Here is a 115,343-nt window from a genome sequence, read left to right on the forward strand (position 1 = left end):
GTGGGGTCTCGACTAGCCAGTTATTCGGCAGGAGTGTCGCAAATTTCTTCCATCCAATAAGGATTACAGTAAAAAAACATGAAGGATATACTAGTCTTAAACATAATTCGGGATGAGACCAGCCTACAGTTTTTTCAAGAAAACATTCCCGCTGATTTTCAGAAATCCGCTCCCTTTCCGCCGACTGTCTGCCAAGCCTCCTCGGCGCGAGCACCTGTGGGGTCTCGGCTAGCCAGTTATTCGGCAGGAGTGTCGCAAATTTCTTCCATCCAATAAGGATTACAGTAAAAAAACATGAAGGATATACTAGTCTTAAACATAATTCGGGATGAGACCAGCCTACAGTTTTTTCAAGAAAACATTCCAGCTGATTTTCAGAAATCCGCTCCCTTTCCGCCGACTGTCTGCCAAGCCTCCTCGGCGCGAGCATCTGTGGGGTCTCGGCTAGCCAGTTATTCGGCAGGAGTGTCGCAAATTTCTTCCATCCAATAAGGATTACAGTAAAAAAACATGAAGGATATACTAGTCTTAAACATAATTCGGGATGAGACCAGCCTTCAGTTTTTTCAAGAAAACATTCCAGCTGATTTTCAGAAATCCGCTCCCTTTCCGCCGATTGTCTGCCAAGCCTCCTCGACGCAAGCGCCTGTGGGGTCTCGGCTAGCCAGTTATTCGGCAGGAGTGTCGCAAATTTCTTCCATCCAATAAGGATTACAGTAAAAAAACATGAGGGATATACTAGTCTTAAACATAATTCGGGATGAGACCAGCCTTCAGTTTTTCAAGAAAACATTCCAGCTGATTTTCAGAAATCCGCTCCCTTTCCGCCGACTGTCTGCCAATCCTCCTCTGCGCAAGCGCCTGCGGGGTCTCGACTAGCCAGTTATTCGGCAGGAGTGTCGCAAATTTCTTCCATCCAATAAGGATTACAGTAAAAAAACATGAGGGATATACTAGTCTTAAACATAATTCGGGATGAGACCAGCCTTCAGTTTTTATTAAAAACACGTCTCAGTTGATTGGAACGTAAGGTACGAGACTCCTGCTTAGAAAAGCGTGGCCAAGGGAGACCCCACAGGCGCAAAAGCGCCGAGGAGGCTCCCGGACCGCCCGCGGAAAGCGAGTGCCTGGAGTGGAAATCAACATTCTATGTTAACAACCCTCAAAAGAAGAGACATCCTATCAATTAACGATAGGATGTCTCCAAATCTATTGAATTTCAATTGTTCCCTAGACATGCAGTTGTTTATAGATCCTTCATTCTCTTTAATGTGTAAACAAAGTATTCCCAGTTGTTTATGGTCGAAGGGATGCTTAAGTGTTCTTCAGGTGTATGTACGGAAAACATATCCGGTCCGATTGAAACAGTATCCAACCCTGGTATCTTATCTATGAATACCCCACACTCGATCCCTGCATGCACAGCGATGATTTCAATGTCCTCTTGATATTTTTCTTTATATGTCTCTTCAAATAATTTCTTGAGTTTCGAATCAGGATTATAGGGCCATTCCGGATAATCCGCGTCAACCAATAGCTCGCACCCAAGCATGTCGGCAATCGCCTTTGCTTGCGTGACCATATTATATTTGATGCTTTTGACCGAACTCCTGATTTCACTTTCGAATAGCATTTCCGCTTCATTTGTTGTAACGACACCTAGATTCGTCGAACTTTCCACTAATCCTTCTATTCCCATGCTCATTCCTTGAACACCATGCGGGATTACCAGTAAGGAGGTAATGGCTCTAGTCACAGTCTCTTTGGAAAAAACGTTTGAAGAAACCGTTTCGATCTTTTCAAACTTGATCGATACCTCAGGGTCGGAAGATTGCAGTTCATTTTTAAAAGTATCTTCCCATTGCTGGAGTTTCTCCGTTATCTTCTGAACATCTTCTGCATGAAACAGTACAGTTGCCTCTGCTTCACGGGGAATGGCATTCCCTTTCAGTCCCCCGTTCATTTGCTGTATGTAACAAGGGAAGGCTGTCGTTAATCCATGTAATACTCTGCCCAAAAGTTTATTGGAGTTCCCTCTTTCCTTATGGATGGACATACCGGAATGTCCGCCCTTCAACCCTTTAATCCTGATGTTATAAGATACAGCATCAACAATAGAAGCCGATTCCCATCCGATTGGCAGGACCTGCCGCACGCGTATTCCTCCTGCAGAGCTGACCAGCAGCTTTCCATCTTCCTCCGAATCGATATTGATCATCATTTTTCCCTTGAAGTGAGCCGGATCCACGGCAAGTGCACCGTTCATTGTCGTTTCTTCTTCAGTCGTTATGACTATTTCAAGAGAGGGATGCGGAATATCATTTGCATCCAATAATGCCAAAGCATACGCAACAGCGATCCCATTATCCGCCCCCAATGTTGTATCCGTCGCATACAACATGTCTCCCACAATCCTTAATTGAAGCGGATCTTTCTCAAAATCATGAAGCGTACCCTTGTTCTTTTCGCAAACCATGTCCATATGCCCCTGGATAATGACGGTAGGTGCACTTTCATATCCCATTGTCGCAGCCTTTTTGATAATCACATTCAGCGCTTCATCCTGGATCACCTCCAGGTTCCTATCCTTAGCGAATCGAACCAGATAATCACTGATTGCTTTTTCATTAGCCGATCCTCTCGGGATTTTGGAAATCGCTGCAAAATAATGAAACACCGGATGGCTCGATAATTCTTCTAACGTGCTATACATGAAAAAACATCCTTTCATTTTAAATATTTATACTGCCTCTCATCCTTTTACTTTTCCAGAACGGAACACTGCCACTCTCGTGAACAAAGGATACAGAACGTACCCCAGATAAACACCAATCATGTTCAGGATTAGGTCATCGACATCCAAACTTCCGCGCCGAAAAACGAACTGACAGATTTCGATGCCCGAAATCGAAAGTAATGGATAAAGAAATTTCCTTTTAGCGGAGGGCTCTTTCCCTTCCCTCGACAACAAATACAGCCCGAATGGAATGAACAGCCCCACATTGGCGCTAAGGTTATAAAATGACACAAGCCCGTTCATATCGTTCGATAAATATGAAAGGATCGTAGAAAAAGGAACCAAATTATACGAATATACCTGCCCTTCTGGTCGAAAGAACAACAAAACCAATAATGATAAACTGTAGCCAAACAATACTGCACGCCACAAAAGGTGCGGAATCATGACCGTTTCACCTCGAAAAAAAAGGACCGCAAACGAAACGAAAAGAAGTATACAAAACCAGACAACGATGACCACCAAAGGATTCAAATATAATCGGAGCTGAAGAAAAAAAGGCAAACCGCACAAAAACAATGCTTGCGACAGCAAAAGGGAAAGCATGACCGATTTTAGAGACATATGACTCCCCCTTCTATTTCTTACCAATCATTGCATGTCCTTATATCCTAGGACAACTTTAAGAACCCGTCAACAAACTGCATTAACCTGTCAGTAGAAAACCTTCGGGGGGACGCTTTTCGAATAACCGATGGGAAGGATAATCTTCCGCTATAACAAAAAAGCAGGTTCCCCATGTTCCGGGAATCCTGCTTTTTGTTTAATGATAAAGTTCATTTTATAGTGAACGGTACTTTTTTAAACTAATAATATTGATGGTGATAAAAACGGCTGCAAATGCTAGGAGAATGAGGAGATCCAGTAAAACCTCATTGAACGCGAAGCCTTTGTACATAATGCCGTTCATGGCATCCGATGCGTAATAAAGAGGCATGATCTTGCCGATTTTTTGCAGCCAGTCCGCCATGCCATCCAATGGGAAAATCCCTGTAAAGAAGACTTGCGGCACGATGACCAGCGGTATGAATTGTACCATTTGGAATTCGGATGTCGCGAAACTCGATAGTAATGTACCAAGCGATAGTGCAACGAGCGCGACCAGTATATTCGTCAGTAAAACGAGCCAAATGGAGCCAACAAGGACGATATCCAATACATTGACTGCATATAGTACGACAATTATGGTTTGAACGAGAGCAAATAAGCCATATCCGATCACATAGCCCGCTACGATTTCGTACCTTTTAATCGGGGTGGCAAGCAGCCGTTCCAGCGTACCACTTGTACGCTCTTTCAAAAGCGCGATCCCCGCTATCAAAAATACAAAGAAAAAAACGAAAAAGCTGACGAGCATCGGACTGAAAGTATCAAAACCCTTTGTGTCGGCATCTCCGTATACATATTGCTCCTCAATTGAAGGCGTGTTTTTTTCATCCCCTTGCAAAGCATGCATCATTTGCATTTGAACGGCCTTTGCATGGGACGGTTCGTCGTTCAATAGTGTCAGTTTCAATTTGCCATTTTCAACATGCAGCCAGCCATCCGTATCATTCTCAATCATTTTTTCCTGAGAAAATTCCTCAGCAGCCGTTACTTGAAAATCCGCCTGTTTCAATGCTTTGACCATGGTTCCATCACTGCCTGTAACTACGAGTTTCAAATCACTTGCTTCTGTATCGAAAATAAAATACATGAGCGTTAAAATGAGCAATGGAGCCAGGAAAAATAAAGCGAGTGTCCTTCGATCCCGGCGCAGCTGCTGTGTAATTCGAGTAACTAGAGAGGCAATTCTCATTTTAGGCCGCCTCCAATCCTTAAAAAAACATCATCAAGCGTTTCCACGGCAAATTGTGTCTTTAAAGCTGCCGGGGTTCCTGCCGCGATGATTTCACCTTCACGCAGCATCGCCAGTTTATCGCACCGTTCCGCTTCATCCATCACGTGCGTCGTGATGATGATCGTCTTATGATCTTCATTTCTTAAACGCTCAAGTTCCTGCCAAATCGATTGTTTCAGCAAAGGGTCTATTCCTACTGTCGGTTCATCCAAAATGAGAATTGCCGGATTTTGGATGAGTGCCATCGCCAGTGACAGACGGCGTTTCATTCCCCCGGAATAATGCGCAACCCGAACATTCAAATCACTCGTCAACTGTACGATCTCAGCTGCATATTGAATGCGTTCCCTTCGTTCCTTTTTCGAAAAACGGTATAGCTTCGCAAAAAACTCGAGATTTTCAGCTCCCGTCAGTTCTGTATATAAAGCATCGGACTGTGCCATATAGCCGACATCCATTAACAGTGCTTGATTTGGCACTTCATGATCCAGAACCGTGACTTTACCCGCATCGGGCTTAATCAATCCGACAATCATTTTAATCAAGGTCGTCTTTCCGCATCCGGATGGACCCAGCAAGCCAAAAATCCCGTTTTTTTCAATACTCAGGCTCAATGGCTGAATGACCTTTTTCTGATGAAAACCTTTGGCAATTCCTTCAATGGAAATCGCATTTTTCAATGTACACACATCCTCCCTCTTTAATTAACACGGTGTTGAGTGTATCATCATTCTAAGGCAGCATTTGGTCTAATACAATCAACACATTTGGAAAAATGTTCAGTGAAGGAGACATTACATGGCATCGATTCATGAGGATATGGTACAAAAGACGAAGATGCAGATACAACATCATTTTATTGCACTCGTTGAGGCAGAGGGGTTCACACATGTAACAGTGAAGAAAATTGCAGAGCGCACCAACATCAATCGGGGTACATTCTATTTGCATTACACAGATAAATATGAATTGATGGATCACTTACAGCAGGAATTGTTAAATGAACTTCAAACCCGCATTACTGCCATATTGCCGAAGGAGGCTTTCATGGCCCTTCATCAACAACAGCTTTACCCGCCCTTCGTGGAGATTTTTCAATTCATCAGTGAACATGCCCACGCTTTGAGGGCCATTCTTGGCGATCAGGGCGATCCTTCTTTTGCCAAAAAAATAAAGCGCGTATTCGGTGAAGAACTATTGGAGCGTTTGATCAGCCAGCATCCAGCAGCTAAAAATGAAGCGTTCCGCATGTATATGCACGCCTTCCTGACATCGGCGATTTTAGGGGTGATTACTGAGTGGCTGGAGAATTGCGAAGAGCAAACGGCGGAAGAAATGGCGAAAATCCATTTTCAAATCTTGAACTTCATCAGCCAATTGCGCACATTCATACAATGAACGAATCATCAAAGGCATGTTCCATCAACATACCTTTAAATCTGATTACATCTTTCCCTCCGCTTTCACCTCTGCATTTCCAACGCAAAAAAACTCATTTTCAAATAAATGAGTTTAAAAGCAAAACAAGATATGGATTTTTCGCTCAGCGTTCCCGGATAGAACAAAGGGATTTCATAATTGAATACCGCTAATGATGTTGGGATTTTAGTTGATTTACCTAAGGGAAAACAATTTTAAAAACGGATTCTTTTTCTTATCCGTTATCCTTAACTCATCCATGATGATTTGATCCTCATGATCAGCTATCCATTTCCTTAGTGCATCTTTATCCTGGCATTGTGTTAAATATGTCTGGCCACCCTTGCCTGTAGCATTAATAACATATCTATTGAACGTTTTCTCCATAATTGCCCGCCTTTTTAATAAAATGTCTTGAATCTTTAAATACGAATGCACTGCATTTTCTTTATCATTTACAAAAGAAACATAATAAATATATTTAGAATTTTGATTGGCAATAGCGTGTTCTGCTTGAAAGTATTGAATAAAGTAAATCGATGCTGGTTATCATAATTGGATTAATCGAACCTATCATAATGTGCTAACTAATATTTGTCAATACGTTTTTAAAATGTAAATGAAACGTAAATTTTCAGTCTTGTTAAAGAAATATTTTTTTACGATACAGGGGTTTACAACTGCTAAATGATGGGAGTAGAATACGTTTATCAATTTAATGCATTTCGGCCAAAACTCAAGGGAATTGAGTACGGAGGACCCAATCAATTGGGGTTAATTCTGCCTTGCAGAAGGGATGAGATCAGCTCTTTCGCCATCCTACCCGTCAGCTAACTTCGTCGGCTAAAGCGAAGGAGGTCATAAGACCGCCTATTTCGGGAGTTTTTTTGCACGCTTTTTGTGGCAAAATAACTGTTCGTTGTTTTCGCTGGTCTTTTTATTATGCCTTTAAAAAGAGGAAAGCAGATTGATGATTAAAATATCATTCAGTTTTACACAATATTTTAATAAGTAAGGATGATCATTTGAGAATGACAAAAAATTTATTGGATCCGCCAAAAATACTTGTACTCGGCTTTGCCCTCCTGATACTTATTGGGGCCTATTTATTAACCCTGCCGATTTCCACTGAAAATGGCAATGGTCTTTCTTTTCTGGATGCTTTATTCACCGCAACCTCCGCTACTTGTGTAACAGGACTTGTCGTAGTGGACACTGGATCGACTTTCACCACTTTTGGTGAGTTGGTCATCTTAACACTGATTCAGATAGGCGGTTTAGGGTTCATGTCGTTTGCGACATTTTTCTTTTTCCTTTTAGGCAAAAAGATTTCTTTAAAAGGCAGGTTACTCTTGCAGGAATCCTTAAATAATCTATCCATGGCAGGTGTAGTCAGGTTAGTGAAACGGCTTTTAATTTTCACGGCCATCATTGAGGGCATGGGTGCCATTATTCTAGCGATTCGCTTTTCTTTTGACATGCCAATCGGTAAAGCAATTTATTACGGGATTTTTCATTCCATATCGAATTTCAATAATGCCGGCTTTGATTTAATGGGGGAATTCAGGAGTTTGACCCCTTATGTATCGGATCCACTCGTAACCCTTACGGTCGTCTTCCTCATCACGTTTGGCGGAATAGGTTTTATCGTGATGAATGAAATATACGAATACCGTGATACCCATCGTTTATCCATACATACGAAGGTTGTTCTGACGACTAGCTTGGCACTTACGATTTCCGGCGCAATTTTAATCTTTTTATTCGAGTTCGGCAATGCCAAGACATTGCAGCCTTTATCTTTCATGGGTAAAACGCTGGCATCATTATTTCAATCGGTATCACCAAGGACTGCAGGCTCCAATACGCTGAATATCCCTGATTTAACTCAGCCTACATTACTGCTCATCATTTTCTTGATGTTCGTCGGGGCTTCACCCGGATCGACAGGCGGCGGGATTAAAACGACTACATTGGCGACGCTTGTCGGAACGGTCTGGTCACAGATTAAAGGAAAGGGTGATGTGGTATTATTCCGTCACCGCATTGTGAGTGAAACGATCTTTAAAGCATTATCCGTTACATTCATTGGCGTATTCATGGTTTCAATCATCTCCATTCTGCTGACCATCACTGAAAGTGGAACTGACTTCTTGATGATTTTATTTGAAGCCACTTCAGCATTCGCCACCGTGGGACTTTCAATGGGTTTGACCCCCGAATTATCACCGGTTGGCCGGATGCTCATCATTTTCACGATGTTCGCAGGCCGTGTGGGTCCTTTGACTTTGGCCTTTGCCATTACTATGAGGCGCAAACCAGATCCGTTCCGACGTCCAAAAGGGAAAATCATGATTGGTTAAACATAAATGAAGGAGTGTAAAAGATGGGAAAACGACAATATGCCGTGATCGGTTTAGGCAGATTCGGAACCAGTGTGGCCCATAGATTATATACGGCTGGCCAAGAGGTATTGGGTATTGATGTCAACGAGGAAAGAGTCGAGAATGCGGAACTGAGCGTTACCCATGCGATCATGGCGGATACGACGGAAGAAGAGACTTTGAGGTCAATCGGAATCCGTAATTTCGATTGTGTCATCGTAGCCATCGGAAATGACATGCAATCGAGCATTTTAACTACCTTGCTTTTAAAAGAGATTGGGGTCAATAAGGTCATTGCCAAAGCACTTAATAAAAATCACGGTCAGGTGCTCACCAAAGTCGGTGCCGACTGGGTCATCTATCCTGAGAGGGATATGGGGGAACGGGTCGCGAATCAGCTCCTGTCCCCTAACATGCTGAACTATATAGAGATCTCTAAAGAATACAATATCGAGGAAATCATCCTGCCCATGAGCATGAAGGGAAAAAGCCTCAGGGAGCTTGATCTACGGGCAAAATATAATATCAGCGTCATTGCCATAGTGAGTAATGGAGAAATCATCATAGGACCCTCACCGGATCAGGATATCCATGAAAATGATATGCTTTTAGTGGTTGGCAATAAAGAAGATTTAGCCGTCTTTGCCAATATTGAATAAACCAACAGATTCCGGCTCTTGCTTATATGGGCCCTGTACCCATTTTGAATGCAGCATACTTATAAATGCAAGGAGACCGCCATATGGAGGTCTTCTTGCTGAAGGTTTATAACGAGCATCCCATGCCCTGGATATGTATGTATTATTTTATCGTACTGATTGCTTGGGCAAGAGTGGACTTTATCGTCACTTTATCAAAAGGAAGTTGAAGCTTTACGGCAGTCATGGCTATTTCCGGCCGAAGTCCTGAAAGGGTCGTCTGAATACCGATCAATTGTAAGGATTCAATCAACTGCGACAGCTGGTGGGCGGATGCACCATCAATTGCATGAACGCCCGATAGGTCAATGAAAAGCCTGGTGACATTTTTTTCAGCGCATTTTTGTAATGTGTTTTCAAGCAAGGACATGCCCCTCGCCGTGTCAATATCGCCTATCAAGGGAAGCAACGCCGTGTTATCTTTAAGGGAAATGATGGGTGTGCTCAATTCATCGATCGTTGCCTGTTGGGCTTTCATGATTTTATTGGCATACCTATGATTCGCTTCCGTAAACCTCTCCATCACTTCACTGAACACCTTCACCACTATCCGGTACCAGGAATTTATTTCCGCCTGTGTATATTGATCTCCATGCAATCCCACATACCGGTCAATATAATCAAGGTATTGCCCTTGCGTTCGAAAAAACTCCCTCAATATAAAATAGATGGGTGTATTCAAATGCTGCTCATCCTGACCGATATCTTCAATCCAATCACTAAGCCGCTTAAAGAATTCCCTCTCCTCTGTAACAAAGACCTGAAAGAAACGTAAATGGAATTCATTATTTTGCTGCTTAAGCTTTTGAATCACTTTGGGATCGGATGAGCTATAAACACCCGCCTTACCGCTTTTATTCAATGTTGCGTACCAATCCTCAGTCAATTGTGCCGCCACACCCAATAAAAAGGAATATAGTTCTTTATTTCTATGCATAAACTCCTCCTATTTAGTTTTTTATAAAAAGCAATCGATAAATCTAACGCTGAAAACGGCATTGTCAGGTTATTGAAATATCAACAAAGTAAGCATCGAAGATAACCTCTTCCATACTCAAAATCTTATGCTCTGATGCCCAATGGTCCCTTCTTTCCATATACCTTCCCTGCTGCTTTTGAAACCATGCAACCACTGTTTTTCAACAAAAATTCAGTAAAACCTTCATCTACTATTCTGGTTCATCTATTATTATAGTTTACCATTTTTATTTTTTGTTAACAATTTCCACACAAAATGGACCTGATCCCAGATCCTCCGTTTAAAACCATTTCGCCTTCTCATTTCATAAATAAAGCCGTCCATAAACCTTGCACCCCGAACGTTTCATCCGATTGTTCCATTTTCCTCATTTTACGTATTTCCACCACTTCAAATTCCTTGAAGATCATTCTGAGTTTTTCTTCAGTAAAACCTAAACCGCCTTTCAGGCTTCTTTGCCTATATACCTCCCAATCTGAAAGATCTGCACCACCCAATATGCCGCCTTCGACAAAACAAGTGATCGAATACAATCCCTTAGGCCTTAGCGCCCTTTTCACCATTTCCAGATAATTGATCCTTCGATGTGGTGCAATATGGTGAAAACAACCTGAATCATACACGAAGTCATATTGCCCTTCCTCAATATCCAAATCGAATATATTCCTTTGAATGAAGTTCACGTGCACTTTCTTTTCTGCCGCCCGTTCTTTTCCCCATTCCAGGGCTGCCTTCGAAAGATCCACCGCATCAACGGAACAGCCCTTTTGAGCAAGGTAAAGGGCATTTCTCCCAGGTCCGCATCCAAGCTCAAGAACCTTACCTGGCCCAATTAACCCACCATCAAAATATGAAACCAAATTCTCATCAGGGAAATTTTCGAAAAAGGGAACCCCCTTTTCACGATCCTCATAAAAATCATTCCAGAATGCAGTTGGCTCACGCAATAACGAGTCCAGCATATTCAATAGATCTTCATAGGTTGTAATCATCTCCGACAATACCCTCACCTCTTCCCATCGTATTACGCCATTTAATTATACTGGTTTTTAGCCTGTGCCTATGTAACAGCTGCATCAAAAATACGTAACATATGGCGTTCAGACACTATTGGACCTTGTTGTTTATATAGTGGTCACTGGAATTTAAAGGCATCAAAGATGTCCTCAAACGACCTTCCAATGGTAAGATCCATTCTTACTTAATAACCCGATGAACAGCTCCTTATTCCTATTAGGGAAGACCTGGCTTTTATACATGTATGTCAAATATTACATGCTCCTTACAGCGGGTCATGGTTTAACAGACCATCCCAAGGGAACAGTGGAGTCAGGATCCTATTTTTTTAGCTCCCAGACCGCTTCTGAAACATCCCTCATCCACCTTCTATCAAATCCGTTTACTGATGATTATCTTCCTGTACATTCCATTCAGCATGATCGGTCGATCTTCTTCAATTTTCATATTCTTATCATGTCTGCTGAACAAGTCTTCAAACCGCAGGCCAATATCCGTTCCTAAAAATCGAATGATGGGCCGCAGTACCTTTTTGGGTAGTGAAAGCCGTTCATCTTTAGAAATGAACTTATCGAATAGTATGATTTTCCCCTCGCCTTTTAAAACCCTGATCATTTCCTGAAGGCATTCATCGGCATCAGGTACGACGGAAAGAATCAAACTTCCCACTATATAGTCAAACGATTCATTATCGAATTCCATATGCTGTGCATCCATCTCGAGAAAATTGATCGATGTATGATCAAATTTCTCCATCGCTTTATTTAGCATATCGGCTGACAGGTCTATCGCCGTTATCTCCAGGTCAAGGTTCTTGATCAACTCCAAATCGGCCCCCGTACCTACGCCCACAAACAGGACCTTTGCATGATCCTGGAAATGCATCTCTTCAAATATTCTTTTTCTGGCATCTAAAAAGAGATGCGAATTGAAGATTTTGTCATAGATCGGCGACCAAACCTTATAAATCACTTTATTCCACGAATTATTCAACATCCCCCCCCCCTTGCTTACTTTTTCTATAAAGCATTAAATATCCCTTCCAAGCGGATATTATTTCTGACTAATTAGTACAATTAAAAAAGTATGCGCCGCATTGATCCGCGAAATCGGACATGTTTCTTTTCATAAGGCTCTTTTCGTAAAGATTGTTGTTTTTAAAACAAAACGATTTAAGGATGATTGGAGCGCAAGTGCGAGACTCATGCGGGAGCAGCGGGACAGATGAGACCCCACAGGCGTTTACGCCGAGGAGGCTCACCGCCCGCCCCGCGAAAGCTAGCATCTGGAGGGGAAATCAGCCACACCGCTTTACTTGGTAAATAGCAACAAAGTATGCGAAAACAACCTTTCATAAAGAACAAATCATCCACGATCCATAGTAACCAAATTACCTTGACTGTCATAGTAATATGTTATAGGATATACCAAAGGAGGTGAGGAATTGGTTCAAAGACAACTATCCTCTGACTTGCTTCGCGGACATGTAGATACGATGATTCTAAAACTCCTGCAAAGTGGCGATAAATATGGTTATGAAATCAGCAAACTGATATATACGAATTCCAATGAGCAATATGAAATTAAGGAAGCGACGATGTATTCCAGCTTAAAACGACTGGAAAAGGACGGATGCATCATCTCTTATTGGGGAGATGCCACACAAGGCGGAAGAAGGAAATATTACAAAATCACCGCGATTGGGGAGGACACATATACCCAAAATAAAACTGACTGGGAGCAGGCCAAGCGAATACTTGAGCGCCTCCTATAAGAAAGGAAGATGAAAAGTGATTGAAAAACTGAATGCACATGTTCATAGCATTTTTGCCCCGTACAAAAGTGCAAAAACAGCAAAGGAATTGGAAGAAGAACTGCTTCAAAACTTACTGGAAAAATACAATGACCATAGAAGGAATGGTGCCAGTGAGCATGAAGCGTATAAGCTGACTGTGGATTCGATTGGGGAAGTATCAGAGCTCATGGAATCACTCAATCTTCAATACAATGTGCTTGAGCAGGCGATAAACATGGACTATTCCAGGCATCGATTATTGGATTCCGACTTCCGCTCGGTTTCGGTGCATGATGGGAAGTTTAATTCCTGCGATTTAAGCCGTTCTGATTTCAGCCATTCCGACCTGACGAACAGCACATTTAAAAGCAGTAATTTAAATAATTGCATCTTTGAAAACGCCAATTTAACTGGTACCTTATTTAAAAGCGCAAATTTAAAAGGCGTGACTTTCAAGAACAGCATTTATAATAAAACCCATTTTAAAGGCTGTAATTTATCTGGTCTTATATTTGATGGGGAAACATTCAACCAAACCATTTTCGAGGGATCTTCATTGAAAAAGGCATCCTTTCGCGATGCCACACTCATCAACGTTCAATTCCGGATGTCCGATTTAAAGAAAATCGACTTTACGGGAGCTTCGATGGATAAGCTCACTTACAACTTTTTATATGGAGCTAAGGTTGACCTTAGCGGCGTGACCCTCATCTAAACAAAGGAGGGTCTGACCTGACCGACAGCGATTGTAAGTTTCCACCTTAATCATATGCGTGACCGTGTTTCTGACTGCGGTCGTTTTAAACGGAATGAGCACGGGAAAATGATTAAATAAGAACCCTTTGCTAAGACATGGAACGTCTTAGCAAAGGGTTTTTTATATACTTATCATTCAACCGCCCATCCTACTATGCATGTACCTTTAGACTTCCACTTCAAATTCTTTAACGTAGACAGCATTCCCGGTGATTTCAATATCGTATGTGTCATGGTTTTTGGCAGCCGTAACGCGGACTCTGCCATCTTTCCCGATTTCATGTCCCTGTTCGATTAATAGGTGCACCTCATCTTCAAGACCATCCTTTATGTATTTTGCATAATAAGCGCCCATTACACCTGAAGCCGTTCCTGTTACAGGGTCTTCAAGCGTACCTGAAAATGGTGAGGAAAAATGCCGGGCATGCATATGGGCATCACTATCATACGTTTCCAGGCAAAAGGGATGAACTGAAGCTCTTGGCATTTCCTTTAATAATTGCGGAAACAGTTTATTGTTCGCCTTCATCCTTTTGAATGAATCGCGTTCTTTTACCGGAACCAGTAAAGTCCATAAACCTGTACTTCCATAAACTATAGGTAATTCATTTTCAAGATCATCTATATCTAGTCCGAGGGAACTGGCCAAGCTACCCTTATCTCCGCCAAACGCTTCAAACTGTGGCGCGGCCTGCTTCATCGTGATGTATACCTCTTGATCCGCGGTCGTATGGATCTTGATTGGCAATATTCCCGCTCCTGTTTCAATCATCAGCTCATCCTTATCCAGTAATCCCCTTGTCTTCAGTGCATGGATGGTAGCCATTGTTGCGTGACCGCAGAGATTCATTTCGTGTCCTGGTGTAAAATAACGGATTCTAAGATCCGCAATATCAGACTCCATGGGAAAAGAGGTCTCATTGAACCCCACCTTCAGCGCTATATCCTGCATTTCCTTTTCCGTCAGTCCATCCGCATCCAAAACCACACCTGCCGGATTTCCTTTATTCGGTTTACTACTGAACGCATCGTAATGAAAAACCCTTACCATCTTCAAATCTAACATCTCCTATTAAAGAATGGTGCTTCTCTTGAATAGTAATTCTATATCTCCATCAAAATCCCTTTTCTTCGTCCTATACTCAGTGAAACGACCATTGATTTTATCATTTCCCACCAGAAGACTCCCTCTTCAAGCGTGTGAAGTGCGAGAGCCAAACGGTAAGGGGGAGATGAATGGCAGTTGGCTTAAGCCAAAGTATTCTTTTGAGTTGGCTTGTCTCATCCCTAATTATGTTTAAAACCGGTTTATCCTTTAAGTTTTTTCCTGTACCCCTTAATGGATTGAAGAAATTTGCGACACTTCCGCCAAATGACTGGCAAGCCGAGACCCCACAGAAAGGGAGCGGATTTCTGAAATAAACTGCAACTCTTTTAAAATAAAAAAACTGCAGGCAAACTCGTATTTCTTAGAGTTTGCCTGCAGTCTGAAAAACGACTATCGAGGCCCAAGGGACCATTAATTCATTTGAGATTTATGCCATTTCCACGCACTTTCAATGATTTCTTCCAAATCTATCGATGCTTTCCATCCAAGTTCTTCATATATCTTATTGGCCGAAGCAACCAGGCGGGCTGGATCTCCAGGACGACGGTCTGCATACTCGATGGTCGGTTTCACTCCCGTGACTTTTTCACAAGTGTCGATTACATCCTTAACCGAAAATCCTTTTCCATTCCCAAGATTGTAGGTGGCCGTATCCTTCTTCCCGGATAATAGGGCTTGAAGCGCGATTATATGAGCTTCGGCTAAATCCGTTACATGGATATAATCACGGATGCAAGTGCCATCTTCTGTGTCATAGTCCGTACCAAACACGGAGATCTTCTCACGTTGACCTAATAAATGCTGTAAAATGATCGGAATCAAGTGTGTTTCCGGATCATGGCTTTCACCGATTTCTGCCGATGCATGTGCTCCGGCCGCATTAAAATAGCGCAAGACGACATAATGGAGTCCATATGCTTTTGCGAAGTCTCCTAAGATCTGCTCTACCATCAATTTCGAGCGGCCATATGGATTAATCGGATTTGTTGGCTGATCCTCATCAATCATATCAACATTCGGTATCCCATAAGTAGCTGCCGTTGATGAAAAAATGAAATTCTTAACATCATGCTTGAGCATGGTATTCAACAATGTAAGAGTTGCACCTACATTATTTTCATAGTATTTATAAGGATCTTGGACAGACTCCCCAACCAAGCTATTTGCAGCAAAGTGCATAACGGCTTTAATGGGATACTTAAGGAATATGTCATTCAAGACCGCTTCGTCACCTAAATTCCCGTCCACCAAGATGGCCTTCGAATCGACCAGCGAACGAAAACCGGTTGAGAGATTATCCAGAATGACAACCTCTTCAGTATTCACTAACTCTTTTACAAGATGACTTCCAATATATCCTGCACCGCCAACAACCAAAATCATATAGAATTTCCCCTTTTACTTTAAGCTTAAATGAATTCTTCTTATATATGCCACAAGTGTGAGGTCTAATTATAAAAACCTCCCTCAGTTTATAAGCATTTATTGAAGGTTTCCATGGCCAATCCATTATATTGGGTGTAATCAAACTTCGCTAGTTTAGGATTATCATTACTAACCATGGTAGATAAGCCCTTTTCCAGTCCATCTATGCTATTTTCGACAAGTAAACCATATTTGCCGTTTTCCAAAACGGTTCGGTTAGCCACTATATCAGTAGCCATGATTTTCATTCCTAAAGTCATTGCCTCCAATAAAACCATAGGCTGCCCTTCATAATGTGAGGAAAGAACGAAGCAGTCACATTTTTCCATGAACGAAAATGGATTTTCAAGCTGGCCCAAAAGATGAATGGAATGATTTAAATCCAGCTCATCAATGATTGCCTGCAAATCTTCCTTTAAAGGTCCTTGTCCTAAAATATATAGTTTACTATTTTTGTGTTTCTCATGAAAGCCTGCGAATGCACGAATCAAATTATCTTGACCTTTTTCAGGTGATAATCTTCCCATATTGACAAAGTTAAAATCATTTTTATCAGGATATGGAACGAATTGATTATTCACTTCCAATCCATGGACCTCCTGTACGCTTAACGCCTGTTTATCGATCCAGCCTATAGATATCCCGTCCAATAATATATGGGCATAAGTACCAAGTTGTGTAACTGCTTCTTTATCGAATTCCACGATCCGGCCATTGAAGCTTGGCCCATTTTCCAAGACCATGGCATCTTGCAGCCCATAAGGCTTATCCCAAATATTATAATCGCCCAAGTTAATTTCGGCAGTGCCGCGCACTTCCCGTTCTTTTAACAGGATTGGCTCTTCTATGACTTCGAATGCCCCCGTATTTAACCAGCCAATTTTCTTATTATCGATTTCGAAAAGGTAATAGCCGCCTTTGTTGGTTCTGTTATACTTTATGATCCTGACGATTTGCCCTTCAAAATCGATTGCCCTGCTCACTCTTTTGGCCTTGTAGTTCGGATAAGCCTTCGTCCAGATTGTATGGTCCTCCGGATTGGTTATTTTTCCGTACTTCTGATTACCCGTGTTTATTTCCTTCAGCGTCCTATTCTCGATCTTATCAATGAATTTTTTATTGTTTTTATAGTTTCTGGATATTATATACTTTCTTTTCATCATGATTTGCAGCTTGTCATTAAAGCTCATGTCTTCATTGATTGTACAATGTTCAAGCATGGATAAAGCCGAATTATCTATCCAGCCTATTATTTTATCTTTTACAGATATTCTGCTATAAATCGAATGCTGGGTTTTTGCTTCCTTATCGATTTTTACAATGATCCCTTTAAAATCATGACTGCCGGAGATTTTGTACATTCCTTCAACCTTATACGGCAACGACCAAATATAGTTCGATCGAGGTCTTACTAACCTTGCAATTTTATCCACTTCTTTTTCATAAATGATGCTGTCTGGCAACAGATCAACAGCTTCTTCACTGATCCAGCCAATGATTTGATTGTTATGGCTGAATTTGTAAAAAGTGTTCTGATCAGCATGGGCTTTTCTCGAAATCACGATTTCAGCACCTTCAAATCGTTCTTCCAGTGGAAATTGAGTGGCATTCGACATTCCCGGAAGAGTATTCCAAACATGATTATCCTTAACGTCCCTTAATATCGCCCTTGCTTTGAAGTTTTCTGTGATCAATGCCTTTTCATCATTTTCGATAACTTCAGATTCATTTGGCTCGATTTGAAGGATTTTATCCGGGTTGATCGAATTCATTACAAAATCAAACTTATCGTAGTCTGCATACTCCAATAGATTCTTTCGGTTTAATTCCATCGTTCCCTCAGAAACACTTACAAGCTTATCAAATCGATTGTATACCGAAAAAATCCCCCGTAGATTAATACGGTGAGGTCTCTTTCCATTAATGACTCGCTCACTATCAGAAAGCAAATCATTATGCATATAACAAACTTTCTTTTTTGCATCTGCCGCCAGCAGATATTTAGCCCAATAATGGCTATAACCGCTAAAATCGATAACAAAATCAAACTTCGTTTTACCGAATAAACGGGCATGCTCCCTAATATAGGCATTTTCCGGGTAAAGCTTCTTCCCTAAGAACCCTCTTTCCCCTCTGTTATGGATGAATTTATCTTTGTAGACTTCCAAAATTTTATACACAGGCAAACCAGGTTTGAATAGAAAACGCACATTCTTATTAACCTTGCCCATATTTTTCAAAACCTCGTGCGAGTGAGGAGTGGCAGTAAAACAGCTGACATCATATTTATCATAATCAATATTATTCATTAAGTTAAGGAAAGAGGAAGTAATTCCGTTATCCCTCAATCCACCTGGATAAATCAATATTTTTTTCTTAACGGAATCAAAGCCGGTAATTGTGTTCAGTTGTTTCGTGGACTTATTGAAAATATTTTTGACTATTCTCTCTGTTACTTTTCCATCCTCATGGTTCGTGAATTTTTCCTGCATTTTTTTATATTTATCGGAATATCTCAATCTCACATTTTTAATATCTTTAATGGCCAGTGCCAATTCTTTTGAGTTAAAAAGCATCGGTCCCGGGAGTTCGTCATTTTGGAGATATTGTCCCCTTTGCTCAGCATAAACGTCCGTATCCCATGTGTAGAACAGAATTGGCTTATCGGTAACAAGGTAATCGAAGAAGATGCTGGAATAGTCCGTGATAAGCAAATCGACGGCAGCAAGCAATTCATTTGTATCCACATGGTCAGGTATTAGTCGATCCTTGATTTCCGGATGCTTGGCAGCTTCTTTATATAGAAATGGATGCACCTTAATGAATAGGTTATATCGTTCACCGATTTGGCCTTGTAAATAATTAATATCTGCAATGATTTGAAGAAGATCGTTATCCACTTTCGCCAGATTCGTCCCCTTCCAAGTCGGGGCATATAAAATACTTTCCTTGGCATCGCTGATTTTCAAACCTAGAGTCCTTAGATAATCCTTATACTCCCCCGGATCCGTGTTCAGCGTCAAATCGATCCTTGGGTATCCTTCTTCTATAATTTCACCTTTATACAATCCATTTAACTTATAGCTATGTGTAAATATGTTGGTAGTATGGGCATTGGGGCTCAAAATGAAATCCGCACTTAAAAAGTTCCTAACGACGTTTTGAGAGACCGAAGGGTTACCGGGTATATCAAAGCCCATATTCTTAAGGGGCGTTCCATGCCAGGTATTGATGTAAATTTGATCGCCTTTAGGGATGAAAAAAGACTGGAATGTGGAGTTATTGATTAAATACTCACTTGTAGCCAACCATTTTAAATATTCCTTTGAATTACGTTGAACGAATTGAACATTCGGCATATCCCTATACTTCGCCATTACACCTGAGAGGACACTGAAATCCTGGATGGACCAAATGTGCATGAAATCTTGATAGTCTTGATTTTCCAGCATATATTTAAACATCGCGTATGGACTGTCAGTCATACTGTTTCCATCACGACTCTCATATAGAATTGTGTTTTTTTGCACGCTTAATTTCTCATAATACTTTGCATATCTATTTACACGCTGATGATTTTCCTTTAAAAAGAAATTGGCGATAGGCTGTTTAAGGAAATCGACTTTTCTTTTTATTACCTTCTTATTCACTAAATAGGCATCCCCTTTTATGGATTTATATTCACCATTCAAAATTATGTTAGCCTTTCATTAACCAAAAATAACAACTATGAATGATCAATAGTTGGAGATTTTTTAAAAATTACTCTATTAAATTCAAAGTTTTTTTGTCCACTGCCTTGTGCAGTTCGAGGATATTTTCCATTACTTTTATGATATCGTCCCTTAAATCAGGACGTTGCAGGGCAAATTCAATGGTCGTTTTCACAAAACCATCAACAACACCGACATCAAAGCGTTTTCCTTCAAAGTCATAAGCAAAGACTTTTTGGATTTCATTCAGTTTTTGGATGGCATCCGTTAACTGGATTTCACCGCCAGCTCCTGTTTCCTGCCTGGCCAGGAAATCGAATATTTCCGGAGTCAGGATGTATCTTCCCATGATGGCTAAATTGGAAGGTGCCGTTCCTTGTTTTGGTTTTTCGACAAAACGGTTCACTTCGTATCTTCTGCCTTCTTGCGTAAGAGGGTCAATGATGCCGTATCTATGTGTTTCGCTCTCATTTACCGGCTGAACACCAATGATTGACGAACCTGTCGCATCATATTCGTTGATTAATTGGCGTAGGGAGGGCACATCGCTTTCCACGATATCATCGCCTAATAGGACGGCAAAAGGCTCATCACCAATAAAATTACGTGCACACCAAACAGCATGTCCGAGTCCTCTCGGTTCTTTTTGCCTAATGTAGTGGATATTAGCTAAATTGGATGGGTATCGCACCTTCTCCAATAAATCGAATTTCCCTTTTTCACTCAAGTTATTCTCTAGTTCATAGGCATTATCAAAATGATCTTCTATCGCTCGTTTATTCTTTCCTGTGACGATGATTATATCTTCAATTCCCGCTTTCACGGCTTCTTCTATAATATATTGAATAGTTGGTTTATCGACTATTGGCAGCATTTCTTTAGGCATTGCCTTCGTTGCGGGCAAAAATCTAGTTCCCAATCCCGCTGCAGGAATAATCGCCTTTTTAACTTTTTTCATACTTTGTAACTCCTTCACATTAAGATAAATCTACAAAAAACACCATTTTTTTCTGAATCATCCTTTTTATAGTAACATAGACTTGTTTATTGTAAATATATTAACAGAAAAAATACCCTTCTTTTGTAAATGCAACCATAATTTTGACTACCATTCAATACAATATCCCGTTTTCTTCTTGAAAAAAATAAGGCCATTCCCCGATATTTCAGGAAAAGGCCTTATTTTTTTTTCACTATATGACCAATAGGTCCAAGGACCTGATTATTTAGGTCCACTTATCATTTCAGTCGATCTTAACAAGTCGTCTGCATCCGGATTTGTTGCAATCAACAGCCTACCTATAATTCATCCATTTCAACGTAAAAAAAGTGGACGTCACCACAAGGAGCGACGTCCACTAAATTATTCAGCTTCGGCAACAACGGTAAAGCGTTGGTTGATGTGCTTTGGAATTTCAATTTCATCAAGTACTGCAAGGGCAAAATCGGCATAACTTACATAGCTTTCACCCTTTGAATTTACAAGAAGATTGTCTTTTCCCAGTGTATACACACCTGTTCTTTTTCCTTGCGGATCAAAGAAGGCGGAAGGACTGATGAAAGCCCATTGGATGCCAGTGGCATTTTGTAAATCCCCAAGGTTCTTGGATTGATTATAGGCTGTTGCATAGTACTCTTTAGGGAACTCAGGCGTATCCAATACGCGGATTGTTTTTGCCTCGTCAACGAAAAGGCTTCCAGCTCCGCCAACAACGATCAGTTTAGTTTGAGGAGCACCCTTCATAGCCTCAATCAAGATTTTTCCTGCCTCGACATGCAGCTGTTCTTTCCCTGGAGCAGCGCCAAATGCATTCACCACCACATCGAAACCTTTAATATCTTCAGCTTTCAGATCGAATACGTCTTTTTCCAGTACGGAAACTCCTTGAACTTGGACTTTAGCTCCATCCCTGACAATGGCCGTAACATCATGTCCCCTAGTCAATGCTTCCTTTAAAATCAGACTTCCAGCTTTTCCGCTCGCACCAATAATGCCGATTTTCATTTTAAATTCCTCCTATATATTGTTATTGAAACTTTAATTGTAACTTAATCACTTACATGTAATAATATAAGTTACAGGTTGCTATTTTGTCAACTTTATTATTTAGAAGAGTTCGGAGATATATTCGAGTTTCGGAGGTATATCCGATTTATCGTCGATATATTTCTATTTCCGGAGATATATCCTGGTTTTTCGTCGATATATTGCAGATTTCGGAGATATATCCCAATTTTTCGTCGATATATTGCAAATTTTGGAGATATATCCTGTTATTTCGTCGATATATTGCAGATTTCGGAGATATATCCCGATTTTTCGTCGATATATTGCAATTTCCGAAGATATATCCTGTTATTTCGTTGATATATTCAATTTCCGGAGGTATATCCTGATTTTTCGTCGATATATTGCAATTTCCAGGGAAATATCCTGATTTTTCGTCGATATATATAAAAAAAGCACCATTCTTTTTAGAATGGTGCGCTTAAATTACATGCTGTTTTTCTTTTTCATTAGCAGTCCCATGCAGATAGTGATGAGAGTAAAAGCAATAAAGGCCAAAAACGGGATCGTGATGAATCCTAGCCAATTTATATACTCACCTGAGCAGGGAACACCGCTTTGGCACATTTCGAAATGCTTTAGTGCTGGGATTTTTTGCAGACTATAGTGATACCCTGACACCACCATGCCCAAAATCGATAATGGAAGGATGTATCGGTAAATTTTCAGGTCTTGCTCATAAAAGGCACGGCCCAATAAAATAACGAGCGGGTACATCAAGATCCTTTGATACCAACAAAAGGTACAGGGTACATAATGAAGAATCTCACTAAAGTAGAGACTTCCAGCAGTGGCGATGATCGATAGGATCCAAGAAAATAATAGTGGCTTGTTCATCACTATTTCTCCTTCGCTGCATCATCAACCATTTTCTCTAAATCATCAATTGTATTTCCTTCAAACTTCTTGCCATTGACAAATAAGGAAGGCGTCCCAGAAACGCCCAATTCGTCGGCCAAATCCATATCTTTGTTCCATTGATCCTCGGAATTACCGGCTTTAAAGGAGGAAACTACCTTTTTCACATCTTTGTCATTAGCGATTTCTTTCAATGTTTCTTCTAAGAATTTATCCGTAAACACATCTTCCTTTTCATATTTCAGGTCCTCTGGCTGCTTATCGTACAGAAGCTCATGGAATTTCCAAAAGGCATCATTTCCCAATTCCTGATAAACACTTTCCGCAAATTTAGCGGATCTGGTTGAATCGACGTTAATGAACGAATAATTCATGAAATAAAATTGCGCTTTTCCTGTATCAATCAATTCACTTTGTATAGAAGGAAAGAATTGCTCCTCGAATGTCTTACATACTGGACATTTATAATCACCAAATTCCACTATTTGGACAGGTGCTGATTTTTCACCTAAATAAGGCTGTGATTTATAATCGATTTCATTAACGGCTGTATCTTCGTCCTTCCCATTTGCCAAAAATATAAAGCCAATAATGATTACAGCGATTAACCCAATCATCCAAAACGTGAATGCAGAAGATTGTTTTTGATTACCCTTTTTTTTATTAGCCATCATATACCTCCATCACTTGTAGTTGTGTCGATATTTCTTCTCCAGCCATAGCGGCCGATTTCGGTTCCCCCTTCCTCTTGCTTTCACCTGTAACTGATTCATTTACACGTTATAATATAAGTTTCACCATGCTGGTTTGTCAATTACACATACTTTTTATTTTTGCCTTTGCAGAAACGGCGTTACTTGACAAGGATACGGTTAATGGATAAATATTATTCTTGCAGGCCATTATAACTTGTAACCACTTGAATTACACGTTAAATAATTTATACTATATAAGAATAGAGATTTTAAAGGAGAGAAAAAAGAGATGTCCATCAGTACCCGCTTTTCCGTAGGAATCCATATATTATCTCTTTTAGAAATAAACAAAGAAGGCGTTAACACTTCTGATTTTATTGCAAAAAGTGTAAACACCAACCCAGCCTTAATCCGAAAAATCACCGGCATGCTGAAGAATGCTGGTTTAGTGAACGTTCGTCCGGGTATCGCCGGAGCAACATTGGCCAAGGAATTATCGGATATCACTTTGCTTGATGTTTATCAGGCTGTCAACGTTGCCTCCGATAAAGAATTATTTGGAATCCATGAAAATCCTAATCCAGCATGCACTGTTGGAAGAAATATACAAGATACAATAGAACCCATCTTTTCAGTTGCGGAACTTGCCTTGGAAAAAGCATTGGGAGTGGTTACGATCGAGGATGTCGTTAGGGATATTATGGAAAAGGATAAAGCCAAATAGCAAAAAAACACATGAGTCTGACTCATGTGTTTTTTGCCGTTTTTCTTATTTATACTTAGGAACTTCAATCGTCAATTTATAGGAATCTAGTAAACTATACAAATTATAAATCTGTTTCACTTGTTTTGTTGCCCAGCCAATATCAGTCGCATACTGGTGTGAAGCATATCCATATTTCTCTGCAGCTGTTGGATTCCATCTCATTTTGTAAAGCGTGTCCTGTCCAGCAGAGATATATCCTTTGGAGATGAATTCGGCACCGCCTATGATGGCCGCCACCGGAGTGAACCAGCCAGCATTATAGGCGTATTGAGCGCCGCTGCTTAGCGCCGTTCCGTCAAATGCTCCCACTCCATACATATTATAGACCGTTTTCCCGTTAACCTTTACGCCAGTCGCTAACGGTGAAGTGCCATTCCCGGTCTCCAGCAAAGCATGTGAAATCAGGTAGATTTCATTGACCCCATATTTCTCCCCTGCCGCAGTGAAGGTTGCAGCTTGGCCTTGCAGAATCCCTTTACCTGAAAGGATTCTATTATTCACTTCAGAAACGTCCATGTTGGTGACTTGAGAGAGCTTGACGAATTGGAATGATTTTACTGGATCATTCACAAAATTATTCGGGTTTAGATTATATTCTATATCTTCCGGACTGGCATTTACCCATGTCTTGTTATAGTCCACCTCATACCAATAGTATCCGTCAGAGCCCTTTACCTTTGATTGAATATTCAATGATTGATTATTGCTGACAGGACCGACTACCCAATAATTAGATCCAGCTCCGCCTCTGACACGCCATCCGGTTCCTTTAACCGTACCTTTTGTAGAATTGATTAAAGTTAATCCATCTTCACGTATGTAGGTTTTATAATTTTTATCCGTTTGACCATTTACGGCCATTTGAATTTCAACCATCTTTTCCATCGTAAGATCATACTCTTTATCGATCCTGATTATCGATCCATTCGAACTTCCTGGACCTTCCGGTGCTTTGACCGTTAAATATTGCGTACTGACATATCCCGTTTTTCCATTTGCCGTGACTCTTGACCAGCCATTAGTTTCTGAATACACCGTTACGGCCGTATTGTTTACAAGCTTGGCTATAATTGAAGCGGAAGCTGATGCTTGTGACCGCATATTCAGACTGGAGCCATCATTCACATTTACATATTTAACTAACGTGCTTTCTTCTCCGTCCGGATTCAGCCCCGGTAAAGAACCAGGCTTCGTTGCTGATAGATATTGCGTACTGACATAACCTTCCCCGCCATACGCTTTAACTTTTGACCAGCCATTTGATTCCGAGATGACTTCTACCTCTACACCCCTTGCCAATTTCACAATGACGGAGGCACTTTCTGACGGCTTATTCCGCATATTCAGTGAACCCGAGCTGACATTTACATATTTCGTTGTCGTTTTTTCAGGTATGGATGGTTTGGAGTCCATTTCAGGTTTTGTCGTTGAGAGAAAGTTAGTACTAACATACCCTTCCATCCCATTGGCCTTGATCTTCGCCCAACCTTTGGATTCCGAATAGACCGTCACTTCCGTTCCTTTTGAAAGCTTTGCGACTATGCTCGCGCTTTCCGACCCGCTTTTTCTCATATTGAGCATTCCAGAGCTTACGTTTACATATTTCGTCGTCGTTTTTTCAGGCGTTACTGCCGTTGATCCCGTTCCTGGTTTTGTTGTCGATAGATATTTGGCACTGACATGTCCGTCTTTTCCATTTGCTTTGACTTTGGCCCAACCTTTGGATTCCGAATAGACCGTCACTTTCGTTCCTTTTGAAAGCTTTGCGACTATGTTCGCACTTTCCGACCCGCTTTTTCTCATATTGAGCGTTCCAGAGCTTACGTTTACATATTTCGTCGTCGTTTTTTCAGGCGTTACTGCCGTTGATTCCAATCCTGGCTTTGCCGTCGATAGATATTTGGTGCTGACATATCCGTCCTTTCCATTGGCTTTGACTTTCGCCCAGCCATTGGATTCCGAATAGACCGTCACTTTCGTTCCTTTTGAAAGGATGGCGACTATGCTTGCGGTAGTTTTTCCGCTTTTTCGCATATTGAGGGAACCCGTGACATATTTCGTTATCGTTTTTGCAGGTGTGGCTGACGTTGATCCCGATCCTGGCTTTGAAGCAGACAGATATTTGGCGCTGACATATCCATCCTTTCCATTGGCTTTGATTTTCGCCCAGCCATTAGCTTCCGAATAGACCGTCACTTTCGTCCCTTTTGAAAGGATGGCGACAATGCTTGCGGTAGCTTTTCCGCTTTTTCGCATATTGAGTGAACCTGTACTGACATTCACATATTTCGTTGTCGTTTTAACCGTTACCGCAGCTTTTGTTACCGTTCCTGGCTTCGTTGCCGATAGATACTTGGTACTGACATATCCTTCTTTTCCATTGGCTTTGATCTTCGCCCAGCCATTGGACTCCGAATACACCGTTACCTGTGTGCCTCTTGTCAGCTTTGCGACTATGCTGGCACTGTCTGTCCCGCTTTTCCGCATATTCAGTGAACCTGTGCTCAAATTCACATATTTCGTTGTCGTTTTAACCGTTACCGCAGCTTTTGTTACCGTTCCTGGCTTCGTTGCCGATAGATACTTGGTACTGACATATCCTTCTTTTCCATTGGCTTTGATCTTCGCCCAGCCTTTGGACTCCGAATACAACGTTACCTGTGTGCCCCTTGTCAGCTTCGCGACTATGCTGGCACTGTCTGTCCCGCTTTTCCGCATATTCAGTGAAGCTGTGCTCACATTCACATATTTCGTTGTCGTTTTAATGGTTAATGCAGTTTTCGTTAAAGTCTTTGGCTTCGTTGCCGATAAATACTTGGTACTGACATATCCATCTTTTCCATTGGCTTTGATCTTCGCCCAGCCTTTGGACTCCGAATACACCGTTACCTGTGTGCCGTTTGCCAGCTTTGCAACTATGCTTGCATTCTCCGTCCCGTTTTTTCTCATATTGAGCGAACCGGAACTTACATGTACAAACATGACGTCCTCAATACTGGCCTGGTCCGCATGTAGTGGAGCTGCAGATATTTTTTCTTCGAAAGCAACTGTAGACAACACTGCAAAACAGAAAGTTGGTAAAATTAATTTCTTCATCTCATTCTCCCTACTAAAGAATTATATTTTTAACATTTATTTAGATATCGGTTAAAATCGGTATAATAATATAGGCACATGTGCTCATTCGCTTAAAATATATCATATTCCTTTAGATCTACAGGGAGATAAAGCAGAATGTATCATAATAGTAAACTTATAGACATTTTAGTAATAATATAGAAATATTTGCAACGAAGGGTACCTGGCAAGCAAATGATGAATATAAAGTATATTGATATAATTACTTACCACTCAAATTAATGCTTATGAGACGAGCATCTTTCTTCATTTACTGAATATACATAAAGGGTGAGCACACGATCCTTATATTTGACGGATCTAGGCAATAACCTATATAATTACTGTATATAACTTATAAGAATCCTTCTGTTAAGGGGAGTAGCTATACAATAAAGTCGTCAGTACAGGATTGAATCCTCGGCTTTATTGGCAACTGATTTTAGTTGTTTGCAAGACCTTGCCGATTATTTGGTGAGGTCTTTTAATTTTTAAAAGACGGTATAACCAATAATCGGTTATACCGTCTTTTTTGATTCGAAAAATTGCACAATAGAGGTGAAAAGTATGCAGAACTATAATGAATTAGCTCAAAGCGTTAAGATTTCCGATGATAAAAAGCATATATTGCTTGATGCCGCCCCATCTTTATCACTTATCGGAAAAGGCCGCAGCGCATATGTATTCAAAATACATTCCACCAATAAGGCACTAAAAGTGTTTTTCCCGGATCATACTCATACAGCAAAAGTTGAAGCTGAAATATACAAAACCGTCCAATCCATCGAATACTATCCAACCCTATATGATGCGGGGATAAATTACCTGGTTATAGATCATATTGAAGGCAACACTCTTTTTGAATGTTTAACATTGGGAATCCCGATAACGGAAGAAAACATTGCGGAGATAGACCATGCCCTGCAATTGGCACGGAAAGAAGGGTTGAACCCTTCGGATATCCATTTACGAAACATTTTCATCACTTCCGAAAAAAAGGTGAAGATCATTGATGTTGCAAGGTTTAAGCAAGTGAAATCCTGCAATCAGTGGCACGACTTGAAAAGTGCTTTTCACCTTTTCTATTCGAAGTCATTTTTTCCGAAGAAGATCCCGAGTTTCATACTGAATTCCATTGCAGCGATTTATAAAAAGAGATTTCTGCCCATCTGATCAATGCTTAAAAAATCACATTGGAGGCACATATGAAAAAAATAATGACCATTGCTCTACTGTCCATCCTTACATTAAGCGGATGCTCAGCTTTAGAAGAAGTCAATTCATCATTGGAATATGCAGATAATGCGACGGAGTATGTAAATACCGTTAAGGATTTCGCCAATGAGGTGCCTGCATTGTCACAGGATGCCGTCACGAATGAAGAAGCAAGAGCAAATCTTGAAAAAGAACTGGAATTGATGAAAACGGAGATTGAAGAATTCAATGCAACGGAACCACCCCAAATCGCTGAAGGCATCCATGAAAAGATCGTCAGCTCGAATCAACAGCTTTCAGATGGAATTGAATTATATCTGAATAATATTGAAAATGGTCAATTTGACCCTAAGGCATTGGAAGATTCAGAGATAATGAAATCAATCGATAATATAACAGGATTGGCAAAACAAATTGAAGACTTGGGTAATTAAGCATCCTGCAATGAATAAAATGGAATCGCTTGAAACAAATTATTGACATGAAACCAAAAGGTTTTATATAATCAACAAAGCAAAACCAATTGGTTTCACATTTTCACTTAAAAAGGAGAATCAGTATGGAAAATCAACATACACTACAGGATATCAAGAAGACGGTCATTCTTGAAGCCCCCATCCAACAAGTTTGGGATACAGTTTCGACTGCAGAGGGCATAGCTTCATGGTTCATGCCAAATGATTTTCAACCGAAAGTGGGACATGAATTCCATGTGCAATCACCTTTTGGTCCATCTCCTTGTAAGGTAACGGAGTTAGATGCTCCTCATCGTCTTTCATTCAGTTGGGATACGGACGGTTGGTTCATTTCCTTCATTTTAAAAGAACTGGATGGCAAAACGGAGTTCACCCTTATTCATGGTGGTTGGAAAGAGCCTGAAACGATTCTTCCGAAACCGAATGAAAAAAGCTCAGTGATCCGCGATAGAATGGATCATGGCTGGGAACAGATCGTTCATGCGAAACTTAAAAAGGTTGTTGAGGGCTAAGTGTCCGCAGCAGAAAAGCATGATGTATTTCAGGCTATCGCCGACCCAACCCGCCGAAAGGTCCTGCAATTGCTTGCTGAAGGGGATTTACCCATTTCAGAAATCACTTCTCACTTTTCCATGAGCCGTACAGCGATTGCCAAGCATCTTCATATCCTTTCTGAAGCTGAATTGGTCAGTGGCCGGAAGGTAGGCAGAGAGAAACGCTTTCGGCTTCAGCCTGAACCTTTAGCGGAATTGAAACAGTGGCTTTCTTTTTACGATCAATTCTGGGATAACAAATTATCCATCCTTAAACATGTGATTGAAAATTCAGGGGAAAATGGATTGAAAGTCATCGATAAAGAAAAGGACACGGATGAACCATCTTAATGAAGAAAACCCCCGGCGCATTGCACCGGGGGTTTTTTTCATTAGTTTATGCATCCATCTCCACATTGTGTTCTTTCCGCTTCCTGATGACCATCGTTAGCAATAGCAGTAGATTGAAAACAATGATGCATCCAGTAAGGAAAACTATACTCGTTGTCAATGCATCCGCTCCAAGGCTCGTGCTCATCGCCTGACGGAAGCCCATGACAGAGTATGTCATTGGTATGAACGGGTGAACATGACTGAAGAAGTTATTGGTCAGTTCCACAGGGAACATTCCTCCGCTTGCACCTAACTGTAATACAAGGAATATCATCGCTAATAAACGACCCGGATTTCCAAATCCTACGGTCAAGAAGGTGACGATGAACATGAAGGTAAGGGAAGTCAGTATGGAAACCCCAATGAATTGCCCCATGTTCTCGACCTGTAAATCCATTCCCCAAATCATGATTGCATCCAACACTAATGCCGAAAGCGTCGCTTGGATAAACAGGACCGTAAATTTACTGAACCACCATGCCACTCCTGAAGTAGGCCTTGTAGAAGGCAAGCCTGTCGGGAATCCCATATTGAAGGCAATAGCTCCTACAAATAAGCCAAGAGACAATACATAAGGAGCCAGTGCATGACCATAATTCGGCACGTCACTGCTTTTTTGTTCTTTAACCTGTGTCGGTTCGGCAATCATGCTGTAATTATCATCGGTTGTTTTATTTTCACTTATTTCTTCTGCTCCATCACCGAGTTTTTCCGAAAGTTCGACCGTTCCATCTTTAAGTGAGGATATTCCATCACCCAATTTTCCGGAACCTTCAGCAAGTGCCGAGGAACCTTCATTGATCTTACCTGCCCCATCGGCAAGCTGGATGACTCCATTGCTTAAAGTAGGCAGATTGCTTGCCAATTGTTCAGTGCCTTTAACAAGTGCTGATGAGCCATCGTTCAAGGCAGCTGAGTTGGCATCCAGTTCATTGGCCCCACTCGCAAGTTTGCTTGCCCCTTCGCCAACTTGGCTAACACCGAACGCATACTTCTCAAGACCATTCCCAAAGGAGGTTGAACCTGCTTGAAGTTGTGAAACTCCATCAACCAACTGACCAGATCCTTCAGTTAGTTTTGATAGGCCATTATTCAACGAGGAACCGCCTTGTGCTAACTGGTTGATCCCCTTCACTAATTCTGGAGTCCGTTCATTTAAACTTTGTGTTGCCGCCGTTAATTGATTGCTGCCTTCAACAGCCTCATTCAAGCCGCCATCTAATTGGGTTGCACCAGGAATCAATTGTTCTTCAAGTGCGTTCCTAATTGCCGTATAGCCGTTTAACGCTGAAACGGCGTTTGGATTGACTTTATTCACCGCATTATTTAAATTGGCCACTTGTTCTGGAAGCTGGCCTAATCCATTCAATACAGGCATTACTTTATCCTTTAATTGCGTTGATAAGTCGGATACACTTGCAGCAAGAGTCGATGCGATTTGTTTTTGTGCTTCCGCTTGGTTTTGAAGTTCATTTTGAATGGCTCCGATCAATTCGGATTGTTGTTCGCCGGTCATGCTTTTGAATGCTTCCGTGCTTTGAACGGCATTGATCGTGCTCTGACCATTATTCGCAATGGTTGATTGTAGTTCCGTTAAGGCCGCTTGACTGTTATTGAGGTCTTCAGTAATGCCAGATACGGTACCGGACGCGCTGCTCCCTGCAGGAACAGCTTCTTGCAATTGATTCACACCGCTTTGAATGCTTGTCAGTCCTTGCTTAAGCTGACTCAGCTGTTCTTCTGCAGGCAATTGGCCATCCATTTTTTTCAGGCCGTCATTTAACGCCTGGCTTCCTACTGCAAGTTTATTGATTCCCTCATTTAAACTTTGCTGACCTGCTGCCAATTTTGGAATTCCTGTCGATTCGTCTGTCAGCTGGCTTGCATTTTGTGATAATTGATTCAATCCATCATTTAAATTCGCACTGCCTGTTTGCGCTTGTGCCAATCCCGTATTTAAAGTTTGGGCCCCTGGAACCACTTTGGCGATCCCAGTGGAAAGTTGGGATGAACCTTGTAAAAGTGCTTCACTATTATTAGTTAATTCCCCTGTGCCTGATGCAAGTTCGTCCGCACCCTTTTGCAACTGACCGACACCGGAAGTATATTGTGAAATTCCCTTATTTAATTCCGACGCGCCACTTTCAAGCTTGTTGGCTCCTTCCAAAAACTCGCCGACGCCAATTTGAAGTTTATTCGCCCCATCTTTAAAAGTTAATGTGCTTGAAGCCAATTTTTTCAGATTTTCCGTCACTTCTTTGTTTCCATCATGCAGTTTTTTAGCGCCGTCATCCAGTTTTGATGCCCCATCTGCTGCATCATTGAATCCATCTCCGATTTTATCAAGCTGGGAGAAAATCGCTTCCGCATATTCTTTTGTGACACTTTCGGCAATTTCCGTTTTCAAATTATTCGTTGCCTGTTTTCCGACCGTTTCTGAAACGAAACTGCGTCCAGGATTCACGTCATACGTCAAATTCATTTTTTTTGGCTTATCATCCATGACGGTTGCAGCATTTTTCGAAAAGTCCTCCGGAATGGTAACGACCATATAATATGTACCATCATCGAACCCTTTTTTCGCCGCTTTTTCCGTTACGAAATGCCATTCCAAATCATCATTGTCCTTTAATTGCTCGATTAGCTCATTTCCGACTGTTAAGGTTTTTCCCTCATATTCCGCCTTCACATCCTTATTCACGACTGCAACAGGCAATTTGCCTGTATTTCCGTATGGATTCCAAGCGGAACTAAGAAATAGCCCCCCATAAATAATCGGTACGAACAGTAAAACGATTGCGACACCGACCAGTTTTCGATTTGTAAGGAAAAGCTTCCATTCTTGTTTAAGCATGTTCACTTCTTTTCACCTTTCTTTTCACGCAGTACATCACTCAATGACGTTGAATTCCAATTAAGAGTCGGTATGTCCGTGGTCCCAAAGCTTTCTTTCAGCAAATCTGCCACTGTTTGGCTGGAAAAGAACTCTATCAAAAGTTGATCCGCCTGGGAAAACATCCGACGAAGGACGTCCATCCCCTTCTCTGCATAATCTCCATCTTTAAATGCTTTTTCTATAAGCCCCGTATCCGGAAACATCGAAATCGGGCCTTCCATCGCCTCGATAATTTCAAGGTTTTTAATCTTATCTACACTTTTGGCAAGAGTAAGGCCGCCGTTATTACCAGGAACGGAAGTGATTATCTGCTTAACGACCAGTTTCCTTATGATTTTTTTCAAATAAGAAGGAGACACCTCCAATCGTCTGCTGATCTCATTGGACGAAAGCGGTACATTTTTATCCTGGGTGGAGAGGATAACAATGATGCATATAGCTTGCTCGACCCCTTTTGTTAATTGCAAATCAGTTCACCTCTTTCAGTATGTATGTGGATGTTTGATATCCATAATGGATATTCAGTATCTATAATTAAAACCCGTTTCATCTTAGAAATCAAGTTAATTCTAGAAAAAATTCTAAAAAAAGGTGAACCCCTTATGACAGCTTAATAAGGGGTTCACCTTTCAAGGTTTTTTATAGGTCATTTAGAAATTCATTTACCGCTTCTGGAGTTTTAGCATTTGCACTGTGCAGATGTGCAACCTTTTCCCCATTCTTAAATACTAATAGTGATGGAATTCCCATTACCGTTTGCTCGTCAGAAATCTCAGGGAACTCGTCACGATCGATTGTAAACCACTGTTTGTCTTGATGTTCCTGAGTGATTTCATCGATGAACATGTCTAAACGTTTGCAGTCTGGACACCATGTAGTCGTAAAAATCCCGACCGTCAGTCCCTCTTGATTGATTTGTTCACGGTATTCTTGTTCAGTATTGATATTTTTCATGATCTTCTCCTCCGGGCTTTCTTATCATCATACTTTAATCCATGAATTAATGTACTCAAGGATTAATATATAATTAATTCCTTTACAGCACAAACGGTTCATCCTGGATCCATCAAACTCTTGTTCATCTTTAATTAAGTTACTTCATTTATTAATCAGTAATAAGATTAAATGGTGGTTTGGAGATACACCAACGGCAGGCAGTCCTGCTTCTGCGTTAGCTTTCATGATTGAATCGGTCGAATGAATTGTATTACCAAGATATCATTCCACTTTTTTCAATTCCATAAATCCTTTGCCATCCATTGAAATATCCAATTGCTGATTTATGACTATCGAAAGCGGAAAGATTTCCGACTCTTTATTCGAAAAAATCCACCGCCGTTTCCTTGGACCTAAAAGTAAAAACGAACCTGCTTCATGTTCCCCCATGAAATTCAATCCATCTTCACTTATTTCTTCACCATTCCTTACAGGTACACCATTACTGATCAACTGGTTTCCGAAAGCTCTGACTTCATCTGTCGTAATGTTGATTTCACTGATGCACAGGACGTTTTGAGCTGAAAAATACTTAGCCTCGGATTTGGGTGATACGGAATATCTCGATATGAACTCGACAATGTTGCCTGAAGGGTCTGTAAAATAAAAAGCATGTGCATCAGAATAGCTGAAATAAACTTCGTCATAATCATCTTCTCTAGTCAATTCCACTTTTGACTTGGCCCATGCTTTTGCCGAAGTAAATAAATTGGTCGGTATGTTCATGGCAAAATGATAAAAAGGCTTTTCTATGTGGTGATATTTTTTGATCTCAAGCACACTTTCCCCTGCCTTCACTTCAAATACATTATCAGTTTGTGATAGTAACTCAAATCCTAACACATCAACATAAAAATTCCTCATTTCATCCCATGCATGACTATACAAAGTGACCTTATTGATAATCAACGTTCAATCCCCCTTCCACCTAACAAATATTGTAAAGTAATCCTGCATTTGTGCAAACATTCCGTACTTTTCAAAACATATATTCTTTGACGCTGCCCATTTTTACTACAAATCGCCAACAGTTAGCGACAAGCCAACTCAAAAAAGGACCACCAAATTCGGTGGTCCCTCGTTTCAGCTCCATTGAGTCATTATTCCATCTTTAAAGGTTCATTCTTTAATTTTCAGCCCCAGCATGGTTGCAAAAACTATTGCTTGGTCCGGGGAAACTTCGCATCCATTTAAATCTTCCAGGGAAACGGTAAGCCTTTGGAATGTGGAACTGCTAATATCAATTCCTTTGAGCGGTGTCCGGGAAAAGTTCACTTCATTTAATCTGCATGTTTCGAACTTCACTTTGATGAATTTACACTCATAATAATCAGCACTTTCCAATGAGCAATGATCGAACTTCACTTGCTTTAAACTGGAATAACCAAAGGCACTTAAATTCAAGTTGCAATTCTCAAAGTAGACATTGCCTAAACTTGCATCAGACAGGTTAATGCCTAATAGTTTGGACTCTTTGAATTCCACCCGATGAATCGAGCCGCCCATGAAATCAGCATTCGTCAAATCGCAATGATCGAAAATGACATCCGTCAGCTCGATATTCCTGAAAGATACATCGCTGAATGTCACATTTTTAAAAACTACCTGTGATAATACGATTTTGTCCATCTTTTCTCTATCGATCGTACAATTGGTTATAAAACATGAATCCAGATAAGGCTCATCTTGATAATATATTTCCTGAAAGTTCGCTTGAGTTAAGTCCTGAGGGATCTTTGGCTGTTCAATTCTGATTTTGCCTGACATCTTATCACCTTTTCACTTTATTTCTTCAATCACTGGATAACTTTTTTCCAACTGCATCACACTTCTTTACCGGAAACGGTAGTTTATTTTTTATAGGTCTAAAACCGATAAGGGTCCACCTCCGGTAATATACTAACCGTAAGCTATATTTCAGTGAAGTTCAATCTAAGAATTTCGCGAAAATGACTATTATTTTTCGTTATTTTGTGGCATTTTCCATCAACATTTTGCAAAAATCGAGTAGGAGGAGGCGCCTAGCCTCCGACCTCTCACACCACCGTACGTACCGTTCGGTATACGGCGGTTCAGTTTAAGTCTGACGTAGTTTTGTATATCGTTCATATAGATTTACTAACCCTTGGTGGAGCCAATAAACATTATTAAGGATTTTGTCTAGAATAGGACTATGCGCTATGCGCCAATAACCCTTTCTGCTATTTCCCCATTCATATGCTTTTCCAAGTGGGACGCCTAATCCTTTGAGTTTCCTCACCCTCGTTCTTGGTAATTTCCATTGTTTCCATAGGCACATCCTGAGTCTTCTTCGAATCCATGAATCTAAATTCTTCAATACGTTCGGAGTATCAATGAGGGCGAAATACCCCATCCAACCTCTAAGGTATTGCTTTAACTTATTTATTCGGAGTTTCATGGGTATCGGTGATTTCCTCGAGGTCATTTCCCTGATTCGTTTCTTTACTCTCTTCACCGTTTGTTTAGCCAGTAGAACCTTCGGGTTCTTTGACTTCGTGAAACTAAAACCGAGAAACGTTCTGTTCCAAGGGCGATCATACTTCGACTTCTCGTAGTTGACCTTTAGCTTCAGATTATTTTCAATGAAGTTTGAGATATTTCCCATTGCACGTTTAGCGGCTTTTCGTGTCTTCACAAAGATAGTACTGTCATCCGCATACCTTACGAATCGAAGATTACGTTTCTCTAGTTCTTTATCTAAATCGTCTAACATGATATTAGATAATATAGGACTTAACGGACCTCCTTGCGGAGTTCCCTCCTCACTTTTATGAAAAAGTCCGCCTATCATAATGCCTGCTTGAAGGAATTTACGAATCAGTTTGAGAACTCGTTTATCTTCAATTTTCCGCTCTAACATTCCCATGAGCTTGTCATGATTCACTTTATCGAAGAACTTCTCCAAGTCCATATCCACTACCCATGTATAACCTTCGGTTATATAGGACTTTGCCTTTCGAACCGCCTGGTGCCCTTGTTTGTTAGGGCGAAACCCATAGCTATTCTCCGAAAAGGTTGAGTCATATATCTTGGTCAATATTTGGGCAATGGCTTGTTGAATGAAACGGTCTAGAACGGTTGGAATACCCAATAGCCGAACTCCGCCGTTTGGTTTCGGGATTTCGATACGACGGACGGGCTGCGGTTGATAGGTACCCTGTAAAAGGGCAGTTTTCATGTTGTACCATTCGGTTGCGAGGTGCGGTCTCAGGTTTTGAACCGGCATTCCATCTACACCATGGCTTCCCTTATTTCTTTCTACACGCTTCAATGCCTGTATTAAGTTTTCCCTCTCTAGTATCTGTTCCATTAACATCGTTGATATCCTTTCTACGTGGATAAATGGTCTATTTGTGCCTTTATCTGCTCCGCCCTTTTGAAGTTCCCCGTGTATTCACCACTTCTTCCCTCAAATAAGTTCCGTTAGGAATTGTTTGCTTCTTCGCAGATAACGAACGCCCAGTATTCATCCTCCTTAATCTGTTCGGTCCTTCCTTATCTTCTCGAGTAGACAAGTACTATGACCTCTGCTGACTTCTGATGATTCAGCTGTCCATCACTGGACAGGTTACCAAGTGTACTTGGCTGTCATCAGACCTCCCCGGGTAAGAGTGCAATCTTTCCCTCCATCTATCTGCTTCATTTACTCTGTACCACCTTCGGCAGTAAGGACTTTGTTTTGTTTCGCAAACTCATCCAATGATACCTAGCCTAATATGAAGTTCGTGTTCCTCAGACCGGAGGTTTGCCGCTTGCTTCCTTCAGATTCCACGTCGCCGTGGACACCCTTGCATTAAGCTAACCACTACTACTGCCTTCATGGTTCGGGACTTTCACCCTATAGATTGCACCCATGCCGGGCGCACGAAAAAGCTGCCACATCGGCAGCCTTGTAACATTAAATTTTAGTATGTAATCCTGTTGGCATCCGGAAATAATATAGCGCTGCACCTATTATGGCTATCACTCCGCATATTAGAAAATATACTTGAAAGATATTTCCTCCAACAGTCGGGGAATTGGATACAAAACCAGTTGAAAGCAGAAAAAGGACACCCAATCTCAACAAGAAAAGAGCCATTTTTTTAATATTACTTTTGAATAGGATATATCCCGTAAGTATGATTAAGTACGATGCGGCAAGGACCATAAGAAATGGAAATAACGGTTTGAATTTCGCGGCATACACGAAATGATCGAAATTCGAAATATCATCTGCATCCATCGCCTGACCATCATCTACTTGTGTGAAATGCGCGGAGTACTTCCATTCCCAAGGTCTATCCATAATTTCGCTGCCCTCATACCAGGTACAGAACGTAAAAACAATAAGGAAAAGTGCAGCGATAATCATTTGCAATAAATTGTTAAAAGTCAATATCATCTCCTCCAGCTGCCATTATACCAATAAATGGTTTGTGTTTAAATATGCCGGTTAAAGCAATATGTAAACAAACACTGTTTCCTGAATAATATAATCTAACCACTTTTAAGGGGCGTTTGAGATATGATCACTCATGGAGAGGACCTCCTTATTTCAGGAGCATGGTTACTTGGCATCGGCACACTTGTAGGTGCAATCGGGCAAACCCGGCAAACTTTAACGGGCACTAACCTCGGAAAAGATCTGGTCCTTAAAGGGAATGGCATTGAAGCCGTTGGAAATTCGCTGCAGGCAATCGGCCGTTCAAAAATGATGAACCCGGAAAATGAAAGTGTAGAAACCTATTTCATATTCGGTGCTTGGCTTGAGGCTATTGGCAATACGGCAAATGCAGTTGGAATAGATATGCAGTTGAGTGGTTCAGTGGAGGAGGGCACCAGAACGGATGCAATCGGCAGTGGAATCCAGGGCCTAGGTGCCGCTTTTGAAGCATTCGGGGCATCACTGACGGAGGAATCCCTTTCACGCTCTTTTGAGATCAAGGGAAATGGCCTCATTGCAGCCGGTTCTTTTTTGGAATCGATCGGAAATATTTTCATTTTAAATGAAAAACAACGAATGGGAGAACAAATTCTTTTACTAGGCAGCTGGACCCAAGTTTTCGGTGCATTTATATTGATCGATGCCTTTTCACTTGGCCCAGAACCCGAACAGCCCAAGAAAAGTAAAGATGGACATAACGGCCAATATAGCTATGCCAACTATTATATATGATGATTAAGGGGCCATCCAAGACCAATGGTCCTCTTTAAATTTGAAACATACAGAAGAAATATGACCGCTTTTGGCAGGTTTACTTGTGAGTTTACGCCTTTTACTCGTGAATTTCGTCGGTTTACTCGTGAATTTTCGCCGTTTACTCGTGAGTTTCGGCGTTTTACTTGTGAATTTCGTCGGTTTACTCGTGAATTTGGCCCGTTTACTCGTGAATTTCGGCATTTTACTCGTAAATGGGCGTTACTCATGAGTTTGGTTCTTTTAAGCACTTCAAATCCGAGTGGACAGAAAGGATTTATTTTGCTATTATAGTTACCGAGGGTAACAATTACTAAGGGTAACTATATATTATGTATAAGGGGTGTTTCTGATAGAGATTTATCAAAAGTTCTTTCAGCAATTTTTACTGCTGTACCGCCCGTTTGAAAATAATCTTAATATCCAGCTTGGTAAGCATGATTTACACAGGGCGCAATGGTCCATTTTACATTTCTTATTCAATTATGATTCGGCAACACTTGTAGAGCTTGCCAATTATCAAAGTGTGGAAAAACCCACGATTACGAGGACCATTGCCCGCTTGGAAGAGCTGGGGTATGTCGAGCATGTGCCCAGCAAAGATAAACGCGAGAAAAGAATGCGGCTTACGGAGCTTGGCAAAAAGATCTACAGCGAAGTCCGTGTGACAATCGATCGATACGAGCAGGATATCTTGAAAGGGATCACTGAGGAGGAACAACTTGCAGCCATACGTATCATGGGCGAAATAAGAAATAACATTATAAAGTAGGGAGATAATAACATGGATCAATCCAGAACCAGACTGTGGACGAAGGACTTTGTCATCGTTTCGTCCATCAATTTTTTCATAACATTAATCTTTTATTTACTGATGGTGACGCTTGCCATCTATGCTGTTAATGAATTGGATGCTTCTACAAGCGAAGCCGGACTCATATCGGGAATTTTTATTATCGGGACGTTAATCGGACGTCTGTTCATTGGCCGTTTCATTGATTCAATCGGCCGCAAGAAAACATTATTCATAGGTTTGATCTTTTTCACTTTGACAACACTTCTATATTTTGTCGACCTTGGAATTGGCTTCCTGCTTGTTAACCGCCTGATCCATGGGATGGCGATGGGGATGGCGAGTACTGCGACGGGAACGATCGTCGCCCAGATCATCCCGGCAACTCGAAAGGGAGAAGGCATCGGCTATTACAGCATGAGCGCGACACTTGCGACGGCAATCGGTCCTTTCATCGGTCTGTATATGGCTCAACATACAAGCTTCCAAGTGATTTTCAGTTTCTGCCTGGCATTAGGGGTGATCAGCTTGATTACTGCATTCTTCCTATATGTCCCGGCATTGAAAGTGACGGCAAAAGCTACGGAAAGCAAAGGATTCAAGCTTTCCAATTTCATTGAACCTAAGGCGCTGCCCATTTCAATCATTACTCTGTTATTGGCATTCTGTTATTCCAGCGTCCTTTCGTTCATCAGTTTCTATGCCATTGAAATCAATCTGGTCAATACAGCAAGCTTCTTCTTTGTCGTTTACGCAGTAGCTGTATTGTTATCACGTCCTTTCTCAGGACCGTTGATGGACCGGAAAGGCTCTAACTTCATTATGTATCCGGCGTTCATGCTTTTCGGGATCGGCTTGCTGCTTTTAAGTATCACAACCAATAGTTTCACTTTACTGGCTGCCGGTTTCCTCATCGGCCTTGGATTCGGTAATATGCAATCAAGCTCGCAGGCGATTGCCGTTAAACTGACACCGCCTCACCGAATGGGGATGGCAACGTCCACCTTCTTCATCATGCTTGATGCAGGACTTGGATTCGGCCCTTATATTCTGGGATTCATCATTCCGGTAACAGGTTATAGCACACTTTATGTCATCCTGGGCGTTTTGGTCATCGCAACCTCCGTCCTTTACTACTTCTTGCACGGCAAGAAGGAACGTGCAGCCAGAACGAACTTGGCTTCCATATAAATAAAAAGGGATATCCCATTGGGGGGATATCCCTTTTTGCTTTTTGAAACAGCTTCCATTTTATTTTATTTCCAAGTCATCGATAATAAGTCCAAAACCTTTGCTGTTCTTTTTATTTATGACTGTTTCACCTTTATATAAAGTCTTTCCAGTCTTTATATCTGCAATCAGAAGTTTGGCAGGCTTGTATGTTAAAACGTCTTGATCCACTTCGTTGCCTAATAGGAAGTACACACGCCCGTTTTTAAAGGCAGCGGTATATTGTTCTTCCTTATTAGCAGCCATATCAAGCTCCGTATCATTCGTTAACGTTTGACTGTTGAGGTCAAATGTTTTAATGCGATATTTTCCTGATTTCATTTCAACTGCATAAAGGTTTTTCCCGTCTGCATATCCTGATCTAGCCATGTCCAGGCTAAGCGATTCTTTTTTTACCGTTTCTAATTTTTCCGTTTCATAATTATAAGATAGCAACTTGCTTTCCTTTAGTTTTTCCTCAAATGGACCATCCTCATGATTTACCCCTTTAATTACCGAAATTAAAACCATGTTGTTTGGCTGGGATGGAGCAAGATCAATTGGCATCTCAAAATCAACTTGATTAGGGTAAGTAAAGGATTCAGATACAAGGGTTTTATCGCTCAAGACTTTTTTATTGGCTACATCGATCGTATATAGATGAACCTCTTTCGTTTGCTTCTCACTGTTGGAATTCACATCATTCATCGTTAAAACCTGTAGTTTTGAATGGACCAACTGCACATCCCTGACATCAGCATTCATGATTCTGTCTTGATTCGGAAGTTCAATTTGGAATGAAGTTTCCTCTTCGTCCTTCTTCTCCAGTAAACCGATATCAAACTTTGCTTCCATTTTCCCGTTATTCGTAAAATCGCTATTCACCCAAGCGTAAGCGAGAAAATCATCGTCTTCATATAAAGAACTAATGGAATCCTTGCCACGCATAAACGAACGATGTTCTTTTACTAATCTTTCAATTTTCTGATCTTGTCTTCCAGTTAAGTTCTCCAAGTAAGACCTTTCACTGGCATATGTGGTTGTATTGGATTCAATTGTTAAAGGTTCATAAAATTGACCATTATCAAGCGAAGCATTTATGATTACCGGATCAAGCTCTTTATCACTGCCTTCCAGTGTCTTGAACGTATACTTTGGAAGGCTGGAGGCGGAGGAAGCTACTTTGACATAATAGGTCCCGATGCTTAAGATGACAACCATTCCAATAATGATGCTGCATAAATAACGTTTCACCTTGTTCACTCTCCTTTAATAGTTGTTATACGGTAACGCGATTTTTCAATAACCAAGAACCAAGCCAAACCGATAATCCTGTCACGATGATTCCTAATGCGAGCAGCAGGCTAAATAATTCATTAGGATAGAAATAGAAATTCCCGATTTCCATTAAAACTGGAGCTAAAAACAACACAGCAGCGAGTCCGCAATATACCAAGCCCAAAATGATTCCTTTTATGCGGAAACTTCTTTCAAACATGATCGCCGTGAATAATATCGACATGATCATAAGACCAATGCCATAGGAAAGCAGGAATTGCGTGAACGTGCTGGGGATGATCAATGACAAAACTGGATTGGCTTTCGAGATAGTAGAAATTGACATTTCATTCAAGAGCGCTTCCGGCACATTTGAATTAAACAGGGCATTTTCCATAGGTAAAATGATGATTTGGAAAGCAATCAACCCTAATACCATCAGGAAGATGGCTGTTGCTTTTGAAAGGTAGATGGATAATCTGGATGTTGGTAACATCAATAGACGATAAATGAATGTATTCTTTCCAAACCAATCACGATACCAAATAAGGAAAATGTAAAAAATAAGGGCAACCGCACTCAGCGCTATCGGTCCTGCAAACAAAAGGGTATCTGCGATATGATTAAAATTAATGCCTCCATAATTGGTAATATAAGCGGCTTCCGATAGTTTTTCAGTTGAAATGATCTTCCTTGCATCATTAACAAGACTCCTCGTTACGAAGATCACTCCTGCAAATTGCGAAACCAAGGTGATCAACAATAAGCTAAGATAGATTTTACTGAAACGGTTGATTTCAAAGTTCACTAGTTTTATATATCGCATCATGATTGATACACCTCTCTCATTACATCGACTACCGATTTTCCTTCCTCTTCCCGCATTTCTTCTGTATTGAACTCTCTAAGCACTGTACCGTTATCCAATAAAATGACCTTATCGATCAAATGTTCAATATCACCGATTTCATGGGTCGTGATGATGACTCCCCTATCTTCAATAAGGTGGCTCGCAAAGACATCGGCAATTTGCTCGCGGCTAAACATATCGATTCCCGAGAATGGTTCGTCCATCAGTACATAATCGACGTCAAGGGACAGACCAAGCATCAGGTTGAGCTTAGCTGTGTTCCCTTTTGACAGTTCCGAAATGCGACTCTCCTCTTTAAGCTTGAAAAACCCCATCAGTTGGTTCGCTCTTTCCGGATTCCAGGACGTATAGAAATCCGACATGAAAACCATGGCCTGTTTAATGGTCATTTGCGGAAGCATGGTCGGTGCGTCCGGAATGAAGGTGATTTTTTCATAACTGTCCTTAGTCATCTTTTGTTCATCGATCAGGATTTCACCTTTATATGGCGTCAATCCCATGATCGCTTTGAGTGTAGTCGTTTTACCGACACCATTTATCCCGATCAGGCAAGTGACTTCCCCTTTATTGGCTGTAAATGAAACACTATCCAAGATCTTTTTCCGGCCATAATTCTTGGAGATCTTTTTTACTTCTATCATTTTTCTTCCTCCTCCCTTTTTTCTTCCGAGTATTTTTCTTTAACCACACGAAGCAATTCATCGACTGGTACATCAATCGGACGAATCGCGTCGACAAACGTATCGACGGCTGCCAAAATCAATTCCTGCCTCACAGCCAGTAAAATCGTTTCATTCGTCGTGATTTGACTGGGGAAATTTCGTTCAGTATGAATCAAACCCTGTTCCTCCATTTCTTTATACGCTTTTTGAGCGGTATTAGGATTTATGTTCAGTGTAGCCGCCAGTTCTCTTCGGGAGGGAATTTCCTGTCCAGCCACGAATTTTCCTATGGCTATTTGTTCTTTAAAATGCCTAACGACTTGCAGATATACCGGTTCCCGGGTATTTACGTTCATTAAAACCACCCCCTATTTATTTAAAAAAAGTCTGATATGCATAGATTCTTACGTGTATGTACTAAGTGGTTCATACACCTTATAGATGTACTATACCCGTAATACACTTAAACTGTCAATAATGAATTTCAACAAAATGAAAACCCCGAATGCGCAGTGCAGTCGGGGTTTTATAAAGGAGATGCTAATAGCTCATTCAAATAGATGATGAAGCAGCCGATCTTTATCTTCAAAAAATTGTTTCATTAACAGATAGTGATTGGACTCCTCTAAAGTCACCTCACTTATTCCTTCATCCGAAATTTGAAGGATTTTAGCATCCGGGTAGGCCATGATGATCGGTGAATGGGTGGAAATGATGAATTGGGATCCTTGTTGAACAAGTTCATTTATCCTGGCCAGCATCGATATTTGTCTCAATGGTGACAAAGCAGCTTCAGGCTCATCGAGGATATACAATCCATTGCCTTGAAATCGTTCTACAAAAGCTGAAAAAAACGATTCCCCATGAGATTGCTGGTGAAGTGATTTTCCACCGAAGGAATCGATGATTTTCGAACCGAACGATGCCTCCCTGTCCAATTCCTCTATATTCGTAGCTAAATTATAGAAGGTCTCCGCCCTAAAGAAAAAATGATCCCTCGGTTTGTACACGCCTTTTTTCAAACGGAGATATTCGTCCAAATTGGAATGGGAATCATAATTGGAAAAATTGAAATTCAACGTTCCGCCTTCCGGATTGAAGCCATACGCAATCGCAATGCCTTCAAGCAAGGTGGACTTTCCCATTCCATTTTCCCCGATAACATAGGTAACACTGGGATGAAAAACCATCTCTTGAAGGTGCTTGATAACCGGCAGGTCAAGGGGGAAATGGTCATATGAGGATATTCGGTCTCTATTTAGGTAGATGCCCCTGATGTATTGTGAATCATAATCTAGTTTCATTTGTAATCACCTTCTGTAGAATATATTTAGAGCGTTGAAATGTCCTTCTTACATTCCACTGCAAACCATGACGTCATTGATTAGCCAAAATTGATAGATTGATAATGTTTGATTCTAAATGACAGCCCACTTTGGATGCAATTCAAATAAACTTCCTGTATTACCTCCCGATTCCTTTATCAGGGCAGCCAATTCCTTATCCACATACCGTTGATGTGAATATTCATTGTCCCATAATGAAGCGACCAGGTATCTCCCGGATTTCCCTTTTCCGATTGCACCAGACAGCATGCCCGATGTCATCCCTTTGTTCCATATGTCCCTTTGCACCTGCTCAAATCCGGCTTGTTTATCATTTTCAACAGAACAGTCAGCCACTCGAAGTAATTTTCCCTTGCCAAAAAAATCCTTAATGTCAGTAGTTCCTATATTGAATATTTTCCCGTAGATATCGACAGAAATATTTGTATATGTACTACCTTGGTCACTTTTGGCGAATATTTCATCATGCTGATGCTGCATGAAACTTTGATAAGAATGAAGATCTTTCCAAACGGAGAGAATGCCGGCTTCATAGGGTTCATTTGCATTCCACCCTCCGATTTGTCCCATGAAACCAGCACAATGGCGCAATTCCCCCCATCCCTCTTGTGCTTTTGAGAATGAACGCTTGTTTTCCTCATTCACTTGGCATTTAATCCACTTCATTAACATGATTATCCCCCTCATTCAAGGACGCCGCCCAATGTTTCGCTTTTTCGTCACTCTCTTTTATGAAATCATTTTTCCCATTTACATATCCGTTGATATCATCTGGGAATTCCGCTGCCAAGCGCTGCTTCAGCCTGCTGTACTTTTGTGCTTCATCAGGGTGTGCCAGCAAATAATCCCGAAAAGTGAGGTGTCTGGCTATTTCGTCATGTCCTTTTTGAAACATGTGAATATGGTGAGTCCTCTCATCCCCGCCTTTACAGAAAAACCGCCGTCCAGCGATTCCGTTTTCCCCCCTGGCATCATACCCTTTTTCTTCCATCTCTTTATTGAAATCAGCGACACATTCCACATCTTTTACCACTGCCAAAATATCTATTACTGGCTTGGCATGGATGGCCGGAATGGCCGTACTGCCAATATGGTATAACTTTATCAATTCAGGCCCGAAAATATCCTGTAATTTTTGGCATTCATCATGAAATAGCTTGGACCATTCTGTCCTATATGGTACGACTTCGACCTTTCTCATGAAAGCCTCCTTGATAGGAATTGGCATTTACATCCCTTTTTTATTTCCTTATTTTAACATCAATGTGCCTGTATCACAAAAAAAGCAGCCGGGATAATAAACCCAGTTGCTTTTTAGGTAACGCTTACATTTCATTTGTTTTACTTCGCTTTTTGGATGGGAGTCACAGTTGGATCTTTCAAAATAGTTGGTTTCATGCCTCTTCGCTGCGGAATCCCTCTTTCTTCTTGTTTCTTTGCAACCCACATCGTCAGCATGGGTGTTAGAATTGCTGTCACCAATACACTCGTCGCGATGATTGCTGTTGCCGATTCTGCTACAGGAGCAAATTGCGGGTTTAATTCGGCAATAATGAAAGGCACTGCAACTGCGGCCCCAGCTGTTGAGGATGCTGCGACCCCGGCAACACCATCCGAGCCTGTAACGTAGCGGTCCAGTAGATATAAGACACCCCCGGAAAGGAAGACGACGGCAACCCCCATTAAAATGCCCATGAATCCGGATTTTATGATCATGCCAAAATCCAGCCCGAAACCTAGAGCTAGTGCGAAGAACGGGATAAGGACCGGTACGGCCTGTCCAAAGAATTCCCGGCATTCTTTATCGATATTACCTACAATCATACCGACTGCAAATGGAATCAAAGTGGAGACGATCGTTTGCCATGGAAACGTTGCAAGGCCCCCAACACCGAGGATGATCATCGTGAAGAACGGTCCGCTTTCAATACTGATGAACGGGAATGCAGCAGCATCTTCCGTTCTGCCCAATTTTGTCATGAGTGCGGTATAAAGACCGCCATTCGTTTCATTAAAAGCTGCTATCAGCACTAAGACCGAAAGACCGGAAAAGAGACCAGTTTGAATCCCGTTCTCTGGAAGCAGCAAAGCTGCCCCATATCCTAATAATGCCGCAAATACAACTTTACCGATAAGCAATGTGAATCCTTTTCTTGCGATATACCCGGATTGCTTAACATCTATCGTAGCCCCGACACAAAAGAAAAAAACGGCTAATATCGATGCGGTACCTGTTAGCATCGCACCTGTGAATCCGCCAAAGAAGGTTGCTGTGTCAGGAAAAACAGTATGTATCAAAGCACCTATGAACAAAGGGACAACCATCATGCCACCAGGGATTTTTTCTATTCCGGCTTTTATTCTCATCACAATCTCTCCACTTCATTATCAAATTTATGATTATTTGTAATTGGAAGTCTAGTTGTGGAGTTAACTGGCTGCTGTTATCGATCATTCAACGTTTAAAAGTTTGTTCTGACTTTCAATAAAGTCCTGTAATTGTTTCCGGCTGGGCATACCATCCATATCACCAGGAGACATGACTTGCAGGGCGCCAATCGCATTACCCCGAGTAACGGTTTCCATCGTGGATATACCTTCAAGCAAGCCGCTGATCACCCCGACGGCAAAACCATCGCCGGCCCCTACTGTATCAATGACTTTTTCGGGTACAAATCCTTTAATATACCCTTCTTCATTCGCACTTTTGTAATAGGCTCCCTCTGCTCCAAGCTTGATGACGATCATTTTAACTCCTTTGTTCAAATAAAATCCGGCCACCTCCTCAGGTGTTTGGAGTCCTGTTAAAACTTCCGCTTCAGACATGCCTGGAAGAAAGAAATCACAAATGTAAGCAAGCTGATTTATGCAATCCACCATTTTTTGTTTGTCCGGCCATAGGTTAGGCCGTAAATTCGGGTCAAAAGAGACGGTTTTTCCTTGATTCTTCATAAATTTCATGGCAGCAACCGTAAATTCATGGCAGCTTTCAGATAGTGCGGATGGGATACCTGTTGCATGCAGATGTTTAGCTTGCTGAAAATATTCTTCTGAGAAGTCGTCAATTTCCAGAGTGGAAGCTGCTGAATTTTTCCTGAAATATTCCACTTCCGGGTCTCCGTCTAGCACTTTAGACTTGATTAGCATTCCTGTCGGGTGATCACTTGTAAAACGGATACCTGTCGTGTCGACTTTTTCTTTATTCAATTCTCCGATGATGAACTTACCGAAACTGTCGTTGCCAAGTTTCGTCATATAAGCAACATTTAAATCAAGACGTGCCAATCCGCAGGCTACGTTTGATTCTGCCCCCGCAATCGCTCGGGAAAAGGATTTAGCCTCATGTAAAGGCTCTACTTCATTTGCATAAAACATGGTCATCGGTTCCCCAAAGGTGATCACATCTAAATCTTTCATTCATAATTCCCCCTGAAAAAGGTGTATTTCGGTTTAGTAAACCTTAATTACAAGAAAGCGCTTTCTTTTTAATAAAGTCAGATTACCATATAAACCAGTTTTTAACAATACTAATCTTTAGATTTTTATTTTGCATAAAAACATAGTTTCAATCTCTTATTTCATGCAGATCAACCTACTAAAATTTTCTATTATCATTGACTATTTGGAAAATATTATATATATTTTTAATATTGATAGCGCTAACATTTTGAAAATTCATGATAAACCGTTTTACTAAATAGGAGGTTATTTATATGCATATGGAAAAACGTTATTCCATTCATCCGTCACAAGCCAAACACTTTGATACAAGTGAAATCCGCAAAAACTTTTTAGTGGAAAATTTATTTCTCGATGATGACGTTTCTTTATGCTATTCCCTTGATGACAGAATCATCATAGGAGGAATCAAACCTGTTTCTAAAGAGGTTAAGCTTGAGGGCCATGATTTCATAAAAGCTGATTATTTTCTTCAGCGAAGAGAATTAGGGGTATTCAATATAGGTGGATCAGGGAAAATCTCAGTTGATGGAGAAGTATATACCCTTCAAAATCGGGATTGTCTATATATAGGATTAGGCTGTAAAGAGCTGATATTCACTAGTGATTCAGACTCCGAGCCCTCCAAATTTTATTTAGCCTCTGCTCCAGCACATAAAAATTACCCCGTTCAACACGTAGCATTCAAGGAAGTGCAAGGTGATGAAATGGGGTCACAGGAAACGGCAAATAAGCGGACGATTCGCAGAATGATTCATGAAAATGGGATCCAAAGCTGCCAACTGTGTATGGGAATGACTGAATTGGCTCCAGGAAATGTCTGGAACTCCATGCCTCCTCATGTTCATGACCGCAGAGTGGAAGTTTATATGTATTTTGACTTGGCAGAAGATGCGATTTTGTTCCACATGATGGGCGAACCCGATGAAACAAGGCATATTGTCATGAAAAATGAACAAGCTGTCATTTCACCTCCTTGGTCCATACATTGTGGTTCCGCTACAAGCAACTACACATTTATTTGGGCAATGGCTGGAGAGAATTATACATATGAGGATATGGATGCCTTTCCTATTTCAGATATGAAGTAACAGGCTATGAGTGGTTTACTAATCCATATGGGGATGGAGGAAACAAGATGAGTTTACTGGATTTTTCAATGGACTTTTTCAGTTTAAAAGGGAAAGTTGCCATCGTAACAGGAGGAAATACTGGATTGGGCCAAGGATATGCGGTTGCATTAGCAAAAGCGGGTGCAGATGTTTTTATCGTTGCCCATGGTGATAATTGGCAGGAAACAAAGGATTTAATCGAAACGACCGGCCAAAAAGCAGTCTTTTATCAAGCCGAACTTACGAATAAGGAAAGCCTTAAAGGTGTTGTAAAAGGCTGTCTTGATGCATACGGGAAAATCGATATCCTTGTTAATAACGCAGGAACGATTCGTCGTGCTCCTTTATTGGAATATAAAGACGAAGATTGGAATGCAGTAATGGACATTAACCTTAATTCCTTGTATTTTCTTAGTCAGCTCGTTGCCAAAGAAATGGTTGAACAAGGCAGCGGAAAAATCATAAATATCGCTTCGATGCTCACATTCCAAGGAGGCAAGTTCGTTCCCGCATATACTGCGAGTAAACATGGCGTTGCCGGGCTGACTAAAGCCTTCGCTAATGAATTGGCGTCTAAAAACATTCAAATTAACGCGATTGCCCCAGGTTATATTGAAACGGCCAATACTGCCGCGCTTCGTGCAGATGAGTCAAGAAACAAAGACATTCTCTCAAGGATCCCGGCTGAAAAATGGGGAACGCCCTTTGATGTGATGGGAACCGTCGTTTTTCTCGCAAGCAAGGCCTCTGATTATATGAATGGCCATATCCTCGCTGTTGATGGAGGCTGGCTCGTTCGTTAATCCGGTGATTAAGAATTGTAAATTAATAGTTTAAGGTTAACACCCTTAGCCAAAGTGCTTAGGGTGTTTCTTACATCCAATGTTTAACAAAATCATCTAACTGGCGTTGGAATCGTAATGCTCCTTTGTTATGATGAAGGTATCCCGTTCTATTTCAAGAAATAATATCCTTTAGGAGAACATCATGAAAAAAAAGAAAACTACCATATCAGATGTTGCTGAGAAGGCCGGTGTTTCCAAAAGTACGGTTTCTCAATATATTAACCAACGTTTTCGCTATATGAGCGCTGAAACAAAAGACAGAATCGAGCAAGTCATCCAAGAACTTGATTTTCGGCCCAATGATAATGCCAGGAATTTAAAAGTGAAAAAAACAAAAGTCATAGGCATACTCGTAGCAAATATTTTACATACTCTATCCACCGAAATCATTCGTACCGTAGAAGAACAGCTTCAGCAGCATGGCATGAAGGTATTCATATGTGACTCTGCCGATGATCCGGAGAAAGAAAAGGAATACCTTGATTTGCTGGTATCTACTCAAGTAGATGGAATCATAATCTTTCCGGTAGGAAATGATTTTAAAGTCTATAATTACTTGATCGATCATTCAATTCCTATGGTATTCGTTGATCGATTAGTTGATGGAGTTACATCTGATTCCGTCCTATTGGACAATCATGCTGCCATCTTTTTAGCTGTTTCCATGCTGGCTGAAAAAGGCCACGAAAATATTGCGTTTTTAACCCTGCCGATCGATATCCCGATCACACCGAGGTTGGAGAGAATCGAAGGATTTAAAAAAGCGATGGCATCTCATAAATTGGAAGTCAGGGAAGATGATATTCATTCTTTACCCAGAAACCAAATTCAAGAAAAATTGGCCCAGATATTCGATGCAGAAAAACCTCCAACAGCCATAGTGGCAGGAAATGATTTAGTGTTACGTGAAATCCTTAGCTATTTGAAAAAGCAAAAAATCTCGATTCCCGGAGAAGTGGCCATTGTCAGCATTGATGATGTCGCTTATACGGAGTTTTATGAACCATCCATCACAACAATTGGACAACCCATACAGCAAATGGGAATTAAAACAGCAGAGTTATTATTGAACCGGATAACTAATTTGGATCAGACCCCGTACATTACTTACCGGTTTGCCCCCGAACTTATTGTACGAAATTCATGCTAATGCTCATACAAAAACGGCAGTTTAAATTCACTGCCGTTATCATTTCCCTTCAGAACAGCTAACCGTTGGAATTTCATTTTCTTTCAGGTAATTTACCGAAACACGGCTAAAACTCACACCTTGGAAGTCACCCACCATTTGCTGATTCTATGACATTTAATATAAATGGTGCTTTCGCTTTCGTGTATCCCACTATATCTGCAGGATGCTTTTGAGCTAAGGATAATTTTAATTCCTGATATTGTCTTCGTACGTCAGGATGGCTTATTAGATAGTCCCTGAATGAAAGTTGATTCTTCCATTGTTCACTTCCGTATTTATAGATATGCAAATGGTGTGTTCCCGCTCTCCATTGACCTTTTCTAAAAAAACGCCTTTCGGGAAACTCCTTATGCAGGACAAATTCATACCCAATCGATTTCAAGGGTTCAATGAACTTGTCAGCTTCATCTAAATGATGGACGCCAGCCATGATGTCCAAAATCGGTTTTGCTCCCAAGCCTTTGACGGACGTACTTCCAATATGCTCAACCCAAAGTGAATAGTTCTTTAATGCCTCCATTATCCTCGCTTTTTCGTGTTGAAATTCCCTGACCCAATCAGGATTATAATCCTCGATCTTCACTGTTTTTTCCATATAATCACTCAACCTTCCATTAAATGGTATTGTCAGCCATCATTTTTCATCATGTGACCATTTGACGAAAGGATCTTGCGCGCTCGGCTCATGATAGGTTCCGACATACACTTTTTCTTTTCCCGTTATTTTATTCGTTCGGATGACTGTATATCTTCCTTTATCATAATTTTTGGTAAGATAATATTTCCGGTATGAAAACCCTTTTTCCGGACCGGTTAATTTTTCTTTAAATTTATAATCAAGCGGCTTGTTCAAGCTCTCTTTCACTACACTTTTAATATTCAGCGGCGTGCCCTCAAGCTTAACATCACCTCGGAAATCGCCGTTCCTGTTCTCGGTTTTCCCTGAAGGGACGGAAGCGATTTCAATCGTATCCTGGATTTGTTCCGAGAATGTTTTTGTGACACTGTATGAATAAAAGATGTTCATGGAACTTATATTATCTTTCATTTTGCCAGCAAATTCCGGCAGGGCAAAATTCAATAAAAAGGTGATCGATATACATACGATTAATAAGGTAAGTGAAATTTTCTTCATATTTCCTCTTTCTCAACTATGTATTCTTGTAATTCAACTTGTTCATTTTCCTTTGGAACAATCCCAAATTTAGCGATTAATAGAATGGCAAGAAAACTGAAACAGCAAAAACTAGTATTATCACTTGTAATAAATGAAGCCGGTATAATACGGGATGCCAATAATGAGTTCAAAATATAAGAAAAAAGAAAACCTGAATAAGATAGGCAAACCAGATCGTTTCCAATCAGTTTCCGCTTGTAATGTGCATACTCCGTTTTATTTCCCTTCCTGATATTGACACATTGTCTAAATTGCCTTATGAGACCGTATGTGAAACCAATAATTAACATGACTGCAATGAGAAAATCAATTATTGCTTCCTCCACTTTTTACTCCTCCTTGGTAAATTAGCTCTAAATAACTTGTAAAATATTACATTAAAATCATCATATACCATTTATGATAAAATAATAAATATTTCCTGCGTTTTTATATTGGAGTTGTATCATAAAATTTTCGTGAAAATTGTATGATCGTTATTTATGGTTCTATATCTATTAATCCTTACAAAGCTCATTTTATTTAAAACCTTCTCGATAACCGAAGTGAGTGGTCATATTAGTTTTTCCCATGGCCCCTATTGGGGGTCCCATAACTTCATCCCTTTTAAAACCATTGCCCATTACCTGTTCTTAGCGGATGTTAACCCATCGATCCGGATTGAAAATATAGCGGGGAATATCATCGGCTTTGTACCATTCGGCTTGATGCTTCCCTTACTGTCAAAAAGGTTTTCCCAACTCAAATCGATCTTGATTGCAACATTCTGCCTTAGTTTCACCTATGAGATTCTTCAGCTTTTATTTGAATTAGGAAGTTTTGATACCGATGATTTGATCCTGAATACTCTCGGCGGGGTTATAGGATACCTGCCTATTAAACTGTTTTTCATCGTTTTCAAAAAGAATGGTACCATTCGCAGTCAAGCCAAAGGACAGTAATGTGCTGTCCTTCTTTTGTCACAAAACCTCTTTACGCAGCGATCGAAAGACGAATACATGCATGTCCTTATTCTTACGTGTAAAGCGAGAAGAGGTTTCAATAAAAAGGAAAATATACCTAATATTACTGCGGATGAATAAAAAAAGACCACCAGATTGGTGGTTAGAGTTTGTGGACAAATTCGAACAAATCGAGTTTGCCTACATTTTTTTATGGCTTGTACAATGAACGTCGATTTCCACTCCAGGCACTCGCTTTCCGCGGGCGGTCGGGGAGCCTCCTCGGCTTTCGCCTGCGGGGTCTCCCCTAGACGCGCTTTTCCCGCAGGAGTCTCGTACCTTCCGTTCCAATCAACTTTGTTATTACATTTAAATAAAAACCATACCTGATGAGTTGAAGGTGTTAGTTTGGGAACATCAGTTGATGAAAGATATGTTTTCCGAACCCCTTTAGTCTACTAACTGAGTCCTCCAGATTAGTGGTTAGAGACTGTAGACAAATTCGAAGAAATCGATTTTTGCCTACAGTTTTTTATGGCTTGTACAATGAACGTCGATTTCCACTGCAGGCACTCGCTTTCCGCGGGCGGTCGGGGAGCCTCCTCGGCTTTCGCCTGCGGGGTCTCCCCTAGACGCGCTTTTCTAAGCAGGAGTCTCGTACCTTCCGTTCCAATCAACTTTGTTATAACATTTAGTTAGAAACCATACCTGATGGTTGAGGGTGTTAGCTTGGGAACTTCATTTGATGAAAGATATATTTTCCGAACCCCTTTTGTCTACAGCGGTTATTTCAAATTCTTAAATCCGTATTTTTCAAAGATTTTCATGGAGGCTTCCGTTTGGAGATAGTCATAGAATAGCTTGGCTTCCTTGGCATGATCCAGGTCATTGATCATACCGACGGGATATATGATCGGATCATGTAAATCTGCCTGGGCTGTTGCAATGATTTCAACTTTTGATGAATTGAGCGCGTCCGTTTTATAGACGAGGCCTGCGTCCACGTTCCCCGTTTCCACATATGTAAGCACTTGCCGGACATCCTTGGCATATACCAATCGATCTTCAACCTCTTTAAAGAGGTTCATGTTTTCCAAAGTTTGTTTCGCATACTGCCCTGCCGGCACAGACTCTGGAGTGCCGATCGAAATTTTTGCGGCCTTAGTGAGGTCTTCCAGTGATCCGATTCCCTTTTTGGAATCCTTTGGCACCACCAGCACCAGCTCATTGCCGACTAAATCGATTCCGTTTTTCTCTTCAATAAGACCCTCTTCCACTAATTTATCAAATTTATCTTCTGCAGCTGAGAAAAACAGGTCAACAGGTGCTCCTTGTGATATCTGCTGCTGAAGCGCTCCAGAGGCTCCAAAGTTATAATGGACTTTCACATTTGCATTTTCTTTTTCAAAAGACTTCTTTATATCATTTAAGGAATCTTGCAAACTTGCAGCTGCCGAAATCGTCAGTTCCACTTTCTCGTCAGCCTGTTGCGCCTGCTTTCCTGCATCTTTTCCTTCATCACTTGAACACCCTGCCCCCGCTATCACAAGCATCATGATCGAAAAAATCATAAGGTATATTTTCTTCAAAATCCCTCTTCCTTCCTCATTAGTTATAATTAGTTATATCTAATTATAACTAGTATAAGACGTATAAAAGGTTTTAATCAATGCCCTTTTTGCTGTGAATTTACTTTTTTAAGGACTCTAAGATACAATAAGGAACGGAGGGATGCACATGTCAAAAGAGCTTTCCTATACGATCGAGGAAGTGTCACAGCTTTTAAAGGTATCTAAATTGACAATTTATGATCTTGTTAAAAAAGGGGAACTCCCAGTATTCCGTGTGGGAAGGCAGATGAGAATGGATGCAACAGACTTGGAGCTGTATATTAATAACCATAAGTCCAGTACATCCCCCGTTGCCGAACCCCCTGGAAACGAAGTGAAGGATTCCCTTACCCTTGTCATAAGCGGGCAAGACATGGTGTTAGATATACTGGGGCAGCACATTCAGAAGCACTCCAGCTATAAAACACTGCGATCTAACACAGGAAGTCTAAGCGGTCTTATATCCATGTACAATGGGGATTCCGACATCGTTAGTTTGCATATGTTCGATGGAGATACTGGGGAATATAATCTTCCTTATATAAAAAAAATTTTGGTCGGTTATCCTTATATTTTACTTAATCTAGTTTCAAGGAAAGCTGGTTTGTATGTTAAAAAGGGAAATCCCTTCGGCCTCACCAATTGGACTGATTTAAAACATAAAGACTTGGCCATCATCAATCGGGAAAGAGGATCGGGAGCACGGATTCTTCTTGATGAGCAGCTCAGGATTCACAGAATATCTTCTAAAGATCTTAAGGGATATGCAAACGAAGAGACCAACCACTTAAGTGTGGCTTCAGCGGTTTCTGCGGGGAAAGCGGATGTGGGTGTGGGAATTGAAAAAGCTGCAAAAATCGTTGGAGTTGACTTTGTTCCATTAATTACAGAACGTTATGACCTTGTTATGTTAAAATCTCCGAAAAACGAAGAGCTCATAAACGTCGTTAAGCGGATTTTATCATCGAATCCATTTCAAGCTGAAATCAACGCTTTAGGCGATTATGATATTTCTCAGACAGGCTCTATCATTTACGAGACATATTAAACAGGAAGGCTACTGATTCGTCAGCCTTCCTGTTTCGTATGCATCAAGCCATGGTCAATGACTTCAAATGGTTCCAATTGAAGCCACCCTGCTTTGAATGCCTTTTTTCGCGTTCTTCTGTTCATGCAATTCCAAAAAGAAGACTAGCTTACTTACGGGGAACACAATACATCTCAGCTATATAGGAGTTTGGGCTGCCGGGCTAGATAGGAAGGCGTACCATTTTGATTAAGGTTAAGGATCAATTTCATGACCTCCACTATTCCCTCAGGTTTCTCCAACTCTATTTCCTTATGATAGGATTCTATGGATGTGCTCCATTTTTTCATTTTTTTCTGATCTTTTAATATACTCCGCAATTGTTTTTCAAAAGGCGTTTTCTGATTAAGTTTAAATACAAGACCTTGTTGTTTTAAATACTGCAGATTAATTTCCTCCTGCCCAGGAAGCCTGGAGTGAACAAAAATGGGAAGCCTTTTTCGCAATGCTTCGCTAATCGTGACACCGCCGGGTTTCGTAACGATCGCGTCAACTTCTTCATAAAGCCTATTCATTTCAGTCCTTGATGAGATATAAGGCAATGGTTTGATATGAGGTAAGTTCCATGTTTCGATTTCTTCATACAGCTTGTTGTTATTTCCGCAAAGGACTAAATAATCAAAGTCGGTTGAAGTCTTTAACTCATCACCTAAGTTCAAAATCCCTCCCAGACCGCTATTTCCTCCGGATATCAAAATTTTGGGCCGTTCTGTGTTTTTTTGAATAGAAGCATTTCTAGTGATTTCCTCGTGCACGGGAATGCCAGTGACCATCATCGTTTGTTTTGGTATTTGACGCTTGCTCATCAGCTTTTCTTTCACTTCTTGGCTAGGAAGAAAGTGGGCATCTATCCCTTCGCTTCCCCACACATTATTAATGAAAAAGTCCGTGTACACGTTTATTACCGGTGTGCTGCACTTCCCTTTCATCTTTAGCTGGCTCAAAAGATAGGAAGGGAAACCATGTGTGCACACAATTAAATCAGGCTCTTCCTCTGCTATCAATTGTTCCAGCTTATTCATGAATAATTGCTGATACCATTTAAATATCCGTTCCTTTGAGGAGTGTACATAAAACAGATTCTTATAGGCAAGATTATAGGTTTCCGGCGCATAACGGATCCATGTTAGATAACTGCTTGCGATGATTTTTTCTAGAGAAGTATTGGTATAACTGATTAGATCGATTTTTTTATAAGTAATCCCATTTGAATGCTTTTTTAACATATCCATTAATGCCTCTGCAACTTGATGATGCCCCGATTGCATTCGAAAGAGAGGTAAAAACAAAACCTTCTTCATATGTGTCATCTCCTAAGAAATCATTCTGAAAATACGAAAATATATAGCTCATGATATCTTCCTCTAAAAATATCGTTGAACAAATCCTTTAATGAATTTCATTTCGAACGGTTTATAAAAAGGAGCCGACTCAACTTTTGGACATTTGTTTTCTCTTTTTCATGTATTTGATAGTAACATATAGTACAAAAATAACTAAAAATACAATACCTAAATATGGAACATATTTAGGATTAACATTAAAAGCATCCCCCACATAATAACCGGCCACTATAAAAGGAACGGTCCAGAGTATGGTGCCAAATAGGGAAAAAAGGAAGTATTTCCGAAAGGGTATGGATGAGATCCCTGCAAAATATGGACTAATTTGTCTTATTCCCGGAATGTAAAATCCCAATACCAATGTTTTTTGTGCATTATCCGTATAGTTTTTCTTTGCTTTCTCCCAGCGTTCACTCGTAATCCCAATGAATCTTCCATATTTATTTATAAATGGATACCCCACATATTTTCCGCATGCATAAGCTGCAAGCATTCCGATAAAGGCGCCGAGAATTGCACACAGCATTGCCAAACCCAGTGAGAGCTTACCTTGGACAGCCAACACCCCGATTAGGAATAGAAGTGATTCTTCTGGAGCAGGCACTCCCACAATGCCGAAGAATAAAAAAAGAAAAATGATCAGGTATCCATATGAATCAATAAAATGTAAAAGCGTATCTATATTCATAATACCCCCAGAATTAGTTATAAGTCTTTTAAAGAAATGAAGTGTGTTCCTTTTTCCTTACTTTCCTGCAGGTAAATTTTTAACATTTCAATCATATGGCCTGGTGCCTCTTTATCCGCCCCCAAAGTTTCACCACAGTCATGAAGCAACAGGATGGAACCTTCCGTCGAAGTGCTTCGCAGTTGATCAAGCAAAGTATTTTTGCAATTTTCGGCCTTCCAATCCCCGAAAATGCCGGACCACATTATCACTCTATATTTCTTACTGAAAAGTGGCGTGAATAGATTAAAATGGCCCCATGGCGGTCTATAAAAAACAACCTTTTCATTCGTACATTCACTTATCGCCTTTTCAGTCATTTCCAACTGCTTCCGCAGATGGATTGGTGATAGCACCCAACTTGAAACATGATGGAAATGATGGATACCGATAGTATGTCCCTCTTCATGCATTCTTTTAATAATCTCAGGATTGCTTTTCACTTTACTGCCAACAACAAAAAATGTGGCCTTTATCTCATACTCTTTTAAAAGATCAAGCAATTTTATCGTATATTCAGGGTTTGGGCCATCATCGAAAGTTAGCGCAATCCCATGATTCGAATTGATTTTTTTGGTTATTCCCAGACTGCATACACGAATAACCACCGTTGGGATAATCGTATAAAAGATTAATAGCAATAATAAAATAATAAAACTAATCAGCCATATATGCATCACACAAAACTATCCTCTCATTATTGATATTACCAATACTGATCCTTTCCCTTTATCATAATCATTTACCACAATGCAGCAATGTTAATGCATTCAGGTAATTCATTATAAAACCTCTCCTTACAATTTAGCATTTTTTTTTCACTATTTTCACTTATCGATTATTTTTTTATTTTTGTAAAGATTCCCAGTCCAATAGCCCGCTTACAGCAAAATCATAAAACACCCAGACTAAAGAAGAAAACAGTTCTTTTCTTGAAAAGTGTTCAGTTGATTTCAGAAATCCGCTCCCTTTCCGCCGACTGCCTGCCAAGCCTCCTCACCGCAAGCGGCTGCGGGGTCTTGGCTAGCCAGTTTTTCGGCAGGAGTGTCGCAAATTTCTTCAATTCAATAAGGATTACAGGAAAAAAACATTAAGTATAATCTGGTCTTGTCTAATTATCATGGTTCGGGGTGAGAGCATTCCGAACCCCTGTTGTCGGCAAACTATAAGCAAAACCAGTTTGCCTACAGTTCTTTTCTTGAAAAGTGTTCAGTTGATTTCAGAAATCCGCTCCCTTTCCGCCGACTGCCTGCCAAGCCTCCTCACCGCAAGCGGCTGCGGGGTCTCGACTAGCCAGTTTTTCGGCAAGAGTGTCGCAAATTTCTTTAATCCAATAAGGATTACAGAAAAAAACATTAAGTATAATCTGGTCTTGTCTAATTATCATGGTTCGGGGTGAGAGCAGTCCGAACCCCTGTTGTCGGCAAACTCTATGCAAAACCAGTTTGCCTACAGTTTTTTTCTTGAAAAGTGTTCAGTTGATTTCAGAAATCCGCTCCCTTTCCGCCGACTGCCTGCCAAGCCTCCTCACCGCAAGCGGCTGCGGGGTCTCGACTAGCCAGTTTTTCGGCAGGAGTGTCGCAAATTTCTTTAATCCAATAAGGATTACAGGAAAAAAACATTAAGTATAATCTGGTCTTGTCTAATTATCATGGTTCGGGGTGAGAGCAGTCCGAACCCCTGTTGTCGGCAACTCTATACAAAACCAGTTTGCCTCAACTTTTTCTTGAAAAGTGTTCAGTTGATTTCTTCCATCCAATAAGTTTACCTGCAGATTTTTCAAAAAATATTCCAGTTGATTGGAGCGGGTGTTCGAGACTCCTGCGGGAAATGCGAGTCCAGGGGAGACCCCACAGGCGCAAAGCGCCGAGGAGGCTCCCGGACCGCCCGCGGAAAGCGAGTGCCTGGAGAGGAAATCAACATTCTATATTATCAAACCCTCAAAAAAACCATTCAGTTCATTCTTCCATCCAATAAGTTTACCTGCAGATTTTTCAAAAAATATTCCAGTTGATTGGAACGGGTGTTCGAGACTCCTGCGGGAAATGCGCGTACAGGGGAGACCCCACAGGCGCAAAGCGCCGAAGAGGCTCCCGGACCGCCCGCGGAAAGCGAGTGCCTGGAGAGGAAATCAACATTCTATATTATCAAACCCTCAAAAAAACCATTCAGTTCATTCTTCCATTCAATAAGTTTACCTGCAGATTTTTTAAAAACATTCCTATTGATTGGAACGGAAGGCACGAGACTCCTGCGGGAAATGCGAGTCCAAGGGAGACCCCACAGGCGCAAAGCGCCGAGGAGGCTCCCGGACCGCCCGCGGAAAGCGAGTGCCTGGAGAGGAAATCAACATTTTATATTATCAAACTTTCAAAATACCATTCAGTTCATTCTTCCATCCAATAAGTTTACCGCAGATTTTTCAAAAAATATTCCAGTTGATTGGAGCGGGTGTTCGAGACTCCTGCGGGAAATGCGCGTACAGGGGAGACCCCACAGGCGCAAAGCGCCGAGGAGGCTCCCGGACCGCCCGCGGAAAGCGAGTGCCTGGAGAGGAAATCAACATTCTATATTATCAAACCCTCAAAAAACCATTCAGTTCATTCTTCCATCCAATAAGTTTACCTGCAGATTTTTTTAAATCATTCCAGTTGATTGGAGCGGGTGTTCGAGACTCCTGCGGGAAATGCGCGTACAGGGGAGACCCCACAGGCGCAAAGCGCCGAGGAGGCTCCCGGACCGCCCGCGGAAAGCGAGTGCCTGGAGAGGAAATCAACATTTTATATTATCAAACCCTCAAAAAACCATTCAGTTCATTTCTTCAACCCAGTTAGGGTTTCATAAAACAGTATTTTATCGACAAACTGAAAAAAAACACCCTAAGGGTGTTTTTTCAAAAAAATCCAATTAAAGAGCGCATTCTTCAATTTCAAATCCCAGGTCTTCGATGATTCCCCAATCCGCTGTGGGTTCTTGACCGGCTGTCGTTAAATAATCGCCGACGAAGATGGAATTGGCTGCATAAAGCGCCATGGGCTGCATGGAACGGAGATTGACCTCACGACCGCCGGCCAGACGAATTTCTTTGCTCGGATTAACGAATCTCATCATCGAAATCAATTTCAGGCATTTAGTGGGGGTCAACTCGGAAGTTCCCTCAAGCGGCGTTCCGTCAATTGCATTGAGAAAATTACAAGGAATGGAATCTGCATCAAGGCTTCGTAAGGATAGGGCGATTTCCACCGCTTCCTCCTCAGATTCCCCCATACCGAAAATGGCACCAGAACATGGGGACATACCAGCATCCTTCACAGCTTCAACTGTATCTACCCGGTCTTCATATGTATGTGTCGATGTAATTTTGCTGTAGTTTTCCTGTGATGTATTCAAGTTGTGGTTGTAGCGATGAACGCCCGCTTCCGCCAGTTTGCCGGCATGTTCCTCATTCAGGAAACCTAAACAGCAGCAGATTTTAAGATCCGTCGTTTCGCGGATTTCCTTTACCGCTTCAATGACATGATCGATTTCCCTGTTGGTCGGACGCCGGCCGGACGCAACGATGCAATAAGTACCCGCTTTGCGACGAATTGATTCTTGCGCTCCCTCGACAATCTTTTCTTTAGTCAGCCAAGCATATTTATCGATCGGGGCTTCCGAAACGATCGACTGCGAGCAGTAGCCGCAATCTTCGGGACATAATCCTGACTTCGTATTGATGATCATATTCAATTTAACCTTTTTCCCATAATGGTGCTTACGTATGAGATAGGCTGCATTCAGAATTTCCAAAACCTCTTCGTCTGGGGCTTGTACGATGGATAATGCCTCTTCCTCCGTCACTTTATATCCTTTGATAACGTTCTCCGCTAACATCTTCCAATCCCTAACCAATGTTTCCAAACCTAATCCCTCTTTTCTTTTAATGTTCTATATTCCTTCCCATGAATCTTCCACGATTAATTACCTGAATCCTTGGAACGGATTGGTTCATTTTGCACACTCAAGACATAATAAAACTTTTAATATGTTAACCTTTAATATTTTAAGTTAACATATTGTTTGAATAATAACATACAAACAAAATATTATTCAATGATCTTTTTTCAATATTTTCCTAGTATGCCCTTCAAATCCTAAGAAAGCTGGCACTTTATATGTTAACTAAATATATAAATTAGTTGACATATAAAATGGGATTCAGGCAAACTAATAGTGGGCATTCTGCCAGCCATATCTAAAAAGGAGGTTGAAAACCTTGAAGGCAAGGACGATTTCTTATGTGGCCCTTTTTACCGCGTTAACTGCCATTGGCGCCTTTATTAAGATACCTATCCCTTACATACCATTCACACTGCAAATTCTGGCAGTCTATTTGGCAGGCGCATTATTGGGGCCCCGGCTTGGGATGCTCAGTCAGTTATGCTATGTCTTGATCGGACTTATCGGGGTGCCCGTGTTTGCTGAAGGCGGGGGATTCGGCTATATATTCAAACCCACTTTCGGCTATTTGCTCGGATATATACTTGGAGCCTATGTAAATGGATGGCTGATCAACCGGTTTTCCCTCTCAACGATCCGTTCCATATTCTTTGCTAATGCCGCCTCTTTACTGACAGTTTACTTTTTCGGCTGCATCTGGCTGTATGGTGCGATGAAGTGGATTGTGGAGACACCGCTTTCCATCAACCAAACGATTCTTTACGGCTTCTTATTACCTGTACCCGGTGATTTAATGCTATGCATTCTATGTGCTGTCATCATTCAGCAAGTACGTCCGCGCATTGCAAAATATATAAACATAAAGGAGCTGAATCATCCATGGGCCAAGCCTACTTTATAACCGGAACTGGCACGGATATTGGAAAGACCATCGTCACGAGTGCACTCTATCTGTCTCTTCAAACATTGGGAAAAAGCGTCACGATATTCAAGCCATTTCAAACTGGAATCAATGAGGAAAATAATACATACCCGGATATTTCTTGGTTTGAGCAGGAACTCGGTGTAAAGGAATCAGGGTTTATCACACTGGAACCCGAAACCTCCCCACATTTGGCGATTAAATTGACTGGAAGTCAAATCGATGAGAAGAAAGTCGTGGAAAGGGTTCATGAACTTGAGGAAATGTATGACATCGTATTAGTCGAGGGCGCTGGCGGATTGGCTGTGCCGCTCATTGAACGGACGGAAGGTTTCTATATGACCGCGGATTTCATAAGGGATTGCGGCATGCCTGTCCTCTTCGTATCCACAAGCGGTTTAGGGGCGATTCATGATGTCGTGACGACCCATTCTTATGCCCAGGTCCATGATATAAACGTGAAAACCATTTTGTATAATCATTACCGGCCAGAAGATCGGATTCATCAAGACAATATCGAAACCATCGAAAAGCTGACAGGGCTGAATGGCCTCGCCTGCATCCCGACAATGGCCGATGTCAGAAAAGACTTGAGGAACTGCATCCTTGAATTGCTTGGTGATCAAAATTATACCCAACAACTGAAAGAGGTGTTCAAAGCATGAACAGTCAGGATTTAGAACAATGGGATAAGGAATATGTATGGCATCCGTTCACACAAATGAAAACGTACCGGGAAAGTAAACCGCTGATCATCGAGCGCGGCGAAGGCAGCTACCTGATTGATGTGGATGGTAAACGCTACCTCGACGGCTATGCTTCATTATGGGTGAATGTGCACGGGCATAACGAGCCGGAATTGAACGGCGCCCTTATTGAACAAGTGAATAAAGTCGCGCACTCCACGCTGCTTGGATCTGCGAATGTACCATCGATCTTACTGGCAAAAAAACTGGCAGAGATCACCCCTGGTTCTTTATCGAAAGTCTTCTACTCCGACACGGGATCTGCCGCAGTGGAAATCGCCCTTAAAGTCGCTTATCAATATTGGCAGAATATCGATCCCGTCAAGCATCAGAATAAAAACAAATTCGTCTCACTTGACGAAGCATACCACGGCGATACTGTCGGAGCTGTGAGTGTGGGCGGAATGGATCTATACCATAGAATCTTTAAGCCCCTCTTATTTCAACGGATTTCCGCCCCTTCACCATATGCCTATCACATGACTGAATATGGGGATCAAGAAGCCGTGAAAAACCATTGCTTGAAGGAACTGGAGAGGTTACTGCAAGAACAATCAGAGGAAATTGCAGGATTGATCATCGAACCGCTGGTGCAGGGAGCAGCTGGCATCATAACCCATCCCCAGGGCTTTTTGAAAGAGGTCGAACAATTATGCAAGAAGTACAATATCCTCTTAATTTGTGACGAGGTGGCCGTAGGATTCGGTCGCACCGGTACAATGTTTGCCTGCGAACAGGAAGATGTCGTCCCCGATATCATGTGTATGGGCAAGGGGATCACTGGGGGATATATGCCACTCGCAGCCACCATCATGAACGAGCAAATCTTTCAATCCTTCTTGGGAGAACGGGAAGAGCATAAAACCTTCTATCACGGCCACACCTATACAGGAAACCAGCTAGCCTGTGCACTGGCCCTGAAGAATATCGAGCTGATGGAAAGCCGCAATCTCATTAAAGACATCCAGAAGAAATCTAAATACCTATCACAAAGGCTGCAAGCGCTATACGAACTTCCGATCGTTGGCGATATCCGCCAGCGCGGCTTCATGATAGGAGTGGAAATCGTTAAAGATCGTGAAACAAAAGAAACGTTCACCCTCCAAGAGAACGTCGTTTCCGGAATCATCCATACAGCACGGGAAAATGGCCTGATCATCCGGGAACTTGGTCCAGTCATCACGATGATGCCGATCCTTTCCATGTCAGAAAAGGAACTCGATTTCATGGTCGAAACCGTCTACCGTGCCATCCAGGAGATCGCCACTCAAAAAGGATTGATTCCAGCAGCAAACTGATCCAGAAAGAACCGGAAGAGCAGGGCTCATCCGGTTTCTTCCTTTCTTCACAAAGCACTTTGGAAATACGGAGTACATATGCTGATTTCCTTCCATTGTCTGCATCGCAAAAAATCATCATTAGCCTTTTTCTGTTTTACAAACCTATAGATTGACCTAGATATTTTTAATAATTTTGGGTATTTCTGCTATAATCAGGGTAAAAGGAAAGAGGTGAACTGCTTTGTCAGGCATAGAAAAAGAGTATGATTCCCCTACCAGAAAAGACTGGATCAGGACTTTTTATACTTTTGCTTATATAAGTCTGCTCATTCTAATTATCGTCTCTGGAATTATTCGCTATTTTCAGGCACCTGCTGGTAATGTTCAAGAGTCGAAACAGGAACAATCAAGTAAAAGCGAAAAAGTAAAGGAAAGTAAAGTCATTGAAAAGGATCCCACCGTTACATCACTGGTCTTAAAACCATTAGCGGAATCACCAAAAGCAAAAATCATATTTGAACATGTCGGTTACTTTTTAATCCTGCTATTCCTTTTTATACTTATACCAATCCCGCTATTGAGCGTTAAAAGATTTAAATTCATGACCCTCGAAGTTGAAAGAGAATCCCAAGCCATCGAGGTAGCTAAGAATTTGACCATTCAACAAGATAAATTCGGACTTCTCTCTTACTGGTTAAAAGAGGATTTTAAATCATTGTTTTTAGAAGTTGAAAGGGATAATACAAGCTATAAGGACTTTCTTGAAGAAATGCTCTATTACATGAGAGATCATTATAAAAATAATTGGGACTCCCATTTTGAATTTGATATAGTGACGGAAACCAAGTTTAAAAAGAATTACTCAGCTCCTAAACTTGTTAAAAAATCGCTTCCCTCAGCAAAAGTGAAAGGAATCGGGCTTCCTATCAATAAAGAGAATGATAGATACATACACTTTAAAAACTTTATGATCCATACAATTAACGTCGAAGAAAATCTGCTGACTGAGGAAGAATGCTTAATTACTTATGTCATTGTCCTAAAGAGCTATCGAACCATTTTTGATGAATATGACGGCCATTTAGTATCAGGCTTAGCTTCATTAACATATGAATTATACCGAAGATACCACACATCTTTGGCTATTCAAGAAGAGGAAGATGTTGAATCTGAGGAAGAAATTAAGTAAAATAAAGGAAAGAGGTGATAACGATGTCTTTACCTAAAAGAAAATATAGTAAATCCAAACTATTTAAATCCGCGAGTAAGGTCGGTAAGTCACAGCCTCATGAGGTCGTTATTCCAACTTATCATTCGAACAAGTTGACACCGAATAGTCCGTCAGTAAAAAAAGTATTATCAAATGTAAATTAAAAATACCCCCTGATGACTCACGGGGTTATTTTTTAAGTCCAAGATATGTATTAATATACGGTTCCAGAATGGGGCTCCTGCCAATCCAATCCTTAGCTGATTTTATATGATCGGGACTCCATACAGGTGAAGATGGCATTTCAATACCTTTAGGTTTGGACCCGACTTTCCTGGCGCTTCTCAATAGCAGTTCATACTTATACTTCCTTCCCTCCATATCTTCCCTCCTACCCATAAAAACACCTATCGTTATATATAATTATGTTTAAATGACTTTTTTATGCGCAGCGATTGGTCATCTTCTTCAATGAATCGATGGCATTAGAAAAGGCACCCTCTGGGTATCATATTTGTTTATATTACAAAATAGAAGGAATGAAATAAAAAAGATGACCCCGTTTAACTCTGAGGTCATCTTTTTTTGCTGCTGGCCAAGTGTTAGCGAATGCCTTTCATGTAACCTTGAATCTTTGGTGATAAGACCATCAGGACCAGTCCAAGGACCATTGAAGCAACACCAATCACGCCAAAATAAGCCATTTCGGTTTGAGGTGTGTAGAATCTGACGATTTGTGCGTTCAGTGCTTGTGCTGCTGCACTTGCCAGGAACCACAGGCTCATCGTTTGTGCCGAGAATGCGGCCGGAGCCAATTTTGTAGTTGCTGAAAGTCCAACAGGAGATAAACAAAGTTCTCCAAGCACTACAAGGAAATAGCTAAGTACAAGCCATAGCGGATTGACTAATGCATCCGATCCACCGAAATAAACAGGAAGCAGGATCACCAGGAATGATAAACCGGCGAACAATAAACCTATTGAGAATTTTTGAGGAATGGTCGGCTGACGCTTTCCTAGTTTAATCCATAACCATGCGAATACTGGTGCAAGGGTGATGATGAACAAAGGGTTCAAAGATTGGAACCATGCCGGGTTTATTTCTATTCCAGCAAAATTCAACTGTGTCCGTTTGTCTGCATAGCTTGCTAATATAGTTGCACCTTGCTCTTGAATCGCCCAGAACATGACAGCTGCTATAAACAAAGGAATATAGGCAATCAAGCGTGAACGTTCAACAGAAGTCGTTTTAGGGCTGCGATACATGAAAATGAAATAAAGGGTCGGAATAACGATCCCTAGGATACCTACAAGATTAATAAAGGTTTCAATCGTTAAGATGCCTTTAGCGGCAGTGATGCCGATGATGGCAGCTAAGATAAGTGTAGCTATCCCCAATTTCGTGAATACTTTTTTCTTTTCATTCTGTGATAATGGGTTTGCAGGTAGAGTTCCAGCAAGGCCCAGGTTCTTTTTCTTTGTTGCAACAAAGACGATGAGTCCAATTAACATTCCAATTGCCGCTAGTCCAAAACCAAGATGGAAGCTGTAGTCCATTCCGACTGTACCGACAACAAACGGTGAAAGGAATGCACCCATGTTGATACCCATATAGAATATACTGAAACCGGAATCCCGGCGTTCGTCATTTTCTGCGTAAATTTCACCAACAATGCTGGAAACATTCGGTTTTAATAAACCAGTACCAAGAACAATGAGTACCATGGAAACAAAGAACATGGAGAGACTGCCTGGTACAGCAAGGACAATATGCCCGAGCATGATCAAGATACCACCGTAAAATACGGCTTTGGAAGTCCCGAAGATCCTATCGGCAAGCCATCCGCCAATTATACCTGACATATATACTAAAGATCCGTATATGGATACAAGGGCAAGGGCTGTGGTTTCATCAAGACCTAGTCCCCCTTTAGAAACTTCGTAATACATATAGTAAACAAGAATGGCCTTCATGCCATAATACGAGAAACGCTCCCAGAACTCAGTAAAGAAAAGGGTGAATAATCCTTTAGGGTTTCCGAAAAAACCTTTTTGAGGTACACTATCCACAATTTTCTGTTTATTTATCGTTGCCATACCTAGCCCTCCTTTTATTATTGTATAATAACTTTTATTTTCACTATTGTAAATAAATATTTAGTATATTTAAATAATTAATTTCAAAATAAATAGAAGAGAGTTGCCACCCTACATGACAATACCCGTATTTTACAGTAAAAAACACCCCTTATAGTCTAATAGGGAGCTGCCATCAAAGATATATTGCCCTAACTTCACAAATGGTATTACGTTTCATATCACTTTGGTTGCCATGCAGATGCAATGAGAATCGTAAAAATAGCGAGAACCATTTTTTAAAAAACTCACTTCATCCGTTATATACACCGTATAATAGATATAAAAAATGAGGAGGCACGATAATGCTAGGGATCATAACCGTTGTGCTGATTTTTTCCATCCCTATAATCGGCATACTGACAAGCCATTTAGAAAAACAGTCAAAAACCAAACACAATATGCTAAAGGTCGAATTGGAACTTGAGAAACTGAAGCATGAAAATTTTCTAATGGAGACGGAAAAAATGAGGCTGGAACTGGACCAGATGAAATTCGAACAAAAAAGAGACGAGCCAAGGTTACTGTAATCAAGTAACGTTGGTTCGTCTTTTTTAATGGGTATTTTGCCGTTTTAAAAGCCTTCCGCCCGTCATAAGAATTACAAATAAGAGGCCGTTTTAATGGATATATTGATCGCCGACAAGAAGGTCTGACAGCACCTTTGTCGGGATGACGAACTCGATGGCCCCCATATATCCCGGAGCAGCTTCAAAGCTGTTAAAGGCGATGACTAGCTTGCCATCTTCGTTTATATAAAAGTTTTGGTTTTCATCGATGCCTTTAAAAGCAGTAAGGTCATCATCTTCGACCCAATATATCTTTTCCGGATCTTCTGCCATCTGCCGCTTCATCTGTTCTTTGATGTTCTCACTGATCACCTGAAGATAACGATCATCTTTAAATAAGCTATTTAGCGTTAATAGCACTTCGTTTTTCTTGTCGACTGTATCAAATTGACTTTCTGTAGAACTGGAAGCAGCAATCTTATCCGTATAACGCTGTACGGATAAGATCGTTTCATTATCCGTCAATATCACATATCCGCTTTCCACCGACATATTGCCCTTTTCCCCTTCCTTCAGTTTTGACATGGAGTCCGTGAATTCCTTATAAAGCTGCTTGCTTTCCGATAAGTATTTCTCATTCAAGCTATCTTCGAGCTGTTTATTCTCCAGACCGGATATGGCAGGTGTTTTGATTACTGCCGAAGAATTATTCGCTTCTTCTTTCCATTCGACGAAGGTAATCACTTTGATGACCTTATCGACTATCGGGATTTCACTCATGGCTTTCGCCGCTGCCGGACTGATGTTTACGGAAGCTGTCACAATCAGAAGCGCTGCAGCCGCAGACATGAGGATATTCCTGCCAACCCTTGGCTTCTTCCTGGGCTTTTCATTCAAGGCCGCTTGAACGACATCATTCAATTCCTTTGGTATCGGTGTTTTAAGATATTCTTCCCTCAGATCTTTTAGTTTTTTTTCCATCTTTTTGTTTCCTCCCGTTCAGTCATGTTGATCCGCAATAGTTGCAGCGCTTTATATAATCTCGTTTTAATCGTGCTTACGTTCTCTTCCAGCACTTCCGCTATCTCTTCCAGCTTCAGGTCCTCGAAGAAACGGAGAACGACTACCGTTTTGTACTTGACCGAAAGTCCCTCAAGGGCCTTTTGCAAATCCAGGTCAGGATAGTGATCTTCCTCACCGCTGCGTAAGTATTCTATTGTTTCGTCATCGGCGATGGTCAGTTTCTTTTTCTTCCGCAAAACATCCAGTGCCGTTCGGACGATGATCTTATATAACCAGCTATCTATAGAAGCAGCGTCTTTGATTTTGCTGCTGGAGGCCAGCGCTTTCCTGATTGATTCCTGCACGATATCAAGCGCATCCTCTTGGTTTTTAACATAGTAAAAAGCAAGTCTGTACAAATTTTCTTGCCTTTCGGTTATCCGGGCCGCGATTAATTGATTCATATCTAGATTTTTCATTGCATGAAAGAGCTCCTTACATTTAAATTACGTATCCTGGGTACAAAGGATAGACGTTTGTGCAGCCATAAAAGTTTGAAAATGAACAAGAAATATATAAATATAAAAAAATGAAATTTTTTACAAACTTTTAAGGCTTTTGGCGCGTCTATATAGTAGAATGATTATCGAGGTGGAGTGCATCATGAGTAAATTAAATTATAAAAAAGTCTTTATTTTTCTATTTTGTCTAACCGCTGCCTTGGGAACGTTGGGGTTAGCCATCAAAAGCCTTGCTTTTGATAAGAAAAGAACCGTTTCGGCCTATACAACTGATAAAAATTACCCAGAAGCCGATATTCAAACGTATGTGAAAGATAATACGAAAGGCGGGTATTCAGCCAGCAGGCCCGTTCTGCATCTAGAAAATATCGACAAGCAGCTAGAAGCCTACATAAAGAAAGAAATCAAGGATTATGAAAAGAAATGGAAAGCATCCGACGGAAAAGCTTCCGAGCTTAACCTCACTTATACGATCCTCCATTTCAGCAAACAGACCATTACGATTTCCTTCGATAAATATGAGCAAGTGGAAGGAAAGAAGCAGTCTGGATCCCAGATCTTCACTTATGATATTCCATCTCAGCAAAAGCTCTCCATAGAAGACATCTTTGCCACGGATACTGATTATTTATCCGTTTTATCCGATATTGTTTTTGAAGAGTTAACGGAGAAGGAAGAAGAAGGCATTTCAAACAGTCTCATTAAAAAGGAAAACAAACTGAAGGCAGCCAACTTCAATTCTTTTTCAGTCTTGAAAGATACGCTTGTATTCCACGTTAAGACTGATCATTCAACTAAGATCCATACAATAGCCATCAAGAAGGAACTTTTTAAAGATAGTTTGCTAGATTCATATCAAAGTCAAGATTTGAATGCGGATCGTGTAAAGGAATGGCAGCCGAAACATATCGTCGCCAAGCTGCCCGTGCAAAATGAATGGATCGACCCTTCAAAAAAGGTCATTGCCTTGACGTTCGATGACGGGCCGCATCCAAGTCATACCATGTCCATTCTTAAAGACCTGAACAAGTATGATGGACACGCGACGTTTTTCGTGCTTGGAAGCCGCGTACAGCATTATCCGGAAGTTCTGCAAAAAATGCTGCAGCAAGGAAATGAGATCGGCAACCATTCATGGGATCATCCGCAGCTGACGCGCTTAAGCAAGAACAAGATCAAAAGTCAAATCGAAAAGACCCAAGACGCTGTAGAAAAAGCTACAGGTGCTGAGCCAAATCTCGTCCGTCCCCCATATGGAGCGATTAACAATAATGTGCGTGAATACATGGAGGATATGAAAGTCACACTTTGGGATGTCGATCCCGAAGATTGGAAAGAACGGAATGAAAAGAAAATCGTGAACAAAGTGATGAGCAAAGCCAAAGATGGCAGTATCATATTAATGCATGATATCTATCAAACTAGCGCCCAGGCTGCAGGAAAAATCATCAAACAACTGCATGACCAAGGTTATCAACTGGTCACAATTTCGGAATTGGAAAAGGTACAGAAAGAACGTGAACTTTCCGGAATCACCATAAATGAATAATCAAAAGGAAAGAGCCTGTTCCGTGATTCGGAACAGGCTCTTTCCTTTCAAATAAAATAAGCAGACCTTTGATCATATAGCAAAGGTCTGCTCATTTTATCATTCACCAAGATCTACATTATGATAAACTTGTTGAACATCTTCCAAATCTTCCAATGCATCAATCATTTTTTCGAATTGTGCTTGTGCATCTTCTGGAAGGGTTAGGTCATTTTGTGCAAGCATCGTCAGCTCGGCCACTGTAAAATCGCTGATTCCTGCATCCTTGAAAGCTTGTTGTACAGCATGGAATTGTTCAGGTTCGGCATAAACGATGACACTTTCTTCTTCTTCAATGATGTCACGTACATCAACATCCGCTTCCATTAACAGTTCAAGAACATCATCAGCCGTTTTACCTTCAATCCCGATGACAGCCGTAGCATCGAACATATAAGCAACAGATCCGCTGACACCCATATTCCCGCCATTTTTCCCAAATGCGGCACGTACATCAGATGCCGTCCGGTTCACGTTGTTTGTCAATGCATCCACGATGACCATTGAACCATTCGGACCGAATCCTTCATAACGAAGTTCGTCATAGTTTTCCTCCGAACCGCCTTTGGCTTTTTCAATCGCACGGTCAATGATCGCTCTTGGGACATTGTACGTTTTCGCACGCTCCAGTACGACCCTTAATGCCTGATTGGACTCTGGATCTGGTTCACCTTGTTTTGCCACTACATATATTTCCCGTCCGAACTTGGCATAAATCCGACTAGTATTAGCATCTTTTGACGCTTTTTTTTCTTTAATGTTATTCCACTTACGACCCATTATATTCCACTCTCTTTCATCATTGATATATACGAATAGATTATTAAGATACGGCCCTATGAGAAAACCCACCAGGGGAATTCCTTTGAAGATAGGCTATACGTTTACTAGATTATATTATACATCAATTGTATAATTTTGAAAAAGTCCTGCACATCCCTCACTCTGGCATTTATCGGTTTCTTGCACTATTTTATATGAAATACTTTGGAAAACATCAGCAGTGGTATAGTATGAAGTGATCGGAAAGGAGAGATGATCCATGAAGGACAACCAAATCATCATCGGGATACCCGGTAAATGGAAGGACCGGACAGAATTGATTCAAACGGTCGCTTCCCAAAGCGAAGGGTATCTGTTAGCCGGGAATGTTTTTCACAACAGCGATAAGAACATTACTTTTCAGGCGGAGATCCATGATTATGAACCCACTTTAAAAGAGAGCTTTTCCTACGCCAGTAAAGACGCATTTTCGGAGAATGCATTAGAGGAAATCAATGACCATACCTTTACCGTCTATATTATAGCCGATATATCCGATACCGGAACTGTTATCGATTTGATTGATGCCGGGGCAGCGATCCTAAGGGCAGGCGGAATGGCAGTGAAAATAGAAACGGCTGGAATTGCCCATTCAAAGGAAGATTGGCGGCATCTTCATCATAGCCCGGATATTCTCTCGGTATATGCCCATTTTGTCACGATCATCGGGGAGGAAGATTATTATTGTTCATTCGGAATGAAAGCTTTTGGTCTTCCGGATGCCGTGACACTTAACACAATGAGTCCGAAAGAGGCGGCTGCGCTGCTAAACACATTTAATTATTACCATTTAGGTGAACGTCCTCCCTTTAAGAATGGCGAAACCTTTAGCATTCAACAAGATGCACCCGACTTTATATTGACGGGCCTTCAGGACTTTAGATATGAAGAAGACCATCCCTTCTACAACCCGTTTGGATTATGGAATTTAGGGACAAGTAAATAGAGGAGTGATTCGCTCCCCAAGACTGTAGACAAAATCGCATAAAGCGAGTTTGCCTGCAGTTTTTTTAGAAATCCGCTCCCTGGCTGTCAAGCCAAAACGATCGAGTGAATGAATATATAAGACACCCCTTTCCGGATCATACGTTTTAACAATTGATATTGAGCCCGGTCAAAGTTTTTCCCACTTTGTTTATCCATGAAGATATCTCGTTCATCCAATCCTTTTTCTTTCATGGCCTGAAGTTGACGTTCTTCATTTTGATCTTTGCTACTAACTCTTATGTATCCGAATTTACGAACATCCATTTTTATCCTTTTTCTTCTTACTTTCATATTATTCTAACAATCACGTTCGTAAAAGTGTATGTAAATCTATGAACGTTCATAAAGTGTTATCCAACTTTAACGAACGTTAAAACAAGGTAATTTTGCATAAAAAAGAACCGTTCGTAAAAGTGTACTTTTACGAACCTACAGCTTTCAAAATTAGATAAATAAAGATGAAATAGAAAAAGCTCTAGTGGTTAATCTAGGGCTTTTTATTGATCATCTAGCAAACCCTTGCTACATCAAGGGTTTATAAAATCCTTAATAAACGATAAAAAACGACTAGGAACCAAACCCCTGATACACATGGGTTTGGCTTTTTTAACTACTTCTTAAAATTACGATTATGTTAACTGAGTTTGTATATAATATACATTTCTTTATTTGAAGTAGATACTGTCAGTATGTCCAATCACCTTTCAACTTACAAAATATACTACTAATATTAAAGATTAGTTCTCTTACTAGTCTTTCATGTTGATTCTAAACTAAGGGAAGGGATCGTGAAATATAACTAATCCAAATCGTGTTCAAAATGGTGAATTTGAGCAGTCTATCCCGCCAGCCTTGCCTCCTTTTTGGTCGGGAACTGGTTCAACCGAAACTGGTACTCAATTGTTGGAACATACTAATGCACGGCTTAATGTCGGTGAAAATATCTTGCAGGCATTGTTACCTTTACAGGTTGGTCAGATTTATCAATTCCAAGCCGCTTTTAGCACTATTGGTGCTCCGACTGGTACAATTGATATCGGAATTTCTGGCATCACAACTCGACATTTTGTAGGAGCTAATATAGAAGACGGCAATGAATATTCCTACTACAATTTTAACTTCACAGCTACTGTGCCAAGTGCAACATTAACAAACGCAAACAACACCTCCGCCGATGTGTTTATCGATGTTGTATCCGTAAAATTAACGAATCCAAATCACGTTAGTAACGGTGGATTCGAGCAATCTATCCCGTCAGCCTTGCCTCCTTTTTGGTCAGGAACTGGTTCAACTGAAACTGGTGGCACTCAACTGTTGGGAGATACTAATGCACGGCTTAATGTCGGTGAAAATATCTCGCAGGCTTTGTTACCTTTACAGGTTGGTCAGATCTATCAATTTCAGGTCGCTTTGGATACTGCTGCTATTACAGGTACAATTGATATCGCTATTACGGGCATCACAACTCGAAATTTTCAAGGTAATATAAATAATGGAAATTATTCCTACTACAGTTTTGACTTCATAGCTACTGTACCAAGTGCAACATTAACAATCACAAACAACACCAACGCCGATGTCAAAATCGATGTTGTATCCGTAAAATTAGCTGATCCAAATCACGTTCGTAACGGCGGGTTCGAGCAATCCACCCCAACGGCCTTAGCTCCTTTTTGGACGGGAACTGGTTCAACTGAAACTGGTGGTACTCAATTGTTGGGAGATACTAATGCACTCCTTAATCCTGGTGAGAATATCTCGCAGGAATTGTTACCTTTACAGGTTGGTGAGATTTATCAATTCCAAGCCACTTTTGAATCTGGTGGTAGCGGTACTCTTGGTACAGTTGATATCGGAATTACTGGCATTACTTCCTAAAGATTGCAATTATGTCAACTAAGTGTGTTTATGAAATACAGTTCTTTATTTGAAGTAGATACTTTTTTTCAGAAAAAACGTGTAAAAGTAAAGAATCTTTCATGACTCGACAATCTGATAAAAGCACAATTTCACAAGAAAATCTATTAATTTTTATAGAAAACTGTTTTTCTCAGTCAGTATGTCCAAGCATTTTTTCAACTTACTTAATAAACTACTAAGATCCAAAAATTTTTCCTCTTACTAACTAAGAGAAAGGAGAATGAAATATGACGAATCCAAATCACGTTCAAAATGGTGGTTTCGAACAATCTAGCCCACCTGCTTTACCTCCATTTTGGTCAGGAAGTGGGGAAACCCAATCTGGTGGTACTCAGTTGTTGGGAGATAATAATGCACGGCTTCTTACTCCAGGTGAAACTATCACTCAGACATTATTACCTTTACAGGCTGGTGAGCAATATCAATTCCAAGCAGCTTTTTCAACAAGTGCTGGTGCAGGTACAATTGATGTCGATATTACAGGAATCTCAACTCGGACATTTCAAGCACTCCGCGTTCCAGGAGACCGATATGCCTTTTACAATTTTGACTTCATTGCTACTGGTACAACAGCATCATTAATAATCACAAACAATTCAGACGCTGATCTAAGAGTCGATGTTGTATCTGTTAAATTAACGAATCCAAATCACGTTCAAAATGGTGGTTTCGAACAATCTAGCCCACCTGCTTTACCTCCATTTTGGTCAGGAAGTGGTGATACCCAATCTGGTGGTAGTCAGTTGTTGGGTAATAATAGTGCACTACTTGCTCCCGGTGAAACTATCACTCAGACATTATTACCGTTACAGGCTGGTGAGCAATATCAATTCCTAGCAGCTTTTGCAAGTGCTGCTGGTACAGGTACAATTGATGTCGATATTATAGGAGAAGCAACTCATAAATTTCAAGCAGCCAACGTATCAGGCTTTTTTACCTTTTACAATTTTAACTTCATTGCTGCTGGTACAACAGCATCATTAATCATCACAAACAATTCAAACGGTAATCTAAGTGTCGATGTTGTATCTGTTAAATTAACGAATCCAAATCACGTTCAAAATGGTGGTTTCGAACAATCTAGCCCACCTGCTTTACCTCCATTTTGGTCAGGAAGTGGGGAAACCCAATCTGGTGGTACTCAGTTGTTGGGAGATAATAATGCACGGCTTCTTACTCCAGGTGAAACTATCACTCAGACATTATTACCTTTACAGGCTGGTGAGCAATATCAATTCCAAGCAGCTTTTTCAACAAGTGCTGGTGCAGGTACAATTGATGTCGATATTACAGGAATCTCAACTCGGGCATTTCAAGCAGACAACGTATCAGTTGGCGTAATATATACCTTTTATAATTTTGACTTCATTGCCGCTGGTACAACAGCATCATTAATCATCACAAACAATTCAAACGCTGATCTGAGAGTCGATGTTGTATCTGTTAAATTAGCATAACTTTATTTAAAAGCATTAAGGATGTTTTTTAACTATCTGGTGCTAGAGTTCAAGATCAGGGTTGCTACGGTAACTCTTTTCTTATTGCACTAAACTTTAGCATTCCTGTAGTTAGTTATTTTTCAGCTTTGTAACAGAGTCCATTTAAAAAAAGTAACAATCGAAAAATATACGTAGAATTATACTTTTACGAACGGCGGCAACAATGCTATACCGCCCATTCAGGAACTTCTATACACTAAGAGAATTCCAACCAAGTCGATCTCCTCTACATTAAAGAATCGACTTTTTCCTTAATGGATTTGGCGTTTTGGCTTACTTCCTAAAGTTTGCAATTATGTCAACTAAGTTTGTTTATGAATTACACTTCTTTATTTTGAGTAGATACTTTTTTTTCAGAAAAAACGTGTAAAAGTAAAGAAACTGGGATGGCTCGACAATCTGATAAAAGCACAATTTCACAAGAAAATCTATTAATTTTTTAGAAAAACGTTTTTCTCAGTCAGTATGTCCAAGCATTTTTCAACTTACTTAATAAACTACTAAGATCCAAAAATTTTTCCTCTTATTAACTAAGAGAAAGGAGAATGAAATATGACGAATCCAAATCTCGTTCAAAATGGTGGTTTCGAACAATCTACCCCACCTGCTTTACCTCCATTTTGGTCAGGAAGTGGGGAAACCCAATCTGGTGGTTCTCAGTTGTTGGGAAATAATAATGCACGGCTTCTTACTCCCGGTGAAACTATCACTCAGACATTATTACCTCTACAGGTTGGTCAGTTCTATACGTTCCAAGCAGCCTTCACGACACCTGCTGGTTCGGGAACAATTGACGTCAATATTACAGGAGAAGCAACTCATAAATTTCAAGCAAGCAACATGATAGACACCACTACTTATGCCTTCTATAATTTCGACTTCATTGCTAGTACCGCAACCCCAACATTAACAATCACAAATAACTCTGACGCCTTTGTGCATATCGATGTTGTATCTGTAAAGAGGGAGAATCCAAATCTCGTTCAAAATGGCGGATTTGAACAATCTGACGAGAATGCAGCAGATGAACTAGCTCCCTTTTGGATAGGCACTGGTAGTATTAATACTGGTGGTCAGCAGCTATTGGGAAATAATAATGGAGATATTGGTGATGGCGAATTTATCGCCCAGGCTTTATTGCCTTTACAAGTTGGAGAGGTCTATGAATTCAAAGCAGCTATTGTTTTTGACAGTACTCCTACTACTGGGACTATTGACGTCGATATTACCGGGACCTCTACCCGAAGATTTCAAGCCGTTAATATATCTAATACTGATTATATTTTCTATAGTTTTACTTTCGTGGCTAATGAAGCAAATGCTGCTTTAGCGATCGCAAACAATTCGGACGGTTCTATCAATATCGATGTTGTATCTGTAAAGAGGGTTAATCCAAATCTCGTTCAAAATGGCGGATTTGAACAATCTACCCCACCTGCTTTACCTCCATTTTGGTCAGGAAGTGGTGAAACTCAATCTGGTGTTACTCAGTTGTTGGGAGATAATAATGTACGGATTTTGGTTGGTGAAAATATCACTCAGACATTATTACCTTTACAGGTTGGTGAGCACTATCAATTCCTAGCAGCTTTTTCAACAAGTGCTGCTACAGGTACAATTGATGTTGATATTACAGGAATTTCAACTCGGACATTTCAAGCAGACAGCGTATCATCAGGCAGCTATATCTTTTATAATTTTGACTTCATTGCTACTGGTACAACAGCATCATTAATCATCACAAACAATTCAAACGCTGATCTGAGAGTCGATGTTGTATCTGTTAAATTAGCATAACTTTATTTAAAAGCATTAAGGATGTTTTTTAACTATCTGGTGCTAGAGTTCAAGATCAGGGTTGCTACGGTAACTCTTTTCTTATTGAACTAAACTTTAGCATTCCTGTAGTTAGTTATTTTTCAGCTTTGTAACAGAGTCCATTTTAAAAAAGTAACAATCGAAAAAAATACGTAGAATTATACTTTTACGAACGGCGGCAACAATGCTATACCGCCCATTCAGGAACTTCTATACGCTAAGAGAATTCCAACCAAGTCGATCTCCTCTACATTAAAGAATCGACTTTTTACTTAATGGATTTGGCGTTTTGGCTTACTTCCTAAAGTTTGCAATTATGTCAACTAAGTTTGTTTATGAAATACACTTCTTTATTTTGAGTAGATACTTTTTTTCAGAAAAAACGTGTATAAGTAAAGAAACTGTCATGACTCGACAATCTGATAAAAGCATAATTTCACAAGAAAATCTATTAATTTTTTAGAAAACCGTTTTTCTCAGTTAATATGTCCAAGCATTTTTCGACTTACTTAATAAACTACTAATGATCCAAAAAATTTTTTTCTAAGAAAAGGAGAATGAAATATGACGAATCCAAATCTCGTTCAAAATGGTGGTTTCGAACAATCTAGCCCACCTGCTTTACCTCCATTTTGGTCAGGAAGTGGGGAAACCCAAGCTGGTGGTACTCAGTTGTTGGGTGCTAATAATGCACAGCTTCTTACTCCCGGTGAAACTATCACTCAGACATTATTACCTTTACAGGCTGGTGAGCAATATCAATTCCAAGCAGCTTTTTTCGCAAGTGCTACTTCAGGGACAATTGATGTCGATATTACAGGAATCCCAACTCATTCATTTCAAGCAGCCCCTTTAACTAGCAATTATAGATTTTACAATTTTGATTTCATTGCTACTGGTACAACAGCATCATTAATCATCACAAACAATTCAGACGCTAATCTAAGAGTCGATGTTGTATCTGTTAAATTAACGAATTCAAATCTCGTTCAAAATGGTGGTTTCGAACAATCTAGCCCACCTGCTTTACCTCCTTTTTGGTCAGGAAGTGGGGAAACCCAAACTGGTGGTACTCAGTTGTTGGGTGTCAATAATGCACTGCTTGCTCCCGGTGAAACTATCAATCAGACATTATTGCCTTTACAGGCTGGTGAGCAATATCAATTCCAAGCAGCTTTTGCAGCAGCTGGTTCTGTGGGTACAATTGATGTCGATATTACAGGAATCTCAACTCGGTCATTTCAAGCACTCAGGTTAGATTCCGCGTATACCTTTTATAATTTTACCTTTATTGCTACTGGAACAACAGCATCATTAATCATCACAAACAATTCAAACAGTGTTCTGCAAGTCGATGTTGTATCTGTTAAATTAACGAATCCAAATCTCGTTCAAAATGGTGGTTTCGAACAATCTAGCCCACCTGCTTTACCTCCTTTTTGGTCAGGAAGTGGTGAAACCCAAGCTGGTGGTACTCAGTTGTTGGGTGCCAATAATGCACTGCTTGCTCCCGGTGAAACTATCACTCAGACATTATTGCCTTTACAGGTTGGTGAGCAATATCAATTCCAAGCAGCTTTTGCAGCAGCTGGTACTGTGGGTACAATTGATGTCGATATTACAGGAACCTCAACTCGGACATTTCAAGCACTCAACTTATTAGATAGTAGTCAGTATGCCTTTTATAATTTTGACTTCTTTGCTGCTGGTACAACAGCATCATTAATAATCACAAACAATTCAAACGCTGATCTAAGAGTCGATATTGTATCTGTTAAATTAGCATAAGTAGCTCAATATCAGATCCTTTCTGGCGAATATGGCCATCCCACTTTTTGATTTTGGACAGGCTTACCTTTGGTAAGCCTGTTTCTTTTTTATCGTATGCATATTTTTACCACTTAAAATACAAGTGATCGTTCTAAAGAACTTAAAATCCTAATATCATACAAATACACCTTTTGATGAACCAATGATCAGGTTTCATCATATTATTTAGAGGCGGAATGATCGGATTTGTATGGCTTTTGTAATTAATATTATTAATTAAGTAGGTGTAATCGTTGCTCTCAAAAAAACCAACAACTGTTTTAGATGATGATATTTTTATTGTATCTTATCCAAGGTCGGGGAATACATGGGTGAGATTTTTGATTGGGACTTTATATTTCAATCTAAAAATCGACTGGAAAAATATAGAGGAGTATGTGCAAGATATATATCACCATGATGATTCTCAACTATTGAAGTTTAAATCACCTCGCCTGTTAAAAAGTCATAGTTCTTATGATAACAGATATAATAAGGTAATTTATATTGTCCGTGATGTTCGTGATGTAGTTATTTCTTATTATTATTGGCATCTTAAAATGAGTAACTACCAAAACACATTTGATGAATTTTTTAATGAATTTATAGTAGGTAAGTGTCCATTTCAAGATTGGGATAAAAACGTAACGAGTTGGATTAAAAATAAAAATAAAATAGAAAATGGATTCTTATTATTAAGGTATGAAGATTTAAAACATAATACTTTTGAGCAATTAAAAAATATCGCTGAATTCCTTTCCATACAAAGAGATGGTACTGAATTAAATAGTGCAATTACATGGGCTTCTTTCGAAAATATGAGGAGATTAGAAACAGAACAACAAAGTGAAGTTAAACGGTTTAAGAATTCTGATCACTATATACCGTTTATCAGACAAGGTAAAAGTGGAAATTGGCAAAATATCTTATCCGATATACAAAAACAAATAATTAAGGAACGTTTTGGTGACTTACTTTATGAATTAGGATATGAAATTTAACAAAATATTGTTTTTTAAAATCAAATACACAGAGTTTTTTTCTTAAATACACTGTTAATTTTTATTCTAGATTTTCAAAAAACATTATTTATATATGGAGGATTACTCTTAAATATATGAGTTTCATTAGGAGGAAGTTATGATCATATCTCATAAACATAAATTCATTTTTATAAAAACTAAAAAAACGGCAGGAACAAGTATAGAGATTAGCTTATCGAGATTTTGCGGTGAAGAAGATATAATAACTCCAATTCACTCAAAAGAAGATGAAGATATAAGAGCTAATTTGGGGAAATTACCACAAAACTACGTAATCGAAATTCATGAGAATAATCAAATAGAGAAAAAAGAATTTTATAATCATATTCCTGCAGCTGATATTAAAAAGCTGGTAGGGGAACGTATATGGAGATCCTATTATAAGTTCTGTTTTGAGAGGAATCCTTGGGATAAAGTTATTTCCGCTTACTACTTTATAGTTGCAAAAAGACCAAATGAGGAAATAACTTTTGAACAATTTTTGGATTCTTACTTAATGTTCCCTTATAATTATCCCTTATATACAATAGATGATCGTGTAGTTGTTGATTTTGTGGGTAAATATGAAAACTTAGAAGTAGATATGATGAAGATGTGTAAAGAAATAGGATTAGCCTATGATGGATGGCTACCAAAAGCTAAAGGTAACTATAGGAAGAACCAAAATCATTATCATAAATTTTACACATTAGAACAAAAGCAAATAGTTGAAAAATATTTTAAAAAGGAAATTGAGTTATACGATTATAGCTTCAGTTCTGATTCAATTTAGGAATATCATTAAGTGACTAAAAATGCTTGTAAAAAGAAGGGTGTCCGATAGGATAATAAGTAGTACTTTCCTTTTGGGATACCCTCTATATATTTATAATTTTTTTCTCTTTTTAAACGGAACATGATTTTTCTTCCATGTTCCGTCTTCTGGAGACAGTAAATATGTGGGGGGAGTACCCTTTGAAAAGTTAAGAAGCAAAAATAAAGACAGCCTAGTGCTTGTTACCTTGACTGTCCCTTTATTTCTATACTCTTTCCGATCAACATTAATAGCATCATTTTCATGCGGTCGTTAATAAAACAATAAATGAGGAATGTGCATGATTAGTCCGGATTAGTTGCACATGGTACTGGTGGAGCTGTTAAAAATGGCCTCCTCGCCGCAAACGCCTGTATGTTGGGTCTCGGCTAGCCAGTTATTCGGCAGGAGTGTCGCATATTTCTTCAATCCAATAAGGAATATAAAATAATAAAAAAACATATAAAGCGAGTTTGAGGAGGCTCCCGGACCGCCCGCGGAAAGCGAGTGCCTGGAGAGGAAATCAACGACCTAGTCTTAATCATCGTTGGAATGAGACCATCCCGAATTCCCTTTTTAGACAAAAGGGGTTCAACCGAGTTTTTCACGCTTTTCTTCTTCATGCTCCTTCTTCACAAGGGACATGCCGCTCGCTTGGTATTTGAGGATCTTTTGAATGACCGTGCCAAGATGCGCCCCAGCTTCAACAGGGGGAATCCCTCCTTTATGGATGTTGGAAATGACCATCCTTTCTGCTTCAATGGTGCCCAAACGTGGTTTATAGCAAATATAAGCGCTCAATGATTCAGCACTGACCAGACCAGGCCGTTCACCGATCAACAGGACAATGACCTCAGGTCCAAGGATTTCACCGATATCATCCATCACCGCAACCCGGCCCTTTTCAATATAAAAAGGTGTACCTGTATCCAGACCTGCCACTGCCAAAGATTGTTTGAAAGATAAATAGACATCCTCCACATTTTCTTCGATCGCCTTGGCACTTAAGCCATCGGAAATGATGATTTGAACCGTTGGGGCCTTTATGCATTTGGCTTCTATCACCCGCTTTGCTTCATCCGAAAGCTTCCTGCCATAATCCGGACGCCGTAAATAGACTTCCTTATCATCAGCCTTCGTTTTCACCTTGAATAAATCCAGGCGTTTCAAAAGAATATCACTGACTTCACCATATACAGCATCGACGGCCGCCGCATGGTCAAAACGGAATTTTAGCCAAGAATCGGTTTTCGGCCGGGTCCCTGACCTGCCCACCCCTATCCGCGCAGGGGTTTTCGCCATCAATGCAGCCAAATCTTCCTTATTATTCATTCCCATATCATCCACTCCTAATGGTTAAATATAGTCGGATCACCGGCACGCTTCGTTAATTTTCCATTCTCCATAATCCCCATCTTCTCCAGCCAGGCTTCATATAATGGCGCGGGCCGCTTATCCATCGTTTGCCTCAAAGTCGCTATATCGTGGTAACTCAAAGACTGGTAGTTTAACATGCAGTCATCCCCCATCGGAGTTGCGATGATGAAATTCACGCCAGCCGCCGTTAAAAGTACACCCAAGTCCTCGATATCATTTTGATCCGCCTTCATATGATTCGTATAGCAAATATCCACACCCATCGGCAGTCCATGCATTTTTCCCATGAAATGATCTTCTAACCCGGCGCGGATGACCTGCTTGCTGTTATATAGATATTCAGGTCCGATGAATCCGACGACCGTATTGACAATGTACGGATCAAAATAGCGGGCAAATCCATAGTTCCTGGCCTCAAGCGTCACCTGATCGATTCCGAAATGCGCTTCAGCCGATAACTCGGACCCTTGCCCCGTTTCAAAATAAAGATGCTGCGGGCCTGTGCCGGTCCCATAGGCCTTCGCGACCTCATTAGCTTCTTCGAGCATTTGTACGTTAATTCCAAAAGAACGATTGGCCGTTTCCGTTCCGGCGATGCTTTGAAAAATCATATTGGCAGGCGCCCCCTGCTGTACGGCCTTGATTTGCGTGGTCACATGCGCAAGCACACAATTTTGGGTTGGGATGTTCCACTTCTGGATGACATCCTGTGTCGCATGAAGCAGCCGCTTTACGCTTTCAACCGAATCATCGACAGGGTTGATTCCAATGAGTGCATCCCCGACTCCATAGGAGAGGCCTTCTTTTAAAGAAGCCAGCATGCCATCCACATTGTCGGTCGGGTGGTTAGGCTGAAGGCGCGAAGCAAGCGTTCCTTTGTATCCGATCGTGCTATTATTCTTGGTGAGCACTTCGATTTTATTGGCTGCATGGATTAGGTCGAGGTTCGACATTAACTTGGCTGCCGCAGCAATCATTTCACTATTCAATCCCCTACTTAATCGCTTTAAATCCTCGCCGGTCGTTTCGTCACTCAAAATATATTCACGCAGCTCGGCAACGCTCCAGTTCTTCACGGATTGATAGATGGTTCCATTGATGAGACCATCTATGATCCGCGACACCTCATCCTCTTCCGGGGAGAGCATGGGATAGTTCCTGATGTCCGCCAAAGTCAATTCGCTAAGCACCGCTTTCGCCGCAATCCGTTCTTGGACCGAATCTGCTGCAATTCCCGCAAGCCTATCTCCTGATTTCTCTTCATTCGCTTTGGCCATGACTTCTTTCAACGATTTGAATTGATGGATTTCCCCAAAGTATTGAGTGGATAATTTCATCGTATAATCCTCCTTTTCCTACCTGTGAAAGGTTAGCGTTTTTACTACAACCGGAACGACCCCTGTCCGCAGCAGCCTTCCTATATCTAAATAATCACCATGTTCCACTTCTGTCTGATCAATGCAGATGACCGGCAGATCCGGTTGGTTCGCTAGAATGGTTTGACCAAGTGCTTTCCCATAATCACTATCCATGACAATGATCAGAGGCTGCTGCCGATTCGTTTTTTGCATCAAGGCCTCGGTAAAAGCGACTGCGAGCTGGTGAATGTCCCGAAATGATTGATAAGGTAAATTCGTTAAATAAAAGGCAAAATTCAGGCCCTCCTGCAAGGGATCGTATATCGTGATCGCATCCTGAACAGCTTGTGCCATTCTCGCGGTTACATCATCTATCCCGTCATGAAAATCGACCCGATAGACCGGGATATTGCGAACGGGCAGATGAGAATCATTCACCTCGATGGTCGCACCGCTTATTTCAGTCGTATGTGCGCCTGCTCCAAGGACAGTCGCCCGAACCGTTTCAACGGGCTGTTCCCACTCCCATGCAGCCAATTCTTCATTTTCCTTAATAGAGGCGGCAAGCATCATGCCGATATCCCGGAAGCTTTTGTCCTCCCGTTCTTGATGATAGATGCAATCACTGACACCTCCCGAGAACATCAGCACATCGATTTGCCCTGTCCATGATGGCTCCTTCCCAATTAATAGAAGTTCATCTTCTTTTGTGAATGAACCAGCCAAAAACCTCGAAAGCACCTTCGCCATGTCATTTGTGATGATTGACCCATCACCATTCAAAGGAGAGTGCCCCTTTGATTTCAGCCATTTCCCTATTGAAGGGGCAACCTTCACCTTCTCTCCCTCCCACTACACCAAACGGCCTCCTATATGCAGTGTGCAAGTTCCGCAAAGCATGCCGGAACGGTATACGGCAATATTCGCCGTTCCCCCGCCAATGTCTATGTTCGCTACAGTCTTTTTTGTCTTTATGGAATGTTGATGGGCACCCGACCCCTTGGCGGCAATGATTCCCTCCAAGTCCGGACCGGCTGCCGCTACAAGGAATTCCCCCGCCGCTTTAGATAACCGGTAAACCATTTCTTCTGCATTTTGTTTCGTTGCCGTTTCCCCCGTAATGATGACAGCCCCTGTTTGTATGTTATCGATCGTGATCCCGGCCTGATGGTATTCACTTTCCACCATTCTTTGAACAGCAGGTATATCAATTACCGTATCGGATAAAAGCGGGGTCCTGAAAATGGGACTTCGATACAGAATTTTCTTAGCGGTAATTTCGATTTTTGGCACCTGTCCGCCACCCGCCACATTCCTAAGCGAAAGCTCGCTGATGACAAGTTTTGTCGTACTGGTGCCAATATCAATTCCTGCACTGATGATTCGTTCCACCTGTTCATTCATTAAAATCACACCCCAGTTTTACACCACTTGGATTTCATTGCCGTTTTCTTCTGCGTTTTTCGTTTTATATTCATTTACGCCGATAACTCCTGCTTCACGATCCTTTTCCTCCAATTCCAAAGCTTTCGGAACGGACAGCCAGTAAGCAAGACCGATTCCAATCGCTCCGGCAGATAGCTTGCCGACAATGATCGGCAATATCAAGGAGGGCTGAAAGTTGGCTGTGAATGATAAATGATCCCCTAATAGGAAGGCCGCACACACGGCGAAGGAAATGTTAATGACCTTATCTTTCGGCGGCATATCTTTAACAAGTTTGAACATCGCCAATATATTGGCTACCGTGGCTAATATCCCTGCACTCCCCGCTTTGCTCAGCCCGATTTTGCTACCCATCGCTTCAAGCGGCTTGCCTGCGTATTTTTGAATGAGGTAAATCATTGGAAAGGCACCTGCCAGCATTATCCCGATATACCCCGCCGTTTCCAGGGCACGGAACTGGTCTGCCTTATCGGCCATGATCGGATGGAACCCCCAAGCACCAAATACATTGGAAAACAGCCCGGTGAAAATTTCCACGATCGAAAACACGAGTACGAGTTTGATTGCAGCATCCAATATTTTTCCAAACCACATGAAACCTTTGATCATCAAATCAGGCAGGAAATAAAGACCTAACGCGAGCAAGACCACAAAAATAAGAAGCGGGGAAAGATTCAGGGCAATTTTCAAATAGCTCAACGCGAATTCATATGTAGAATCCGCATTCGTGGAAATCACTTCACGGATTTTCGAATTCGTTGCCACCACCAGCACGCTTGAGATAAAAGCGCCAATCGGAATCGTCAGGATTCCTGACATGACACCAAGTGCCATGTATTTATGATCACGCTTCTCCAGCATCGCAAGCCCCATTGGAATCGAGAATACAATCGTTGCACCAGACATGAATCCGACAATCATCGCCATGATCCAGCCTTCATATGATTCCTGCAGCTCGGCCGCCAATTGGTAGCCCCCCATATCCGTTGCCAAAATCGTTGTTGCGGCGAGGGCGGGATCTGCACCGATCGCAGCGAAAATCGGGCCGCATACTGCATCGATGAACCATGATAAATAAGGGATCGATGCCATGATTCCAGCTGCCGGGATAAATATATGGCCAACGGTATGCAAACCTTCCATGAACTGTTTGCCCAAGCCTTGCTCACTGTCTTTAATCGATGCAATAGCACCGACAACGGCACACACCATAATGATATAAATTACGAATTTACCAACCATCTCCATACATATTCCCCCTGAATTCCGATTTGATTTGGCCTATCGTCTTTAAAAAAAGGGTATAAAAAAAGACGCCTCTTATAGTCCAAACTAGGTTGCTCGGCAGAAATGCCTGCCTATAACCAATTTGGTCCATCAAAGCGCCATTGCTTCATCTATTTACTTGTTTTTGATCATTTGCAATGATTCGACGTGCCACCGTCTCCATGGAAAGCTGCTTATCCATACTTAGCCTTCTCAGCTTATTATAAGCAATTTCTTCTGTTACATTCTTCCTTTTCATGATAATTCCTTTTGCCTTTTCAATGACTTTACGATTTGTGAGCGTTTCATCCAATTGAGCATTTCGTTCCTGATGCTTCTTTGTATTGGCTGCTTGCTGCAAAGCTATCTCCACTGCCGGAATCAAATTCGCCTCCGTAATTGGCTTTACAAGATATCCGACGATATTCGCGCGCTTCGCCTCGTCGATATATTCACGCTGGCTGAATGCAGTTAAAAGCAGGACTGGAATCTGAAAGGTATTGGATATCACATCGCTAGCCTTAAGCCCATTCATTTTTGGCATTTTGATATCCATCAAAACGAGATCTGGCTGTAGTGCATGTGCCAATTCAATCGCCTTCTCGCCATTACGGGCATGTCCTACAACATCGAAGCCTGCATCCTTGAGCATGATCGTTATATCAAGCAGAACAATCGATTCATCCTCCACGACCAAAATCCTCTTGACCACTTCTCCCACCTACCTCTTGTATGGAAATCTTACAGAAGCCAGGGTACCTTCTTTAATGCGATGAATCGAAAACTCCCCATCCAAATCATTTTCCACCGTCATGCGGATGATATCCAGCCCTAAAGTTGGTTTCACTGCAGGTGAATATCCGATGCCATCATCTTTTACTTGAATCTCCAATTCGGGACCATCCTTTTGAAAGCATACGGTAATCTTCCCTTCCATCCCTTCCTTGAATGCATGTTTCACACAATTATGAATGAGCTCATTCACAACCAGAGCGACAGAAATGCCAATGTCGGAATCAATGGAATGAAGCTCGCCACCACTATATTCAATGCTCAGTCTTTGACGGGCATGACCCTCCGTATGAACGATCATATCGCCAATTTTCCTAATAAGCTCAAGCAGGTCCACATGATCGACCTGACTGCTTGCCAGAATGATTTCATAAACCGACGATATGCTTAACACCCGATTCAAACTGACCAATAAATGGGGCTTGCTTTCTTCAGGGGCTCCTATCCGCATTTGCAGCCGAAGTAAACTGGCGACTGTCTGCAAATTGTTCTTCACCCTATGATGAATTTCACGAATGGCCACCGACTTGCTAATCAGCTCTCTCTCTTTATCCCGCAGTTCCGTCAGGTCCCGGATGATGATGAACGTTTCATCGGAATTCTTGTTGCCCAAATGGAATTTCTTTATTTGGAAAATCTTTTTACCAATGTTCATTTCCTTCATCAAAATGTCCTCTTTTGAAGCTAGAACATCGGCTAAGCCAGGAAAATAATCGAAAATGGATTCACCTAGAACACAGTCCGTCATACATATATCCGATACTAGATTAATGGCAGCAGGATTCGTATAGACAAGTCGGTTTTGGTTATTAATCAGGAAAATGGACTCCTCGATAAATTCAGGAACTAAGGAATTTTGTTGATCTTGCCTATCAAACTGTTTAGAAGTTTCAAGTTCTTCATGGATCACCTTTTCCATGATCAAAACGGCGATGACACGATTGCATCCCCCCCTGATTGGAACGACACTTTGCTGGACCATTGCTCCCTCTTGAGTCAATGCCCGATTCACGAACATATCCTTTCCGGTGCGCAATACATAAAATACTGCCGGTTCAAAAGCCTCATAGGCAAATTTCCCGACAACCGGATGATCATAAACCGATTTCACGGAATGTCCGCATGCCTCTGCGACGACAATGGCATGCTTCCCTTCAAGCACAGGACAATCGATAAATATATTCGCTTTATTCAAGTTGGCTATCAACGATAAATTCGTTGATAGGTTTTCAAGAATCTGAATATCCTTGTCCAGTAAATGAGTATGCATCTCACATAATTCTCGGACAGTCATTGTCCGTTCCATAGGCAAAACTCCAATAAATGTTTATTCATGGATATTATTATTGATTATTATAGATACCGCCCTTATTTTTGTCAATATTCAAAATATTCTAATGTAATGTATTCTAACATTAGTTGGAGATATGTAAAGGGTTATTTTCCAAACGTAAAAAGACCGAATTTCCCCGAAATGGCCGTATGATGGATACATCATACTTCGTCAATCAAAGTCTTCCTTTTTTATAGTTGGTGCCCATACTTATCATGATATTTCTATATTACACCCTTTACAAGGTAGTCAGATTTCTTGCATTACTCATGAATTCCACCTCTTCTGGTTATAGTAAAGAAGAAAATATCGGAGGAGGTACATTCCATGAAAAGTTCAAAGGAATTTGTTGAAAGCATTCAAGAGCAGCAGAAAAAGGAAGAAGGTAATTTCCGCCGTCAAGGTAATGGGAATCCCGCTCAGAAATTACCGAATAAAAAGCATTAATGAGGCCCATCCTCAAAAAATCCCAGCCTTAACAAAGGGCTGGGATTCTTTTCACTCCGATGCACTTTTTTTCTTCTTCATCTCTTCGATTTCTTTTGAAAATGTGTCCTCTATCTCTTTTTTATTTCCATATAAAAAGAGGTTATCCCCTAATTTGATTTTATACTCATATAACTCTTTCCTGATTTTCACTTCCCCGCTTTCAATAAATAAAATATTAATGTCCGCTCCCTGTGATATGACATCAAAGGCTTTGACATCTATGAATTCAGAGTCCTCATAAATATCGATTTCCATGACCACGTCTTCATCTTCTAAAAAGAGGACTTCCTCTATCGGATGTTCCCATAATTCATAATGATTGTACATTTCACTTTTCATCTTATTCGATAATCTATTATTCAAGAATGGAGCTTTCACTAATACGACCAGTACTAACAGTATCCCTATAATGATGCTTAACTCCATCAAGCGCAGATCATCCGTAAGCAATGTACTGATCGATGAAATGATGACAGCAAGTGAGAAAGCACCAAATAAAATTAAAAACATGCTTATTTTCCTTCGAACGGGATGATCGATGATGGATTTTGACTCGTCAGTTGTAAAACCAGTACCCGTCAGCATGGAGATAACCTGAAATCTGGCCACTGTGCTTTTTAATCCAGTCAATTTCATCAAGGTAACCGATATTTCAATAACAAGAACAATGATTAAAAAATAAAGCAGCATAAAAAGTAAATTCATCAAAATGATCACTTCCTCATCTATGGTTTACCCTAATCCCGCCAAAAGAATCGCATTTGCTTTTTTCAAGTTTCCATCAATATATTCACTTACTGCAAATAACTGCCATTAACAAAAAAAAACGCAGTAAGATCCATTGAATCCTATTGCGTTTTTCACTTATTCCAATCAAATGCATTTGCCCGTTTTGAATGACGAGTGGGGGAACTTTTTTCTCAAATGGTCTTCAGCAGCAGTTTTTTTAACAGCGGCGTAAATTGCTCTGGCAATTCAGCTACACTCGGAATCATTAGGCGCTCTTTGCCATAGATGTTTTTCATCGTTAATTCTTCACTTTCCTCGATGCCTCCATCCGCTAAAAACAGGCCGATGACTTCTATGCCTTTTTTCCTGGCTTCCGAAACAGCAAGATGTGTATCGACAATGCCATTTTGATCATAATCGCTTGCTGCCGGCTCACCATCGGAAAACACGAGCAAGAACCGGTTTTTTTCACGCCTTTTTTCCAATTCCATTGTAGCAACCCTGATACTGTATCCGTCCCTGTTGTCTTCCTCTGGTTCAAGCTGCATGATTTTAGCTCCTGAGTTTAGATAAAGAGAATCGGAATGGGACTGGATCACATGGAAGTAGTTCGGCTGATACCCTTCTCTCACTTCATTTGCATCTTCCCAAAATCCAACGATCGAATGGGGGATCTTTAATTTTTTCAGTACTTCATGAAACAGGACGACCCCTCGTTTCGTTTCATCCATTTTGTTATGCATGGAAGCGGAGCAATCGATCAGCAATGTGAATACGGCATCCATTTCATTTGAATCCTGATTCTTTTTATAAAAGACCCGAGGATTTTCTTCAAATACAAGCGGCAGTAATTTCTTCGATAAGCGGCCAAAAACCAAATCTTTTCTTGGTGCGTTCTTTTTATTTTCCAGTGTCTTTTCAATTGTACTGGAGAGTTTTCTCTTGAACGGTTCGATATCCGCAACAAATTCACGGTAGCGTTTCTCTTCTGTATGTGTTGGTATTTGTGCTTCCTTGATTACTTGAACGACGTCTTTGTTTTCTTCACCAAATGGATGATCACCACTTTTACCCATATTCGTTTGTTTCTTCTCCATCGTTTCCTGCTGATTGTATTCCTTTTGTCGACTTTCCCCTGATGAACCCTGGATGGAAGCCAGTGCCTGGTCGGCATCTTCCGCTTCCCGTGCACCTCCGCCCATCAGACTTGTTTTCGTTCCCTGCTCCAATTCAAATTGAAGAAAAGTCGAATTACTCTCGCCGTTCTTATTCTCCCGGTGCCATGTCGAGAATTTTTCATCAATGAACTCACTTTTTTCTTCATCAGCATCTTCTGTATCATCGTTCACCAGTTCATCATTTCTAGTCAGTTCATCAAATAAGGTATTTGCCTTATACTTTTCCACATTTGCAATGGGGAAGATGAAATATTCATTCATCGTATCCTCGTATCCATCGTTCACACGGAAAACGATTTGCTCGCAAATCCTCGTGATGTCACTCGTTTTTGTGGCTTCAAAGACAGAATGGATAAACGGTTTGAGTTTCTCCAGTTCTTCCAGCTGCCGTACATTGGCCCTTGGGAAAATCGGGTCCGGCCTGTCAGATTGAAGCAGTAAATAGATGAGGCAGTATAATTCATCCAGTGCAAAACTTCTTGTGACATTCGTCGCCAATTGGCTTTCGAAATATTGTTTAAGGTAAGCCCCCCTTACCGAGAACCATCTTTTCGTGCCTGGCCTTTCTTTCTTCACCAATTCTTCCAAACGCAAGTCTTCCAATAACGCGAATAATTGGGCTGCAAACTTCGGAAGCGAACTTTCCCCGATGATGTCCTTGTACTCCTTCATGCTCTGGATTGTTGAATGATGCAGCGTACCTATCGTCCTGAGGAGCACGTCCGTTTTCAGTCCCGCTTCCTTCACTTCCTTATTGCCATTTTCCCAAAAATGGCTGGCTGTGACCTTATTCTCGATCAGATCAATGAAGGAGCCATAATTGTATTCGAATTCCAGCTCAGGAATGCCGGATAATACGGTCGAAAGATCCTGCAGCTGTAAAAAAAGAGCCGTATCTATTATTGAATCATTGAAACGGATATACTTCATGAGGCATTCTCCTAGTTAGAATAATGTGTCAGCCAAGTTCTTCACAAACTCACGCTCCCGTTCCTCGTCCAGCTTATCCACTATGGAACGAAGAATCGCCCGTTTCGGCGGGATCAACACACTCAGATCGCAAGCATCAAGCAAAGCCCTGATCGATGCCGCATCTTCAGCCACCTTCCCTTGATTCACGGCATTTATCAAATCACTCGACAGTTTAACGAACAATTCAATGCTTCTTGCGTCCTTCAACTTTGTATTGGTTTCAATCAATTGCTTTAACTGCTCTCCTTCGATATAAGGAACTTCAATTACGACAAACCTATTTTTTAGCGCTTCATTCAGCGGCACTGTACCGACATACCCTTCATTGATTGCAGCAATCACATTAAAGCCATCTTTTGCCGTTATGACTTCATTCGTGAACGGATTCGTTATCGTCCTTCTGTAATCAAGCACACCATTGATAAGCGGAAGGGTTTCCGGTTTTGCCATGTTGATTTCATCTATATATAGGAAATGACCGTGATTCATCGAATTGGTCACTGGTCCAGGAACGAATTCTATCACCTGTTTTTCCTCTTTATAAGCCAACGTCTTGAAGCCCAATAAACTTTCGGCATCCAAGTCCACTGAGCAGTTGACACTGAACATCGGCTGGTTGAATAAATTCGATAATGTCTCGGCAAACTTTGTCTTTCCAGCCCCTGTCGGACCCTTCAAAAGGATATTCTTCCCCATGCTTAAGGCCGTGATGGCATCCACCATCAACTCCATCTCGGGAGGCAGATATCCGCCGCTCCTGATCAATTCCTCGAATTCAGCAGGATTTTTTCTGCTTGCTTGTAATGTATTTGCGATTTCTATTGGTAATCGATTAATCATTGTGTTCCTACACCCCTTTCTGAACATTTTAAGGCTCTTTCCCATTAAAAACAAACACTAAGAAAAGGAGCTGTCATCAAGACAGCTCCCAGACTGCAGGCAAACTAGAAGAAAAGCTAGTTTGCCTGCAGTTTTTTATTTAAAAGACGTTCCAGTTGATTTCAGAAATCCGCTCCCTTTCCGCCGACTGTCTGCCAAGCCTCCTCGACGCAAGCGCCTGTGGGGTCTCGGCTAGCCAGTTATCCGGCAGGAGTGTCGCAAATTTCTTCCATCCAATAAGGGTTATAAAATAATAAAAAACCATATGGAACTTGTTTGCCTGCAGTTTTTTATTTAAAAGACGTTCCAGTTGATTTCAGAAATCCGCTCCCTTTCCGTTGACTGTCTGCCAAGCCTCATCAAAGCAAGCGCCTGTGGGGTCTCGGCTAGCCAGTTATCCGGCAGGAGTGTCGCAAATTTCTTCCATCCAATAAGGGTTATAAAATAATAAAAAACCATATGGAACTTGTTTGCCTGCAGTTTTTTATTTAAAAGACGTTCCAGTTGATTTCAGAAATCCGCTCCCTTTCCGTTGACTGTCTGCCAAGCCACATCAAAGCAAGCGCTTGTGGGGTCTCGGCTAGCCAGTTATTCGGCAGGAATGTCGCAAATTTCTTCCATCCAATAAGGGTTATAAAATAATAAAAAACCATATGGAACTTGTTTGCCTGCAGTTTTTTATTTAAAAGAAGTTCCAGTTGATTTCAGAAATCCGCTCCCTTTCCGTTGACTGTCTGCCAAGCCTCATCAAAGCAAGCGCCTGCGGGGTCTCGGCTAGCCAGTTATTCGGCAGGAGTGTCGCAAATTTCTTCCATCCAATAAGGGTTATAAAATAATAAAAAACCAAAGTGTAACCTTGTCTTAATTAAGGTTCGAAATGAAAGCGGACTACAGTTTTTTCTTTTAAAAACAAACCAGTTGATTGGAGCGGGTGTTCGAGACTCCTGCTTAGAAAAGCGCGTCCAAGGGAAAGGAAATCAACGTTATTCGAAGTTCATTCTGATGACCCTTAATAGGCTTCTTTAGGGTCACCTTTCATAATGTATACCATATAGCCCAATACACCGCCGATGATGGCAGGAATCACCCATCCCACCCCTACACTATATAGTGGAAGGTATTGAGTGAAAAAGTCCGAAACAGCTTCCATTTTAATGCCTGATGCCACTATTCCATCCATTATGCTGATGATCGCCGTTAATAATAAGCTTCCTAAATATACCTCCGATTTCCCTTTGAAAAAGGAATGGAAGAATGTTAGAACAATTAAAACGATCGCTACGGGATAAAGCGCCGTTAACACAGGCACTGTAATGGAAATGAGCTTGGTCAAACCTACATTGGCAACAGCCGCACTAAAAACAGAGAAGATGACGACATATGATTTATACGATACAGCAGGCAGTATTTTATTGAAATACGTTGCACAAGCCGTTATCAAACCGATGCTTGTCGTTAAGCATGCAGCGATTACAATCAACCCTAACAACACGGCACCAGCCGATCCGAAAAAATGATTCGAGGCTTGAGCCAAAACGTCTCCTCCATTACCCAGCTGACCGAGCTTTTCCACACTTGTTGCCCCGACATAAGTTATAGACGCATAAACGATCACCAACAAAGTGGCAGCTATTAAGCCGGCTTTCATACAGAAGCCTAACACTTCTTTTCTTGATGTTATCCCTTTATCTTTGATTGCATTGATGACTATGATCCCAAATGCAAATCCGGCCAGCGTATCCATAGTCAAATATCCTTCTTTGAATCCCTTGAAGAAAGAATTATCTGAATAATCAGCCACTGGTGACTGGATTTCACCCATTGGGTTAATGATGGCGACCACAATGAGGATCCCGATGAAAATCAATAATAATGGTGTTAATATTTTCCCGACGATATCCAGCATTTTTGATGGATTGATGGATAATAAACAGGCAATTCCAAAGTATATGATCGTGAATATCAGCAATGGCAAAAAGCCGACATCATTAGAAAGGAAAGGTTTAATCCCTATTTCGTATGATACACTCCCCGTTCTGGGAAGCGCGAAAAGCGGTCCCAAAGACAAATAAAGAACGACTGTGAAAATGATGCCGAATAACGGGTGTGCCCTGCTTGCAAGCGATTGTACATCATTTTTACCCGAAAAACCAAATGCCAATATTGTAATGAATGGCAAACCCACCCCAGTAATGATGAACCCTAAACTGGCCGACCATAAATTAGTCCCGGCGGATTGCCCGAGCATGGCAGGGAAAATTAAGTTTCCTGCACCAAAAAATAAAGCAAACAGCATTAGCCCTGTTACAATGATAAATGAAAGTGGTGCTTTCTGTGACATATAGAGCCCTCCATTGTTTTGATTATCTTAACGAAGAAAAGAGTTGTCCATCATTTCCCGTAAAAAAGTGACATGAACGGCGAACGTATTCTACCTATCTGTTAAAATATACCTTCATGAAACTATCGATCATCCATGACTCTCCTTACTATAAAATCAGGCGGAACGTTTGTCAAAGCTATTTCATTCATTATTCGGAAAAATCTTTCTTTTCTAACTTCTTTCCAAGAAAATGAGCGAGGTATTTAGATTGAACAGAAAAGTTGAGTAAAAAGTACTGCAATTTATTTTGCGGGAAAAATATTTTAATATTCAGATATTCATTGAAGCTATCTAAAAAACAAGAAAATAGGAGGAGTTAACATGAGTACTGAAAAAGAAAAAATGGTGAACGGGGAACCTTACATGGCCGCTGATCCGGAATTAATAAGAGATAGGGAAAATGCCAGAAAGTTGACCCGGTTATACAATCAGACAACGGAAAGCGAAGGGAACGAACGAACTGCCCTGCTGAAACAGCTTTTAGGTTCCACTGGGCTAAATGTTTATATTGAACCCACTTTCCGTTGTGACTATGGATACAACATTTCTGTCGGGGAAAACTTTTATGCTAATTTCGATTGTGTCATTTTGGATGTTTGTGAAGTGAAAATTGGCAGGGACTGCATGTTGGCTCCCGGAGTGCATATCTATACAGCCACACATCCGCTGGATCCTTTTGAACGCAGTTCTGGAGTGGAATACGGAAAGCCGGTTACGATTGGGGATCACGTATGGATTGGCGGAGGGGCCATCATCAATCCTGGTGTAACAATTGGGAATCATTCCGTCGTCGCTTCAGGGGCAGTCGTAACAAAGGATGTTCCTGAAGGTGTTGTTGTCGGCGGAAACCCAGCGAAGGTCATCAAGCATATTGAAGGAATTAAATAAGGCAGGGCTCACTCCCCCGAAGTGGCCCTGCCTCCTTTATTTCGTTAGATTTTCCTTAATGCTTCCGCGATTGCAGTATTACCAGAGATTAAATCAAATGAACGCTTGTAAGTATTTTCTTCAGTCAAAGAAGCAAGAATCGTTCGTGCCACATCTTCACGGGCAATCGAACCTCTTTCCAATTCTTCGGCGGCAGCCACATTGCCCGTCCCCGGTTCATTCACCAGACCGCCTGGCCTAATGATCGTATAATTTAAATTGCTTTGTAACAATGCCCTATCCGCATAGTGCTTGGCCACATAATACGGTTTGATGGCTTCATTCCAGTTTTCACGATTATTGGCCTGAAATGCACTCACCATGATGAATCGGTTGATTCCCAAGTTTTCTGCCGCTTCAATCGTTTTAACAGCACCGTCCAAATCAATCAACAGCGTTTGATCAGCGCCGGTGCTTCCTCCGGATCCTGCTGTAAACACGATGGCGTCGCAGCCTTTTGCCGCATTCGCAATCTCATCCACCGATCCGGTTAAGCTCACGACAGCGGATTCAATTCCGTTTTTCTCTAAATGCTTACTTTGTTCTTCTTTACGAACCATTGCCCGTACACTATGATCCGGGCTATCTTTTAATAAATCTACAAGATATTTACCGATTTGCCCATTTGCCCCAACTACGAATACTTTCATAAAGGTCAGCTCCCATAATGGTTAGTTTGGTTTCCTTTCAAATTATTTCATGGACTCAGAACATTATCAAACAATCAGCCCGTCAGGTCTTCTTCACCATTGGAAAAAGTTTGGCAACCACCCTTATATATTTTATAATAAAAACAATACGTGTTCTTCAGGGACATAACGGGGAGGTGTAAAGATGGCAATAAGAATGTTAATGCCACCTTCTGCAGCATCTCATGCAAAGCCTAGTATTGGAGGCGATACTTTGCATGGGGTTGAATTAAGCTAATTAATCGCCCGCCTTATCATTTCTAATATTCGGCTTTGCACCTTATTTCATTCTTAAAAAAGAATAAGGGGCTGGCAGAAATGAAATATGTAAAAGCGACGGCCGTTTTGCCTGAAAAGCTGATCGTTGAAATTCAAAAGTATGTGCAAGGTGAAACCATATATATCCCTAAACCTGAAAAGGCCCATCACAAATGGGGAACCCGTTCGGGATCAAGGGAATTGATCGATGATCGAAATGCCTCTATAAAATATGCATTCAAAGACGGTCATACCATCCATCAATTAGCCGAAGAATATTTTCTCTCCGCGGAAACCATCAAGAAAATCGTTTATTCCAAATAGGATTGCATGGGTAGCACTGATAATGATATCAGTGCTATTCGTATGCCGAGTATGTTTCTTAGTCGTTTTCCCCCTTTTAAAGCTGATGCGATTTCGGTAAAGTTAAGAGCAACGGTATCATGTGACAAGTAACGAGCAACAGAAACAGGAGTGAAGAAAATGGAACCTTTTATCCGGAGCGAACAGTATAATTTCATAAAATCCCAAACACAGATTCTCATAAATGGACACGCGACTGCCAACGATAAAGATGTGATCAACACCCTGAAAACAGTCGCCAAAGAACGAGTATTAAGCTTATTCAGTGACTTGAGCGAAGAGCAAAAACAACTGCTGGATCCAGTAGATGCCATTAAAGATCCCGCACAAGCCGAAGTCTTTCTCTTACAGGTAAAGCCATTTGTGATCCCATTTAAAGAAGTAACCGAAAAAACGATAAAAAAATTATTTCCTAAAGCAAAGAAATTAAAAGCCCCTTTGCTGGAAAACATTGATTTGAGGGAGATTTCATACTTGGGATGGGATGATGTCGGTTCCGGAAAGAAATTCATCATTGCACCTCATCATAATAAACTCACCGGGTTGCATGGAACCATTAAACCAGCCAACAAAAAAGGGATCTGTGCCATATGCAGCCGCTTTGAAGAAGTAGGGATGTTCATGTCGGAAACGAAAGGAACCGTCCAAGGGACATACATTAAAAAAGGGAATTATATTTGTCTGGACAGTATGAAATGCAACCAGAACGTAACCACCTTGGATAAAATGACCGACCTAATCGAACGGCTGAAATAATAAGGAAAGCAATCCTTCAATGGCGAAGGATTGCTTTTTTTTGCTAAGCACTGTAGCCGTCAGTTAAAAAAATCCCCATTTTGTCCTGCTTATGGAATTCAAGTATAATTGAAGTTATACAGGAAAGAAGGATTGATATATTGAAAAGCAAAATGAATCAGTTGTTCGAAGACCAAAAAAACGTTCATGTGCTGTATTCCTATAATGAAATGGAAAAGTACATTAAACAAGTTTTGAACTTTATCCAAGATGGCATCGCAGCGGGAGATTACGTCATTCTTGTTGAAAATGACCGTATTTACCCCATTATTCATAAAGAACTGAGCACACGGTTAACGAAAGATCAAATGGAGTTCCTTCACTTTGTGAACAACTTCGATTTCTATTGTTCAAGCGGCAGTTATCATCCTCCTGCAATCGAAGAATACTTTAATAAAACGGTACAGCCCTATGTGGAAAATAAAATCTCTTTCCGATCATGGGCACATGTGGAATGGGCAACCATGGAAGAACCGTTGCATATTATAGAAGATTTTGAGAGAACAGTAGATGAAGCTGTAAATCTGATTTCGTTTCCTTTAATTTGTGCGTACAAAGGTGAGAGGATGCCAGACTACCTGAAAACCATATTGTTGGAAACACACCCTTATGTTCTAAAAGACGATGATATCATCATTTGTGAACAATACTTGCCATCTAGTTTGAAATAATAAACAACACGCTTATGAATTCTCCTAAGCGTGTTGTTTTCCGTTGGATTGCATGATTCCCCCGTGTATTTATACGGCAGTAATTCACCGATTTTCACCTTGACCGTTTCCCCATTAACATTCAGTATGACAAAGCACTCTTTGGCATAATCCGAGATTAATTCCCGGCACATCCCACACGGGCTAACCACTTTTAAAGCTCTGTCTTCATCATCGGAATAGGGATGCTTAACCGCCACGATGGTATCGAATCCCCTTTCCCCGTCCGATATCGCCTTGCCGAGCGCAATGGCTTCTGCACATAAGGTAACCCGGCCAATATATGCTTCAATATGTACGGCATTAACGATTTTTCCTGAGCCCGTTTTTAATGCAGCGCCAACATGATGCCTATTTTCCTCGTAAAGATCCCTAATTTTTGCACTTGCAGCTTCCATTAAATCACGATCCGACTCATTCAATGGATAAGTTTTGATGATTGGACCTCCTTACCTTCTAATATTTCATTTAGTGATTTTTTTTAACGCTTCTAAAGCCAATAAGCGGAAATATGAAGCAGCTGGAAAAAGTGCCGTTTCATCTACTATAAACTTAGGATGATGCAGGTCATATGGACCGCCCGACCCTATCATTACGAAAGCACCTGGTATTTTTTCTTGGTAAAAAGCGAAGTCTTCCCCTATGGAGCTGGCTTCTAACGTTTTTGTCGTGTAACCTGCTGTGTCTCCAACCTGAAGCGCCAAATCTGCCCATTCAGGCGTATTATCAACTGATGGGGGGCCAGGATGCCAGGATAATTCAACATTTGCATTGAAAGTTTCACTTATACCGTGCAGGACTTGTTTCATGCGTTTCTGGATGAACTCTCGTTGAGTTTTACTGAAGGTGCGGACGGTTCCTTCCAAATATGCACGATCCGGGATAACATTCCACGTTGAGCCACTATGAATTTGAGTGATGCTCAAAACCGCAGTCTCTTTTGGTGCCACATTGCGGCTGATGATGGTTTGCAACGTTGAGATAATATGTCCTGTTATGATAATCGGATCATTTCCCTCTTCCGGTTTGGCCGCATGTGAGCCAGTTGCTTTAACATGCACTTCAAAGCGATCGACCCCCGCTGTCAGTGCGCCATGTTTTGTCCCTAGCTCCCCAACTTGCAATGTCGGATCATTATGAAGGCCAAAAATCACATCCACATCATCCAGCACACCGGTTTCCATTACAGCACTTGCACCATGTCCCGTTTCCTCCGCAGGTTGAAAAATCAAACGAATCGTTCCGGAAAGATCTCTTTCTTCCTTTTTTAATAAAAAAGCAGTCCCCAAAATGACGGAAGTGTGAAAATCATGACCGCATGCATGCATCACGCCGTTGTGCCTTGAAGGAAAGTCCACCTCAGATTGCTCCAAAATTGGTAAAGCATCAATATCGGAGCGAAGCGCTATCGTAGGTCCCGGCTTACTCCCTTTTATCTCAGCTACGACACCAGTTTTCAATGGGAAATCAAGTATCTTAATATCTTGAGATTGAAGCGCTTCTTTAATTTTTTTAGTCGTTTCAAATTCTTGGTTTGATAATTCAGGTGTCATATGAAGATCGCGTCTGAATTCCAATAGATAATTTTCCAATTCTACATTGCTTATGGTCAACGGTTGTCCATCTCCTTAAAATCCGAATAGTAATATCAAATAAGCTAATTGATAAACGTATAAAGAATGAGTTCTAAATTAGGTCGCATCGTAAGCATCATTACAATGAATTTCCGGAAATGAAAAGTGTGTTTATTCCGAATATTTAACATTGACAATTTATTATATTAGATGCTACCATTTGATTTAATTTCTATATTATATTAACGTATCAATCCAAAAAAGGATTCCATTTCTATAGTAGAAAACAAGTAAGGAAATACATAGTCGGAAGGAACCCTCTTCTAAAACTGGAAGCGGGTTTTATTTCAGCATTAATTCATAGTAAACCAGTAAGGATATTCACATTATAAATCCTCTGCGTTTAAAAGTGAAGACATAAAGGAGCAATTGACACATGAAAAAGAGAACAGTAAAACTTGGTGTATTTTTGGCCGGAACAGGACATCACGTTGCTTCCTGGAGACACCCTAACGCCAATCCGAAAGCTAATATGAGCATCGATTATTTTAAAGGGCTGGCCCAGACTGCCGAAAAAGGTTTATTCGATTTATTATTCTTGGCAGATAGTTTGTCAGTTGCAAAGGACTCGCATCCTAATATTCTGACTCGGTTCGAGCCATTGACCTTGTTATCTTATCTAGCCTCGGCGACTTCCAATATTGGTTTGGTTTCAACGGCCTCCACCACCTACGAAGAACCCTTTAATGTTGCCAGGAAATTTGCTTCTTTAGACCATATTACCTCCGGCCGCGCTGGATGGAACGTAGTCACAACGTCCCTTGCCTCCACTGCAGTGAACTTCAATAAATCAGAACATTTAGAACATGGTCTCCGTTATAAAAGGGCGACTGAATTTGTTGAAGTTACCAAGAAATTGTGGGACTCATGGGAAGACGATACATTGGTCATCGATAAAGAAACAGGCCAATTCATTGATGAAAGCAAGTTTCATGAAATCAATCATCAAGGAGAATTTTTCAATGTAAAAGGACCATTAAATATTTCCCGCTCCCCCCAGGGGCATCCGGTCATTGTACAAGCAGGCTCTTCTGGCGCTGGGCAATTGCTTGCAGCAAAGCACGCGGAGATTGTCTTTACTGCCCAGGAGAACAAGGAGGACGCGGTTTCATTTTACCATGAGTTAAAAGGGCAATTGGCCGCTTTTAATCGGGAGAAAAGCAGCTTGAGCATCATGCCAGGTTTGTTCCCGATTGTAGGACAGACCGAGAAGGAAGCCCAAGAAAAGTACGAGGCATTGCAGGAGCTGATCATTCCCGAAATAGGATTGGCTGTTATGGGAAGGTATTTTGGAAATGTGGATTTTTCGAACATCCCTTTGGATACACCGTTTGCTGATATTTCGCTACCAGAACATGTAGATGGCATCCAAAGTAAATATGATTTGATCGTTAAACGGGCGATCAATGAAAATTTGACGTTACGTCAGACATATCAGTGGGTTGCTGGATCACGTGGACATCATATCGCCATTGGAACACCAACGCAGATTGCGGATAAGATTGAAGATTGGGTGAATGGAAATGCGGCTGACGGCTTTAATATCATGCCAGCCCTCTTGCCTGATTCTTTAACGGATTTTGTAGAACTTGTTGTCCCTGAACTGCAATCGAAGGGAATTTTCCGTACGAAATATGAAAGTAACACATTACGAGGGAATCTTGGCCTGGATAAACCGGCCAACCAATATTCCCATAAGTTTTAAATACCTTACACCTGGCTGATAGTTCTCAAAGACAGAATCACCGAACCGAAGAGGAATTAACTAGATAGAGTATAGGAGGCGCAAGATGAGTCAAATATTTCGTGAAGTACGTGTAGAAGATGTGGATAAATTCCTCCAATTAACATTGGATGCTTATGCGAGTATAAGAGAGTTGGATATTCACTTCTCTGCGGCAACGGCCACTAGAGAGGAAGCGATTAAGCATATATCCGAAAATAAGGTGTTTGTTCTGGAGGAAAATGGGACATTTATTTCGACCGTATCGATCCGGTTACCTTGGGGCCCTAATCCTGGACCGCTCGTATTGCCACACATAGGCTGGTTCGCTACAAACCCTGCATATAAGCGTCAAGGCATAGGGAAAAAAGTGCTGTCATGGCTCGAAGAAGAAATTTTGAAGAAGCAGCTGAGAGCCCCCGCGGTTACGCTCGGAACCGCGGATAATCATCCATGGCTAAAGGAAATGTACGAAAAAAGTGGGTTTGAAGAGATCGGGCAAAAAGATTTAGGCAAAGGTCATCTCACAATATATTTGAGGAAAATCTTGCAGCCAGGACAATATCAAGCTTGGACTGAAAAACATAATCAAACCATTTAATAATAGGAGGAAAATAACGATGAAAAAAATTCTTTCCCTTGGACTCTCTTTACTTTTCATATTAGTACTTGCAGCATGTGGCAGTTCAAAACAAGAGAATGCTGCCAAAGATTCCGAACAAAAAACAATTAAAGTGGGGTCCACTGGCCAAAGCTATCCAAATGGTTATCAAGAGGATGGTAAATTAATAGGTTTTGACGTTGAACTTACAGAACTCATCGCCAAGAATTTAGGATACAAGGTAGAGTGGGTCACTTCTGATTTCAGTGGGATAATGGGGCAATTGGGATCAGGTAAATTGGACACCGTTGCGAATGCCGTTGCTATAACACCAGAACGCCAAGAGCAATTTAATTTTACAGAGCCGTATAGTTATTATGGTGCACAAATTGTATCAAGCACAAAAAACGATGATATTAAGAGTTTGGCTGATCTTAAAGGCAAAACCGTTTCCGGTGTGCTTGGGTCTAATAACGTCGCAAACCTAGAAAAATATGATAAGAACGGCGATATCAAAATACGAACCTATGAAACCCGGGATGGCGCGATGCAAGATGCCATTAACAACCGTGTAGATGGATATATCAATTCCCGCCCAATCCTGGTTGCAGAAATAAAGAAAAATGATCTTCCGTTAAAACTAGTTGGTGATCCAGTGGCCTATGAAAATGTAGGGTATCCATTTCCCAAAACAGAAAAAGGCAAAAAATTAAATGATGAATTCACGACAGAAATCAAAAAACTTAAAGAAGATGGTACATTAGCGAAGCTGTCCAATAAATATTTTGGTGAAGATATCACCACGAATTCCGGCGAATAAGCATAGCGGAGGTTTTAAAGCATTATGAATTTTGATTTACAATATATGTTGGAAATTTCCCTGCAAATCGCGAAATTTATTCCAATCACTCTGGTTTTAGCCATCATTTCGATGGCTTTAGCCATTATTATCGGACTTGCAGTAGCCTTAATAAGGAATAGCAATATTTTTGGAATCACCCAATTGGCAGGCTTATATATCTCCTTATTCCGAGGAATGCCAACATTGGTACAATTATTCATCATTTATTACGGTTTACCACAGTTATTCCCATCGTTGTCTACGATGGAAGCAATGACAGCGGCGATCATTGGATTCAGTTTGAAAGAATCCTCTTATTTGGCAGAAATCTTCCGAGCCGGATTGAATTCCGTGGACAAAGGGCAGATGGAAGCGGGCCTTGCAACCGGCATGAAAAGAGTGCAGATTTACTCGCGAATCATATTACCACAGGCTGCTTTAAATGCATTGCCAGCAACAGGGAATACATTCATATCTTTGATTAAAGAAACATCCCTTGCCTTTACATTAGGAATTACGGAACTATTTGCAGAGGGAAAAATTATTGCATCCGCTAACATGCGCTTTTTCGAGACGTATTTGGTGGTTGGCTTGATTTACTGGCTATTGGTTATTCTTTATTCTTGGATACAACAATACCTGGAAATTGGGCTCAGCAAACCACTTAGAAGGTGATCATATGATAAAAGTAAGAAACTTATCTAAATATTTTGGTGATAAACAAGTATTGAACGATATTAACTTGGATATTAGAACCGGGGAAGTTGTCGCCATCATCGGCCCTTCAGGTTCTGGAAAATCAACGTTATTACGCTGCCTGAACCTGTTGGAAAAGCCCAACAGCGGCACCATCGAAATCAAGGATGTAAAATTGGACACCCAAAAATATAAAGAGAAAGACGCGTACCAATTAAGGCAGCAAACAGCGATGGTATTCCAACACTATAACCTTTTTAAAAATAAAACGGCCCTAAAAAACGTGATTGAAGCTTTGCTTGTCAGCAAAAAGATGAAAAAGGAAGAAGCCATTCAAATCGGCATGGATTTATTGAAACGGGTTGGCTTGGAAACACAAGCCAAACAATACCCCGTTACCTTATCCGGCGGACAACAGCAGCGTGTCAGCATCGCTAGAGCATTAGCTGTGAAACCACATGCCATTTTATTCGATGAACCTACCTCCGCTCTAGATCCCGAATTGGTTAATGAGGTTTTACAAGTAATACGGGAGTTAGCGAAAGAGGATACCACAATGGTGATCGTGACGCACGAAATGCAATTTGCGAAGGAAGTTGCTGACCATGTCATATTCATGGCAGACGGACATATTATCGAACAAGGCACCCCAGAACAAGTAATTGAGCATTCCCTTAATCCGCGAACTCAACGTTTTTTACGGCAAATGGGAGATGAAACGGACGGACCTGCCAGGCAAAAAAGGAAGTGAAGTGCATGAACACGGAAAGGTTATCTGAAATGATTTATCATTCCAATCCGTTGGTAAATGAAGAAGTATTACAGGCTGCAATCGAAGGGCTTCTTGATTATCTTGCTGTTTCCTATCAAACGAAATCCGAAAAGGAAATGACGATTTTAAAGCAAATCATTTTGGAAGAAGGCGGAAATGGGACGAGTTACTTGATTGGAAGTCACATGCATGCAACAAGATCCCAAGCAGCACTCTTCAATGGCTTTCAAGCTCATTTACTGGATTATGATGATGTACATTCAGATGTACGAGGTCATCCAAGCGCAGTCATTTTGTCTGCATTGTTAGCAGTTGGAGAGCCTGAAATGACCGGGAAACGTTTTTTAGCTGCCTACGTGGTAGGTGTGGAAATCATGGCTCGGTTTGGGGAAGCTATGAATCCCTATCATTATACGAAAGGCTGGCATAATACGGCTACACTTGGCGTAATAGCTGCAGCTGGTGCGGTTGCATATTTACGGGAGTACTCACCACGCTTAATAGCTGAAACCATGAGTCTTGCCGCTACCCAATCGGCAGGTTTACGACTCCAATTTGGCACTGTAGTAAAGCCGCTCCATGTAGGGATTGCCGCTAAAAACGCTGTGGATTCCGCAGATTGGATTCGGATGGGATTACATAGCAATCCCGACTTTTTGAATGATAAGAATGGTTTCTTTCAGGTATATGCAGAAAATGGAGTTCACGATTTGACGGTAAATTGGGGAAAGACATGGCGAATCGTAACACCAGGATTATGGTTTAAACAATATCCTTTTTGTTCTGCTGCGGTACATGGCGCTGATGCAGCTGTCTTTTTACATAAGACGTACGATTTGTCGGAAGAAGATATTGAATCGGTGAGTGTTTGCTTTCCTCCAAATGGTGATTCCGCTTTGATTCACCATAATCCTTCGACTGGTGAAGAAGGAAGATTTTCGATTGAGTATATTGTATGGCTCGCGCTTACAGGCAAACCCCTGACCTTTGCTTCTTTTGAATCGAAACCTATTCCCCATTCATGGAGAGAATCCTTTCAAAAAGTAAATAGAGAGACGGATGCAACGATCAAGCCTTCCAAAGCAGCACTCCCAGTGGGACGATTTACAATTGTGACCGTGACCACAACGAGTGGGGATGTACTATCGAAACGCATCGATACACCTAAAGGAAGTCCCGGAAATCCATTAACAAAACCCCAGCTAATAGAAAAGTTGCATAAAGCCATAGGAGATGAAGTAGAGACAGAGAAAATAATAGCAGCTGTCCATGCACTGAATCACACATCACTTGGCGTCCTTCAAGAAGCTGACTTTAGAAGCTGATTGAAAGTAAATTAGGCGAACGGTATTTATATACCGCTCGCCTAATTTGTTTATCATCAATACGATATCTTTACTCGTGTGTTCGGGGCATTTACTCGTGAGTTTCGACGTTTTACTCGTGAATTCAGGGCTTTTACTCGTGAGTTTCGGCGTTTTACTCGTGAATTCAGGGCTTTTACTCGTGAGTTCCACATTTCCCACCATACAAAAAAAAGAAGCACCATTATGGCACTTCCTTTTTTTAAAATTAAGGCAATACCGTTGCGCCCATCAAGTAGCGGTCCACTTCTCGCGCTACTTCACGGCCTTCATTGATTGCCCAAACGATGAGGCTTTGCCCTCTCCTTGCATCTCCGGCAGCGAAAACCCCTTCGACATTCGTTTTGTATTCGCCATAAACGGCATCAATTTTTTGGTTTACTGTTTCTACGCCAAATTGAGTTAATAGCGGCATTTCGGTTCCTTCAAATCCGATTGCGATGAAAACGAATTGTGCAGGCCATACTTTTTCAGTTCCTGGAACTTCCCTGAAAATGTACATTCCGTCTTCGCCTTTGACTTTTTCCATTGAGATTGTGTGCAGTTCTTTAACGTTGCCATTTTCATCGGCTACGATTTTTTTTGTTTGGATTGAATATTGACGCGGATCTGCACCGAATTTCGCTTCCGCTTCTTCATACGCATAATCAAGGGAAAATACATTCGGGTAGGCTGGCCACATATTATCAGATGTACGGGCCGTCGGAAGGATTGGATGCTTCCCGAATTGCACGACGCTCTTACATTCCTGGCGAAGGGCAGTTGCGACACAGTCAGCTCCTGTATCCCCGCCGCCGATGACGATGACGTCCTTCCCCTTTGTGTCTATAAACTTGCCGTCTTCAAAATTGGAGTCCAACAGGCTTTTAGTCGAAGTCGTCAAGTAGTCCATTGCAAGGTGAATGCCTGATGCCTCGCGTCCTTCAATGACCAGGTCACGCTGCTTTTGGGCACCTGTGCAAAGGATGACTGCATCATATTGATTTTGCAGTTCTTCGGCTGTTATATCTTTGCCTACTTCTGTATTGGTAATGAAATCGATGCCTTCCTGAGTCAATAATTTAATTCGGCGTGCAACGACATCTTTTTCAAGTTTCATGTTCGGGATGCCGTATGTCAACAGCCCCCCTGCACGGTCTGAGCGCTCATAAACCGTGACCGAATGACCTGATTGATTCAACTGGTCGGCACTCGCCAATCCAGCCGGTCCTGAACCGATGATGGCAATTTTCTTGCCGGTCCTGCTTTCAGGGATGCGAGGCGTGATCCAGCCATTTTCAAATCCTTTGTCGATGATGGTCCTTTCAATGTTCTTGATGGTAACGGCAGGATCGCTTATCGCTACCGTACAAGACCCTTCACAAGGGGCCGGGCAGACGCGCCCGGTGAATTCAGGGAAATTATTCGTTTTCGATAAACGGTCCAATGCTTCTTTCCATCTGCCGCGGTACACCAAATCATTCCACTCCGGGATCAGATTATGAATCGGACAGCCTGTTGTCACCCGGTTCAACTCCATGCCCATATGGCAGAAAGGGGTGGCGCAGTCCATACACCGCGCTCCCTGTGTACTTAACTTTTCATCAGAGAAAGGAGCTGTATATTCTCTCCAGTCACTTAAACGAGTGAGAGGATTCCGGTCTTTTGGTTTTTCTCGAGGGTAATCCATAAATCCTGTTGCTTTTCCCATCTTTCTCTCCCCTTCCTTACTGCATCACAGCTTGTTTAGTGATTTTTTTATCTTGAATGGCATTTGCTTGGAATGCACTCATGATCGCTTCGTCATCCGTTAGCCCTGCGCGCTTCTGCTCATTGATGCTTTTGATCATCCGTTTGTAATCTTTCGGAATGACTTTTACGAATTTCTTAGCGAAATCCGCCCAGTTCTCCAGTACATACGATGCTTTGGCACTTTCAGTATAATGAACGTGGCTGTAAAGCATTTCTTTTACCTCGTTTGCATCATCCATATCATCAAGCGTCTCGAATTCTATCATTTCACCATTGCATAATGCCTTGAATTCTTCTGCATCATCTGCAAGTACATAAGCGATGCCGCCTGACATGCCTGCCGCAAAGTTTTTGCCGACGTTGCCCAGAATGACCACGCGTCCGCCTGTCATATACTCACAGCCATGGTCTCCAATTCCTTCAACGACGACGTTGACTCCACTGTTCCGTACTGCAAATCGTTCTCCCGCACGGCCATTAATGTAGGCCTCGCCGCTTGTTCCACCGTATAGGGCGATATTCCCGGCAATTACATTGTCCCCAGCCTCAATCTGATTGCCAGCAGGTGCCGTGACAATGATCTTTCCGCCAGATAAGCCTTTCCCAACATAGTCATTGACATCACCTGTCAAATACATCGACATCCCTTTTGGAATGAACGCACCGAAGCTCTGGCCCGCCGATCCCGTAAAACGGAGTGTGATCGTATCTTCAGGCAACCCTTCTTCCCCATAGCGTTTGGATACTTCACTGCCGACAATCGTTCCGACCACACGGTTCACGTTTGTAATCGGGAAGCTTACATCCACCTGGGTTTGGTCATTCAAAGCAGGCTCCACAACCGGTAAAATCTCACGGATATCCAGGGATTCATCAATTTTATGATTTTGAGGAAGTTGATACGTACGTATCCCCTCCGGTTGGAAAAGAAGTGTCGTCAAGTCCAGATGCTTCGCTTTCCAATGGTTTTGTGCCCGCTCGCTCACTTGTAAAACATCAGTGCGGCCGACCATTTCTTCCAGTGTTCTAAATCCAAGCTCAGCCATCGTTTCCCGCACTTCCTCAGCGATGAAGCGCATGAAATTCACGACATGATCCGGATCTCCTGTGAATTTGCTGCGAAGCTCAGGGTTTTGAGTAGCTACCCCGACTGGGCATGTATCCAAATGGCAAGCACGCATCATGACACAGCCAAGGACCACAAGCGGTGCTGTAGCAAAGCCGAATTCTTCCGCTCCAAGGATAGCTGCCATGACCACATCGCGTCCCGTCATTAACTTTCCATCCGTTTCAAGGACTACACGGCTGCGCAGGCCATTCAGCATCAATGTTTGGTGTGCTTCGGCAAGGCCCAGCTCCCAAGGAAGACCTGTATGTTTGATACTTGTTTTTGGTGATGCCCCCGTACCCCCATCATACCCGCTGATAACGATGACATCTGCGGCTCCTTTGGCCACACCGGCTGCAATCGTGCCTACGCCTGCTTTTGATACAAGCTTGACGCTGATCCTGGCATCACGGTTCGCATTTTTCAAATCATGGATCAGCTGTGCCAGATCTTCAATCGAATAGATATCATGATGCGGAGGCGGTGAAATCAGGCCGACACCTGGTGTGGAACCACGGACCTCTGCGACCCAAGGATATACTTTGTTCCCTGGCAGTTGGCCGCCTTCACCCGGCTTTGCACCTTGCGCCATTTTGATTTGAAGTTCATCTGCATTAACAAGGTAATGGCTTTTCACTCCAAAACGACCTGATGCAATTTGTTTAATTCCGCTGCGGCGGTCATCGCCGTTTTCATCCAGTTGGTAACGGCTAGGATGCTCCCCGCCTTCACCGCTATTGCTTTTTCCGCCTAAACGGTTCATCGCAATCGCTAATGTTTCATGTGCTTCCTGACTCAATGAACCGAATGACATCGCGCCCGTTTTGAATCGGCTGACGATGGATTCCACGGATTCCACTTCATCTATGGAAATGCTTTGGCGTTTTTGATCGAACGAGAATAAATTCCGTAAAAACCCGAGTCTCTCTTCATTCGCCAAGTTTGAATATTGCTTAAATAAATTATAGTCGCCTTTCCGGCAGGCCCATTGCAGTGTATGGATCGTTTTAGGATTGAAAGCATGATGTTCCCCTGTTTTTCTCCATTGAAAATCACTGCCGCTTTCAAGAGTTTGGTCAAGTGAATCGGCTGCAGCCTTCCTATGGCGAATCAACGCCTCATCTGCGATCGTTTCCAAATCGATCCCACTAAGCTGCGATGCCGTACCGCTGAAATAGCGTTCGATCACTTCAGCACCGATTCCGACCGCTTCGAAAATTTGCGCGCCGCGATAACTTTGAATCGTTGAAATCCCCATTTTCGACATCACTTTTACGATGCCTTCTGTCAATGAGCGTACATATTTCCTTACCGTTTCTTCGTAGCCAATGGACAAACTGCCTTCCAATACCGCCTGCTTATATGTTTCATAAGCAAGATACGGGTAAATCGCATCCACTCCATACCCGATCAGGGACGCATAATGATGGACTTCCCTCGCTTCCCCCGATTCAACGATAATGCTCACTTTCGTACGGTTCCCATGACGGATCAGCTCTTGATGAAGGGCACTCGCAGCCAGCAGGGAAGGAATCGCAGCTTTTTCTTTGCTCATATCCTTGTCAGATAATATCAAAAGGCTGACACCATCAGCGATCGCTTGTTCCGCTTCACGGCAGATGCGATCGAGTTCACTCTCTAAATCTTCTGAAAATAAAGTGTGAATGACTTTGCTCCTGAATTCAGGATAGGCATTTTCTTTCAACTGCTGCATTTGACCTGGCGTCAATACAGGTGAATCCAATTGAATGCGGCGGCTGTTCGTTTCATCCGGTTTCAGCAAATCTCCTTCCGCACCCAGAAATGTCATCGTTGACGTGACGATCTGTTCACGAAGCGAATCGATTGGCGGGTTGGTTACCTGTGCAAAGGATTGCTTGAAATAATTAAATAGCGATTGCGGGCGATCTGATAAGACCGCTAATGGAATGTCATTCCCCATGCTGCCAAGTGGATCTTTGCCTTCGTTAATGACTGGCAGTAAATATTTTTGGACATCTTCATACGTATATCCGAACGCTTTTTGCCTGAATAATAAATCACTCAATGGCTCCCCTTCGAGCACAAGTTCTTCGTCACGTAATTGAACAAGCTGTTCGTCCAGCCATTGCTGGTATGGTTTTTCCTGAGCCATTTCCGACTTGATCTCTTCATCGGAAACAATACGGCCTGCCTCTAAATCTATTAAAAGCATTCTTCCTGGGCTTAAACGATCTTTATATAATACATTCTCCGGCTCCACATCGATCACGCCGACTTCAGATGAGAAAATGATGTAATCATCTTTTGTCACATAATACCTTGCCGGCCTTAAACCATTTCGATCAAGGATGGCACCGATTTGCTTGCCATTCGTAAAGGATATGGCCGTCGGACCATCCCATGGCTCCATGAGCATGCTATGATATTCGTAAAATGCCTTCTTTTCCTTCGTCATATGCGGATTCTCCGTCCACGGTTCAGGAATGAGCATCATCGCCGCATGTGCCGGTTTACGCCCGGCAAGCACGAAGAATTCAAGTGCATTATCAAGAATCGAGGAATCACTGCCGTCTATATCCAGAATAGGCAGGACCTTTTGCAGGTCATCCCCGAATGCTTCCGATACAAACTGCTGTTCACGCGCTTTCATCCAATTCACATTGCCTCTAAGCGTATTGATTTCGCCATTATGGATCAGGTAACGGTTTGGATGTGCCCGTTCCCAACTAGGAAAAGTATTCGTGCTGAAGCGGGAATGCACTAAAGCGAAAGCCGAAACGAAAGACTCCTGTTGAAGGTCAAGATAAAAAGCATCCACCTGCTCTGGCGTCAATAATCCTTTGTATACGATCGTAGCACTTGAAAGGCTGGCAAAATAAAAACGATTGCCGCGTTCACGAGCCCAGTTTTCAGCTTGTTTTCTGATAATGAACAATTTACGCTCAAAAGCTAAATCATCGTTCATCCCTTCGCTTGCCCCGATGAATACTTGGCGGATCATCGGACATGTCTCCTTGCCGACCTCCCCGATCTTCGCTGCATCAACAGGAACCGTTCTCCAGCCTAATAACGTTTGGCCTTCTTGTTCGATAAATGCATTCAAACGGGTCTCGATTTCATTACGTTCATCATCATTGTTAGAGAAAAAGAGCATGCCTACACCATAGCGTCCTTTTGCCGGCAAGTTCATTTCCGGGCATGCCAGCCTGAAATATTCATCAGGAATCTGTACCATTAATCCTGCGCCATCTCCTGTAAGGGGATCGCTGCCTTGTCCGCCGCGATGATCTAATTGGCACAGCATATTCAGTCCTTGTTTGACGATGTCATGTGTAGCAAGCCCTTTTAAATGAGCGTATAAACCGATCCCACATGCATCATGTTCAAATTCAGGATGGTAGAGCCCTTGTGCTTTTGGTATTTGATTGTATGTCATATTAATCGCCCCCATCGTATTCTTACACCGTTATGTCACTTACATTTATTCTAGGTTTTCAAATCGATATAAACAATATATAATTCTAGTAGAATCTATCTCACTTTGAGATGAATGACAGGAGGATGAATAAATGGAACTACGACAATTACGTTATTTTGTTGAGGTCGCC

107 protein-coding genes, 4 pseudogenes and 1 riboswitch (2 of these 112 running past the window's edge) are annotated in these 115,343 nt (G+C 41.3%); of the genes and pseudogenes, 44 read left to right on the forward strand and 67 right to left on the reverse strand.

What is annotated here, in order from left to right:
• The 5 genes from QNH43_RS23920 to QNH43_RS23940 form a co-directional block, all read right to left on the reverse strand.
• Positions 1-430, reverse strand: partial view of a hypothetical protein gene (locus tag QNH43_RS23920; protein WP_283915984.1) — the 5' portion only. It extends 335 nt beyond the left edge of the window; 430 of the gene's 765 nt are visible here — the first part of the coding sequence; its start codon is at positions 428-430; its stop codon lies off the left edge, out of view.
• An 816-nt stretch (positions 431-1,246) separates the two neighbouring features.
• Complete coding sequence (locus QNH43_RS23925; protein WP_283915985.1) at positions 1,247-2,713, reverse strand: aminoacyl-histidine dipeptidase; 1,467 nt, start codon at positions 2,711-2,713, stop codon at positions 1,247-1,249.
• A 39-nt stretch (positions 2,714-2,752) separates the two neighbouring features.
• Positions 2,753-3,361 carry a VanZ family protein gene (locus QNH43_RS23930; RefSeq protein ID WP_283915986.1) on the reverse strand — a complete coding sequence of 203 codons (609 nt, stop codon included), beginning with the start codon at positions 3,359-3,361 and terminating at the stop codon, positions 2,753-2,755.
• 217 nt (positions 3,362-3,578) lie between these two features.
• Positions 3,579-4,595 (reverse strand): ABC transporter permease, encoded by a 1,017-nt coding sequence (locus tag QNH43_RS23935; protein WP_283915987.1) that lies wholly within the window; start codon positions 4,593-4,595, stop codon positions 3,579-3,581.
• Positions 4,592-5,317 carry an ABC transporter ATP-binding protein gene (locus QNH43_RS23940; RefSeq protein WP_283915988.1) on the reverse strand — a complete coding sequence of 242 codons (726 nt, stop codon included), beginning with the start codon at positions 5,315-5,317 and terminating at the stop codon, positions 4,592-4,594. The genes QNH43_RS23935 and QNH43_RS23940 overlap by 4 nt, the downstream gene beginning before the upstream one ends.
• 118 nt (positions 5,318-5,435) lie before the next feature.
• On the opposite strand from QNH43_RS23940, the gene QNH43_RS23945 reads away from it, so the two are divergent.
• Entirely contained in the window at positions 5,436-6,035 is a 600-nt protein-coding gene (locus QNH43_RS23945) for a TetR/AcrR family transcriptional regulator (protein ID WP_283915989.1), read from the forward strand.
• A 216-nt stretch (positions 6,036-6,251) separates the two neighbouring features.
• Here QNH43_RS23945 and QNH43_RS23950 read toward each other — a convergent pair whose 3' ends face one another.
• On the reverse strand, positions 6,252-6,443 hold the full coding sequence (locus QNH43_RS23950) for a hypothetical protein (RefSeq protein WP_076370632.1): 192 nt from the start codon (positions 6,441-6,443) through the stop codon (positions 6,252-6,254).
• Between the two features lie 330 nt (positions 6,444-6,773).
• A riboswitch (cyclic di-AMP (ydaO/yuaA leader) is annotated at positions 6,774-6,916 on the forward strand.
• Positions 6,917-7,087: 171 nt separating this feature from the next.
• Between QNH43_RS23950 and QNH43_RS23955 the strand changes: the two genes are divergently transcribed.
• Positions 7,088-8,419 carry a TrkH family potassium uptake protein gene (locus tag QNH43_RS23955; RefSeq protein WP_283915990.1) on the forward strand — a complete coding sequence of 444 codons (1,332 nt, stop codon included), beginning with the start codon at positions 7,088-7,090 and terminating at the stop codon, positions 8,417-8,419.
• 23 nt (positions 8,420-8,442) lie between these two features.
• Entirely contained in the window at positions 8,443-9,099 is a 657-nt protein-coding gene (locus QNH43_RS23960; protein ID WP_283915991.1) for a potassium channel family protein, read from the forward strand.
• 142 nt (positions 9,100-9,241) lie between these two features.
• On the opposite strand, the gene QNH43_RS23965 is transcribed toward QNH43_RS23960, so the two are convergent.
• The 3 genes from QNH43_RS23965 to QNH43_RS23975 all read right to left on the reverse strand — a co-directional run bounded on the left by QNH43_RS23965 (position 9,242) and on the right by QNH43_RS23975 (position 12,127).
• Entirely contained in the window at positions 9,242-10,075 is an 834-nt protein-coding gene (locus QNH43_RS23965; protein ID WP_283915992.1) for an STAS domain-containing protein, read from the reverse strand.
• 341 nt (positions 10,076-10,416) lie between these two features.
• Positions 10,417-11,109: a class I SAM-dependent methyltransferase gene (locus QNH43_RS23970; protein WP_434060215.1), complete on the reverse strand. Its 693-nt coding sequence runs from the start codon at positions 11,107-11,109 to the stop codon at positions 10,417-10,419.
• A 397-nt stretch (positions 11,110-11,506) separates the two neighbouring features.
• The gene (locus tag QNH43_RS23975) at positions 11,507-12,127 is read right to left on the reverse strand and encodes a class I SAM-dependent methyltransferase (protein WP_283915994.1); all 621 of its coding nucleotides are present in this window, start codon (positions 12,125-12,127) and stop codon (positions 11,507-11,509) included.
• Positions 12,128-12,629: 502 nt separating this feature from the next.
• Here QNH43_RS23975 and QNH43_RS23980 point away from each other — a divergent pair.
• Positions 12,630-12,908, forward strand: a complete 279-nt coding sequence (locus tag QNH43_RS23980; protein WP_397222812.1) for a PadR family transcriptional regulator — start codon at positions 12,630-12,632, stop codon at positions 12,906-12,908.
• Positions 12,909-12,924: 16 nt separating this feature from the next.
• Positions 12,925-13,644 carry a pentapeptide repeat-containing protein gene (locus QNH43_RS23985; protein WP_076370206.1) on the forward strand — a complete coding sequence of 240 codons (720 nt, stop codon included), beginning with the start codon at positions 12,925-12,927 and terminating at the stop codon, positions 13,642-13,644.
• A gap of 207 nt (positions 13,645-13,851) precedes the next feature.
• On the opposite strand, the gene QNH43_RS23990 is transcribed toward QNH43_RS23985, so the two are convergent.
• The 7 genes from QNH43_RS23990 to QNH43_RS24020 all read right to left on the reverse strand — a co-directional run bounded on the left by QNH43_RS23990 (position 13,852) and on the right by QNH43_RS24020 (position 23,528).
• Positions 13,852-14,742 carry a PhzF family phenazine biosynthesis protein gene (locus tag QNH43_RS23990; protein ID WP_283915996.1) on the reverse strand — a complete coding sequence of 297 codons (891 nt, stop codon included), beginning with the start codon at positions 14,740-14,742 and terminating at the stop codon, positions 13,852-13,854.
• A 462-nt stretch (positions 14,743-15,204) separates the two neighbouring features.
• A complete protein-coding gene (galE, locus tag QNH43_RS23995; protein ID WP_283915997.1) occupies positions 15,205-16,176 on the reverse strand; it encodes a UDP-glucose 4-epimerase GalE in 972 nt (323 codons plus the stop codon).
• Between the two features lie 89 nt (positions 16,177-16,265).
• Positions 16,266-19,868, reverse strand: coding sequence for a CDP-glycerol glycerophosphotransferase family protein (locus QNH43_RS24000; protein WP_283915998.1), 3,603 nt, complete (start codon positions 19,866-19,868; stop codon positions 16,266-16,268).
• A 112-nt stretch (positions 19,869-19,980) separates the two neighbouring features.
• Positions 19,981-20,889 (reverse strand): UTP--glucose-1-phosphate uridylyltransferase GalU, encoded by a 909-nt coding sequence (galU, locus tag QNH43_RS24005; protein WP_283915999.1) that lies wholly within the window; start codon positions 20,887-20,889, stop codon positions 19,981-19,983.
• Between the two features lie 405 nt (positions 20,890-21,294).
• Entirely contained in the window at positions 21,295-21,936 is a 642-nt protein-coding gene (locus tag QNH43_RS24010) for an NAD(P)-dependent oxidoreductase (RefSeq protein ID WP_283916000.1), read from the reverse strand.
• Positions 21,937-22,425: 489 nt separating this feature from the next.
• A complete protein-coding gene (locus QNH43_RS24015) occupies positions 22,426-22,836 on the reverse strand; it encodes a disulfide oxidoreductase (protein ID WP_076370194.1) in 411 nt (136 codons plus the stop codon).
• Positions 22,837-22,838: 2 nt separating this feature from the next.
• Positions 22,839-23,528: a DsbA family protein gene (locus QNH43_RS24020; protein ID WP_283916001.1), complete on the reverse strand. Its 690-nt coding sequence runs from the start codon at positions 23,526-23,528 to the stop codon at positions 22,839-22,841.
• A gap of 313 nt (positions 23,529-23,841) precedes the next feature.
• Between QNH43_RS24020 and QNH43_RS24025 the strand changes: the two genes are divergently transcribed.
• Positions 23,842-24,276, forward strand: coding sequence for an Rrf2 family transcriptional regulator (locus QNH43_RS24025; RefSeq protein WP_076370190.1), 435 nt, complete (start codon positions 23,842-23,844; stop codon positions 24,274-24,276).
• 45 nt (positions 24,277-24,321) lie between these two features.
• Here the strand turns inward: QNH43_RS24025 and QNH43_RS24030 are convergent, their stop codons facing one another.
• Positions 24,322-27,414: an SH3 domain-containing protein gene (locus QNH43_RS24030; protein WP_283916002.1), complete on the reverse strand. Its 3,093-nt coding sequence runs from the start codon at positions 27,412-27,414 to the stop codon at positions 24,322-24,324.
• Between the two features lie 588 nt (positions 27,415-28,002).
• Here QNH43_RS24030 and QNH43_RS24035 point away from each other — a divergent pair.
• The 4 genes from QNH43_RS24035 (at position 28,003) to QNH43_RS24050 (ending at position 30,010) form a co-directional block, all read left to right on the forward strand.
• The gene (locus QNH43_RS24035; RefSeq protein WP_283916003.1) at positions 28,003-28,608 is read left to right on the forward strand and encodes a protein kinase family protein; all 606 of its coding nucleotides are present in this window, start codon (positions 28,003-28,005) and stop codon (positions 28,606-28,608) included.
• A gap of 32 nt (positions 28,609-28,640) precedes the next feature.
• Positions 28,641-29,084, forward strand: a complete 444-nt coding sequence (locus tag QNH43_RS24040; RefSeq protein WP_283916004.1) for a DUF6376 family protein — start codon at positions 28,641-28,643, stop codon at positions 29,082-29,084.
• A gap of 125 nt (positions 29,085-29,209) precedes the next feature.
• On the forward strand, positions 29,210-29,638 hold the full coding sequence (locus QNH43_RS24045; protein WP_076370182.1) for an SRPBCC family protein: 429 nt from the start codon (positions 29,210-29,212) through the stop codon (positions 29,636-29,638).
• A complete protein-coding gene (locus QNH43_RS24050; RefSeq protein WP_061465208.1) occupies positions 29,639-30,010 on the forward strand; it encodes an ArsR/SmtB family transcription factor in 372 nt (123 codons plus the stop codon).
• Between the two features lie 46 nt (positions 30,011-30,056).
• Here the strand turns inward: QNH43_RS24050 and QNH43_RS24055 are convergent, their stop codons facing one another.
• From QNH43_RS24055 to QNH43_RS24085, 7 genes are all read right to left on the reverse strand, one after another.
• Complete coding sequence (locus QNH43_RS24055; protein WP_283918442.1) at positions 30,057-32,906, reverse strand: YhgE/Pip domain-containing protein; 2,850 nt, start codon at positions 32,904-32,906, stop codon at positions 30,057-30,059.
• Between the two features lie 2 nt (positions 32,907-32,908).
• Positions 32,909-33,415, reverse strand: coding sequence for an RrF2 family transcriptional regulator (locus QNH43_RS24060; protein ID WP_283916005.1), 507 nt, complete (start codon positions 33,413-33,415; stop codon positions 32,909-32,911).
• A 172-nt stretch (positions 33,416-33,587) separates the two neighbouring features.
• Positions 33,588-33,902 carry a thioredoxin family protein gene (locus tag QNH43_RS24065; protein ID WP_076370176.1) on the reverse strand — a complete coding sequence of 105 codons (315 nt, stop codon included), beginning with the start codon at positions 33,900-33,902 and terminating at the stop codon, positions 33,588-33,590.
• Positions 33,903-34,166: 264 nt separating this feature from the next.
• Positions 34,167-34,853 carry a VOC family protein gene (locus QNH43_RS24070; RefSeq protein ID WP_283916006.1) on the reverse strand — a complete coding sequence of 229 codons (687 nt, stop codon included), beginning with the start codon at positions 34,851-34,853 and terminating at the stop codon, positions 34,167-34,169.
• A 210-nt stretch (positions 34,854-35,063) separates the two neighbouring features.
• Complete coding sequence (locus QNH43_RS24075) at positions 35,064-35,711, reverse strand: pentapeptide repeat-containing protein (RefSeq protein WP_283916007.1); 648 nt, start codon at positions 35,709-35,711, stop codon at positions 35,064-35,066.
• Between the two features lie 310 nt (positions 35,712-36,021).
• Positions 36,022-37,281: a group II intron reverse transcriptase/maturase gene (ltrA, locus tag QNH43_RS24080; RefSeq protein WP_283914588.1), complete on the reverse strand. Its 1,260-nt coding sequence runs from the start codon at positions 37,279-37,281 to the stop codon at positions 36,022-36,024.
• A gap of 582 nt (positions 37,282-37,863) precedes the next feature.
• On the reverse strand, positions 37,864-38,343 hold the full coding sequence (locus QNH43_RS24085) for a DUF4306 domain-containing protein (RefSeq protein WP_283916008.1): 480 nt from the start codon (positions 38,341-38,343) through the stop codon (positions 37,864-37,866).
• 129 nt (positions 38,344-38,472) lie between these two features.
• Between QNH43_RS24085 and QNH43_RS24090 the strand changes: the two genes are divergently transcribed.
• The 4 genes from QNH43_RS24090 (at position 38,473) to QNH43_RS24105 (ending at position 41,128) form a co-directional block, all read left to right on the forward strand.
• Entirely contained in the window at positions 38,473-39,123 is a 651-nt protein-coding gene (locus QNH43_RS24090; RefSeq protein WP_283916009.1) for a DUF6944 family repetitive protein, read from the forward strand.
• A gap of 85 nt (positions 39,124-39,208) precedes the next feature.
• On the forward strand, positions 39,209-39,376 hold the full coding sequence (locus tag QNH43_RS24095) for a hypothetical protein (RefSeq protein WP_283916010.1): 168 nt from the start codon (positions 39,209-39,211) through the stop codon (positions 39,374-39,376).
• 111 nt (positions 39,377-39,487) lie between these two features.
• Positions 39,488-39,916, forward strand: a complete 429-nt coding sequence (locus tag QNH43_RS24100; RefSeq protein ID WP_311316565.1) for a MarR family winged helix-turn-helix transcriptional regulator — start codon at positions 39,488-39,490, stop codon at positions 39,914-39,916.
• Between the two features lie 12 nt (positions 39,917-39,928).
• The gene (locus tag QNH43_RS24105) at positions 39,929-41,128 is read left to right on the forward strand and encodes an MFS transporter (RefSeq protein ID WP_283916011.1); all 1,200 of its coding nucleotides are present in this window, start codon (positions 39,929-39,931) and stop codon (positions 41,126-41,128) included.
• A 60-nt stretch (positions 41,129-41,188) separates the two neighbouring features.
• Here QNH43_RS24105 and QNH43_RS24110 read toward each other — a convergent pair whose 3' ends face one another.
• The 9 genes from QNH43_RS24110 to QNH43_RS24150 form a co-directional block, all read right to left on the reverse strand.
• A complete protein-coding gene (locus QNH43_RS24110; RefSeq protein WP_283916012.1) occupies positions 41,189-42,400 on the reverse strand; it encodes a hypothetical protein in 1,212 nt (403 codons plus the stop codon).
• 25 nt (positions 42,401-42,425) lie between these two features.
• Positions 42,426-43,253, reverse strand: a complete 828-nt coding sequence (locus QNH43_RS24115; RefSeq protein WP_283916013.1) for a hypothetical protein — start codon at positions 43,251-43,253, stop codon at positions 42,426-42,428.
• Positions 43,250-43,936 (reverse strand): ABC transporter ATP-binding protein, encoded by a 687-nt coding sequence (locus tag QNH43_RS24120; protein WP_283916014.1) that lies wholly within the window; start codon positions 43,934-43,936, stop codon positions 43,250-43,252. Before QNH43_RS24120 ends, QNH43_RS24115 begins: the two co-directional genes overlap by 4 nt.
• Positions 43,933-44,313: a GntR family transcriptional regulator gene (locus QNH43_RS24125; RefSeq protein ID WP_283916015.1), complete on the reverse strand. Its 381-nt coding sequence runs from the start codon at positions 44,311-44,313 to the stop codon at positions 43,933-43,935. Before QNH43_RS24125 ends, QNH43_RS24120 begins: the two co-directional genes overlap by 4 nt.
• A gap of 192 nt (positions 44,314-44,505) precedes the next feature.
• Positions 44,506-45,261: an AAA family ATPase gene (locus QNH43_RS24130; protein ID WP_283916016.1), complete on the reverse strand. Its 756-nt coding sequence runs from the start codon at positions 45,259-45,261 to the stop codon at positions 44,506-44,508.
• Between the two features lie 114 nt (positions 45,262-45,375).
• Positions 45,376-45,975 (reverse strand): YdbC family protein, encoded by a 600-nt coding sequence (locus QNH43_RS24135; RefSeq protein WP_283916017.1) that lies wholly within the window; start codon positions 45,973-45,975, stop codon positions 45,376-45,378.
• The gene (locus QNH43_RS24140; RefSeq protein ID WP_283916018.1) at positions 45,956-46,504 is read right to left on the reverse strand and encodes a GrpB family protein; all 549 of its coding nucleotides are present in this window, start codon (positions 46,502-46,504) and stop codon (positions 45,956-45,958) included. Before QNH43_RS24140 ends, QNH43_RS24135 begins: the two co-directional genes overlap by 20 nt.
• Before the next feature lie 140 nt (positions 46,505-46,644).
• The gene (locus QNH43_RS24145) at positions 46,645-47,670 is read right to left on the reverse strand and encodes a 2-keto-3-deoxygluconate permease (protein WP_283916019.1); all 1,026 of its coding nucleotides are present in this window, start codon (positions 47,668-47,670) and stop codon (positions 46,645-46,647) included.
• Positions 47,671-47,754: 84 nt separating this feature from the next.
• A complete protein-coding gene (locus QNH43_RS24150; protein WP_283916020.1) occupies positions 47,755-48,720 on the reverse strand; it encodes a sugar kinase in 966 nt (321 codons plus the stop codon).
• A gap of 302 nt (positions 48,721-49,022) precedes the next feature.
• On the opposite strand from QNH43_RS24150, the gene kduI reads away from it, so the two are divergent.
• The 3 genes from kduI (at position 49,023) to QNH43_RS24165 (ending at position 51,869) form a co-directional block, all read left to right on the forward strand.
• The gene (gene kduI / locus QNH43_RS24155) at positions 49,023-49,853 is read left to right on the forward strand and encodes a 5-dehydro-4-deoxy-D-glucuronate isomerase (protein ID WP_076370622.1); all 831 of its coding nucleotides are present in this window, start codon (positions 49,023-49,025) and stop codon (positions 49,851-49,853) included.
• A gap of 47 nt (positions 49,854-49,900) precedes the next feature.
• A complete protein-coding gene (gene kduD / locus QNH43_RS24160) occupies positions 49,901-50,677 on the forward strand; it encodes a 2-dehydro-3-deoxy-D-gluconate 5-dehydrogenase KduD (protein ID WP_214746150.1) in 777 nt (258 codons plus the stop codon).
• A 184-nt stretch (positions 50,678-50,861) separates the two neighbouring features.
• On the forward strand, positions 50,862-51,869 hold the full coding sequence (locus QNH43_RS24165; protein WP_076370142.1) for a LacI family DNA-binding transcriptional regulator: 1,008 nt from the start codon (positions 50,862-50,864) through the stop codon (positions 51,867-51,869).
• Between the two features lie 127 nt (positions 51,870-51,996).
• Here QNH43_RS24165 and QNH43_RS24170 read toward each other — a convergent pair whose 3' ends face one another.
• The 3 genes from QNH43_RS24170 to QNH43_RS24180 are packed head-to-tail and all read right to left on the reverse strand — an operon-like array spanning position 51,997 to position 53,414.
• Positions 51,997-52,506, reverse strand: coding sequence for a GrpB family protein (locus tag QNH43_RS24170; RefSeq protein WP_283916021.1), 510 nt, complete (start codon positions 52,504-52,506; stop codon positions 51,997-51,999).
• Positions 52,507-52,545: 39 nt separating this feature from the next.
• Entirely contained in the window at positions 52,546-53,046 is a 501-nt protein-coding gene (locus QNH43_RS24175) for a hypothetical protein (RefSeq protein WP_283916022.1), read from the reverse strand.
• Complete coding sequence (locus QNH43_RS24180; protein WP_283916023.1) at positions 53,043-53,414, reverse strand: hypothetical protein; 372 nt, start codon at positions 53,412-53,414, stop codon at positions 53,043-53,045. The genes QNH43_RS24175 and QNH43_RS24180 overlap by 4 nt, the downstream gene beginning before the upstream one ends.
• 156 nt (positions 53,415-53,570) lie before the next feature.
• On the opposite strand from QNH43_RS24180, the gene QNH43_RS24185 reads away from it, so the two are divergent.
• Entirely contained in the window at positions 53,571-54,029 is a 459-nt protein-coding gene (locus QNH43_RS24185) for a VanZ family protein (RefSeq protein WP_283916024.1), read from the forward strand.
• Between the two features lie 785 nt (positions 54,030-54,814).
• Here the strand turns inward: QNH43_RS24185 and modA are convergent.
• A complete protein-coding gene (gene modA, locus QNH43_RS24190; RefSeq protein ID WP_283916025.1) occupies positions 54,815-55,618 on the reverse strand; it encodes a molybdate ABC transporter substrate-binding protein in 804 nt (267 codons plus the stop codon).
• Positions 55,619-55,766: 148 nt separating this feature from the next.
• Here modA and QNH43_RS24195 point away from each other — a divergent pair, with 148 nt between their 5' ends.
• Positions 55,767-56,687 (forward strand): substrate-binding domain-containing protein, encoded by a 921-nt coding sequence (locus QNH43_RS24195; RefSeq protein ID WP_283916026.1) that lies wholly within the window; start codon positions 55,767-55,769, stop codon positions 56,685-56,687.
• Positions 56,688-56,860: 173 nt separating this feature from the next.
• Here the strand turns inward: QNH43_RS24195 and QNH43_RS24200 are convergent, their stop codons facing one another.
• From QNH43_RS24200 to bioB, 5 genes are all read right to left on the reverse strand, one after another.
• Complete coding sequence (locus tag QNH43_RS24200; RefSeq protein ID WP_283916027.1) at positions 56,861-58,027, reverse strand: MGDG synthase family glycosyltransferase; 1,167 nt, start codon at positions 58,025-58,027, stop codon at positions 56,861-56,863.
• Between the two features lie 130 nt (positions 58,028-58,157).
• Positions 58,158-58,757 (reverse strand): DedA family protein, encoded by a 600-nt coding sequence (locus QNH43_RS24205; RefSeq protein ID WP_283916028.1) that lies wholly within the window; start codon positions 58,755-58,757, stop codon positions 58,158-58,160.
• A 17-nt stretch (positions 58,758-58,774) separates the two neighbouring features.
• Positions 58,775-59,473 carry a polysaccharide deacetylase family protein gene (locus tag QNH43_RS24210; RefSeq protein ID WP_283918443.1) on the reverse strand — a complete coding sequence of 233 codons (699 nt, stop codon included), beginning with the start codon at positions 59,471-59,473 and terminating at the stop codon, positions 58,775-58,777.
• A gap of 532 nt (positions 59,474-60,005) precedes the next feature.
• Positions 60,006-60,152 (reverse strand): hypothetical protein, encoded by a 147-nt coding sequence (locus tag QNH43_RS24215; RefSeq protein ID WP_283916029.1) that lies wholly within the window; start codon positions 60,150-60,152, stop codon positions 60,006-60,008.
• A gap of 1,551 nt (positions 60,153-61,703) precedes the next feature.
• Positions 61,704-62,669 carry a biotin synthase BioB gene (gene bioB / locus QNH43_RS24220; protein ID WP_283918444.1) on the reverse strand — a complete coding sequence of 322 codons (966 nt, stop codon included), beginning with the start codon at positions 62,667-62,669 and terminating at the stop codon, positions 61,704-61,706.
• Between the two features lie 382 nt (positions 62,670-63,051).
• Between bioB and QNH43_RS24225 the strand changes: the two genes are divergently transcribed.
• The 4 genes from QNH43_RS24225 (at position 63,052) to QNH43_RS24240 (ending at position 66,872) form a co-directional block, all read left to right on the forward strand.
• The gene (locus tag QNH43_RS24225; protein ID WP_076370122.1) at positions 63,052-63,636 is read left to right on the forward strand and encodes a biotin transporter BioY; all 585 of its coding nucleotides are present in this window, start codon (positions 63,052-63,054) and stop codon (positions 63,634-63,636) included.
• Positions 63,615-64,322 carry a dethiobiotin synthase gene (gene bioD / locus QNH43_RS24230; protein ID WP_283916030.1) on the forward strand — a complete coding sequence of 236 codons (708 nt, stop codon included), beginning with the start codon at positions 63,615-63,617 and terminating at the stop codon, positions 64,320-64,322. Before QNH43_RS24225 ends, bioD begins: the two co-directional genes overlap by 22 nt.
• Positions 64,319-65,701 carry an adenosylmethionine--8-amino-7-oxononanoate transaminase gene (bioA, locus tag QNH43_RS24235; RefSeq protein WP_283916031.1) on the forward strand — a complete coding sequence of 461 codons (1,383 nt, stop codon included), beginning with the start codon at positions 64,319-64,321 and terminating at the stop codon, positions 65,699-65,701. The genes bioD and bioA overlap by 4 nt, the downstream gene beginning before the upstream one ends.
• Before the next feature lie 223 nt (positions 65,702-65,924).
• Positions 65,925-66,872 (forward strand): hypothetical protein, encoded by a 948-nt coding sequence (locus QNH43_RS24240; protein ID WP_283916032.1) that lies wholly within the window; start codon positions 65,925-65,927, stop codon positions 66,870-66,872.
• Between the two features lie 210 nt (positions 66,873-67,082).
• On the opposite strand, the gene QNH43_RS24245 is transcribed toward QNH43_RS24240, so the two are convergent.
• Complete coding sequence (locus tag QNH43_RS24245) at positions 67,083-67,274, reverse strand: hypothetical protein (protein WP_063234934.1); 192 nt, start codon at positions 67,272-67,274, stop codon at positions 67,083-67,085.
• Positions 67,275-67,495: 221 nt separating this feature from the next.
• A complete protein-coding gene (locus QNH43_RS24250) occupies positions 67,496-68,989 on the reverse strand; it encodes a peptide MFS transporter (protein ID WP_076370112.1) in 1,494 nt (497 codons plus the stop codon).
• Between the two features lie 344 nt (positions 68,990-69,333).
• Here QNH43_RS24250 and QNH43_RS24255 point away from each other — a divergent pair, with 344 nt between their 5' ends.
• On the forward strand, positions 69,334-69,558 hold the full coding sequence (locus QNH43_RS24255; protein ID WP_076370110.1) for a hypothetical protein: 225 nt from the start codon (positions 69,334-69,336) through the stop codon (positions 69,556-69,558).
• Between the two features lie 90 nt (positions 69,559-69,648).
• Here QNH43_RS24255 and QNH43_RS24260 read toward each other — a convergent pair whose 3' ends face one another.
• Positions 69,649-70,518 (reverse strand): anti-sigma-V factor RsiV, encoded by an 870-nt coding sequence (locus tag QNH43_RS24260; protein WP_283916033.1) that lies wholly within the window; start codon positions 70,516-70,518, stop codon positions 69,649-69,651.
• On the reverse strand, positions 70,503-71,018 hold the full coding sequence (locus QNH43_RS24265; protein ID WP_076370106.1) for an RNA polymerase sigma factor SigV: 516 nt from the start codon (positions 71,016-71,018) through the stop codon (positions 70,503-70,505). The genes QNH43_RS24260 and QNH43_RS24265 overlap by 16 nt, the downstream gene beginning before the upstream one ends.
• A gap of 184 nt (positions 71,019-71,202) precedes the next feature.
• Between QNH43_RS24265 and QNH43_RS24270 the strand changes: the two genes are divergently transcribed.
• Positions 71,203-72,609 carry a polysaccharide deacetylase family protein gene (locus QNH43_RS24270; protein ID WP_283916034.1) on the forward strand — a complete coding sequence of 469 codons (1,407 nt, stop codon included), beginning with the start codon at positions 71,203-71,205 and terminating at the stop codon, positions 72,607-72,609.
• 99 nt (positions 72,610-72,708) lie between these two features.
• Here the strand turns inward: QNH43_RS24270 and QNH43_RS24275 are convergent, their stop codons facing one another.
• On the reverse strand, positions 72,709-73,428 hold the full coding sequence (locus QNH43_RS24275) for a YebC/PmpR family DNA-binding transcriptional regulator (protein ID WP_053536610.1): 720 nt from the start codon (positions 73,426-73,428) through the stop codon (positions 72,709-72,711).
• A gap of 262 nt (positions 73,429-73,690) precedes the next feature.
• Between QNH43_RS24275 and QNH43_RS24280 the strand changes: the two genes are divergently transcribed.
• Positions 73,691-74,416, forward strand: coding sequence for a DUF4261 domain-containing protein (locus QNH43_RS24280; protein ID WP_283916035.1), 726 nt, complete (start codon positions 73,691-73,693; stop codon positions 74,414-74,416).
• Positions 74,417-74,506: 90 nt separating this feature from the next.
• On the opposite strand, the pseudogene QNH43_RS24285 reads toward QNH43_RS24280, so the two are convergent.
• Positions 74,507-74,721 (reverse strand): annotated as a pseudogene (locus tag QNH43_RS24285) (recombinase family protein); the annotation flags it as partial.
• 636 nt (positions 74,722-75,357) lie between these two features.
• Between QNH43_RS24285 and QNH43_RS24290 the strand changes: the two are divergent.
• From QNH43_RS24290 to QNH43_RS24315, 6 genes are all read left to right on the forward strand, one after another.
• Positions 75,358-76,335, forward strand: coding sequence for a hypothetical protein (locus QNH43_RS24290; protein ID WP_283916036.1), 978 nt, complete (start codon positions 75,358-75,360; stop codon positions 76,333-76,335).
• A 269-nt stretch (positions 76,336-76,604) separates the two neighbouring features.
• Positions 76,605-77,834: a hypothetical protein gene (locus QNH43_RS24295; RefSeq protein WP_283916037.1), complete on the forward strand. Its 1,230-nt coding sequence runs from the start codon at positions 76,605-76,607 to the stop codon at positions 77,832-77,834.
• 594 nt (positions 77,835-78,428) lie between these two features.
• The gene (locus QNH43_RS24300) at positions 78,429-79,673 is read left to right on the forward strand and encodes a hypothetical protein (protein ID WP_283916038.1); all 1,245 of its coding nucleotides are present in this window, start codon (positions 78,429-78,431) and stop codon (positions 79,671-79,673) included.
• Positions 79,674-80,258: 585 nt separating this feature from the next.
• Positions 80,259-81,482, forward strand: coding sequence for a hypothetical protein (locus QNH43_RS24305; protein WP_283916039.1), 1,224 nt, complete (start codon positions 80,259-80,261; stop codon positions 81,480-81,482).
• A 275-nt stretch (positions 81,483-81,757) separates the two neighbouring features.
• Positions 81,758-82,504, forward strand: coding sequence for a sulfotransferase domain-containing protein (locus tag QNH43_RS24310; protein WP_283916040.1), 747 nt, complete (start codon positions 81,758-81,760; stop codon positions 82,502-82,504).
• Positions 82,505-82,643: 139 nt separating this feature from the next.
• A complete protein-coding gene (locus QNH43_RS24315; protein WP_283916041.1) occupies positions 82,644-83,318 on the forward strand; it encodes a sulfotransferase family 2 domain-containing protein in 675 nt (224 codons plus the stop codon).
• Between the two features lie 612 nt (positions 83,319-83,930).
• On the opposite strand, the pseudogene eutC reads toward QNH43_RS24315, so the two are convergent.
• From eutC to QNH43_RS24345, 6 genes and pseudogenes are all read right to left on the reverse strand, one after another.
• Positions 83,931-84,656: pseudogene (eutC, locus tag QNH43_RS24320) on the reverse strand (ethanolamine ammonia-lyase subunit EutC); the annotation flags it as partial.
• Between the two features lie 32 nt (positions 84,657-84,688).
• Positions 84,689-86,053 (reverse strand): ethanolamine ammonia-lyase subunit EutB, encoded by a 1,365-nt coding sequence (locus QNH43_RS24325; RefSeq protein WP_283916042.1) that lies wholly within the window; start codon positions 86,051-86,053, stop codon positions 84,689-84,691.
• A gap of 18 nt (positions 86,054-86,071) precedes the next feature.
• Positions 86,072-87,478 (reverse strand): annotated as a pseudogene (locus QNH43_RS24330) (ethanolamine ammonia-lyase reactivating factor EutA).
• An 18-nt stretch (positions 87,479-87,496) separates the two neighbouring features.
• Positions 87,497-88,768: an ethanolamine utilization protein EutH gene (gene eutH, locus QNH43_RS24335; protein WP_076370094.1), complete on the reverse strand. Its 1,272-nt coding sequence runs from the start codon at positions 88,766-88,768 to the stop codon at positions 87,497-87,499.
• Between the two features lie 145 nt (positions 88,769-88,913).
• Positions 88,914-89,498: an ANTAR domain-containing response regulator gene (locus tag QNH43_RS24340; RefSeq protein WP_192206791.1), complete on the reverse strand. Its 585-nt coding sequence runs from the start codon at positions 89,496-89,498 to the stop codon at positions 88,914-88,916.
• Between the two features lie 9 nt (positions 89,499-89,507).
• Positions 89,508-90,884 carry a sensor histidine kinase gene (locus QNH43_RS24345; protein ID WP_283916043.1) on the reverse strand — a complete coding sequence of 459 codons (1,377 nt, stop codon included), beginning with the start codon at positions 90,882-90,884 and terminating at the stop codon, positions 89,508-89,510.
• Positions 90,885-91,238: 354 nt separating this feature from the next.
• On the opposite strand from QNH43_RS24345, the gene QNH43_RS24350 reads away from it, so the two are divergent.
• On the forward strand, positions 91,239-91,358 hold the full coding sequence (locus QNH43_RS24350) for a DUF4023 family protein (RefSeq protein ID WP_061465287.1): 120 nt from the start codon (positions 91,239-91,241) through the stop codon (positions 91,356-91,358).
• Positions 91,359-91,409: 51 nt separating this feature from the next.
• Here the strand turns inward: QNH43_RS24350 and QNH43_RS24355 are convergent, their stop codons facing one another.
• The 8 genes from QNH43_RS24355 to brnQ form a co-directional block, all read right to left on the reverse strand.
• Positions 91,410-92,105 (reverse strand): hypothetical protein, encoded by a 696-nt coding sequence (locus QNH43_RS24355; protein ID WP_283918445.1) that lies wholly within the window; start codon positions 92,103-92,105, stop codon positions 91,410-91,412.
• A gap of 215 nt (positions 92,106-92,320) precedes the next feature.
• The gene (locus QNH43_RS24360) at positions 92,321-94,237 is read right to left on the reverse strand and encodes a vWA domain-containing protein (protein ID WP_283916044.1); all 1,917 of its coding nucleotides are present in this window, start codon (positions 94,235-94,237) and stop codon (positions 92,321-92,323) included.
• 15 nt (positions 94,238-94,252) lie between these two features.
• Entirely contained in the window at positions 94,253-95,119 is an 867-nt protein-coding gene (locus tag QNH43_RS24365) for an ATP-binding protein (RefSeq protein ID WP_283916045.1), read from the reverse strand.
• Positions 95,120-95,258: 139 nt separating this feature from the next.
• Positions 95,259-95,423, reverse strand: a complete 165-nt coding sequence (locus QNH43_RS24370; RefSeq protein ID WP_283916046.1) for a hypothetical protein — start codon at positions 95,421-95,423, stop codon at positions 95,259-95,261.
• A 29-nt stretch (positions 95,424-95,452) separates the two neighbouring features.
• Positions 95,453-95,617: a hypothetical protein gene (locus tag QNH43_RS24375; protein ID WP_283916047.1), complete on the reverse strand. Its 165-nt coding sequence runs from the start codon at positions 95,615-95,617 to the stop codon at positions 95,453-95,455.
• Between the two features lie 29 nt (positions 95,618-95,646).
• A complete protein-coding gene (locus QNH43_RS24380) occupies positions 95,647-95,811 on the reverse strand; it encodes a hypothetical protein (RefSeq protein ID WP_283916048.1) in 165 nt (54 codons plus the stop codon).
• A 29-nt stretch (positions 95,812-95,840) separates the two neighbouring features.
• Positions 95,841-96,005: a hypothetical protein gene (locus QNH43_RS24385; protein WP_283916049.1), complete on the reverse strand. Its 165-nt coding sequence runs from the start codon at positions 96,003-96,005 to the stop codon at positions 95,841-95,843.
• 162 nt (positions 96,006-96,167) lie between these two features.
• A complete protein-coding gene (gene brnQ / locus QNH43_RS24390; RefSeq protein ID WP_283916050.1) occupies positions 96,168-97,499 on the reverse strand; it encodes a branched-chain amino acid transport system II carrier protein in 1,332 nt (443 codons plus the stop codon).
• Positions 97,500-97,862: 363 nt separating this feature from the next.
• Here brnQ and QNH43_RS24395 point away from each other — a divergent pair, with 363 nt between their 5' ends.
• Positions 97,863-98,429, forward strand: coding sequence for a sugar O-acetyltransferase (locus QNH43_RS24395; RefSeq protein ID WP_076370084.1), 567 nt, complete (start codon positions 97,863-97,865; stop codon positions 98,427-98,429).
• A gap of 44 nt (positions 98,430-98,473) precedes the next feature.
• On the opposite strand, the gene QNH43_RS24400 is transcribed toward QNH43_RS24395, so the two are convergent.
• Entirely contained in the window at positions 98,474-99,118 is a 645-nt protein-coding gene (locus tag QNH43_RS24400) for an SDR family oxidoreductase (protein ID WP_283916051.1), read from the reverse strand.
• A gap of 357 nt (positions 99,119-99,475) precedes the next feature.
• On the opposite strand from QNH43_RS24400, the gene QNH43_RS24405 reads away from it, so the two are divergent.
• The 3 genes from QNH43_RS24405 to QNH43_RS24415 all read left to right on the forward strand — a co-directional run bounded on the left by QNH43_RS24405 (position 99,476) and on the right by QNH43_RS24415 (position 101,244).
• A complete protein-coding gene (locus tag QNH43_RS24405; RefSeq protein WP_076370080.1) occupies positions 99,476-99,739 on the forward strand; it encodes a CD3324 family protein in 264 nt (87 codons plus the stop codon).
• Between the two features lie 159 nt (positions 99,740-99,898).
• Positions 99,899-100,534, forward strand: a complete 636-nt coding sequence (locus QNH43_RS24410) for a FusB/FusC family EF-G-binding protein (protein WP_283916052.1) — start codon at positions 99,899-99,901, stop codon at positions 100,532-100,534.
• Positions 100,535-100,674: 140 nt separating this feature from the next.
• A complete protein-coding gene (locus QNH43_RS24415; protein WP_283916053.1) occupies positions 100,675-101,244 on the forward strand; it encodes an MEDS domain-containing protein in 570 nt (189 codons plus the stop codon).
• A gap of 56 nt (positions 101,245-101,300) precedes the next feature.
• Here the strand turns inward: QNH43_RS24415 and QNH43_RS24420 are convergent.
• Together QNH43_RS24420 and QNH43_RS24425 are read right to left on the reverse strand one after the other, a co-directional pair.
• Positions 101,301-101,723: pseudogene (locus QNH43_RS24420) on the reverse strand (cytidine deaminase); the annotation flags it as partial.
• Between the two features lie 24 nt (positions 101,724-101,747).
• Complete coding sequence (locus QNH43_RS24425) at positions 101,748-102,896, reverse strand: amidohydrolase (protein WP_283916054.1); 1,149 nt, start codon at positions 102,894-102,896, stop codon at positions 101,748-101,750.
• A 397-nt stretch (positions 102,897-103,293) separates the two neighbouring features.
• Between QNH43_RS24425 and QNH43_RS24430 the strand changes: the two genes are divergently transcribed.
• The 6 genes from QNH43_RS24430 (at position 103,294) to QNH43_RS24455 (ending at position 108,875) form a co-directional block, all read left to right on the forward strand.
• The gene (locus QNH43_RS24430; RefSeq protein ID WP_283916055.1) at positions 103,294-104,622 is read left to right on the forward strand and encodes an LLM class flavin-dependent oxidoreductase; all 1,329 of its coding nucleotides are present in this window, start codon (positions 103,294-103,296) and stop codon (positions 104,620-104,622) included.
• A gap of 85 nt (positions 104,623-104,707) precedes the next feature.
• On the forward strand, positions 104,708-105,241 hold the full coding sequence (locus QNH43_RS24435; protein ID WP_133352682.1) for a GNAT family N-acetyltransferase: 534 nt from the start codon (positions 104,708-104,710) through the stop codon (positions 105,239-105,241).
• A gap of 19 nt (positions 105,242-105,260) precedes the next feature.
• Complete coding sequence (locus QNH43_RS24440; protein ID WP_283916056.1) at positions 105,261-106,061, forward strand: amino acid ABC transporter substrate-binding protein; 801 nt, start codon at positions 105,261-105,263, stop codon at positions 106,059-106,061.
• Between the two features lie 24 nt (positions 106,062-106,085).
• Positions 106,086-106,757 carry an amino acid ABC transporter permease gene (locus tag QNH43_RS24445; protein ID WP_283916057.1) on the forward strand — a complete coding sequence of 224 codons (672 nt, stop codon included), beginning with the start codon at positions 106,086-106,088 and terminating at the stop codon, positions 106,755-106,757.
• Positions 106,758-106,761: 4 nt separating this feature from the next.
• Positions 106,762-107,529, forward strand: coding sequence for an amino acid ABC transporter ATP-binding protein (locus tag QNH43_RS24450; protein WP_283916058.1), 768 nt, complete (start codon positions 106,762-106,764; stop codon positions 107,527-107,529).
• 5 nt (positions 107,530-107,534) lie between these two features.
• Positions 107,535-108,875: an MmgE/PrpD family protein gene (locus tag QNH43_RS24455; RefSeq protein WP_283916059.1), complete on the forward strand. Its 1,341-nt coding sequence runs from the start codon at positions 107,535-107,537 to the stop codon at positions 108,873-108,875.
• Positions 108,876-109,122: 247 nt separating this feature from the next.
• On the opposite strand, the gene gltD is transcribed toward QNH43_RS24455, so the two are convergent.
• Positions 109,123-110,604: a glutamate synthase small subunit gene (gene gltD, locus QNH43_RS24460; protein ID WP_283916060.1), complete on the reverse strand. Its 1,482-nt coding sequence runs from the start codon at positions 110,602-110,604 to the stop codon at positions 109,123-109,125.
• 16 nt (positions 110,605-110,620) lie between these two features.
• The gene (gene gltB / locus QNH43_RS24465; protein WP_283916061.1) at positions 110,621-115,171 is read right to left on the reverse strand and encodes a glutamate synthase large subunit; all 4,551 of its coding nucleotides are present in this window, start codon (positions 115,169-115,171) and stop codon (positions 110,621-110,623) included.
• A gap of 133 nt (positions 115,172-115,304) precedes the next feature.
• Between gltB and QNH43_RS24470 the strand changes: the two genes are divergently transcribed.
• Positions 115,305-115,343 carry the 5' portion of a glutamate biosynthesis transcriptional regulator GltC gene (locus QNH43_RS24470; RefSeq protein WP_076370054.1) on the forward strand. 864 nt of this gene lie beyond the right edge of the window, so only the first 39 of its 903 coding nucleotides appear in the window; the start codon lies at positions 115,305-115,307; its stop codon lies off the right edge, out of view.

Origin of the sequence: Peribacillus simplex, from assembly GCF_030123325.1 — a bacterium.
Classification (GTDB): domain Bacteria; phylum Bacillota; class Bacilli; order Bacillales; family DSM-1321; genus Peribacillus; species Peribacillus simplex_D.

Excerpts from the sequence above, each read along its gene's own strand:
- QNH43_RS23955 (WP_283915990.1), top strand. The coding sequence starts at position 7,088 with ATGACAAAAAATTTATTGGATCCGCCAAAAATACTTGTACTCGGCTTT.
- QNH43_RS24175 (WP_283916022.1), bottom strand. The coding sequence starts at position 53,046 with ATGAAGAAAATTTCACTTACCTTATTAATCGTATGTATATCGATCACC.
- galE (WP_283915997.1), bottom strand. The coding sequence starts at position 16,176 with ATGATTTTGGTTGTTGGCGGTGCAGGATATATTGGAAGTCATCTTGTA.
- QNH43_RS24455 (WP_283916059.1), top strand. The coding sequence starts at position 107,535 with ATGAACACGGAAAGGTTATCTGAAATGATTTATCATTCCAATCCGTTG.
- brnQ (WP_283916050.1), bottom strand. The coding sequence starts at position 97,499 with ATGTCACAGAAAGCACCACTTTCATTTATCATTGTAACAGGGCTAATG.
- QNH43_RS24170 (WP_283916021.1), bottom strand. The coding sequence starts at position 52,506 with ATGGAAAAAACAGTGAAGATCGAGGATTATAATCCTGATTGGGTCAGG.
- QNH43_RS24130 (WP_283916016.1), bottom strand. The coding sequence starts at position 45,261 with ATGAAACTAGATTATGATTCACAATACATCAGGGGCATCTACCTAAAT.
- bioD (WP_283916030.1), top strand. The coding sequence starts at position 63,615 with ATGGGCCAAGCCTACTTTATAACCGGAACTGGCACGGATATTGGAAAG.
- QNH43_RS24280 (WP_283916035.1), top strand. The coding sequence starts at position 73,691 with ATGAAGGACAACCAAATCATCATCGGGATACCCGGTAAATGGAAGGAC.
- QNH43_RS23950 (WP_076370632.1), bottom strand. The coding sequence starts at position 6,443 with ATGGAGAAAACGTTCAATAGATATGTTATTAATGCTACAGGCAAGGGT.
- QNH43_RS23935 (WP_283915987.1), bottom strand. The coding sequence starts at position 4,595 with ATGAGAATTGCCTCTCTAGTTACTCGAATTACACAGCAGCTGCGCCGG.
- gltB (WP_283916061.1), bottom strand. The coding sequence starts at position 115,171 with ATGACATACAATCAAATACCAAAAGCACAAGGGCTCTACCATCCTGAA.
- QNH43_RS23960 (WP_283915991.1), top strand. The coding sequence starts at position 8,443 with ATGGGAAAACGACAATATGCCGTGATCGGTTTAGGCAGATTCGGAACC.
- QNH43_RS24125 (WP_283916015.1), bottom strand. The coding sequence starts at position 44,313 with ATGAACGTAAATACCCGGGAACCGGTATATCTGCAAGTCGTTAGGCAT.
- QNH43_RS24200 (WP_283916027.1), bottom strand. The coding sequence starts at position 58,027 with ATGAAGAAGGTTTTGTTTTTACCTCTCTTTCGAATGCAATCGGGGCAT.
- QNH43_RS23980 (WP_397222812.1), top strand. The coding sequence starts at position 12,630 with ATGATTCTAAAACTCCTGCAAAGTGGCGATAAATATGGTTATGAAATC.
- QNH43_RS24380 (WP_283916048.1), bottom strand. The coding sequence starts at position 95,811 with ATGGTTTTTTATTATTTTATAACCCTTATTGGATGGAAGAAATTTGCG.
- eutH (WP_076370094.1), bottom strand. The coding sequence starts at position 88,768 with ATGGAGATGGTTGGTAAATTCGTAATTTATATCATTATGGTGTGTGCC.
- QNH43_RS24015 (WP_076370194.1), bottom strand. The coding sequence starts at position 22,836 with ATGAACAAGCCACTATTATTTTCTTGGATCCTATCGATCATCGCCACT.
- QNH43_RS24140 (WP_283916018.1), bottom strand. The coding sequence starts at position 46,504 with ATGAGAAAGGTCGAAGTCGTACCATATAGGACAGAATGGTCCAAGCTA.
- QNH43_RS24270 (WP_283916034.1), top strand. The coding sequence starts at position 71,203 with ATGAGTAAATTAAATTATAAAAAAGTCTTTATTTTTCTATTTTGTCTA.
- QNH43_RS24440 (WP_283916056.1), top strand. The coding sequence starts at position 105,261 with ATGAAAAAAATTCTTTCCCTTGGACTCTCTTTACTTTTCATATTAGTA.
- QNH43_RS23925 (WP_283915985.1), bottom strand. The coding sequence starts at position 2,713 with ATGTATAGCACGTTAGAAGAATTATCGAGCCATCCGGTGTTTCATTAT.
- QNH43_RS24375 (WP_283916047.1), bottom strand. The coding sequence starts at position 95,617 with ATGGTTTTTTATTATTTTATAACCCTTATTGGATGGAAGAAATTTGCG.
- kduI (WP_076370622.1), top strand. The coding sequence starts at position 49,023 with ATGGAAAAACGTTATTCCATTCATCCGTCACAAGCCAAACACTTTGAT.
- QNH43_RS24260 (WP_283916033.1), bottom strand. The coding sequence starts at position 70,518 with ATGGAAAAAAAACTAAAAGATCTGAGGGAAGAATATCTTAAAACACCG.
- QNH43_RS24120 (WP_283916014.1), bottom strand. The coding sequence starts at position 43,936 with ATGATAGAAGTAAAAAAGATCTCCAAGAATTATGGCCGGAAAAAGATC.
- QNH43_RS24040 (WP_283916004.1), top strand. The coding sequence starts at position 28,641 with ATGAAAAAAATAATGACCATTGCTCTACTGTCCATCCTTACATTAAGC.
- QNH43_RS24075 (WP_283916007.1), bottom strand. The coding sequence starts at position 35,711 with ATGTCAGGCAAAATCAGAATTGAACAGCCAAAGATCCCTCAGGACTTA.
- QNH43_RS24435 (WP_133352682.1), top strand. The coding sequence starts at position 104,708 with ATGAGTCAAATATTTCGTGAAGTACGTGTAGAAGATGTGGATAAATTC.
- QNH43_RS24010 (WP_283916000.1), bottom strand. The coding sequence starts at position 21,936 with ATGAAAATCGGCATTATTGGTGCGAGCGGAAAAGCTGGAAGTCTGATT.
- QNH43_RS24430 (WP_283916055.1), top strand. The coding sequence starts at position 103,294 with ATGAAAAAGAGAACAGTAAAACTTGGTGTATTTTTGGCCGGAACAGGA.
- QNH43_RS24090 (WP_283916009.1), top strand. The coding sequence starts at position 38,473 with ATGATCACTCATGGAGAGGACCTCCTTATTTCAGGAGCATGGTTACTT.
- QNH43_RS24245 (WP_063234934.1), bottom strand. The coding sequence starts at position 67,274 with ATGGAGGGAAGGAAGTATAAGTATGAACTGCTATTGAGAAGCGCCAGG.
- QNH43_RS24150 (WP_283916020.1), bottom strand. The coding sequence starts at position 48,720 with ATGAAAGATTTAGATGTGATCACCTTTGGGGAACCGATGACCATGTTT.
- QNH43_RS24265 (WP_076370106.1), bottom strand. The coding sequence starts at position 71,018 with ATGAAAAATCTAGATATGAATCAATTAATCGCGGCCCGGATAACCGAA.
- ltrA (WP_283914588.1), bottom strand. The coding sequence starts at position 37,281 with ATGTTAATGGAACAGATACTAGAGAGGGAAAACTTAATACAGGCATTG.
- gltD (WP_283916060.1), bottom strand. The coding sequence starts at position 110,604 with ATGGGAAAAGCAACAGGATTTATGGATTACCCTCGAGAAAAACCAAAA.
- QNH43_RS24405 (WP_076370080.1), top strand. The coding sequence starts at position 99,476 with ATGAAATATGTAAAAGCGACGGCCGTTTTGCCTGAAAAGCTGATCGTT.
- QNH43_RS24185 (WP_283916024.1), top strand. The coding sequence starts at position 53,571 with ATGGTTCTATATCTATTAATCCTTACAAAGCTCATTTTATTTAAAACC.
- QNH43_RS24365 (WP_283916045.1), bottom strand. The coding sequence starts at position 95,119 with ATGATTAATCGATTACCAATAGAAATCGCAAATACATTACAAGCAAGC.
- QNH43_RS24295 (WP_283916037.1), top strand. The coding sequence starts at position 76,605 with ATGACGAATCCAAATCACGTTCAAAATGGTGGTTTCGAACAATCTAGC.
- QNH43_RS24115 (WP_283916013.1), bottom strand. The coding sequence starts at position 43,253 with ATGATGCGATATATAAAACTAGTGAACTTTGAAATCAACCGTTTCAGT.
- kduD (WP_214746150.1), top strand. The coding sequence starts at position 49,901 with ATGAGTTTACTGGATTTTTCAATGGACTTTTTCAGTTTAAAAGGGAAA.
- QNH43_RS24370 (WP_283916046.1), bottom strand. The coding sequence starts at position 95,423 with ATGGTTTTTTATTATTTTATAACCCTTATTGGATGGAAGAAATTTGCG.
- QNH43_RS24305 (WP_283916039.1), top strand. The coding sequence starts at position 80,259 with ATGACGAATCCAAATCTCGTTCAAAATGGTGGTTTCGAACAATCTAGC.
- QNH43_RS24360 (WP_283916044.1), bottom strand. The coding sequence starts at position 94,237 with ATGAAGTATATCCGTTTCAATGATTCAATAATAGATACGGCTCTTTTT.
- QNH43_RS24255 (WP_076370110.1), top strand. The coding sequence starts at position 69,334 with ATGCTAGGGATCATAACCGTTGTGCTGATTTTTTCCATCCCTATAATC.
- QNH43_RS24020 (WP_283916001.1), bottom strand. The coding sequence starts at position 23,528 with ATGGCTAATAAAAAAAAGGGTAATCAAAAACAATCTTCTGCATTCACG.
- QNH43_RS24250 (WP_076370112.1), bottom strand. The coding sequence starts at position 68,989 with ATGGCAACGATAAATAAACAGAAAATTGTGGATAGTGTACCTCAAAAA.
- QNH43_RS24035 (WP_283916003.1), top strand. The coding sequence starts at position 28,003 with ATGCAGAACTATAATGAATTAGCTCAAAGCGTTAAGATTTCCGATGAT.
- QNH43_RS24025 (WP_076370190.1), top strand. The coding sequence starts at position 23,842 with ATGTCCATCAGTACCCGCTTTTCCGTAGGAATCCATATATTATCTCTT.
- QNH43_RS24345 (WP_283916043.1), bottom strand. The coding sequence starts at position 90,884 with ATGGAACGGACAATGACTGTCCGAGAATTATGTGAGATGCATACTCAT.
- QNH43_RS23970 (WP_434060215.1), bottom strand. The coding sequence starts at position 11,109 with ATGATTACAACCTATGAAGATCTATTGAATATGCTGGACTCGTTATTG.
- QNH43_RS24350 (WP_061465287.1), top strand. The coding sequence starts at position 91,239 with ATGAAAAGTTCAAAGGAATTTGTTGAAAGCATTCAAGAGCAGCAGAAA.
- QNH43_RS24055 (WP_283918442.1), bottom strand. The coding sequence starts at position 32,906 with ATGCTTAAACAAGAATGGAAGCTTTTCCTTACAAATCGAAAACTGGTC.
- QNH43_RS24410 (WP_283916052.1), top strand. The coding sequence starts at position 99,899 with ATGGAACCTTTTATCCGGAGCGAACAGTATAATTTCATAAAATCCCAA.
- QNH43_RS24030 (WP_283916002.1), bottom strand. The coding sequence starts at position 27,414 with ATGAAGAAATTAATTTTACCAACTTTCTGTTTTGCAGTGTTGTCTACA.
- QNH43_RS24395 (WP_076370084.1), top strand. The coding sequence starts at position 97,863 with ATGAGTACTGAAAAAGAAAAAATGGTGAACGGGGAACCTTACATGGCC.
- bioA (WP_283916031.1), top strand. The coding sequence starts at position 64,319 with ATGAACAGTCAGGATTTAGAACAATGGGATAAGGAATATGTATGGCAT.
- QNH43_RS24445 (WP_283916057.1), top strand. The coding sequence starts at position 106,086 with ATGAATTTTGATTTACAATATATGTTGGAAATTTCCCTGCAAATCGCG.
- QNH43_RS24065 (WP_076370176.1), bottom strand. The coding sequence starts at position 33,902 with ATGAAAAATATCAATACTGAACAAGAATACCGTGAACAAATCAATCAA.
- QNH43_RS24315 (WP_283916041.1), top strand. The coding sequence starts at position 82,644 with ATGATCATATCTCATAAACATAAATTCATTTTTATAAAAACTAAAAAA.
- QNH43_RS24210 (WP_283918443.1), bottom strand. The coding sequence starts at position 59,473 with ATGCATATATGGCTGATTAGTTTTATTATTTTATTATTGCTATTAATC.
- QNH43_RS24045 (WP_076370182.1), top strand. The coding sequence starts at position 29,210 with ATGGAAAATCAACATACACTACAGGATATCAAGAAGACGGTCATTCTT.
- QNH43_RS24135 (WP_283916017.1), bottom strand. The coding sequence starts at position 45,975 with ATGTTAATGAAGTGGATTAAATGCCAAGTGAATGAGGAAAACAAGCGT.
- QNH43_RS24195 (WP_283916026.1), top strand. The coding sequence starts at position 55,767 with ATGTCAAAAGAGCTTTCCTATACGATCGAGGAAGTGTCACAGCTTTTA.
- QNH43_RS24355 (WP_283918445.1), bottom strand. The coding sequence starts at position 92,105 with ATGAATTTACTTTTTATGCTGCTTTATTTTTTAATCATTGTTCTTGTT.
- bioB (WP_283918444.1), bottom strand. The coding sequence starts at position 62,669 with ATGTTAGCGGAGAACGTTATCAAAGGATATAAAGTGACGGAGGAAGAG.
- QNH43_RS23965 (WP_283915992.1), bottom strand. The coding sequence starts at position 10,075 with ATGCATAGAAATAAAGAACTATATTCCTTTTTATTGGGTGTGGCGGCA.
- QNH43_RS24450 (WP_283916058.1), top strand. The coding sequence starts at position 106,762 with ATGATAAAAGTAAGAAACTTATCTAAATATTTTGGTGATAAACAAGTA.
- QNH43_RS24105 (WP_283916011.1), top strand. The coding sequence starts at position 39,929 with ATGGATCAATCCAGAACCAGACTGTGGACGAAGGACTTTGTCATCGTT.
- QNH43_RS24325 (WP_283916042.1), bottom strand. The coding sequence starts at position 86,053 with ATGAAATTATCCACTCAATACTTTGGGGAAATCCATCAATTCAAATCG.
- QNH43_RS24145 (WP_283916019.1), bottom strand. The coding sequence starts at position 47,670 with ATGAGAATAAAAGCCGGAATAGAAAAAATCCCTGGTGGCATGATGGTT.
- galU (WP_283915999.1), bottom strand. The coding sequence starts at position 20,889 with ATGAAAAAAGTTAAAAAGGCGATTATTCCTGCAGCGGGATTGGGAACT.
- QNH43_RS23945 (WP_283915989.1), top strand. The coding sequence starts at position 5,436 with ATGGCATCGATTCATGAGGATATGGTACAAAAGACGAAGATGCAGATA.
- QNH43_RS24300 (WP_283916038.1), top strand. The coding sequence starts at position 78,429 with ATGACGAATCCAAATCTCGTTCAAAATGGTGGTTTCGAACAATCTACC.
- QNH43_RS24165 (WP_076370142.1), top strand. The coding sequence starts at position 50,862 with ATGAAAAAAAAGAAAACTACCATATCAGATGTTGCTGAGAAGGCCGGT.
- QNH43_RS24275 (WP_053536610.1), bottom strand. The coding sequence starts at position 73,428 with ATGGGTCGTAAGTGGAATAACATTAAAGAAAAAAAAGCGTCAAAAGAT.
- QNH43_RS23930 (WP_283915986.1), bottom strand. The coding sequence starts at position 3,361 with ATGTCTCTAAAATCGGTCATGCTTTCCCTTTTGCTGTCGCAAGCATTG.
- QNH43_RS24400 (WP_283916051.1), bottom strand. The coding sequence starts at position 99,118 with ATGAAAGTATTCGTAGTTGGGGCAAATGGGCAAATCGGTAAATATCTT.
- QNH43_RS24215 (WP_283916029.1), bottom strand. The coding sequence starts at position 60,152 with ATGTTTTTTTCTGTAATCCTTATTGGATTAAAGAAATTTGCGACACTC.
- QNH43_RS24205 (WP_283916028.1), bottom strand. The coding sequence starts at position 58,757 with ATGAATATAGATACGCTTTTACATTTTATTGATTCATATGGATACCTG.